The sequence below is a fragment of the Sinobaca sp. H24 genome, assembly GCF_023845525.1.
The window spans coordinates 57672-171768 of record NZ_JALBWT010000001.1 but is presented as its reverse complement, the minus strand read 5'-3'; the positions used below and the strand labels follow the sequence as shown (position 1 = coordinate 171768).

Below are 114097 nucleotides of genomic sequence, written 5' to 3'. Positions count from 1 at the left end.
TCTGTCTGAAATCAACCATTTCCCATTTTCTTTCTGAAGGTTGAGTTTTGGATTTTTTTAGTGCTCATTTTTTGGAACAGACCGATATTTTTTATTAAATGTTCTTTTTTACCAGGCTTTAGAAGCTTCCACTTCTTCAAGAGTCAGCTGATGGCCGGCCTGGCTCCAGTATTCTTCTACAGAGGCTCCCGACTCAGAAAGAGTCCGGCTGAGTTCTTTTGTTTCTTCCGGCGTGCAGATCGGGTCGTTTTCCCCGGCTCCTATAAAGATAGGAGTGTTGTTTAAATCAGGAAGCTCTATGCCGCGTCTTGGCACCATTGGATGATGAAGAGACGCGCCTTTAAGAGAGCCTTTGTAGTGGTAAAGAAGACTTGCCGCGATATTGGCACCGTTGGAGTAGCCTACAGCAACCACATTGCCGCGGTCAAACTCATATTTTTCTGCGCTTTCGTTAATAAATTCATTTAATTCTTCAGTGCGGAATATCAAATCTTCCTCATCGAATACACCTTCTGCCAGACGCCGGAAAAAGCGGGGCATACCGTTTTCGGATACATTTCCGCGTACACTGAGAACAGAAGCTTCTTCATCGATCATTTTAGCTAGTTCAAGCAGATCTTCTTCGGTGCCTCCTGTACCGTGGAGCAATAGGAGTACCGGAGCGTTTTTTTTACTGGACTGTTTAAAAATGTGTTTCATATAATATTCCACCTTTGTGTTGTAGTTATTTTTTAGAATCGGTTTTAGGCTTCTGGAGCATAATCGAGCGGCTTTATTTTTGCTTCAATTTCTGCACGTTTTGGTTCCAGGTAAGGTGGCAGGGCTAACGTTTCACCAAGATGATCAATATCTTCATCACCGGTAAATCCCGGACCATCTGTAGCAATTTCAAATAAGATGCCGTTGGGTTCCCTGAAGTAGAGAGAACGGAAGTAATAACGTTCCACGAAACCGGAGTTGGGAAGTCCGGCGTCGGTAACGTGCTGAATCCATTTTTCCAGTTCCTTTTTGTCTTCTACACGAAAAGCGACATGGTGCACGCCGCCGCGTCCCTGTCTTTCAAAAGGAAGGTCAGGCCGAGGTTCCAAATGAATCTCTGTTCCACTTCCGCCTTCCCCGGTTTCAAATACTTCAATATCCGGCTGACCGGCAGCTTCTGCCGCATAGCTTCCTTTGCGGCGGAATCCCATGATGTCGGTAAGAACACCAGCTGTTGGGGCTGGGTTTTTAACAGTTAATCGAATCGGGCCGAGTCCTGTTACGCCATGTTCTACAGGAACAGGCGCACGATCCCAGGGTACGCCGCCGGGCACGCCTTCATTGTTCTCATCGGAAACAAGAAACAGACGCTGTCCTTCCGGATCCTGAAACGCAAGCGTGCTGCGGCCGGCACGCTCAACGATTCCGTCATGACCGACGCCCATTTCATCGAAACGGGCTTTCCAGAAATCAAGTGCTTTGTCGTCTGCAACGCGGAGGGACGTACCGGATATACTGCTCGCTCCGGGCTGATTTGGAGCAGCCATAGGAATTTCAAAAAAGGTAAGCTCTGTACCGGGATTTCCTTTCTCATCGCCGTAAAAAAGATGATATACAGAAGTGTCATCCTGGTTTACCGTTTTTTTAACGAGACGGAGTCCCATCACTTTTGTGTAGAAGTCGAGATTGTTTTTTGCGTTTGCTGTCAGGGCTGAAAGATGATGAATGCCTTTAATGTTCATAAATTTTCCTCCTTATGGGAAACAGGGTTTTTTTGAATTTTTTTTAATAAATACAGCAGATGCTGTTGTTCTTTTTCAGAAAGAACCTGGAACTGCATAGCCTGGAAATGCTCTTGATCAGGTACGCTCTGCTTATAAAGAGCATTTCCTGCCTCCGTAAGCGTGATTGTCTTCGTGCGCCATTTCTGCTCACGTTGAATGTATCCCATGTCTTCCATTTTCCGAAGCATGTGCGTGATGTTGCCCTTTGTTACAAAAAGCTTTTCTGCCAGCTCCTGCTGAGAAAGAGGCTGATGGGCTCCTACCTGGGCAAGAACGTCAAACTGGGAGGTGGTAAGCCCGTGAGCTTTTAAATTGGCGTTGGAGTGCTGCACGCTTTCGTTGTAAAAGCGGGAAAGACGAAACCAGAGGAGCAGCCCCAGCTGTTTCTGTTTTTTTGTTAGTTTTTTCTGTATGTTCATGTACAGGCTCCTTTTTCTTTACCTTTATCAGTTTAGTATTAAACTGATAAAAAAGCAACTATTTTCTCTCCTGTACGTTTGCCGCAAATTTCTGCGGGGAAGGAGGGGAAGAGACAACAAAGGGAGGTATATGATTATGAAAAAATTTAGTTTAACAGCATTTACATCAGCAGCAGTTCTTGTATTGGCGGCCTGCGGCGGCGGAGAGGAAGATACAGAAGCTCCGGCGGATGAGCAGAATGAAGGTACACAGGATGATACACAAGATGATACAGCTCAGGACGATAATGGAGGCAGCTGGTATGAAGATCTTGAAATCGACGAATACGACCTGGACGCAGACTACGGGGATGGCCAGTATGAAGTCGATTATGACTACAATGACGGCAGCCCGGAAGCTGAAATAGAAGATTCCCGTGACGGGGAGAGCACGACAATGGAAGGGGAAGAAGCATTAAATGAATTGGAGAATATCCTTCCTTCCATGAACATTACGGCCGATTCCACTGAAGGGGAACTGCTTGATGAATCTCTGCAGGGCTTTGAGTTGGAAGAGGACTATGAAGACATTGATATAGATGTAGAATTTAAGAACGACGATGAGCTTGAAACAGAAGACGAACAGGATAATTAAGAAAGGCGAAAAGGCCATCCGGTAAGGATGGCTTTTTTTTATTTGGCAGGCTGCTGTCGTCTGGCGTACACTGAAAAGGCACAAAGGCGGTGGATAGACATGAAAGCGTATATCTTTTTAATTATTACAGTTATTATTTTTACAGGGAATATACTGGTCGGGAAAGCATTGGAAGACATTCCGCCGTTTACGATTGCGTTTCTCCGAGTAGGCATTGCGCTGGCCGTCATTCTGCCGATTGGCTGGAAACAGGCATTCCGCCACCGGGAAGTCTTTCGTTCGGAATGGAAGCCGCTTCTAGGTCTGGCTTTAACCGGAGTAGCTTTTTTTAATGCCTTTATTTATTTATCTTTAAAATATACAAGCGCATCGAACGTAGCCATTCTCGAGTCCTCTATTCCCGTCGTTACCATTGCAGCGAGTTTCTTTTTGTTTCGGGAACGCTTAAAAGGCTATCAGTGGGCAGGGGTTGTTCTTTCTCTAGGAGGAGCATTCTGGGTGATTACCAACGGGTCAGCTGAAGTGATCAGAAATCTGTCGTTTAACCGTGGGGATGTTATTATGCTGGCGGCGGTCGCTGCCTGGGTAATGTATTCGCTTCTCGTGAAAACACATATGCACAAGTTTCCGGCATACGGAAGCCTGCTCGTTATGCTGGCGGCGGCAGCCCTTATTCTTCTCCCTTTTGCTGCAGTCGAAACTCTGCTGTACGGACTGCCTCCTATTGCCGGATATCCGGATATAGCGGGAATTATTTATTTAGGCATTTTTCCATCCGTGATTGCGCTGCTGCTCTGGAATCGGTCCATCGCAGAAATCGGTGCTTCCCAGTCTTCGGTGTTTTTGAATCTGCTGCCTGTATTCACGATGGCAGGCGCCTATATTTTTCTTGGGGATTCGATTACGTGGACACAAATCAGCGGAGCCGTGGTGGTTATATCCGGGGTTATACTTACGACCCGGAAGTCGATCGGTTTTCGGCGCAGGAAACATAATGAATAAAAGTCTGTGATATTTTCTGCCGTCCTTCTTGAAGGGCGGCCTTTCTTTTTAGACAATGAGAACATATGTATTTCCTTTATAGGGAAGCCAATACAGGCTGGAGGCATATTATGATGAAAGAAAAAATACTATTGGTTGGCAATGGCATGGCAGGGCTTCGTTTTGTAGAAGAATTAATTGAAGCTGATCCGGAACGCTTCGATATAACAATTATTGGTGAAGAAGCAGGCCTTTCCTATAACCGTATGAAGCTCTCCTCTTACCTTCAGGGGGAAGCAAGCGGGCCGGAATTATACACGCACCCTCTGCATTGGTATGAGGATTATAATATCCGGCTGCTTATGGAAACGAAAGCAGTCTACGTGGATCAGGAACAAAAGCTTGTTTATACATCGGACAAAATGAAAGTCCCTTTTGACAAAGTGGTTCTTGCCACAGGTTCCAAATCATATATTCCGCCTGTTCAGGGAGCGGATAAAGATAACGTATTTGTATTCAGGACGATGAAGGATTGTGAATCGATTCTGGGTCAAGCAGATATTCTTCAAAAAGTGGCAGTTATCGGCGGCGGTCTGCTCGGGTTGGAAGCAGCCCGCGGCCTTTTGAACAAAGGACTCGAAGTGACAGTGGTTCACAGAGGCCCCTATCTGATGAACCGTCAGCTCGATGAGATGGCAGCAGGGCTGCTGCGAAAAGAGCTGGAAAAGCAGGGGATGCATTTTTTATTTGAAACAGAAACCAAAGCAATAAATGGGACGGAAAAAGTAGAAGAGCTGCTGTTTACAGACAGTAACGTGCTTGCGGTGGATGCTGTTGTAATGGCAGCGGGAATCCAGCCGGAAGTAGAGCTGGCCCGCGCAAGCGGAGTCCCTGTCAATAAAGGCATTATAGTCAATGACTGGATGGAGACGGAGGCAGAAGACATTTATGCGCTTGGGGAATGTGCCGAACACAGGGGAACTACATACGGCCTTGTTGCTCCTTTGTATGAGCAGGCCCGGGTCCTTGCCGCTGCTGTTTCAGGAAAAAAAGAACAGAACTATCCAGGATCTGCTGTATACACCAGATTAAAAATTCCGGGAGTGGAAGTGTTTTCTGCCGGCAGCCTGGAAGGGTCGTCGGACAGCTATGAGCTGCAGCTGTTCGATGAAAAAGAAAACCAATACCGAAAAATTGTCATGAAGGAAGATATGGTAGAGGGCGCTGTGCTTTATGGAGACACGAGCATGTCGGCTTCTCTGCAGCAGTGGATTAAAACCCGCAAGCCGCTGTCGGAAAAAGAAAAACATCAGCTTTTATCCATAAATACTTCGACAGAAAGTAGAATTAAAACGCTCTCTTCGCATGCTGCTGTCTGTCACTGCAACAACGTCTCTAAAGGTACTATTATTAAAGAAGTGCAGGTCCGGGGATTATGCACGTCCGAAGAAGTAAAAGCCTGTACCGGCGCATCCTCTTCGTGTGGCGGATGCCGCCCGGCAGTAGAAGAGCTGCTCGACTATATTCAAAGTGATGAGTTTACTGAGCAGGTCGAAAAAATACCTTTCTGCGAGTGCACGGAAATGGAAGAAGAGGAAGTGGTGAGCATCCTTCAGAAAGATACGCCCTCCTCGTTATCCGATGCGTATCACATGCTGGAATGGAAGAACAAAGAAGGGTGCACAAGATGCAGAAAAGCGATTCCCTATTACTTATATATGATATCTCCGGTATTTTTTCATGAAGAAACGAAAAATTCTTCTGACTATACTAATGTAACAGTACGCTCTGATGGAAGCCTGGCTGTCCGTATTCCCGGAAAAGCATCAGGGCTGTCCCCGGAGGATTGGAAGCGTGCCGCGGAAACAGCGGAAGCCCTCGGATCAGCTTCTTTAAAACCGCTCCCGGATGGATCGATTGAACTTTCACCGATAGAGCCTGGTTTGATAGAAAAAGCAGCAGATAAACTGGGCATGAAAAGAAACCTGCTTCCGGGTACGAATTTTCCAGCTGTGCAGACAAGAAGCCTGAAAAGTGTCGAATGCGCCTGCACGAAGCATCCGGAAGAGGAAATGGCGGAATGGCTCGAAAGTAGACTGAAGCTGCTGCCATTTCCCGCAAAGGCATTTATCCGAATGTCTTCCTGCAGCCAAAACTGTGCGAACATTCAGAATGGACATGCCGGCCTATTATATCAAAATGAAAAATGGGAGCTGCACGCATCGGTGCAGGGAACCAGTCATATACTTTTTTCCATTTCCGATCAAAAAGCGATGCTTTACATGCTTGAATCTGTTCTTTTGTATTACCGTATTTCCGCCGGTTACGCGGAGACTCTGTCCGAATGGATAGAGAGAGTAACCATGGTTCATATTCGGGAAGTGCTTTTTCAAGAAGATAATACAGCGGTGCTTCTTGAGCAGAAAAACGAAGAATTGCAGCGGATCAAAGCGCTGGTACAACAAGAGCCACGTATGTCAGAGCTGATGCTTAAATATTTCGGGAAAAGCAGCAGGAAGTAGAAACGGAAAAAGGTATATAACGCCCAATGCCCCTTCTGCAGCATGCAGTGCAAAAACAAGTGATTGAACAAACGATCGTAACGAGAAAAAATACCGTACGATAGGTGTGGATAATCCAACACAGGCGGCCGTCTCTGTTGTGAAAGGCCTGAACGCTTACCAGCATGCGTTCCATGAAGACAGGCTGCGCTATCCAATGCAGAAAATAGATGGAGTGTTTCAGCGGATCAGCGGGAAGAGGCAATGCGGCTGATTAAAGAGAAAGTACCAGCTCTGCAGAAAGAATATGGAAAGGATACGGTAGTGTATACGGAGGCGGTTCCTGACTAATGAAACGTCGTATGTGCTCGGCAAGTTGCGCGCCTGGCGGTCGCACAAAATATATTGATTACAACGGCCGGTTTGTATGTCGGCAGCGGCCTCAGCCGGGAAATAAAGCATTAGGCATCGATCGCGGGACTAACCAATCAGCTCGACGAAATTCCAGAATCAAAATGTATCATTTTTGGCAGGAACAAATATTGCCGACTGCCAGCCTACCATTATGCCCTACTTCGAAGAAGCAAAGCGCAATGGCGCTTAATTATCGTTATTGATCGCGTGAAACGGCGACCGCACAGATGGCAGACCTTCATTTAAAGTGAAGCCGGCTGCGATAACGCAGCGGCTAATGCAATGCTCAAATGTATATATGAAGAGGGCAAAGCAGATATGATTTTGTCGAAAAGCGTACGGAAGGGCGCCGAAGATCTTTTTGCTCATTTGCAAAACCTGACAATGGATGCCTGTGCCGAAGAATCAGGAATCCCTCTTCAGCAGCTGGAAAAAGCGGCAAGAGCGTTGCTAATGCGGAATCCGGGATGATTTTCACGGCCCGCGGGATTGAACAGCAGATTGACGGATACCTGGCCGTACGAAATTTCATCAATATGCTGCTGCTAACAGCAAAAATCGGCAAAAAAGGCAGTGGTTATGGCGCTGTTACCGGCCAAGGCAACGGCCAAGGGGGAAGAGAGCATGGGCAGAAAGCGGATCAGCTCCCAGGATACAGATCTATTGAAAACAAAGAAGACCGTCAATATATCGCGGACATATGGGGCATGCAGGAAAAGGATCTTCCCGGAAAAGGGGTATCTGCCTATGAAATGATGGAACTGATTGGACAGGGTGAAATAAAAAGCCTGTTCCTTGTAGCTCTAATCCAATCGTCTCCAATCCCCATGCAACGATGGTAAAAAAGGCTATTCAGTCGCTGGATTTTTTCGTAGCCGTGGATATGTTTATCTCGGAAACAGCAGAATATGCCGACTTAATTCTGCCCGCTGCTTCTTATATGGAAAATGCAGGAACGCTTACGAATCTGGAAGGACGGTTACCCTGCGGGAAGCCGATAAAAAAGCACCGGGAAAGCAGGAATGACTGGACATTCTATCGATGATCGCCGGAGCTCTCGGCTGCGGCCAGCAATTTCCATATCAATCAGCGGAAGAGATCTTTGACGAACTGAGGTTAGCTTCAAAAGGGGAGCCGCCGATTATTTCGGAATAACATATGAACGTATCCGGCAGGAAGAAGGGTATTCTGGCCGTGCCGGAGTGAGGCGGACCCGGGCACAAGGCGTCTCTTTGAAGACAAATTTGCCAGAGAAGGCGGACGGGCCGAGCTGCTGCAGTGCCTTTGAAAAATGAGAATCCAAAAGAAGAAGTCAGCCAAAGCTTTCCTTTATATTTAACAACAGGAAGAGTCATGGCCCACTATTTGACTGGAGTACAGACACGAAAAAGCAGCAATTTAAACGCCAGGTTGTTTGAGTCATTCATTGAAATTCATCCTGTGACAGCAGAGCGCTATGCTATCGCAGAAAATACGCTTGTTAACATTGAGTCACCACGAGGGAAAATCACCGTGAGAAGCAGATTGTCTGAACAGATTCGAGAGGATACGGTATTTGTGCCTTTTCACTGGGCAGAAAATCAAACGTTAACATGCTCGTGGAAGGGCGTCTGGATCCGGTCTGTCGAATGCCCGGATTCAAGCGGTCGGCTGTCCGTGTTTCTCCCTATCAAGAACAGCACTAAAAAGCCGGGTCCTAAGAAGGCCCGGCTTTCGTATGCAGCTTATATTTGTTAATGGCGGTTAAGTGCCTCTTTCGCAAGCATTGTAATTGTCATATCGTCCATTGGGGGATTATGAAGTCCGGCCCTGACATCCCGGTAGTAGCGCTGCAGCGGATTGGAAGCGGATAAGCTTCTTGCTCCTTCAATCCGCATTGCTAAATCGACAACAGCAACAGCTTCATTGACGACGCTTCGTTTAACGGTACCGAGTTCGGGCTTCATCTGTTCCCGTTCTGCCGCTGAAGATTCATCCCACTGCCTGGCAACGCTGTGAAGGAAATGCCGGCTTTGGATAAGCTTTGCCTCCATTTGACCGATTTTCTCCTGGACGGCCGGTATGTCAGAGATCGTTCCGTTCATCGTATTGGGCGAATACTCTTTGGCAAAAGCAACAGCGTGTCTGCGGCTGCCTGTGCGATCCCTAAATAACAGGCCGGAATATGCAGCAGCCAGCCGGCTGCTTTTTTGTTCCCGGGATTTAGAAAGGTTACCAGATGATCTTCCGGCACCCAGGCCTGATCCAATACGAGATCGTGGCTGCCTGTGCCACGCATAGCGATGGAATCCCAGGTTTCGTCAATGGAAACCCCGGGAGTGCTGCGGGGGACCAGGAAATTAGCCGTACGATCTTCTTCAGCCAGACCGGCGCTTACCACGAAATAGTCCAGGGCAGGAGCAAGCGTAGTAAACGTTTTCCGGCCTGTAAGCATCCAGCCCTCCCGGAGCGTGAAGCTTCTGTAAGGGGCTTTCCGCCTCGTGTTGGGCTGCCGGTAGCCGCTTCCGTCGCTGTATTGTTTAACAGAGCCTGATTGGAAGTGATAGCTTCACATACTTGTTTAAAAATCGGTTCCGGCCAGGGACGGGTTTCAGTCAGGTCTTTCACGATTCCTACGTGCCAGCCGATGGAAAGAGCAGTCGATCCATCCGCCTGCGCAATAATTTCCTGGGATTGAATGAATTCCAGCAGGGAAATCTCCATGCCCCCGTATTCGATAGGCGCTGTCAAAGAAGGGTATTGGATATGCTTTAAGTCTTTAATATTCTGGTGGGGAAAAACGGTCTCTTCATTATGGCTCCACGCTCTTTCTGAAAAGGGAGCTGTTGTCTCTTTTAACAGTTGGAGCCGGCTGTCTTTAGTCGTTTTCTGAAGAACGCTCATTATCTTCACTCCTTTTTCATATTCTTTATTTTAACGCAGGCAACGTTTTCCGCCCAGAAAAGTGCTTATGATAACCGCGGTTATATCAAGCCTCTGTTTTTTTAACAGAGGCTCCCGATTGATAGCTGTTTTATTTTTTGCATACGGCAATTCCTAAAGGGTAGTGTACATCTTCACGAGGAGGACGCTCAATGGCAACGCCAAGCTGGTAAAAGAGCTGTGCCTTCTGCCACTTCCATTTGGGGTCTGTAATCAGGCCGGCCCATTCCTCTTCTGTCAGCTGATGAAAATGAAACGATTCATTAGAAGGAAATCCTCTGCCACGGCCAAACGGGGTCGACAGCACTAACGTACCGCCTGGCTTCAAAAGCTGATAAAGGCGCTCAAGACAAAAGTAATCATCAGCTACGTGTTCAATCGTTTCAAAAGAAATGATTGTATCAAACGTGCCGATGCGGTCAGACAGTTCCGGTTCAAGAAGATCTCCCTGCTCAAAGGAAAGCAGGGGATGGTAATACTGCTTTTTTGCATAATCGACGGTCTGTGAATCTATATCTATTCCTAGGGAAGAATGAATATAGTTCTTTCTGGCTTTCGTGACCATATGTGTGCCGTATCCTGTGCCGCATGCAATATCAAGTACTTTTCCTGAAGCATAAGGGCAGGCAAATGAATAGCGTGCCAAATGTTCCAGCAGCATCCGGTTGGAAGCATCCATCTGCTTCGGAATGATTCGCTCACCCGTGTCATCTAACATATCCACTCACCGCTGTCTGTTTGTTTCTATTAAGCATAACGAATGCAGCGGTGTTTGAACAGCCGGATGATGTCACTCTGCCTGGACAATTCGTGCGGCAGCCCGGCGTGCGCCTGCAATATTACGGGCTGTTGGTCCCATTTCAAGTTCTGCTAAAGCTCCCATCGTATGAAGACAAGCAAATAAAAAAAGAGCCCGAAAGAGCTCTCTGCTGTTAATCGTAGGATATAACAATAATTTCGCCGGTGCGTGCATCCACATCGACGTCTACTTCGCCCTGTGAAGATTCGATTTCCATTTCATATAATACTCTGCCGTCATCTTCATCCAGCTCAATATCTGTAACGGAACCGCCGCCTACTTCTTCAAGTGCAATGGATTTGGCATCATCCATACTTACAGGAAGCTGATTCGACGAAGATCCTGTTTCGCGGGAAGCGTCCTGTTCCTCATCGGAAGGAGCGGTGTCAGGCGTTTCTTCTTCGGCTTCCGGTTCGGGGCGGTGGTCTCTGTCGTACCGTTATCATTAGACTCGGGTTCCTCAGACCCTGTATCCGTTATTTCAGAAAGCTGTACGACTTCACCGGAATCAGCGTTAAGCTTCAGTCGGTAATCCCTATCATCTCCGTCAATTTCCAAAGTGTATATCTGCTCTCCGCTCTCGTTGTTCAGCTCAAGAACAGTTACGTCGCCGGGGTATCGGCTGGCAGCCAGTTCTTTAGCTTCCTCTGAATTAATAGATGGATCGTCAGCAGAGGCGGAAAACATCTGCACTCCTACTGCTACTGCTCCGATAGCAATAACGCATAGGGTAATGATGATTAATTTTTTCATTCTTTGCCCGCTCCTTTTATTTTCTTATATACTATAGTATAGAGCACATAAATGAAGAAACGATAATAAAAAAATGAGAATTTGATGAGAGGACATAAAGCAGATGATTGAAATAAAAAAAGCCGGTGCGTCACAGGCCGGTACGATAAAAAAAATTATGCATGAGGCATTTGAAGAATATAACCGTTTTGACCCGCCCTCTGGTGCGATGAAAGAAACGGAGGAGTCTATATCTCATTCTCTTACGGAAGAAAGGGAGTGGGCAGCTGTACTGTATGAGAATGGAAGCCCGCTTGGAATGGTCCGTGTAAAGGAAGAAGAAACGCGTCTATATTTCATGCGGCTTTCTGTTGTGCCCGAAGCGAGAGGGCGCGGGTATGCAAAGGCGTTAATAGACTGGGTGGAAACAGAAGCAGAGAACGCCGGAAAGTCGGAGGTGTACTGTAAAGTGAGATGTACAACAGAAGATAATATCAGGCGGTATGAAAAGCTGGGCTACGAAGTCTACCATACCTTAACGGTAACCAGGCTTGGTACGCCGTTTGATATTGTTGCTATGTCAAAGCCAATTACTATGTAAAAAAGCCAGGCTGTCTTTCTCCTGTGAAGGATTAAAGACAGCCTAGCTTTTTTCATAAGTCCTGCTGCAATAGGAGCAATAGGTACGCTCTTTCAAAGGCGATTACAACAAATGAAGTACTTAAAAAGATCGGGGGTGAAAAGAAAAAGCAAAAAGAAATGATATTTTTACACACGTTTATTCATGTTGTGGAGGGTAGTATAAATAATGTAAACAAAAGAGCTGAAAGCAATAATTTTTACTGGCAGTATTTTAGAACGAAGGGATTTTTCATAGGAAGCACCAGTCCAAAGGCCAATGGAAAATAAACATAGTTTTAATATGCCAAAATCTACTAAAGTATAGGAACGGGTAGAGTTGTGCAGACGCTCTATGAATCGCTGCATTGCGGTCCTCCTTCTAACATATATTTTTCGAACACTTGCTGCAATCAATTAAATGAGAGAAAAAGCAGGAAAAGCGATATGATACGTATCTATTTTCTAAGAATGGTTATTTGATATTTTATGGAAAAGAAGCAAAGTGGGGGGCATGGGGAAGAATGATTGATTTGCTTATTAGTATAGAAGGTTGGAGTGGCTGGTAGAGTAATGTAGACAACTAATTCCAAAGTGGATAGGTGTTTGGTAGTTACCATTATACTCTCAAAAGAGGGATTTACAAACATATGCATAACGGTCTTAAAAATAATGTATCTTATCAAAAAAGGATTTTACTTATGAAAGAATGATTGATTTGAAATTCGGAGAACTTACATAATCGCTGAAAAAATCCAAAAAACAGGCTGTATTTCTTCCAGTAAGAATGGAAGAAATACAGCCTGTAAAGGTGTGTTACTCTTTGTCTGATTCTGCTGAGTTAGTTTAGACGAACTTTCTTTTCTATGGTCAGCTGATTAAGCGGAACGCTGTACTTCATTTTTAAGAAGGATAACACGCGGGTGTGGAAATTCTTCCTCTTCGCCTGCAAATGGGTAACCGGAAAACTCTACGCATACGGTACGGTCGTATTCAGCAATGACACGGCATTCTTTTCCTTGATAGTACAAGACCTCGCCTTTTTCAAATAGCGGTTCTTCTTTTTCTTTTTCCATGTCGTTCGCCTCCTTTGTCTATTGTAAATGTAACGAAAAAACGGCTTGGAAGCAAGCCGTTTTCTCTGGAAGATAGGCAATCGGTCAAAATAATCGGATTGTTATTTTAAAATGGGAATTTACGGTAGCCGGATTGGACACCGATTGTTTTCACTGTTGTGAACTTGTCGATAACCCATTCGCCTCCGAAGCGTCCAAGGCCGGAATCTTTTTCGCCTCCGAATGCTACGTGGGCTTCGTCATTGACGGATTGATCATTAATGTGAACCATTCCTGTATCAATCTGTTTGCTACCTGAATACCGCGGAAACGGTCTTTAGTAAAGACGGAGCCGCTTAGGCCGTAAGGAGAGTCATTCGCAATATCTATAGCTTCCTGCTCTGAACTTACTTTTAAAATAGGTGCCACAGGGCCGAATATTTCGTTTTCAGCGATAGGCATGTCATTTGTTACGCCGGTAAGCACGATTGGCTCGAGCAGGTTACCGTCTGTTTTACCATCAAGAGCGATGTGGGCTCCTTGTTTTACACTTTCATCAAGATCTTTTTGGATACGATCCAGCTGTTCTTTATTAATAAGCGGGCCAACCACTGTCTTTTTGTCGGACGGATCGCCGGCCTGAAGGGATTTTGTTTTTGCAATAAATTTCTCTGTAAATTCATCGTGAATGCTTTCATGAACAACAATGCGGTTTAATGCCATACATATTTGTCCTTGGTGAAGGAATTTACCAAAGGCAGCAGCTTCCACAGCCTGGTCTACATCCGCATCTTCAAGAACGAGCATAACATTGTTTCCGCCAAGCTCAAGTGCCGTTTCTTTTAAATGCTTTCCGGCAAGTTCTGCGATGTGGCTCCCTACTTCTGTAGATCCGGTAAAGGAAATAACCTTCGGAACCGGATGAGTAACGAAGCTGTCCCCGATTTCCGATCCGCGGCCTACAAGCACATTTACTGTGCCTTTAGGAAATCCGGCTTTCTCGAAAATGTGGGCAAGCATTAAGCCGGACGTAACGGGAGTATCGGAAGCAGGCTTTACGACTACTGTATTACCGGTAGCCAGAGCAGGTGCGATTGATCTCATAGAGAGGTGGAACGGGAAGTTCCAGGGTCCAATAACGCCTACGACTCCTTTTGGCATACGATATACGTAATTCTCTTTTCCAGGATTATTGGAAGGGAGAATTTTTCCGTCCATTCTTGTTGGAAAGGACGCAGATTCGCGGACAATGCCCAGCGCTGCATGGAACTCAGCTTCAGCTTTGGCAGCTGTACTTCCTGCTTCTTTTACAAGCCATTCCAGGATAAACTCTTTTTCCTCCTGCAGCGTTTCTGCAAGCTGATACAAATGAGCCTGACGCTGAGCGGGAACAAGTGCGGCCCATTCCTTCTGGGCATCGGCAGCTGCGCGGTAGGCTGCATCAAGATCCTGATCGTTGGCAGAAGTAATGGTACCTAATGCTTCTTGTGTAAAGGGGTTTATATTTTCTATTGTTTTGGAACTGGAACCTTCTGTCCAGCTGCCATTGATGTACTGCTTTGTGAATGATTGTGTCACTTTCTATTCCTCCTGTAAGTTATTAATTGTAACTGAAATAATAGTATACCCAACCTGTTGACTATGATAAACCTATACGACTTAAAGGTCAAATATAGTCAAAACTATTCTGCTAAAATAACGAAATAGTATAGGCAAATAGGTGGCGGAGTGAGAAGATGGGTGCAGTTTATAACAGCAAAGGCGGGGATAGTGTATGGAAAAGGGCAGAGCTTACGCGATGACGATTGCCGGAGCTTCTTTTTGGGGAATGACCGGTTTATTTGTACAGAAACTATATACGTTTGGTTTTACTCCGCTTGAAGTAGTTACAGTACGTATGGCACTATCTGCTTTTTTTATTCGCCGTCCTCCTTGCCGTCCGTTCCTATCAGCTGCACATTTATCTCCGCGACATCCCTCATTTTATCGGACTCGGTGTAGTCAGTATCGCTTTGTTCAACTGGTGTTATTTCACGGTAATGGAGCAATCGTCTCTGTCTATTGCCGTTGTCCTTCTCTATACAAGTCCAGTGTTTGTCGCACTGATGTCCCGTTTTATTTTTAAAGAACCGCTGACAAAGAATAAACTGATTGCTATTTGCTTTACGCTGGCAGGCTGCGCATTTGTAGCAGGTCTTCTACCGGGGGGAGCGCCAGCTGTAGAACCGGGTATTCTTCTGCTGGGGCTGGCCTCTGGTTTTTCTGCGGCATTTACAGCGTGATCGGCAAATTTGTCAGCCGGAAATACAGCTCGATTACGATTACGGCATATTCGATGCTCTGCGGAAGTATTGTCCTTCTTCCTATAAGTGGTCTGCACAACAGGCTTTATCTTTTCCAGGAATGGGAAGTCTGGGTATGGGCGCTTGGCAGTGTCCTTATTTCAACCATTTTAGCCTACATTCTATACACTGCCGGCCTGAAATATATAGAAGCCGGAAAAGCGGCGATTCTTTCTACAGTCGAACCGATTGTCGCCATTCTTGTAGGGGTTCTCGTTTTCCGCGATGTATTAACCGGCTGGCAGCTGCTTGGTATTGTTCTCGTCCTTTCTTCCGTGCTTCTGGCAATATTTTCAAAAAGAAAAAATTCAAAGAATCTCCAACAGCCAGTACCGCCAAGTTTACACCTGTCTCTTATAAAAAGTAAGCGACAGACGTTTAAGGTTTTGTAAAAAGGGAACAGCTTATATTGTATCCAACAGCTGGAAGAAAAAAATCAAGGAGGTACCAATACAATGAATATTTTAGTAGCAGGCGCAAATGGCCATACAGGAAGACTATTAGTAGAAAAACTTGGAAAATCAAACGAGCACGACGTATTCGCCATGATCAGAAAGCCGGAGCAGGCAGATGAGCTGAAGAGTCTTGGAGCAAAAGACGCTGTCATCTCTGATTTGGAAGGCGACGTATCAGATGCACCAAAAGGAATGGATGTAGTGATTTTCGCAGCAGGATCCGGTTCAAAGACTGGTCCGGAGAAAACAGTCACCGTTGACGAAGAAGGAAACAACAAACTTGTGGATGCTTCGAAAGCGCACGGCGTGAAGCACTATATTATTTTAAGCGCTATTGGCGTGGAAAACCCAGGCGGCAAGATTAAGCACTATGCTGAAGCCAAGAAAAATGCAGATGAGCATTTGAAAGCAAGCGGTTTGGCATATACTGTTGTAAGACCCGGCGGTTTGACGTTTGATAAAGGAACCGGTATGGTCGAAGCGAAAGAAAAGCTCGAGGATCCAGGCAGCCGCGATATTCCACGAGAAGATGTAGCAGATGTCATGATTGCTTCTATCACAGAAGAAAATGCGAAAAACAAAACATTTGAGCTTCTCTCAGGAAACGATACGATTGAAGAGGCATTAAAAGCACTATAAAGTATAAACAAAGCCGGCTCTCCCTTGGAGACCGGCTTTGTTTATATAAAAAATGGCAATAAAAAAGCGAACCCGAATGGGTCCGCTTTTTTTACTTATTAAAGATCCAGATCCAACGGCGGGTTGCCTTCGCTGTTCATTAGACGGATGTGATCCGGCTTAATTTCAAGCACTATATATTCAGGGTCGTTTGGGCCGTCCAGCCATTTACCCATGCGCTCGTTCCATAACTTTTCTTTTAGGTCCTGGTCATCACGGATGGTTACCTGACCGGAAATTTCTACAAATTCATCATTTAACCCTTCTCCCTGATAGCCAAGAAGAATGTGTACGTTAGGGTTTTCTTCTACTTCTTCTGCTTTATGCGTTTCTTTATTTGTTGGCGTATAAAGCGTCAGGTTTTCATTAAAAAACGTCATATAGCGCGAATGAGGCCTGCTGCCTTTAACGGTAGCGAGTGTTCCTACTTTATTTGCATCGATTACTTCTATAATTTTTTCTTTAAGCTGCTGCTGATTCATAGTATATACGCTCCTTTGTTTTCTATTGCTTCACACTGATGTCTATTCCTGAATTTTTCTTTATTTAAACAAAGAATTTATAAATTCCTTTTATTACAGATTGATTAAATAATTGACGAATTGGGAATTTTCTGTTTTCGAAAAGGGTAATCGGGGTAAGGGATAAGGTCCGGAAATAAAATTAAGCAAAACTGAGGAGGAATATTCATTGTTTAAAAGAGTAGACAAGCTACAAATCGAACTCCCGCGCCCCACTAACCCAGACCCGGAAGCAGCGACGGCCATACAGGAACTCTTAGGTGGACGTTTTGGTGAGATGTCGACACTCAATAACTACATGTATCAATCCTTTAATTTCCGGAGCAAGAAAAAGTTAAGACCGTTTTATGAACTAGTAGCAAGTATCACAGCCGAAGAATTTGGACACGTGGAACTTGTCGCAAATACAATAAATCTATGTATTGACGGCTCTGTCGGAAACGGCAGTACAAATCCGGACGATACCCCGCTTGCGCCCGTTCTGCCGCTCGGTAATAAAGCTAACTTCATTATGGGCGGTCAGAGCGCGCTTCCCATGGATTCAGGCGGTAAGCCATGGTCAGGTGATAACGTTTTTCCAGCGGTACACTCGTAACAGACCTGCTTCATAACTTTTATCTGGAGTGCGGTGCCCGTACCCATAAGATGAGAGTTTATGAGATGACAGATAATGAAACCGCAAGAGAGTTTGTGGCGGTTACCTGCTTGTACGCGGCGGCGTGCACGTTGTTGCCTATGCTAAAGCGCTTGAGAAAGCGACTGGTGTAGATATGACAAAAATGCTTCCGGTGCCGAATCTGGATAACTCCAAGTTCGATCATGCGAAAAAATTTGAGGATCAAGGATGGCACAGAAAGCTGTACCGTTTTAGTGATAACGACTATAATCTTCTTGATCGTATTTGGAAGGACCGACTCCAGTAGGACCTCCGGGCGAACTCGAAGTAGTGGACGGTATTCCGGAAGGTGCGGATATACCGGATCTGGAACAAATTCCGGAAGAATTTGCTCCCGGATTTGATGAACAGAGTTTCAGGGAATTATCCGAGCGCTTGAAATACGACGCTGGATTGTAATAAATAACTTCATACAGGCTTCTCCTATAGGGGAAGCCTGTTTTTTTTTTGCGCGTCAAATAGTGATTTCCAATTCAGGGAGAAAAATAGTACTATAGATGCAGGCGAAAGGAAGTGGATCAAAGGTGAAAAAACGATGGATATGGATAACATTTGCAGTGATGGGGTTGGCTATAAGCGCTTATTTTTTGTTTTTTAATACATATCAGCCGGCTGTACTGGAAGAGGAGGGAATGGAGTATAACACCCGTATCGATGGAGATCACTTTGAAGTATGGGACGGTGAATCGTGGCAGGAAAAGGATATCCACGGCGTTAACCTGGGTATGGGAAAACCCGGTGCTTTTCCTGGAGAAGCAGCGATATCAAAACAGGAATATAAAGAGTGGCTGGAAGACATAGCGGAAATGAATGCTAATACGATTAGAGTGTATACGATTCACCCGCCGGCATTTTATGAAGCGTTAAAAGAACATAATGAAAGAACGGAAGATCCGATTTACATATTTCATGGGGCATGGGTAAATGAAGAACCTCTTGAAGAGACTCTTGATGCATTTGATGAAGAAAATACGGAGGACTTCCAGCAGGAAATGAGAAATATCGTCGATGTCGTACATGGCAGTGCATCTATAGAAGAGGAGCCTGGACATGCCCACGGGGATTATTCAGCTGACGTTTCTCCTTACATTATAGGATGGATTGTCGGCGTTGAGTGGTATCCATTCATGGTGGATGAAACGAATAAAAAGCATAAGGACATCGGTGAATACGAGGGCGAGCTTATTCATACCGAAAATGCGGAGCCGTTTGAACACTGGCTCGCAGAACAGATGGACACGATCGCTGTATATGAAAAAGAAGAATACAGCTGGACCAGGCCGATGAGCTTTACAAACTGGGTAAGCACCGATCATCTCGATCATCCGGCAGAGCCGCTTGAGCAGGAGGATATGGCTTCTGTTAATCCCAATCATATCAAATTAAAAGGGGCCGCTGAACTGGCCGGACAATTTGCTTCTTATCATGTATATCCTTATTATCCAGACTTTTTAAATCTGGAAGAAGAGTATACCGAATTTATAGATCACCGCGGCGAAGAGAATAACTACGCCGGCTATTTAAAAGATTTACACGAAGCAAATGACCTTCCGGTTCTGATTGCGGAATTTGGCATTCCTGCTTCCAGAGGCAAAACACATGAAAATCCATTTGGATTTAATCAGGGGTTTATATCAGAAAAGCAGCAGGGAGAGATGCTTTCAAGCCTGTATGAAGATATCGAAGAAGAGGGCATGCTTGGAGGGCTGGTGTTTACGTGGCAGGATGAGTGGTTCAAACGGACATGGAATACAATGGAGTATGACAATCCGGACAGGCGTCCTTTCTGGTCGAATGCCCAGACGAATGAACAGCAGTTTGGGCTGATGAGTTTTGACCGGGACAAAATAAAAGTGGATGGCTCCTTCGGTGACTGGGAAGACAGTGAGCCGCTCTATGAGACAGAAACAGAAGCTTTGTGGATGGATCACGACGAGAAGTTTGTCTATTTCCGTATAGACCGGGAGGATGAGGAAACACCTGTTATTGCACTGGACGTGAATCCAAACCAGGGTAATCAGGAAGCCGAACAAATAGAAGATATCAGCTTTGAAGAAGGTATCGATTTTATTATTGAAGTGCCTGACAAAGAGAATGCCCGTATTACAGTTGATGCGTATTATGATGTCTTTCATTTGGATTATCGGGAGGATCTCGATGAAGAAGAAGCGGAAGCAGGAAGCGGTATCTTCCATCCAATGAGACTTGCTTTAAATCGGGAACTGGAAAGGCCGGACACAGGAGAAGTTCTTCCATTCAGCTATTATGAAACGGGGAAACTCCGCCACGGCAATGCCAATCCGGAAAGTGAGGCGTATGATTCTCTGGCAGACTATATGATTGATGAAGAAACAGGATCAATTGAAATGCGCATTCCCTGGCAGCTTTTAAATATCACAGCTCCGGGTATGAAAGAAATTATGGGCGATATTCAGCAGAATGAAGGATTAGCCGCACGGGAAACAACGGAAGACATCAAAGCATCTCTGCTGCTGGGGGAAAAACAAGATGACACCTATACCATCAATAAAACACTGCCAGCTTTGGATAACAATACAGTACCTGCAGACGGAATGGAGCAGTATACGTGGGAAGAGTGGGATCTCCCGGAGTATGAACCCCGAAAGAAAGAATCGTACTACATCCTGCAGGAAACATTTGCGAACACTAAAGAATGAATAAACAGCTTAAAAAAGAAAAAATAAGGGTATAAGACATATCTAAAGGCTTTTAGCAATAATCATAATAAGAAAAGAAACATTATTAGATTACAATTAGTACAAAGTATTGGAAATTTTTACGCGGAATAAGTTAAAATATGTATCAGGTTATTTTTTAATTAACCAAGAATATGTTCAAGAAATGGGAGGATTTTTATTTATGGCTGATCACAAAAAACTAACAACAAATCAGGGAGTACCGATTGGCGACAATCAAAATTCCCGCACGGCCGGACGCCGTGGTCCTACACTACTCGAAGACTATCAGCTGGTAGAAAAACTGGCCCATTTTGACAGAGAAAGAATTCCCGAGCGTGTTGTGCATGCCAGAGGAGCAGGCGCACATGGTGTATTTAAAGTAAAAAAGCATGAAACGCTATACAAAAGCAGACTTTCTTCAGGAAGGGAAAGAAACACCGGTATTTGCCCGTCTTTCTACAGTTATTCATGGTGGACATTCTCCGGAAACGCTCCGTGATCCACGTGGATTTTCTGTGAAATTCTATACGGAAGAAGGAAACTATGACTTTGTAGGAAACAACCTTCCAGTATTCTTTATCCGTGACGCGATTAAATTTCCGGATGTTATTCATTCGTTGAAGCCGGACCCGAAAACAAATAAACAGGATCCGGATCGTTACTGGGATTTCATGTCCTTAACGCCTGAATCCACAAATATGATGATTCATCTGTTTACGGACGAAGGTATCCCGGCAAGTTTCCGTAATATACGCGGATCGAGTGTTCACGCGTTTAAATGGATCAATGAGCATGGAAATACTGTATATGTGAAAAAACGCTGGATGCCGAAAGAGGGCATTAAAAACCTTTCAGCGGATCAGGCTACAGAAATCCAGGCTACGGAATTCCAGCATGCAACCGATGACTTATATAATGCGATTGAAGAAGGAAATTTCCCGGAATGGGATCTATACGTACAAATTCTTGATCCCGCGGATGTAGACAATTTTGATTTTGATCCGCTTGATGCAACCAAAGACTGGCTCGAAGAAGATATCCCGTATACTCACGTAGGAACAATGACGCTGAATAAAAACGTGGATAACTATTTTGCAGAAACAGAGCAGGTCAGCTTTAATCCGGGAGTTCTTGTACCGGGAATACAGGCTTCCGAAGACAAGATGCTGCAGGGACGTATTTTCTCATACTCTGATACGCAGCGTTATCGTGTAGGGGCAAATTATCTTGATCTACCAATCAACTGTCCATTTGCCCAGAAAAACAACAATACACGTGATGGTGCGATGCCGTTTGCCCAGCAGACGAGCCGTATCAACTATGAACCGAACCGGTACGAAGAAGAGCCGGCAGAGGATCCAGCATATATTGATTCGGACCAGCCGCTTCCTGGAGACAGTGCAGGTCGTAAGAAAATCGAAAAAGCAGATGACTTTGGACAGGCCGGTCGTATTTACAGAAACTACGATCAGGAAACCAAAGATGCGTTATTAAGAAATTTAACCGACGATCTTGGCGCTGTAGCAGAAGAAACGGTTCTTCGTATGGTGTGCAACTTCTACCGTGCCGATGCAGATCTTGGGCAGAAGCTTGCGGATAATTTAAATGTAGATATTTCCCCATATGTAGGTCACTTAAATAAGTAAGCTTGAAAAGCACCGCGCCTGCGGTGCTTTTTTTTATGCATGCTGGCAAGAAAGGGATTGTGTTTCCCGGCTGAACTATGTGAAGATAATAGAAACAACTAGTGATGAAAAGGGGGAAGGCGGACCGGTATGCGCAAATTGATACAGGGTGCCGCTGTTTGTCATGAAGCAGATACTATCGATGTTTAATGCATGGGACTGGCTGTTCTTTGGAGTGGCTGCATATATTTTGATTACAATGGATTACAGCAATCTCACATCTTTTAATATTATGATGCTGACGCTTATTGCTATTTCACTTACGCTTACCATATCAACAAAGTGGGCGCTTTGGAAAAATGAAAGAAAAGAAGGCGCTTCTAAATAAGCCTCCTTCCTGAAAAGCAGTAAAATAGATGAGACAATGAATTAGAGCACAATCAAAGGAGAAGAATAAATATGGGATTTAAAATGGAAATGAACTGGGAAATAATCACCCATAAACAGGCCGAACGTCTGGATGAACGGAAGTTTGAGCTGATCAAAGACGGATATCAAATGTATCCTATGGATACAGCGCTGCCGATTCACACATATGAAGATAAAGAAGCTTTCGGTAAAGCGGTCATTGTAAAAGTAGAGTGGGGAAGCGGCAGAACAACCATGTATTATGAATTGGTTTCGCTGGCTTCCGTAAACTAAGAAAAGAGGAGGGCGATCATGGGACTATTTGATTCTTTAATGGGAAATGCATCAGAAACAGATGTGCTGAAAGTAGAGCGTGAGCTGAGCGATTGGCTGATCAAAGGAGAACAGGTTGAATATGCCTTTAAGCTCTACCGGGACATGATTATTTTCACAAACCGCCGGCTGATTCTGCTCGACAAGCAGGGAGTTACCGGTAAAAAAACGGAATATCATACTGTTCCATATAAAAGCATCTCCCACTACAGTGTGGAAACAGCAGGTACATTTGAATTCGACAGTGAGTTGAAAGTATGGATCAAAGGGCGTGCAGAGCCTGTGGAAAAAAGCTTTAGAAAAGACGACAATATCTTTAAAGTGCAGCTCGTGCTGAGCTATTATGTACTATAAAAAACTGCCCATACAGGCAGTTTTTTTGTTTATACAAATATCATCTGGTCCGTTAACCCTTTCATGCTGCTGGTCTTTTCCGAATCCGAGACCACCGTTGGCTGAAAGTCTATGAGGATAGCTGAGCGTTCTCCGGGCCCGTTTTTCCCGCCTTTTTCTACGGTCCCTACATAATGAGTAACGAGCGGGTCATAAACACCGTATGATTCAAGAGGGTTTTCCAAATAAAAAGAAGCGGTCAATTCATCAGGGTGAAGATCAACAGGCATTCTGCCGCGATGGTCCGGCACGGAAATGGCGTTCATGGCCCCTTTCACATTATGACGGCGTATGAGGTGGGCAAACGTAAACGGTTCGCCGTCCTGATGCAGGTTGTTAGGAGAAGATACGGCGACTTCACCATCGTCATGAACACAGAGCTTCACAAAATGAATGCCGGCATGAACCGGCATAAGTGCGTCTTCTTTCATCCAGAACGTCTGCTGAAAGTCAAAACGGATAATATCCTCCAGCAGCTGATTGTGCATCATTTCTTCAGGAAGCGCCGGAAAACGACGGTATTCATCGGTATACTCCGGGTTAAAGCTGCCCTGAAAGTATTCATAATAGGCTTTATCATTTATTACTGTTTTAGGAAGCCACTCCACCCGGTGTGAACCGGGCATTATAACAGCACGGGCATATCGGCGGTAGCGGTTCAGGTGCGGAGCGTACTCATCTTGAGGCAGTCCGTCAAAAACGGAAGTGAGAGCCTCGAGGTCCTGCTTATAATATGTTTTTTCTTTTAATTCATCTAATGTATAGTATTCAAAGCCATTTTCTTTTAAGCGGCTCATAGTATTCCATCCTCCATACCTTGGTTTAGCAATATAATCACGTTTTTTAGTCTATCACGTTTCGCCTTTTTCGATAAGGAGGAGGCATCATTTTAAGAAAGAAACCAAAAAACGCCTCTGCCTGAAGCAATGAATGCAGATCGTTGTACTTCTAAAAAACAGAGGCGTACAATACAACCTGTGCATCAGCAGGCTTTGGCCTGCATGGATTTTTTTAATAGAAAGGATCGTGTCATTATATATGAGCAGTCAACTGACCGAATCAAAATCGATAAACGCTTTATTCCAGCCCTGGAATATAAAAGATCTTCAAATGAAAAACCGGACCGTTATGGCTCCGATGACAAGGAACTTTTCACCGGGAGGCGTTCCTGATGAGAATGTTGTATCCTATTACCGCCGTCGTGCGGAAAGTGAAGTAGGACTGATTGTAACGGAAGGAACCGGGATCAGCCATCCTGCAAGTCTTGATAATGAGAACATTCCCCGTTTTTATGGAGAAGACGCGCTGAATGGATGGAAAAAAGTCGTAGAGGCCGTTCATGAAGCCGGCGGTAAAATAGTGCCGCAGCTATGGCATGTAGGAATGACGAGACCACTCGATGACAGCAGCAAATCCGTCCCTCCGGTAGGACCTTCAGGCTTAAATCTTCACGGAGAAAAAGTAGTGGAGCCGCTTTCTGAAGATGAGATTGAATTTATTATTCAGGCTTACGCAGAAGCTGCCAAGGCTGCTCAAGATATTGGCTTTGACGGTATTGAAATCCACGGAGCCCACGGCTACCTGATTGACCAGTTTTTCTGGGAGGTCACGAATAAAAGAACGGATCAGTACGGAGGCAATGCAGTAGAACGCACCCGTTTTGCTGCAGAAGTTATTAAAGCCTGCCGCAAAGCAGTTGGAGAGGATTTTCCAATTATCTTCCGCTTCTCTCAGTGGAAAATGACGGAATTTGAAGCAAAGCTGGCACAGACGCCTGATGAGCTTCGTGAATTTCTTGCACCGCTCACAGAAGCAGGCGTTGATGTGTATCACTGCTCAACAAGAAGATTCTGGGAGCCGGAATTTGAAGGGTCCTCTTTAAATCTTGCGGGCTGGACGAAAGAACTCACAGGCCTGCCGGTCATTACAGTAGGATCTATCGGTCTCAACGATGCCTTTACAGAAAAAACACAGGCTGAAATGACAAGTATTGACCAGCTTGTAGAACGGCTTGAAGACAATGAATTTGATCTTGTAGCCATTGGACGGCCGCTTTTATCCGATCCGGCCTGGGTCCAGAAAGTAAAAGAAAATAATGCAGATGCGATTGTGCCATTTTCCAAGGACGCGCTGAAAGAGCTGTATTAATATAAAAACAAAAGCCTGCTGTCTCCGTAATGGAGACAGCAGGCTTTACTTATGTAAAAAAGCAGATATCGTTTGAAACCTGCTTTGCAGTCCGTGCCTGTGCGTCGTATAATGAAAAGAACATTTGTTCCGAAATCGGCAAAGATATTTTAACATAAAGGGGTAGACAGACTCATGCCAGTCATATTAGCAGAAAAACCGAGCCAGGCCAAAGCCTATGCTGACGCATTTCCAAAGGGCGGCAAAGGGGAAGGGTATATAAATATTGGGGCATGTGAACAGTTTCCGCAAGGAGCCGTTCTTACGTGGGGGTAGGGCATCTTGTTGAGCTCAAATCTCCGGCGGAGTATGAACAGGCCTGGAAGCGCTGGAGCCTCGTGCAGCTCCCGATGATTCCAGAGCGATTTGAATGGAAGACCGCTGCCAAAACGAGAAAACAGTTTCACATTGTGCGCAAGTTTCTGCAGGCAGCAGATGAAATTATTATTGCCACCGACTGCGACCGCGAAGGAGAAAATATCGCACGCAGCATTATTGAAAAGGCAGGTGCTTCCCATAAGCCGTCGAAGCGGCTGTGGATCAACAGTCTCGAGAAAAATGAAGTCATTAAAGGATTCCAGCAGCTTCGGGCCGGAGATGCGTATATGGCACTTTATCAGGAAGCGCAGGCTCGCCAGGTCTCGGATTGGATGGTCGGCATGAACGCGAGCCGCCTGTATACGCTGCTGCTGCAGCGAAAGGGCATTAAGTCCGTATTCAGCGTAGGGCGTGTCCAGACCCCGACGCTCAAATTGATTTATGACAGACATATGGAAATCAAGCGGTTTAAGCCGGAGCCTTATTTTGATGTAGAAGGAACGTTTAAAGCCCCAACAGGAACGTACAAAGGAAAAGCGAAAATTCGTCATAAGAAAGCAGCAGATGCAGAAGAACTGCTCAAAAAACATGATATTGGAAAAAAAGAAACAGGAGAAGTGTCAGAGGTAAAGGTAAGTCGTAAAAAAATCAAGCCTCCGCTTCTTCATTCGTTATCGAGCTTGCAGACGACGATGAATAAAAAATACAAGCTCAGCCCGTCCCGTACGCTTGAAATTGCCCAATCTCTCTATGATCAGCCGTTAAAGCTGATCTCTTATCCACGGACGGATTCCCATCATATTACGAACAATGAGTTTGCCTATATTAAAAGCAATTTAACGAAATATCAGGAAACCGCCGGAAAAGTGTTTGAACCGGCGACCGATTATCCAGGCCGGCGGTTTGTAGACGGAAGTAAGGTGAAAGAACACTACGCGATTATCCCGACGAAAAAAATCCCAACCGAAGCCGCGCTGCAGAAGCTGACAGCAGATCAGCGGAAGGTGTATATGGAAATCATTCAGAGCACCATCGCTATGTTTCACCACGACTATGAATATGATGAAACGACCGTTACGACAAATGTAAAAGACCTGCTGTTCTTCAGCAAAGGCAAGGTCGAGCGGGTTAAAGGCTGGAAGGAATGCTTTTCAGCAAAAGCGGCCTCTGCTAAAAAGGATCCCAATGCTTCTCCTGTTCTTCCTCCGCTGGAAAAAGGCATGGGAGTGGATGCAGCGGTTTCCATTGAAGAAGGAACAACCAAGCCGCCTTCGCCTTATACAGAAGGACAGCTGATCAATATGATGAAGACGTGCGGGAAATGGATTGAAGAGGATGAAGAAGCAAAAACGGCCCTTCAGGAAGTAGAAGGTCTCGGTACGGAAGCGACCCGAAGCGGTATTATCAAAACGCTGATCCGCCAGGAGTATATCAGCGTGCAGAAAAATATAGTCCACGTTACCCGAAAAGGAGAGCTTTTGTGTGAGGCTGTGGAAGGAACGCTGCTTTCCAAGCCGGAGATGACTGCCAAATGGGAGCTGTTCCTGAAAAAAATTGGAGAAGGCGATGCGCAGAAAGAAGCATTCATTGAGCAGACGTCGGCATTTACAAGGGATCTGGTAGAAAAAGTGCCGCAGGCAGTGGATGCTCTTACCGTATCGGAAGCTGACAAAGAAGAAGGCAAAGGAAAAAAAGCAGCCAAGTCCGAACCGATTGTGCTCTGTCCGGCCTGTAAAGAAGGCTACATTATGAACCGTCGCAATTTTTATGGATGCACAAATTATTCCAATGGCTGCAAGCAGACGTTTCCGAAAACGCTGCTGCGAAAAACGATCTCTCCGGCGCAGATTAAAAAGCTCTGCCAGTCGGGAGAAACGAATCTGATCAAAGGATTCAAAGGAAAAACACCGTTTGATGCGAAGCTGAAACTAAACGAAGGCAAAGTGGAATTTGTGTTTCCATCAAAAGCTGACAAGTCGTAAAACGGGGTTTCCGTCCCTGCGTATAGTAAACTATACAGTAAGAGGAAGAGGAGGGATGGAAATGGGATTCATTATTGCATCTGTTCTGGTGGGAGCTTTTATTTACGGCTTGTTTTACACGATTCGAAAAGGAAGCCTGCCTTCCTCTTCCAATGACTTTACGCCTTATGATGATATTACGATGGGACGAAAGCGGACGGTTAATGATCATATTCAGGTAACGGAAGAAGACACCAGACATCGACCTTCCTATTCAGAGAGTCTGCCGGATGACAGAAAAAAAGAAGACACTTGATTTTCAATAATTTGTAAGCTATACTGGCATCAACTTGTTTTCTAGGGTTCCGCGGCCCCGTGCCGGACTGGTCCAAGAGAAAACACAGTATGTATAGAGCATGCTGACACGGAGGGGAAAAAGCCCGGGAGATCTTCTAAAGAGAAGATAGCGTCCCGGGCTTTTTGTATGCGCGGAAAAGGAGGTTTCTTATGAATAAAGGCTGGATCAAAATTGTGGTGGCTGCCTTATTTGAAATAGGCTGGGTCATTGGGTTAAAACATGCCTCCGGATTTGGAGAGTGGAGCATTACCATACTGGCTATTGCAGCAAGCTTTTATCTGCTTGTAACAGGCAGCCGCTATCTTCCTGTCGGAACGGCGTATGCTGTGTTCGTCGGGCTTGGAACGACTGGGACGGTTCTTGCGGAAATTGTGCTGTTTGGAGAACCCTTTTTATGGAGTAAAATTATTTTCATTCTGCTACTGCTCTCCGGAGTGATCGGATTGAAGCTGGTGACTAATGAAAAGAAGGAGGCGAAAGCATAATGGCGTGGGTGTCTCTTATTTTTGCCGGCCTTTTCGAAATGGTTGGTGTAACGATGATTAATAAGCTTCATCATGATAGGTCTATGCTGGCTTTTCTCGGTATTATCGGGGGTTTCGGCATCAGCTTTGTACTTCTTAGCTTTTCTATGCAGAGTCTCCCAATGGGAACGGCTTACGCGGTGTGGACAGGAATCGGCGCGGCCGGCGGGGCTCTCATGGGTATGCTGTTTTACAGGGAATCAGCAGACTGGAAGCGGATTGCCTGTATTGGGCTTATTATTGCGTCGGCTGTCGGACTGAAGCTGGTTCAGGGATAAAATTGCATCATTTTCCGTCCTGCTGTTGCACAGGAGACCCCGCTTCTTTATATTGAAGAGAGGCGCGGTGTGGAAAACCGCAAATCTGCAATAAAGGAGTGAGAGAGATGCTATATATTCTTTATCAGGCTCACGCAGGATCATGGGCGTTTTTGTTCATCTTCTTCCTGTTAAGCTATTTTCTGCCAAAGCAGAAAATTACGATGATGATCCAGCGCCTTTTTGTTGTGATTATGCTCGTTTCCGGGATCGGTATGGTCATCGGTTATGGTTTTCCTTTAATCTACATTTTTAAAGGGGTGCTGGCAGTTGCTTTAATTGCCGTAATGGAAATACTGGTAGGGCGTAGAAAGCGTCAGCAGTCTCAGGGTGTGTTTTGGATTGCCTGTATTCTGCTGTCCGCTGCCGTTCTTATCATGGGATTTATGTATTAATGCAAAAGAAAGCAGACCGGGAAACAATCCGGTCTGCTTTTTTGCTGGTTGAAAAGATAAGAATATGTATTTTATAAAAGCCCCTCTACAGGGGACGCTTTCCGCAGGCCATGCCTCAGCTAAAGAGGAAAAGAACCTCCTCTTTATCTTCTCCTATGGCTGTTCTGCTGGAGTCGTCCCTGTGTATTTTCTTTCATTCTTCACACGGGTTAAAAGGACTCAAGGTCATACAGGGATATACAAGAGGAGATAATTTCTCGATAAACTAAAAAAGCAGACCGGGAAACAATCCGGTCTGCTTTTTTTGTTATTTGAACATCATTTTCCGCGAAAGCTCTCCCTTTTCTGTTTGTCCAGGTCGAGCTGTCTATTCCTCGAGCCCTCTTCCCTTTCGACAGCGGAATGCAGGCATTCCTTGCGAAAGCTCCAGAAGCTGAGGAATAAAACGACAGCTCTTCCTTTTCTGTTTGTCCAGCTGCGGTCTCCATCTGCTAAGTATTCTTCAAGTCTGTCAGCGGAAGCGGGCTTCCTTGCAGCCTTTCCAGAATACGACGCAGGTTACGGGAGACCTCGTTTTTCTGTTAATGCGGAAGATAAATAAGCTGTAGTATAAATAAAACGGCAAAGATATATACGAGCGGGTGCACGGTTTTTCCTTTGCCGCGGACGACTTTGAGCAGCGGGTGGGAAATAAAGCCGAATGCAATACCGGTAGCGATGCTTGACGTAAGCGGCATGCTCAATATAACGAGAAAAGCCGGAAAGGCTTCGTCAAACTCGTTCCATTTAATATTAGCAACACTCCCGAGCATCAGGCTGCCGACGATAATCAGGACGGGCGAGGTGATTGCCGGGATGCCGGATACGGCGTTTACAACAGGAGCCAGGAACATCGTCATGATGAATAAAATGGCGACGGCGACTGTTGTAAGACCGGTTCGTCCTCCGGCTGCCACGCCGGAAGAGGATTCAATGTAGGCGCTGGTAGGGCTTGTTCCGAAAATAGAACCGACTGTTTTAGCAACGGCGTCTGAAAGAAGCGCCTGGCGGACGCGCGGCATTTTATTGTTTTTCATCAAGCCCGCCTGTTCCGCCACCCCAATCATCGTTCCGGTCGTGTCGAAAATAGTGACCAGTAGAAAAGAAAAGACGACGGCATAGAGGCCGTAGCCAATTACATCAGCAAACGCGTCAACCGGAGAGCCGAAGATAAACCATTCCGGACTCGGCGGTGCAGCTGCAAAGCCTCCTTCAAACGATAAAGCGCCTGTAAAGTAAGCAATAATGCCGGTAACGACCATACCGATAAATAAAGCACTATTCACTCGAAGAGCCATTAATGTAATCATGACAGCCAGGCCAATAAGCGTAAGCAGGACAGGCGGTGATTGAAGATCGCCGAGGGCAACAAGATTTTCCGGGTGAGCGACGATGATGCCGCTCATACGAAAGCCGATGAACGCAATAAATAACCCGATGCCGGCCGTGATACCATATTTTAAATTCGAGGGAATGGCTTCGATTAATTTTTCACGAAAGGGCGTCAGCGACAGGATAATGAAAATAACCCCCGATACAAAAACCGCTCCAAATGCTACCTCGTATCCGATTTGATCATTGTTTCCCACTACTGAATAGGCGAAATATGCATTAAGCCCCATTCCGGGAGCTACTGCAATAGGGTAGTTGGCAAAAAACAGCCATCCACAAAGTGCCGACCACCGTAGCGATAATGGTAGCCATAAACACAGCTTCAAACGGCACGCCGGCATCTGCGAGAATGACGGGATTGACGACAACGATGTAAGCCATTGTAAGGAAAGTTGTAATACCTGCGAGAAGTTCGGTTCTTATATTAGTATTGTGCTCACTTAGTTTGAACCATTGATTAAGCATAAAAAAAACCACCTTATATACGAAATATGTAACATGCCCTGTTATATATTATTCGTATATGAGGTGATTTGCAAGAAGAGATATTCTCTTATTTTTGAAATTGTTCCAGCACTTTCCGGCGCTCAAATGCACGTAGAAGCAGATAGGCAAGAGCTCCTCCGACCAGTGCGCTCAGGATAAAAGAAGGAACAAAAGCAAAAAGAGCGGTTGCTTCGCCAAATACTAACCGGGCGAGTGGATATGTCAACAGAGCACCGATAAGACCGGTCCCTATCACTTCCGCGCCGGCTGTAAGCGAAAGCTTCTTCGTCCTCTGATAGATAATACCTGCGAGAAGAGCGCCGATCATACTGCCCGGAAAAGCAAAGATAGAGCCGGTTCCGAAAATATTCCGGAGAAAAGAGGTACCGAATGCCTGCGCAAGAGCGTACCAGGGGCCAAGCAGTACAGCGCTGATAACATTAATAAAATGCTGAACCGGAAAGATCCGTGCAAATCCAATGGGTATGGAAACAAACGGACTGGTTACTGTTCCGACCGCAATTAATACAGCAGTATATGTAAGTTTTTTTGTTTTATTCATAATGGACCTCCTTTGTTTTTATTCTACCTTGTTTTCGTTTGAAAATAGAAGACAGGACTAAATTTTTTATCTTTTTAAATAATTGTGATAAGGTATAAGTAACATAATAATGATATAGATAATGGTTATGACACATAAAAGAGGTGAATGATGGAATTTGTTAAGCCGATCGTTGACATCGGAACGATTCAGGTTCTGAAAGCAGCTTTAAAAAAACATTCCGCCCGGGACTATCTGCTGTTCGTTTTTGCAATTAATACAGGCCTTCGCATAAGTGAAATGCTGAAAATTGAAGTAAACGACGTGCTGGACCAGAATGCAGATCCCGTGCGTTTTCTTCGTATTGGACAGGAAGATATTTTTATCAATGATACGATCCACGAAGCGCTGCATTATTATTTTTCAAAAGCAGCCCCCGCCGGACTTACATATCTGTTTCAGTCCTCCCGTCTCGAAAAGCCGATTACAAGGCAGCAGGCATACCGCATCATGACGCAGGCTGCAAAAGAAGCCGGCGTAGAAGGAACAATTGGACCGCACACTCTGCGGAAAACGTTTGGCTACCATGCGTATCAAAAAGGAATTGCGGTTTCCCTCATTCAAAAACGATTTCATCATGCAAGTCCTGCAGAAACGAGAAAATATATAGGCATTGAAAAAAATCAGGTAATACCTAAAGTGGATGTCAATCTATAAAAAAGGAGACCATCTATGATTTCAGCAAGTTTCAGTACAGACAGCTTTATTCTGCTTGGAGCGCTGCTTCTTATTATTGGCGTAGTCGTGACCAAGTTCTCTTCTAAACTCGGGATGCCCTCCCTGATTTTATTTATTCTGGTCGGTATGATTATGGGAAGCGATGGATTAGGCATTATTTTCTTTGATAATGTCGAATATGCCCAGCTGATCGGGATTATCGCGCTCGTCATTATATTATTTGAAGGAGGGTCACAGACAGAGTGGCCAACGATCAAAAAAGTTCTTGGTCCTTCACTATCTCTTGCTACACTTGGTGTAGTACTGACTTCAGCTATCGTTGGAGTAGCTGCAAAGCTGATAGTCGACCTTTCCTGGACGGAGGCTTTCCTGCTTGGTTCCATTGTCGGCTCTACCGACGCAGCGGCGGTTTTTGCTGCGCTGAAAGAGCGGAATATCAAAACGAAAATAGGGGCGACGCTTGAAGCAGAATCGGGAACGAATGATCCGATGGCTGTGTTTTTAACAGTCGCTTTTATAGAACTGGTTATTCTCGATGAGCCAAGCTATTTACTTCTCATCGGTTCCTTTTTCTGGCAGATGGGCCTGGGGCTTGTCATGGGGATTGTTTTGGGGAAAATAGCTTCGCTTTCGATCAACCGAATCAATCTGGATTCAAGTGGACTTTATCCGATTTTTGCGATTTTTTTGCGCTGCTTACTTATGGGCTGGCCGCATTTGCCGGAGCGAGCGGACTTCTTGCGGTATATGTAGCTGCTTTAATAGTCGGTAACTCCGAATTAACCTATCGTCATTCTATTTTTCGGTTCAATGAAGGGCTGGCCTGGATGGCACAGATTACGATGTTTATTATCCTGGGACTTCTCGCTTTTCCGGAGCAGCTGCTAAGTCCTTCTGTTGCGATTGCCGGACTGGTACTGTCTGCTACGCTTATGCTCGTGGCAAGACCGGCCGCTACGTTTCTTTCTACTATCGGCACATCGTACAGTTTTAAAGAGAAAATCTTCATATCCTGGGCAGGACTGCGCGGGGCGGTTCCGATTGTACTCGCTACCTTTCCAATTGTGGCCGGCGTGGAATCCGGCGACGTGCTGTTTAACATTGTCTTCTTTATTGTTCTGACTTCCGCCTTAATTCAAGGATCGAGTATTTCTTATTTAGCCAAAAAATTGAAGCTTTCCGGTCCTAAAAAAGAAGTACCGTATCATTCCATCGAGCTGATATCGATCGGCAAGGCGAACGCCGAAATTATCGAGTTCCAGACGGATCAAAACACCCCAATTTTAGGAAAAACGCTTCAGGAAATTAACTTTCCGGATAGTGTGCTGATCAGTGCGATTGTCCGAAATGAAGATCTGGTCACTCCCTACGGTGAGACAGTGATCGAAGAAGAGGATTTTCTTTACATTCTTGTGTCGCGCTCCGAGAAAAAGCAGCTGAAACAGATGCTGAAAGGAAAGCCGGATCGACCAAAATAAAATATGCTAAACTAAAGAAGCGGAGCCTGAATGGGTTCCGCTTTATAGTTTTTTTAGAAAGGAGGAGCACATGGGTGTTTTAATCAGCACGCTTATTCCAATTGGACTAATTTTTCTTTCCGGTTTTCTGCTTCAAAAAAAACAGCTGCTCGATGTACGCTCTGTATCGGGTGTCGCTTTATACATACTAACGCCGGCTCTAGTGTTCCGGACCTTTTACACAACAGAACCTGATTATGATGTGTTTCTGATTGTTTTGTTTGCCGTCATCTTTCTTATTGCCATGCTTTTGTTGAATAAACTGCTGGCCTTTATATTCCGCTGGGATGCTCCGACGGAAAGCGGTATGACGCTGTCTACTGCATTTATGAATGCAGGAAATTACGGAGCTCCCCTGATATTGTTTGCTTTTGGGGAAGAGGCGTTTGCTTATGCCGTCATTTTTATGGTGATTCAATCCTTTTCATGAGTACGGTAGGAGTATATATCGCCAACCGCAGTAATATGACAGGTGCTGACGCGCTTCGCGTTGTATTCAAAATGCCTGCTTTCTTTGCTCTGCTCTTAGGAATATTGTTTCAATGGCTTCATATTACGATCCCGCCGACCTATTTTGACAGCATCAGTATGCTGGGCGAAGCCTCCATTCCCGTAGTAATGGTCGTGCTTGGCATGCAGCTTGCTAAAATTTCCCTGGCTTCCCTTGAATGGAAGCTGATCAGCATTGGGACAGCGGTAAGACTCGTTATTTCCCCGGTAATTGCCTATGGATTGACGCAGCTGCTGCAGACAAATGAGCTTTTGAGTACGGTGCTGATTGTAGCGGTAGCGATGCCGACCGCAGCAACGATTGCTATGATATCTGTAGAGTTTCATTCGAGTCCCGATCTGGTTTCAAGCATTACGCTGCTGACGACCATTTTAAGTGTACCTTCCCTTTGGATACTGTTATTAATAATTGGTACCTAGGGGTAACAAAGAAAGCGCAATCAAGATATAATATGGGATGATGCATGAAAAGAGAAGGGAGCATATGTAATGAGAAAATGGGGAATAGGTGCCGGCACATTTGGACTTCTTTTGTTAAGTGCCTGCGGCGGTTCCGATGAATCGGAAGCTGAAAATAGTCCGCCCAGCAGCGAACCAATTGAAGTAGCGATACATATCGATGAACCGGCTGTGACCGGAGAAACAGCTCTAATTGAAGCGCATGTTGAACAGGATGGAGAAGCGGTGGAAGACGCGGGCGAAGTGCTGTTTGAAATATGGAGTGAAGGCGAACAGGAAATGGGCGAGCAGATAGAAGGGGAACACAGCAGCGATGGGGAATATATGCTGGAGTATACGTTTGAAGAGAGCGGTACGCACCACGTTACAGCCCATGTGACAGCCCGCAATATGCACAGCATGCCGACAGAGGAAATAGAAGTAGAATAGAAAGAGAGAAAGGCAGTCTTTGCCTTCCTCTTATCGTAAAAAGGTGAGCCGCCTCGAATTACAGCGTATCTTTTTTGCGGATTTCCGATACCGATTTAGCACCAATGCCCCAGTTGTCGGTTTCTACTTCATCAATAACAACGATAGTCGTCTGTGGATTCTTGCCGAGAACATCCTGCAGCAGTTTAGTAGCGCCTTCAATAAGCTGTTGTTTTTGTTCCGGAGTTGCGGGCTTATGTTCTTTTGTAATTTTAATATTTACAAATGGCATGATGAATCTCTCCTTTTATTAACGTGTACTTTCAGTATAAAGGTTTTTCCTTATTTAGACAGTCTTTAGTTTATGTTGATTGACAATTCAAACAACGATAGCTTACGATGAATACTATAACCAATTCAATAGTTTTACCACTAGGGGTGCCTTTTTAAAGGGCTGAGATTGAAGTGATACTTCGGGACTCTTTGAACCTGATCTGGAGATATACCAGCGGAGGGAAGTGGCTTGTCCTGCTTTTTCCGCAGAAACCAACAGCCGCTTTCCCTCATGGGAAGGCGGCTTTTTTCATGGGAACAAACGGAAAAGAACTGCATGCTGTATCGACCGGCAGGCAGACCTTAAGAGAATGGATGGACATTTCCAAAGAGATGAAAGAATATATCGATTGTTTTCATATACGTGAACCTCTCTGGTCGCTCAGGGAGTTACGAACCGCTGTTGCATTCCTAAAGGAAGAGGGAGTGGCGGACTACCAGGTCCGTTTGAATATACCGGAAGAAAATAGACGGCATTTCAAAGAGGTTGGATATCATTTGAAAGAAGCCGTAGAGCAAAAGCCGACACAGTGTCTCACTGCAGGCTGGTCTGTTCACAGCCTGGAAGCGGCCCGCTTAAAAGAAAAGGCAGGCGCTGATTATCTATTTTTCGGGCATGTGTTTGTTACCGGCAGTAAGCCGGGATTGGAACCACACGGCCTGAAGAAGCTCGAAGCTATTTCAGAAGCGACTGCACTGCCGGTGATCGCAATCGGCGGTATTACTCCGGAACGTGTGAAATCGTGTATCCGCTCCGGTGCTTCCGGTATTGCAGTACTTTCAGGTTTATACGAAGCAGAAGATCCGAAGCAGCGGGCGTACGAATATTATATAAAACTGAAAGAGGAGGGAAAACTATGTCATCCTATCATACCGTAGTGATCGGCGGCGGTATTAACGGCTGTTCCACTGCCTTTCATTTAGCACAAAAAGGCAAGCGGGTACTTCTTTTGGAACGGAGCACGATTGGCAGTGAAGCTTCCAGTGCCGCTGCCGGTATGCTTGGAGCACAGGTGGAAATCAACAGCCAGGGTGCGTTTTTTGATTTTGCCAGAGCAAGCCGTTCTATGTACGACGAATTAGTCCCTCAACTTGAATCCTATTCAGGCATTCACGTAGATTATATAAAAAACGGTATGCTGAAAACCGCACACTCAGATGAAGAAACGAGCCATCTTCTTGATGTACTTGCCTTTCAGCAGGAGGCCGGTGAAAAAGTCAGCTGGCTGACCCATGAAGAGCTGCAGAAAAAAGAATCAAAGCTGGCAGATGAGACCGCTCAAGGCGCTCTGTATATGCCGGAAGACGGACAGGTTATGGCGCCTTATCTAACGAAAGCCTATGCCGGAAGCGCCGTCTTTTAGGTGCAGAAATAATGGAGCATACCTTGGTTTCTTCCATTAAGCAGAAGACAGGCGGCTATGAGGTGACCTCGAGCCGGGGGACAATAGAAGCAGAGCATGTAGTGATGGCAGGAGGCGCATGGACAGACCTGAATAGACGGAGATATTGGTGTGATGCCGGAGATGATACCTGTCAAAGGAGATATTTTATCTATCCGGCCCGCAGAGAAGCTTATTACGTCCACCATTCACGCTCCAGATGTATACCTTGTTCCCAAGAAAAACGGCACGGTCATTGTCGGGCAACGGAACATCCAGGTTCTATGGAGAGCAGGGTGTATGCAGGCTCTATTCATGACCTGTTGAAAAGCGCATTTACGCTGGTGCCGGATCTTGCCGGAGCAGAATTCAAACAGGCGTGGAGTGGAGTTAGACCGCAGTCTGCTGACGGTATGCCTTATCTTGGCTCTGTAGATAATCAAGGTCTCTGGATGGCAGCCGGGCATTACCGTAATGGCATTCTGCTTTCAGCCGGCACAGGGGACTGGCTCGCCCGTTCCATCTGTGGAGAACCGGTAAACGCGGAATGGGAGAAGGCCTTTTCTCCCCGCCGAAAACGAATAAAGGAAGGTGTTTCTAGTGAAGCTCACCATTAATGGAGAAGAAAAGCAGGTTCCGGATACAGTGGAGTCCGTTGAACAGCTGCTTGCATTTTAACGTTGGTCACAAAAAATCTGTTGTAGAAAAGAACGGAGATATTTTAACCAGGCCGGAGCAGAAGGAATCAGCGCTGAAGGAAAAACCGGCTGGACAATTGTTCACTTTGTAGGAGAGGATGAAAGATGTTAAACTATTGGAGATTTTCTTTTGAATCGCGTTTGTTTTAGGTACAGGCAAATATAAAACCGCTGAGGTGCAGAAGCAGGCAGTGGCAGCTTCAGAGACGGAAGTACTGACGTTTGCGTAAGACGGATGAATATTTTTTGACAGCTCTCAGCCGGATCCTTTTGAAGCTATGGATCTTAACGGATACAGGCTGCTTCCGAACACGGCCGGAGCCAAAAACAGCGAAGAAGCTGTACGAATCGCAAGAATGGCAGATGCAGCTGGTATGTGTGACATGATTAAAGTAGAAGTAATTGGCTGTGATAAAACCCTGCTGCCAGATCCTGTGGAAACGCTCAAAGCCTCTGAACAGCTTCTGAATGAAGGGTTTACCGTCTTAACGTATACATCGGATGATGTGGTGCTGGCAAGGAAGCTGCAGGAGCTTGGCATTCACGCTATTATGCCCGGAGCCTCTCCTATTGGAACAGGGCTGGGTATCGTAAACCCCTACAATCTTGCCCATATTATTGAACAGGCTGTAGTGCCGGTTATTGTTGATGCAGGGATTGGAAGCCCTAAGGATGCCTCTTATGCAATGGAGCTTGGAGCGGATGGAGTGCTGTTAAATACAGCAGTAGCCGGTGCCGATGATCCAGTGAAGATGGCAGAAGCGATGAAGCTGGCGGTTCAGGCAGGAAAACTCGGCCATGAAGCCGGCCGCACCGAGAAGAAATTTTATGCACAGGCAAGCAGCCCTTCTGAAGGAATGAGCCAGCTGTGATGAACAGCCGTTATTCCCGCCAGGAGCTGTTCGCTCCGATCGGAAAACAAGGGCCAGGCAATCGGGGATAAGCATGCCGTTATAATAGGCGCGGGAGCATTAGGAAGCAGTATGGCGGAAACACTCGTAAGAGCCGGGATCGGTTCGATTTCGATCGTGGACCGGGACTATGTGGAACACAGCAATTTAAACCGCCAGCAGCTGTACACTGAATGGGATGCAGACAGCTCAACGCCGAAAGCTGCTGCGGCAGAAGCCCGTCTTCGTGACATTAACCCGCATTCGGATGTGAATGCTGTAATAGGAGAAGTAGACCCGCTCTCTTAGAGTCGTTCCTTCCAGCATGTTATTATTGACGCGCTCGATAATTTTGAAACCCGTATGATGGTTAACGACTTTGCCTGCCTGCATAATATTCCTTTTATTTACGGCGCCTGTGTAGGAAGCTATGGTATCACGTACACCATTTTACCCGGAGACACGCCATGCCTGCACTGCCTGATGGAGGATATACCAATGGATGGTGAAACATGTGATACGGCAGGCATTATCGCTCCGGCAGTACAGATGGTCAGTGCCCACCAGGCAGCGGAGGCGTTGAAAATATTGAGCGGAAACGAAGAGGATCTGAGGCGTACCCTTTTGTCTTTTGACGTCTGGGAAAATCAACACCGCACGATAAACCTGGATAAATTAAAAAAAGAAGACTGCTCTTCCTGCGGTGTTCAAGCTTCCTACCCGTATCTGCAGTGGGAAGCTAAATCATCTCTAGAGACGCTGTGTGGACGTGATGCCGTACAGGTCAGGCCTGCCAGGAATGCGGGTGCATCTTTGCAGCACCTGAAAGAACGGCATGAAAGTATTATTCAGAAATCCAACCCTCATCTGCTTGTGCTGCAGTGGGAAGAAAAAAGGATCGTACTGTTTGCAGATGGACGGGCTATTATTCATGGGGAATCGGATAAAGGAAAAGCACGGAAAATCTATCATCAGATCGTCGGCGGTTAAAAATAAGTTTTAAAGTTAATATTTCCGGGAAAACTTCCTTCAGAAGGGAGAGATAAACAATGGAACCATTTTATAAAGAATATTTAAACGACGATGAGGCTGTAACAGCAGTCGACAGACTAAAGACACAAGGTATCAGCGAGGATATATATATATTATTACTCATGATAAAGAAAGAACAAACCGCCTTGCAGACGAAGCAGATGCTAACACAGCAGGTGCTAAAGAGCAGGGTATCGGCGAGAGCATCAAAAACGTATTCCGCAAGCAGGGAGACGAACTTCGTGCGAAATTCCAGGAGCTTGGTTATACAGAAGCAAAAGCAGAAGAATTAGAGGACAAGCTTGACGACGGTAAAGTTATTCTTGTCGTAAAAGATGCTCCAACTGATTTAAGCCTATAATCAAAAAGAACGGGGTGCCTTCTTTGAAGGCATCCTTTTTTTCTGGTAAATATAGGGGAGCAGTATGTAAAAGCATGGTATAACCCCGCATAAAACTATAAGTTACATAAATAAACAACAAATAAAATAGCGGCTTTAAAGCAAATGTTGTATAGTATACTATGGACAGCCTGTGCACTTTTTATACGTATATTTTCATAAGAAAAAGGGTATAAAAAGGTACACTATGTGATTTTTAAATAGAGAGTCAATGAAAAAGACAAAAAGAGACGATTCCGGACGGATAGGACGGAACATACGACCTGGAGGTAGAAAGACAATGAAAATTATTATTGCAGGCGGCGACGGATTCTGCGGATGGCCGACAGCCCTTTATCTTTCCAAACAAGGACATGATGTATCCATTGTAGATAATCTTATTAGAAGAAAATGGGACGAAGAGCTTCATTCCAATTCCATCACTCCTCTTGCCACGCTGGAAGAAAGAGTAGCGAAATGGAAAGAACTTACAGGAAAAGAAATTCGTACATACGAAGGAGACTTGAATCATTATGATTTTCTTCGTGAAGTGTTAAAGCAGGAGCAGCCGGACGCTTTTGTTCATTTTGCGGAGCAGCGTTCCGCACCTTATTCCATGATTGACCGTGAGCATGCTGTGTTTACTCAGACAAATAACGTTGTAGGTACGCTTAACGTTCTTTACGGTATTAAGGAAATCGTACCGGAGTGTCATTTGATTAAGCTTGGAACAATGGGAGAGTACGGCACTCCAAATATTGAAATCGAAGAAGGCTATATTGAAATTGAGCATAAAGGCAGAAAAGATGTACTTCCTTTCCCAAAACAGCCTAATTCTTTTTACCATTTATCAAAAGTTCACGACAGCCACAATATCATGTTTGCCTGCAAAACATGGGGCATCCGTGCGACGGATTTAAACCAGGGCATTGTGTATGGACTCGATACAGAAGAAACGGCTATGGATCCTGCGCTTGTGAATCGTCTCGACTATGACGGCGTATTTGGAACGGCTTTGAATCGCTTTATTATCCAATCTGCTATCGGCCATGATTTGACGGTATATGGCAAAGGACAGCAGATCAGAGGCTTCCTGAATATCCGTGATACCGTCCGTTGTATTGAAATTGCTGCAGAAAATCCGGCAGACAATGGAGAGTTCCGCGTATTTAACCAGTTTACAGAAGAATTTTCTATTACTGAATTGGCGGAGATGGTGCAGCGCGTAGCAAAAGAAGAGGGGATTGAAGTAGAAGTAGGCAAATATGACAATCCAAGGATCGAAGCAGAAGAGCATTTTTACCGTGCGGTAAATACAAATCTTCTTGATCTCGGTCTTGAGCCTTTCATGCTGACAGATGACGTGATACGGGAAATCCTCAACGCTGCGCTGACGCATAAAGACCGTGTAGTAAAAGAAAATGTTCTTCCCAACGTAACCTGGAAATAATAAAAACGGAGTGTGTTCCTGTTGAAAATAGCCATAATAACTGAAACCTTTCTGCCGTCCACAGATGGTATTGTTACCCGGCTGACAGCCTGCATCACCTGGCTGCTTGATCAGGGGCATGAAGTGCGGATTTACGCGCCGGACCTTGGTGTTTATGAATACAAAGGAGCTAAAGTAATTGGACTTTCCCATATTACATTTCCCTTTTATCGTTCCAAGCAGTTTGCCGTGCCGCACCCTGTTGTAAAAAAACATCTGAAAGAATTTAATCCGGACGTAGTTCATGTAGTGAACCCGGCGGTTGTAGGATACGCTGGCATTAAATATGCCAGGCAGCTCAAGCTGCCGCTTGTAGCTTCCTATCACACAAATCTGGCACAGTATATGGATTATTATAAACTTGGCAGTTTGAAATGGCTGATGTGGTGGCATTTTCGGAGAATGCACAATCAGGCGGATATTAATTTATGTACGTCCCAGACGGTTAAAGAAGAGCTGGTGAACCGCAGGTTTGAGCGTATGCATGTATGGAAGCGTGGAGTAAATACGGAGCAGTTTTCCCCGGATAAATACAGCGAATCAATGCGTCTGCGCCTGACAGACGGCAAGCCGGAAAAGACGCTGCTGCTGTATGTAGGAAGACTGGCAGCAGAGAAAGAAATAGAAAAAATCCGCCACGTTCTGGAAGAATCCGACAAGTTTGTACTCGCAATTGTTGGAGACGGCCCGCATCGACAGGTTCTTGAAGAACATTTTAAAGGAACCAATACAACGTTTACCGGGTTCATGCATGGAGAAGAGCTTGCAGAAACGTTTGCTACATCAGATGTATTCGTGTTTCCTTCCACTACGGAAACGCTCGGACTTGTTATTATGGAAGCAATGGCTTCCGGTCTGCCGCTTGTGGCTGCACAAAGCGGTCCGACAAGAGAGCAGCTGGAAGATGGCAAAACCGGGCTCTTATACGAGCCTGATGTAGAAGGAGACTTCACGAAGACTGTTCTTCGTTTTGAAGATGAGCTTCTATGCAAAAAGATGGCGGATCAGGCACACAGGGATGTCCAGAGCTACAGTTGGAACCAGGTAGCTGAACAAATTGAAGCTATTTATGAACAAGCTGTTTCCGGGGAAGAACCTGCCGAAAGCAAAGAAGAGCTTTCTGGTTCCTAACAGGTACGAACTGCATCCAGATTGAACAGAGGGATACCTATGGAAAAAAAGAAAAAAAGAAAAGGATTATTCCAGTACGCACAGTTTAGTGCGATTGGAGTATCCAATGCCGCTGTTGATATTGGCACACTTAATCTGCTTCTTTATTTTTTCCGACGGATGAACGGGTTATGCTGACTACCTATAATACGGTATCCTACTGCCTGGCTGTAGCGAACAGCTATATCTGGAACGTTTTGATTACTTTCAAGGATTCTGCCAAAGGCAGTAATAAACAGAGAATGGCCTTTGTGCTGCAGGGACTGGTAAGTCTTGGGTGAATAACCTGGTGTTTATCGGTGGTAATACCTTGTTTGAGGCGCTTGGTGTTCCCGGCTGGCTCCGCTACAATTTAGCAAAAGGAGTAGCCATGTTTCTTTCCTTTACAGCGAGCTTCTTTATGATTAAATATTTTGTTTTTAAAGATGCACAGCCGCATAAGGAAAAATAATATATTGGTTCTGATCAAATGAAAAAAGCTGCGGCCATTGGCTGCAGCTTTTTTGTATTCAAGAAGAGGCGGGGTCCGCTGCTTTTTGTCGTTTTCTTCCGCGAATAAGCACACCGTGGGAAGGAGAAAATAGAAATGCAAGCAAAAACAGTACGCCCGTTGTACTTGCGATGCAGCCGGCGATGGATACATTAAAATACTTTGCCGTATAATAGCCGATTACCGCAGAAACTATGCCTGTCAAAGCACTCACGATTATCATGGCGGCTTAGCTTTTCCGTAAGCAGGTAAGCAGTGGCGGGTGGAACAATAAATAAAGCTACTACGAGAATAGCGCCGACAGCATCGAATGAGGCAACGGCCGTAATCGACACCATCGTCATAAGAAGGTAGTGAATCAGTGTGACCGGGATACCTAAAGCTGCGGCAAGAGCCGGATCAAAGGAAGTAATTTTAAATTCTTTATATAACAGCAAAATCAAAGCAAGGTCGATAATAAATACAATTAAAATGACCCAGAATGCCTGCGGTCCCAGCGAAATGCCATTCCATTTATCGTATGAAAGGGAGCAAAACTAATATCTCCCATTAAAACATGGTCGACGTCCAGATGAACGTCTCTGGCATACAGCGATACGAGAATAACGCCGACGGAAAATAAAGCGGTAAACACGACACCAATAGCAGCATCGGTAGGAACACCTGCGTTATCAAGCACTTGAATAAAGTACGTCGTTGCCAGTCCAACTATAGCGGCCCCGACAAGCATGAGCGGACCTTCAAGCGTCTGGGACACGAGAAATGCGCCGACAATACCAAGCAGGACGGTATGGCTGATGGCATCAGCTACCATAGCTATACGGCGCAGCACGAGAAATGTGCCGACAATGCCGCAGGTAGCAGCAACAAGCGAGCTGATCGCTAAAATCCATATTTCATAAAGCAAAGCGTGCCCCTCCTTTTATATACTAGATATGATCGGCGTATTCTATCGACGTCTGTTTAATCTTCAGTGACACAGGAATTTTTTTCTCAGCGGCAAGCAGAGTGTGAATGCGTTCGTTCAACAAATAATCACGCGGCTCGCGGCTGCGGCCATTTTCTGCGGATTCACTCCAGGAGCCAAGTTCTGCCTCATGCGTGATATGAATATCCTGAATCCGCCGAAGAAGCGAAGAATCATAGGCCATGCGAGTCCTGTTCCGGTTAATAGATACTGTCGGCCGGTAAGGGTGAGCAGTCCCTGTTTTTGAAGAGCCTGGATCGTTTTTTTCAAGCCCGTCTTTTGGCAGATGTGTCTGTTCTTCAAGCTCTTCCCGGGAAAAAAGAGCGCTGTACTGACCTGCAGTGTAGCGTTTCTCCAGCTGCTCATACATGGTGTCGAGAAGGAAGTTGTTTAATACGATCTGGTTATGTTTTTTATTTTCCACCATACGAAATAAGATGCCTCGCTGCGGGGCAAATAAAAAGGAGATTAAAAAGAAAGTCGTGGCAGCTACAACAATAACCGGACCAGTTGGGAGGCCGCTTATAGTAGAGCTCAACAAAGCTCCAAAAGCACCCGATAAACCGCCAATCAGACCGAGAGAACAGCCATCACTCCCAGACGGTCCGTCCAGTACCGGGCCGTAATAGCAGGTGTAATTAATAAAGCGACCATTAGAATAACCCCTACGGTCTGGATGCCGGTAATGACAACCAGCACAACCATCGAACTCAGCAGCGCGTTTAGAAAAACGTATAGGCAGTCCAATACCTCCGGCAAAAAGAGGATCAAAAATAAGAAGCTTGAGTTCTTTAAAAAATAGAAAAGAAAGAAACAGCAGAACAACGGCACTTCCAATTAAAATCTGCACATCCGCGCCGACCAGTGAAGCCGCCTGACCGAAAATAAATTCATCCAGGCCGCTGCTTTGACTGTAGCTGCCATTAGTAATCATCGTTAACAGAACAATGCCAAACCCAAAGAAGACAGAAAGTACAATGCCAATTGCTGCATCCTGCTTTATTTTGCTTTGAGAGTGTATGGCACGAATGGCGTAGACAGCCATCAGTCCGGTAAGGGCCGCCCCGCCCATTAAAGCAAGAGTCTCCCGGCCGAAGACTAAAAACCCCAGACAGATGCCGGGAGAGCTGCGTGAGCCATGGCATCGCCTACCAGACTTTCCTTACGGAGAAGAACAAAACTTCCAACAACGCCGCTTGCAAGTCCAAGCAGGGCCGCGCCGGCCATTACCCATTGAAGATTAGGGCTGGATAAAAATTGCAGCCATTCCTGCATGAGATATATCTCCTTTCTTACATATTAATATTCTCCTGCTGAATAAAAGCTAGACGACCTCCGTAGGTTTTCTGAAGAAGCTCAGAGGTAAACGTCTCACCACGGGACCGTATGCGATTAAACGCTGATTTAATAAAATGACCCAGTCAAAATATTCGGTTACTGTCTGAAGGTCGTGATGCACAACGATAACGGTTTTTCCATTTTCCTTTAATTCTTTTAAAAGGCCGATGATAGCCCGTTCTGTCGTGGCATCGACGCCGGCAAAGGGCTCATCCATAAATATACCTGCGCATCCTGTATCAGCGCTCTTGCCAGGAATACCCGCTGCTGCTGCCCTCCGGAAAGCTGGCTGATCTGCCTGTCTGCATAATCTTTCATGCCTACGCGCTCAAGTGCTTCTACAGCCAACGCTTTATCTTTTTTGAAGGACGCTTCAGCCAGCCAATCTGGCCGTAACGGCCCATCATCACAACATCAAGCGCATTAGTAGGGAAATCCCAGTCTACATTTCCTCGCTGAGGCACATAGCCGATGTTTTTCTTTTGAGAGCGTACGCTGCTTCCCATTATTTCAACGCTGCCGCTTGATTTAGGAATTAATTCAAGAACCGCTTTCAATAACGTCGATTTACCTGCACCGTTTGGTCCAACGATTCCAATCAAATGCCCCTGGGGAAGCGTGAAGCTTACATTCCGAAGGACAGGATCTTTACGGTAAGCTGCTGTTATATTTTCTACGCGCACAGCATCAGTCATGATAATGCCTCCTTATATAATGAATAAATTGATATTTTGTCTAGAGACATAAAGTTGCCTTAGGGAAAGTAGACTAAAAATACTCCCGCGTCAAATGAAAGAAGTCCGTAGTGGCGAAGCTGCCGATAATATGAGAAAATAAAGGCGTGCATCAAGTATCCTATAAAAATAGGGATTCCAAAAGGAGGAAGGGTATGAGTCAAAAAAAGCCAATTCATCTATACTTGTCCCGATATAAAGAACATTTAGCATATTTACGGGAAACTGGCCAGGAAACATCCAGCTGGAAAGAAATAAGAGATGAGGATTTGCCCGCTTTTTTAACGATTACCGACTCCGATATTGAATGGCAGACTGACATGCTTGTAAGAGATTACGCCGAAGATGGCAATTGGAAAAGCGGCGACATGCTTCATATGAACATTACACTAAAGGATGGGACGAAGTATTCCATCCATGGATATTATATAGAAGAAAAGAAGGACTGGTTTCCAAACGAAAATCCGGTTATTCATAAAAGCAGCTCCTGTGGATTCTGTCAGTCCATTATAGGGTTTGGCAAAGATAAAGAGCTGAAGCAGGAATTTTGTATGCTGCCGCTGCCGGAGAAGAAATATCTATTTGAAGAAGTGCTCAAGCGGCATGAAGCAGAACTGTATAAAGTTTAGAAGCAGCCAATCATGTGAAACGAAGCATGATTGGTTTTTTGTATACAAAGCTAATGACGACAGAATTGTTACCGGTTACAATAGTAAGGAAGATTACACAAGATGGAAAATCGCCACTTAGGAGGACCTGCATATGAAAATAGTCATCGCACCCGATTCGTTTAAAGAAAGCATGACAGCACTTGAAGCTGCAGAAAGCATGGAAAAAGGCTGGAAAGATATATTTGGAGACGAGGCGGTTATTGATATTATACCGATGGCAGATGGGGGAGAAGGTACAACGACTTCTATAGCTGAGGCGCTGGAAGCGTCCATGCATCACGTGGAGGTAACCTCGCCTAATCAGCAGAAAGTAATGGCTGAATATGCCGTGTCAAAAGACGGCCGGACAGCTGTGCTGGAAATGGCAGAAGCATCAGGCATCGGGCTGGTGAAAAAGCAGGAAAGAAATCCATTAACTGCAAGCTCTTATGGAACCGGGGAGCTCATTTTGGATGCCCTGGAAAAAGGCGTTGATAAAATTATTATAGGTATCGGCGGAAGTGCTACAAACGATGGAGGAGCAGGGATGATCCAGGCACTTGGCGGCCGGCTTTTAAACAAAGAAGGTAAAGCTGTCAGCCCAGGCGGCGCTGCGCTGGCAGAGCTCCATTCGATTGACCTGTCCGGTATGGATGAGCGTCTGCAGCGTGTAGAAATTGCCGCTGCCTGCGATGTGAAAAACCCTTTAGTTGGAGAAAACGGAGCAAGCGCTGTATACGGTCCCCAAAAAGGAGCCACTCCGGAAATGGTAAAAGAGCTCGATAACGCACTTGGTATTTTTGCGGATGTAATGAAGCGTGATCTGGGTGTAGATATAGCAGAAAGAGAAGGGGCAGGGGCTGCTGGAGGAATGGGAGCCGGGTTGATTGGATGCCTTGGAGCCGCTCTGGAATCGGGAATAGATATTGTGTTAAAGGAAACCAATTTCTATGAACGGGTAAAAGGAGCAGACTTGATTGTTACAGGAGAAGGAAAGATGGACAGCCAGACGGTTTACGGAAGACTCCCGTAGGCGTAGCAAAAGCCGCTCATTCAGTTAATGAAGGAGCTGTCGTGCTGGCTGTCTGCGGTCATCTGGGAGAAGGATACGAAGCCGTCTACGAACACGGGATTACGGCAGCGTTCAGTATGATGCCGGGTCCGCTCGATCTAAGCGACGCTTTGGCAAACGGTCCTAAATATGCGGAGAACATTTCAAGAAGCCTTGCTCTTATGTGGAAAGCATCTATTTAAAAGGCTGTGACATAGGAATTTTCTTTTCAGCTGCAAAAAAGCCGTCCCAAAAAGATATCGATGAAACATCAAGTATTTCCACCAGACGCACGCTTTCGGCAGACCGAGCCTTAAGCTAAAGAGAAAAAAACCTCTTTATCTTCACCGATGGATGGTCTGCCTGAGTCGGCGTCTGGTTTTTTTATGCTTTTCTATATAAATCAGCTTAAAAATACTAATTCTTCTATTTAAAAAGCACCTCCTACCCTTTTCATAAGGGATAGGAGGTGCTTTGTTTATCTTTTCCTAGAGTGTGTTTATAAAATAGGAGAAAGCAGATGGGCAATAGATTCTTTGAAACGAATCCAGAGTGATCGCTCTTTGTAATTGTTAAGAGTAAGGCGTGTGGACTGTTTCATATCGTCTTCGAAAATAAGAGCCATCCGCTGGCTGAACGGATGATGATAAATAAAAGCATTTACTTCAAAGTTCAGGGCGAAGCTTCGGTTGTCAATATTGGCTGTGCCGACGGAGCTGACCTTGCCATCTACAACAATCGTTTTGGCATGAATAAATCCATTGTCATAAATATATACATGGGCACCGGCTTCGAGAATGGTACCGATATGGGAATACGTAGCCCAGTATACAAAAGGGTGATCCGGTTTATTGGGAATCATAATACGTACGTCCACGCCCGACAAGGCAGCGATCCGCAGAGCATCCATCAGGCTTTGATCCGGAATGAAGTACGGAGTTTGGATATACACGGACTCTTTTGCCATTAAAATCATCTTAATATAACCGTTTTTAATCTGTTCCCATTGAGAGTCGGGTCCGCTGGAAACGATCTGAACAGCAGTGTTGCCGGCATGCGGATCTACTGCAGGAAATAATTCGTCCTGGTAATGGATATCACGTTTGTCCGGGCTTGCCTGATTCCAGTCGAGGATGAAGCGTGTCTGCAGAGCTTTCACGACATCGCCCTCCATCCGAAGATGAGTATCCCGCCAGTAGCCGAATTTGGGGTCGAGTCCCAGGTATTCATCTCCGACGTTAAATCCACCGGTATAGCCGATTTTTCCATCAATGATTACAATTTTTCTGTGATTTCGGTAATTAAGCCGAAGGTTGATAAAAGGAATCCGGCGGGGGAAAAAGATGCTGACATCCCCGCCTGCCGCATAAAATTCACGGAAAGACTTTTTAGAAATCGATCTGGAGCCCATTTCATCATATAAAATCCGGACTTTTACGCCCTCTTCCGCTTTTTTGGTCAATGCTTTAATCAGCCTTGTGCCGAGTTTGTCATCCCGAAGAATGTAGTACTGAAAATGAATATGATCTTCTGCCGCTTCAATATCTTTCATAAGCGCTTCAAATTTTTCCCCGCCGTCAATAAAGATGTTCACATCATTTTCCTGCGTCAGCACCGAGTCATTGTTTACCAGCTGCATAAAAATAAGGTCGCGGTGTTCGCGGACCGACGGGTCAATAAAGTGAAAACGCTCCTCGCGCAGAGCGGCAATCTGTGCTCGTATTAAATCCTCAATACCAATTTTCTTTATTTCTTCCCAGTCGAACAATCGCCGTCTTGTCAGGTTCTGGCCGAAAATAAGATATAAAATAAATCCAAGGAATGGAATGAAAAAAAGCACCATAACCCAGGCCCAGGTCGAGGTGGCGTCCCGACGTTCAAGGAAGATAATAATTGCTGCAAATACAATGTTTAATACAAATAAAACACTTAATATGATGGAAAAAACTTCACCTATCGTCATGCAATTGTGTCACCTCCATATATCTCCTTCCACATTTTAGCATAAGATAGAGAAGGCAGATAAAGATAATCTCCGCAAATTAGGAATAATACCATGCAAAAACGGGATATACCACTTATAATGAGTTATACGATAAAAGATACAGAGCAGTTGTTTAACGACCGCCGGCGCACGGAGAGGAGAAGCTGGATACATGAGTGATCAGTATATAGGAATCGACGGAGGAGGCACTCTTTCCAAGATTGTGTATGCCAAAGGAAACGAATGGCAGTATAGAAAAATCCCGACATCGAAGTTTCATGAGCTGCACGACTGGTTCAAAGAGACATTTGATGACCCTTATGTTCAGGTAACGGGTGGAAAAGCAGGCGCTTTAATGAAAGAACTGCCTTTTTCAGCAAAAAAAATTAATGAGTTTGAAGCAACCTGTGAAGGAGTTAAATGGCAGCTCGAAAGAAGCGGCTTGATTAATGAAACAGGAGACCGCTTTATTGTAGCGAATGTGGGAACAGGCACGTCGATTCACATGGTGGACCAGGATGCCTATGAACGAATCGGCGGAAGCGGAATGGGCGGAGGCACCCTGCTTGGACTGTCTTATTTATTAACAGGAGAAGATGAATTCGAGAAAATTCTTAAGCTTGGTGAGCAGGGAGACGGCAGAAAATTAAACGTTACAGTCGGTGATATTTATTCCCACGAACCTCCGCCTATTTCCGGAGATTTAACGGCCAGCAACTTTGGGGATCTTGCAGAAATGAAGCAGGGAGCCCACAACAAAGAAGACTGTATTGCGACCGTCGTAAGAATGATCGGTGAAACAATTACGACGATGAGCGTTCAGGCAGCCGACCGAATAGGAACAGACGCTGTTATTTATATAGGAACGACATTCGCCAACCATAATACGCTGCGGTCGATTATGACCCAGTACACGGAGCTGCGCGGCAAAAAAGCATATTTTCTGGAAAATGGAGAATTCAGCGGAGCAATTGGCGCTTTGTTAAATAAAGGATTAAGAAAAGCTGTACTGCGATAATGCAGCGGCCAGGGGTGAACAGGTATGGCATATGAAGAATATAAAGATATAATGCACAGCACGATAAAATCGCTTGAAAGTATTTCAAGAAACCTGCAGCCAAAGCTCCCACTGCTTCAAAATCTGCAGCTGACAACAAGGCAGGAAGCGATGATGATGAGATTGGTACAGGACGAAAATGTCTCTATTTCAAATCTGGCGTATTACTTAAATATTTCAAAAAGCGCGGTGAGCCAGGCATTGAACCGCCTCGAAAAAGAAGAGCTTCTGATTCGGCTTGTTAATGAAGAAAACCGTCGGGAAATGATTATTAAACTTGGACCTCAGGGAGAAAAACTGCAGGAAGAATTCCGTCTTTTGAAGATTCCTTTATCCGGGATTATATTACCCGGTTAAAGAAAGAAGAGATTGAACAAATTGACGAGACATTAAAGAAGCTGGATACAATGATAAAAGAAAACGAAGCGAAAGAATAAGGTGCAGTATATAAAAAAGCCTTCTATAGTAAACACGGTGAGCAGCATTTGCTGCTCTTTTTGCATGACAGAATCAATCTGGTGAATTCTTTGTGAAGTGGAGGAGGATTGATTGACTCTCTGCTGCAGATGCTTTAGTTTATTAAATAGTTAAGTTGCTTAACTGTTTAAGTTCTTACATACGTCAGCTGGTTTATTTACTAGCTGGACTGCTTAATATACAAATAAGAAAACAGCTTCCAAACAAGTGCGGCCAAACAAAAATATACGGACCATGGGCTTCTGTACCGAAAGTTGAGATGCCGGCATGAATGAAAACGTAAGAGGAGGAACGGTGCCAGGTGAAAATTACTGACTTATCTATCCGAAGACCGAAATTGACTATTGTAGGAATGATCCTGTTTATTTTACTTGGAGGGGTGTCATTAACGAATCTGCCCCTCCAGCTTTTTCCGGAAATTGATCCTCCTGTTGCAGCAGTTGTTACAAGCTACCCCGGCGCGAGTCCGGAAGAAGTCGAAGAGAGTGTGACCATACCTCTCGAAGAGCAGTTATCGACAATGCCGGGATTGAATAATATTACATCCACTTCTGAAGAGGGCTCGGCTTTAATTCTTCTGGAATTTTCCTGGGATACTTCCATAGATGATGTTGAGCAGGATGTTATCAGCGCCATGGGGGATGCACCGCTTCCTGATGATGCGGCTGATCCTTCTTTCCTGAAATTTGATCCCTCTATGTTTGGCATGGCACAGATTGCCGTTACCTCAGATGATATGGATGTCGTTGACTTTCAGGATGATTTAACGTCTATTCGTACAGAGCTTGAACGTGTGGAAGGCGTAGCCAATGTAGATGAATCCGGAAGAGTGACCGAGCGTTATGAGATTAACCTGAATCAAGAACAGCTTGAGCAATATCAGGTTACCCAGGAAGATGTTGTTAACGTCATTCAGTCGAACAATGTATCTCTTCCCGGCGGCACGGTAGAATCAGGAGAAAGAACCCTTACGACAAGAGTACTAAAAGAAATAGAAGTTCAGGAAGATTTAGAAGATCTGTTTGTGACGATTGATCCAGAAACGGGAGACGAGTTATTTTTATCGGATGTAGCAGACATAAGTCTCTCCCCTGAAGAGCAGAACGCTATTACACGAACAAATCAGCAGCCGGCTATGCAGCTCAATCTAATGAAGGAGACGGATGCTAACGCTGCTACCGTTTCGTCGTCCTTTAATAGTGAGCTCGATACGCTGCTTGAGGAAGATCAATACAGCAGCCTGGAATTTACAACTTTCTATGACGAAGGAGATTATATCCAGCAGTCCATCAATAGTGTGACGACCGCCCTTATCACCGGCGGGGTGTTTGCGATGCTCGTACTGTTTTTCTTCCTTCGCAACTTAAAGACCCCACTTATTATTGGGGTGGCGATACCATTTTCCGTAATCGTTACATTTGGTTTTTTATATTTTACGGATGTCGGACTCAATTTAATGACTCTTGGAGGATTGGCGCTTGGTATTGGAATGCTCGTCGATAATGCGATTGTGGTTATTGAGAATATTTACCGGCATTTGTCGATGGGCAAAACTCCTAAAAAAGCAGCGTCGGAAGGAACAAAAGAAGTGGGTGGGGCCATTACGGCATCGACCTTGACGACTGTTTCCGTCTTCCTGCCGATAATCTTTGTGTCTGGTATTGTTGGGAATATTTTTACTGAATTTGCACTTGCTGTATCCTTTAGTTTAATCGCTTCTTTGTTTGTGGCTGTTACCGTCGTACCTATGATGGCAAGCCGCATCCTGAAAGCACCTAAAGAAAACATTGAAGAAAAAAGACAGAATTCCCGCTACATGAAACGTTTGGAAAAGGCGAGTAAATGGTCGTTGAAACACCGGTTTCTCACACTGTTTATTACGCTTTTATTCCTTATTGCCGGTGGTGCGGGTCTTGCCACAACAGGTGTTAACTTTCTGCCGGCAAGCGACCAGGGCTTTTTCTCCATTGATGTAGAAACAGATTATGGCACCAATTTGGAAACTACGACAGCTGTTACAGAAGATATAGAAGCTATTTTGGATGAGGAGGGAGCAGTCGACAGCTACTTAACAATGATCGGCTCCTCCGGTGACGGCGGCTCTGCAACAGGAGGGCCTTCGGGTTCAAATGAAGCCCAGGTTATGGTCACGATGGAACCGATGGAAGACCGGGAAGAAAGCACGATCGATTTTATCGAACAAATAGAAGATGACGTAATCAACGTAGATTCCGATGCTGATATTTCCCTTTCCAGCCAGACAGCTATAGGCGGAGGAGAGGCGAATACCGTCGTCTTTACGATCAGTGATCAGAACGTAGATACGTTAAACGAGTCCACACAGTATATGGTTTCTGAGCTTAGAGACGCCGAAGGTATAAGGGAAGTAACTACATCAGATGAAGATGTCGCCCCGGAAATACAAATTGCTGTGAATGAAGAGAATGCCAGGGACAACGGCCTGGCCGCTGTTCAGATTGCTGAAAGCGTAGATAACGCAACACGCGGGCAGACCGCTACTACTGTACAAACCGCAGATAATACGACCTATGATGTAATTGTGCAGTATGAAACCGGAGAAGTGGAAACAGCGGAGGATTTAGAAACGCTGTTGATTGCCAATCAGGAAGGCGAGTATATTGAACTCGGAGAAGTAGCCGATATTGAAGAAGGCAGCGGGCCGGCCGTTATTAATCGTGATGACCAGCAGCGCAGCGTGGAAATCACGGCTGCCTACAGCTCAGATACTACATTAAATCAGGCCTCTAACACAGTAACGGAAATATATGAAAGCAGCAATGTGGCAGACAGCACTTCTCTTTCTTATTCGGGAGAACAGGAGCTGCTCGACGATGCGCTAGACAGTATGATATTTGCCTTTATTCTTGGCCTGCTGTTTATTTATCTTGTAATGGCAGGACAATTTGAGTCCTTTAAATATCCATTTATTGTTATGTTCAGCGTGCCGCTTGTGGTTATCGGAGTAAGTATAGCCCTCGCTGTCACGCAGACACCGCTCAGTGTGACGGTCTTTATCGGCCTCATTGTCCTTGCCGGCATTGTCGTAAACAATGCGATTGTGCTGGTGGATTATATCAATCAGCAGAAAGAAAAGGGAATGGCTTCCAAAGAAGCTATTGTAGAATCTGTTAAACAGAGAACCCGTCCAATCCTGATGACCGCAGTAACAACGATTCTTGGAGTGGTTCCTTTATCCCTTGGGATTGGGGAAGGTGCGGAAATTCAGCAGCCGATGGGTATTGCCGTCATCGGCGGACTAGTCAGCAGTACTTTCTTGACGCTGTTTGTTATACCGGTGCTGTACAGCTTTTTAGATAAGAATTTCCGAAAGATGAGAAAAGAAGAAAAGAAAGCAAAAAAGGAACGAAAGCGCGAAAAAAAGGGTCAGAAACAGGAAAGAACAAATGAATAATTGACAATAAAGCTTCTTCTCCCGTAACATGAAATAAAGACAACCACTAGGGGCGCATATGCTGAGATAAGGAAATTCCTTTGTCCCTCTGAACCTGATCTGGGTAAAGCCAGCGTAGGAAAGTGGAGCGTGCGTTTTTATTTGGCTTGTATAGTCAGAAAAAGCCGCTCCTTTCAAGGGGCGGCTTTTTTGTATGGACACAAACAAGCCGTCCGGATGTGGTGAGTACACATAAAAACGGAGGAACCAATAATGGGAGAAATACCAAAAGTACTATCCATAGCAGGAACAGATCCTACCGGAGGAGCAGGCATCCATGCCGATTTAAAAACATTCCAGGAGGTAGGCGCCTACGGAATGGCTGTTATAACAAGCGTCGTTGCTCAAAATACAATGGGGGTAAAGGACGTTTGGCATATGGAAGATGAAACGATTTTGAAACAGCTGGAAGCCGTGTTTGAAGATATCAGACCGCAGGCAGTGAAAACGGGTATGATCGCTCTGCCGTCCATGATTGAGAGTGTTACAGCCCGGCTGGAGCGTGAAAAACTGCCGATTATTGTAGACCCGGTAATGGTCGCGACGAGCGGCGACTCGTTAATGGATAAAGAAACGACGGAACTAATGATCAACCGGCTGCTTCCCATTACGGAAATTGTTACACCAAATATGGAAGAAGCCGAAAAGCTTACCGGAGTGAATGTCTCTACAATAGAAGAGGCGGAAAAAGCAGCCCGTGTGCTGGTCGATGATATGGGGGCAGAAGCGGCGGTTGTTAAAGGCGGCCACGCTAAAGACACGGCGGTTGATGTGTTATATTATAAGAAAGAATTTGTGCACCTGAAGGCGGAACGGTTCGATACAAAGCATACGCATGGCACAGGATGCACGTTCTCTGCGGCAATTGCTGCAAATCGGGCAAAGGGTATTCCTGTGATCAAATCTTGTGAGCTGGCTAAAGAATTTATCACAAAAGCGATCAGCCATCCGCTGAATATAGGGCGCGGAAACGGGCCTGTCAATCACTGGGGCCGTTCCTTAGAGAAATGAATAACCCTGGAGGGAAAAAGATATGATGCATTCAGAAGGAAAAAAAGTTTACAAATTGCTGCATGAAATGCGGACAACAAAGCCTTTGGTTCACAATATTACAAATGTAGTAGTAGCGAACTTCACGGCAAATGGCCTTTTATCTGCAGGAGCTTCTCCTGTAATGGCTAACGCGAAAGAAGAAGCGGCTGACATGGCGTCTGCTGCTGATGCGCTGGTACTTAATATCGGAACGCTTAACCCGATGCAGGTGGAATCAATGCTGCTTGCCGGAGCGGCGGCGAATAAAAAGGGAATTCCCGTTGTACTGGATCCAGTCGGGGCCGGTGCTACCGCCTATCGAACCGATACAGCCCGGCAGCTGCTTAAAGAAATAGATATTTCACTCATTCGCGGCAACGCAGGGGAAATTTCTGCCGTTGCAGGTCTTGAAAGCAATACCCGGGGCGTGGATTCAGGCTCTTCGCAGGTAACGACAGCTGAAACGGCAGAACGCGCTTATCAGGTACTCAAGCTTCCCGTTGTGGTAACTGGTGCGGTGGATGCAGTGACGGATGGGAATGATATGTATCGTGTTCACAATGGTCATTCGATGATGACAAGAGTGACCGGATCCGGCTGCCTGCTCAGTTCGCTGATTGGTTCTTTCCTGGCTATTACAGATGACACGGCATACGGTGCGGCAGCGGCACTCGGCTATTATGGGATAGCAGCGGAAAAAGCCGGCGGATTTGCTTCTATGAGAGGTCCCGGCACCTTTCAGGCAGAATTGTTAAACGCATTGTATCATGTGGGAGATATGGATATCCGTCAGCAGCTGACGCTGAAAAAAGAAGCACTGAAAGGCACCTATGAATAAAGAGTTACTGCTGCTTTATTTTATTATGGGGAGTCAGGACACAGAACAAAACCCGGCTGAGGTTCTCAAACAGGCGATTGCAGGCGGAATTACCTGCTTTCAGTTCCGTGAAAAAGGACCGGCTGCCACACAGGCGCTGCAAATGGAAGAGCTCGCGCGCGAGCTGCTTTCTATATGCCGGACCCACAGCATTCCGTTTATAGTAAATGACGACGTAGAGCTCGCCGTAAAGATAGGGGCGGACGGCATTCATATCGGCCAGGGAGATGAGCCGGCCTCCGAAGTGAAAAAGAAAATTCCACCGCATATGGTTGTTGGGGTTTCTGCAAAGACGCTGGCAGAGGCGGAGCGGGCTGTTCAGGATAAAGCTGATTATATCGGTACAGGTCCGATGTACGCCACTACATCTAAGGAAGACGCAGATGACCCGATCGGCCCGGAAGGTATTCAGGATTTACGCAAATTCGGGATTACTATTCCGATTGTAGGAATTGGAGGCATTACGGAAGCCAATGCAGCGCGCGTGCTGAAAGCCGGAGCAGACGGCGTATCACTAATCTCTGCTATCAGCCGGGCACCCGAACCGGAAAAAGCTGCACGAAGTCTCCGGCAGTTGATCCATAAATAAGATAGATTCGACCCGCTTCTTTCAGGAGCGGGTTTTTTAATGATTTTAATATGTATTTCATATACATAATAAAATGTGTCAGATTATCTTTCGTCATTGCAGAAATCCCCAGCCTCTTTCTATAGAATACATAATTATAAAGAAAAGCAGGAGTGAAAATAAATGAAAAAAGGCATGGTTTACTTTGTAGGAGCCGGCCCGGGTGATCCGGAGCTTTTAACGATAAAAGGGCTGAAAGCTCTTCAGCAGGCGGACGTTGTTGTATTTGACAGGCTGGTGCATCCAGCACTGCTTTTAGAAGCCGGTTCAGAAACAAAGTTTATATACTGTGGAAAAAAACCATGTGAACATACACTGCGCCAGCAGGATATTCAAAAAGAACTGATGATACAGGCAAAGAAAGGAAAATCAGTTGTTCGTCTTAAAGGCGGCGATCCAGGCATTTTTGGAAGAGTAGGAGAAGAAGCGGAAATGCTGCGCCGTCATAAAGTAGCCTATGAAATGATCCCGGGGGTAACGGCTGCCAATGCGGCTGCGCTTTATGCAGGAGTCCCGCTCACGCACCGGGACCATTCCCGCTCCCTGGCCATCGTGACAGGACATAGTAAAGATAAATCAGGCAAGCCCGACGCAGACTGGGCAAGCCTCGCTGAAGGAATGGAAACGGTCGTTTTTTATATGGGGGTGAAAAACCTTCCGTTTATCACTGCAGAATTGACTAGTCACGGAAAGAGAGAAGCGACGCCGGTGCTTATTGTTGAATGGGGAACGTGCGGCAGACAGAGGGAAGTGATCGGGACCCTTGCAGATATAGAACAAAAAGCAGCAGAGGAGCATATAGAAAATCCGTCGATCATCATCGTTGGAGAGGTAGCTGCGCTGCATGATGACCTGCAGTGGCTGGAAAAAGGCCCTCTAACCGGGCAGGGCTGTATTATTCATCATGCGACACGGCTGACAGAACGGTTGAAGGACGAGTGGGAGAAGCTGGGGGCGGAAGTATATGTGGGAAGCAGCAGATGGGGAAACCGGGAACAAACGGCTTTCAGTCACTTGAGCATGGTTGGGCACGCTGCTCATATAGTAGTGCCGGATAAAGCATCGGCTGCTGAATGCCTGGAGTATCTTCCAGCAGACCTAATAAAAGATAAATTAACCTTTTACTGCTGTACAAACAGAGCTGCTGACCTGTTAAAACAGGGCGGAGCGGAAAAAGTAAACGGTCTTCCGGAATCCGGAAGCTTTGGAAAATGGCGTCTCTTGACTATGGATAAACCTGAACTGGCCGAAATCGTCTAAGTATTATCAATTAAAGGAGTGTCTACAGCATGCGTAAAGAGAATATTGTACTAATAGGAAATGGAATGGCTGGTATTCGAACGATTGAAGAAATTTTAAAAAAAGAACCCGACCGTTTTGACATTACTATCTTCGGTAAAGAGCCTTATCCCAACTATAATCGTATTCTGCTTTCTAAAGTGCTGCAGGGCGACAGCGATATCAGCGAAATTATTTTAAATGACTATGACTGGTATGAAGAAAAAAATATTACGCTTTACTCGGGAGACGAAGCGGAGGAAATTGATAAAAAGAAAAAAATAGTACGCAGCAGGCAGGGACGCGAGTGCCCGTATGATCATCTGATTATTGCAACGGGCTCCAATGCATTTATGCTGCCTCTTCCTGGAGCGGATAAAGAAGGCGTTATCGCATTCCGCGACATAAAAGATACCGAAGAAATGATCAGCGCTTCGAAGAAATATAAGAAAGCAGTCGTCATTGGAGGCGGCCTGCTCGGCCTGGAAGCTGCGCGCGGTCTGCTGAATTTGAATATGGAAACTGAAGTTGTACATAACAGCAGCTACTTGATGGAACGCCAGCTGGATGAGACGGCGTCACGAATGCTGAAAAGTGATTTGGAAGCGCAGGGCATGCGGTTTCATATGGCAAAAGACACAGAAAAGGTGCTCGGTAAAAAACGGGTGGAAGGTCTTAAATTTAAGGATGGTTCCACGCTTGAAGCCGACCTGGTTGTCATGGCAGTCGGCATCCGTCCTAACGCGGTATTAGCCGGCGCTTCCGGGATCGACACGAACCGTGCTATTCTCGTTAACGACCATATGGAAACGAGTGTGAAAGACATCTATGCTGTAGGTGAGTGCGCCGAACATAATGGTATCGCCTACGGTCTGGTAGCTCCTCTTTACGAACAGGGAAAGGTGCTCGCAGAGCGAATCTGCGCCAAAGCACGCACAGGCGCAGGCTATCGGGATCTCTTACTTATACACAACTGAAAGTATCAGGTGTTGACGTGTTTTCCGCCGGAACCTTCCAGGATGAAGAAGATACAAAAGCGATCCGGGTTCATGACGAATTCGAAGGCATCTATAAAAAAGTAGTTGTCCGCGATAATCGGGTAGTAGGAGCGGTGCTTTACGGAGAAACAGCAGATTCTCCAAGGCTGCTTGAAATGATGAAAAAGAACCAGGATATTACCGGTCTGGGGAAAACAATTATTCTTCCGTCCGAACAGGAAGGTGGAGAAGCGGAGAGTCTGACCGCTGCTATGGAGCCGTTTGAAACGATCTGCGGGTGTAATGGTGTCTGTAAAGGCGATATTGTAGAAGCCATCCAAAAAGATGGATTAACATCGGTGGAAGAAGTAAAAAAACATACAAATGCCGCACGTTCATGTGGAGGGTGCAAGCCGCTCGTAGCGGACCTGCTCGCTCATACACTTGGAGATGAGTCAGGAGAAGGCCTGCAGGAAGAACCGATGTGCGGCTGTACCGATTTGACGCATGAAAAAGTCGGGGAAGAAATCAGGACAAAACAGCTGACGCTGACTAGAGAAGTCATGAATGTACTTCACTGGAAAACGTCAGAAGGATGTTCCAAATGCCGTCCGGCGATTAATTACTATTTAGGCGTAGCTTATCCGAAAGAGTACGAAGATGACCCGTCATCCCGTTTTGTAAACGAAAGAATGCATGGCAATATTCAAAATGACGGTACCTATTCGGTCGTGCCGAGAATGTACGGCGGAGTAACCAACCCGGATCAGCTTCGGAAAATTGCAGAAGTGGCGGATAAATACAATGTTCCCCTGCTTAAATTAACAGGAGGGCAGCGGATTGATATGCTTGGTATTCCGAAGGCTGACCTGCCGTCTGTCTGGGAGGATTTGAACATGCCTTCCGGTTACGCATACGCAAAATCGCTTCGTACTGTGAAGACATGCGTAGGAAAGGATTTCTGCCGATTCGGCACTCAGGACTCCATTAGTCTCGGGATCGCTATTGAAAAGAAATACGACCGGCTTAACACTCCACATAAAGTAAAAATGGCAGTATCAGCCTGTCCGAGAAACTGCGCGGAGTCCGGTATAAAAGATTTGGGAATTGTCGGGGTGGAAGGCGCCTGGGAACTTTACGCCGGAGGAAATGGCGGTGTTGATTTAAAAGGCGGCGAACTGCTTACAAAAGTCCAAACAACCGAAGAAGTTATTGATACGATCAGTGCTTATCTTCAGTACTACCGCGAAAACGCCAGATATTTAGAAAGAACCTCGCACTGGATTGGACGTGTAGGGCTGGATCATGTGAAATCCGTTATTCTGGATAATGAAGAAGAGCGTAAAGCACTAATTGCACGAATGGATACAGCCCTCGAAGCTCTTCCAGGCGATCCTTGGAAGTCCATTACGAGCAATGAGAAAAAGCGGGAAGAGCTGTTTGGGCAGAAAAAAGTAGAAGTTCTTCAATAAACAAAAAGGAGCGGGGCCATGGCTGAAATAACGGAAACAACCGCAGTATATGTAGCGGACGTAGAAGAATTTAAAAAGGGCATTCCGAAAGAAATATTTGTTAATGGAGAATCCATCGCTTTTTTCAAAACGAATTCGGATAAAATCAGGGCGATCCGAAACAGCTGCCCGCACAAAGGAGGTCCTCTTTCCCAGGGGATTGTCAGCGGAGATTATGTATTCTGTCCGCTGCATGACTGGAAAATAAGCACGGTGGACGGGAAAGCCCAGGCTCCCGATGTCGGCTGCACTCATTCCTATTCGGTGCAGGTGGAAGGGAACAGTGTCTATATACAAATATAAAAAGCGCTGACGATAGCAAATCCCTTATCTCAACTGATATAGTTGCGATAAGGGATTTTTTTGTCTATATCAAGTCGGAAAGGAAAGAATAGCGATGACGTTTGATGTATTGATGATAGGGCTGTTTTTTATTTTTATACAGGTATTTGCGAATATCTTTGTAAAAGGCCCAAGGATCAGAAGCTTTCGCTGGCTCTCTTTTTCGGGAGGAATTGCCGTAGCTTATATATTTGTTTATGTTCTGCCCGCTCTGCATGAAGAACAGGAAGCCTTCAGCGGCGAGCTTACAATGGAATCCGAGCTGTACATACTGGGCTTAGTAGGCCTGATGGTATTTTATACAGTGTTTAAAACAGCTGATGCCCAGCAGAAAAAAGGAAAACGGGATGGGGATGCATTTTTTTTTACATACAGGTTGGCTTCTTTACGCTGTATAATATGCTGATTTCCTATATTGTGTTTGCCTCTGATGTAGAAACCGTGCAGGGCGTGTTCTATGCACTGGCGGTAGGCCTTCACTTTATGTCCGTATCACACGATTTATGGCGTGAAGATAAAGAGCGCTATGAGAAAGTGGCCCGTTATGTTCTGGCTGCCGGTATTCTCGGCGGATGGCTGGTGGGTCTGTTCGTACCGTATTCTTCGCTTGGACTGGCTGTTGTATTTGCATTTATCTCAGGCGCAATGCTGATGAATGTATTAAATAAAGAGATGCCAAACGAAGAAAATGCGCACCTTCCTACGTTTCTTATTTCTGCAGGAGGGTACGCGATTATAGCGACATTGTTGAAATATTTCTTTCAATGGTAAAGTTAAAGTGTTTTTGGGGCACGAAAGAAGGCTGGGGAATATTTAGCCAGCAGCACAATAATAACAATAGTAATGAGTGCTTCCGGAATAAGGTAGGAAGCGTTATACACGGCTGAGTACAAAACGACAGGCATGTCGCCGGCATAAGCGCCGAACCAGATCACGCCGGAGGCAAAGTGATCAATAAATCGCAGCAGGGCAGCAAAGGCCACTCCGATCACGATAGATGCATAAGGAACTCCATTTGTGAACGATCGGGAAGTAATAAACAAACCGGCGGCGCCAAGAACCGTATAAGCTACTGGGTATTCGAGCACAAGCTGTACCGGATGAACAATCGTTGCCCCGGTAAAAAGCTGCAGGATGCCGACAATGAACCCGGTGAGCGCTCCCGCCTTCCAGCCGCGCCGGAAAGCGATAATAAATATAGGAATCATAATGAGAGAAATGGACCCTCCCATTGCCCATAAAGCACCGAACTGCACATAGCTCAAAATAATCGACAATGCGGCCATGAGCGAGATTTCAATCATAATGACGAGTCTTTGATGTTTCAATATACTGCTCCTTTCCCAACTACAGAGACAGGAAAGACGAGGCTTCTATATGTATAGAGCGTTCGCCACTTCCCTACGCTGGCATCACCCAGTTCAGGTTCCAAGAGTTGAGGCTCTGCCTCTCTCAGTCCAACGACACCTCTAGTGGTTTATATTTGTTTCCTCTCTCATCATACGGTTTCTGCCGGTAAAATCAAGAGAGAAGCATAAATCCAAATAAAGAAGGGTAAGGAACAGAAGAAGAATGAGAGAAAGGCTGGAATAATCGAATGAACATACCAGGCAATTTACTTTTGGCCTATTTAAAAGGAAGCGGGCTGTCGACGACAGTAACGCTGCTCATGCTGATTTTTTATATTGTAAGCTTAGGAGAAATCAGTGATTTTGAACTGCTTGCCGCCGTTCTCGTTTTCCATACATATATTGGGTCGCTTGCCGGTATGTTTCTGCTGCGGTTTCTGCGCCCTTTGGAAAATGGAATTGTCTATCCTATTCTGGGATTGTTATTTTTGGAACGGTGGGCTGCTGTACGGCCTGTTTATTATTTATACGTATAACCTTGAAGGCTACTTTATCGGTGTAACGATGGCTTCTTCGATCTCGTTTTTCTGCAGCCAGGTTGTTAAATCGAAAGGCGCCTCTTATTTACTGGCGGCTCTGGGACCGCTTTTTCTGCTGCTTATTTTTCTTTCCGTTCAGTTTATAGGTACTCTTGGCAGCTGATAAATTATGGAATAGCTATTAACTATCGTAATTCTCTGACTTTTCTTATATACTTTCCTTACGGCGCATAAATAAAGCGCTTTCTTTTTAAGGGTGAAAAGAGAAAAGGGGGAGTATGATGCCAGCTATAGTGTTAGCTCTTGTCGGTTTTATCGTATTTGCATTGGGCTACCGGTATTATTCAAAATTTATTGCAGAACGGATTTACCGGCTCGATCCCAATTTCCGAACGCCGGCCCATGAATTCAGGGACGGTGTCGATTTTGTTCCTACGAATAAATTTGTTCTCTGGGGTCACCATTTTACGTCTGTAGCCGGAGCAGCGCCTATCGTAGGTCCGGCTATTGCTGTCTACTGGGGATGGCTTCCGGCATTTTTATGGGTGATTCTCGGTACGGTGTTTGCAGCCGGCGTACATGATTTTGGAACGCTCGTGCTGTCTGTCCGCAACAAGGGGCAGTCGATCGGAACGCTGGCGGAGAAAATTATCGGCCGCCGGGCCAAGCTGTTGTTTTTATTCATTATTCTTATTCTTGTATTGATGGTAAATGCGGTGTTTGCCTGGGTTATTGCCAATCTTTTTATTACTTTTCCTGCCAGCGTTATTTCTGTATTTATTCAAATTCCGCTTGCGATCTGGATTGGTTATACGATCAACCGTAAAGGAAAAAGTATGCTGATTCCTTCCTTAATAGGGCTGGCTGTCATGTACAGCGCTGCAATTGCAGCAAGCTATATTCCTGCGCTTCAGATTGATCTGGTAAGCTACTTTGGAGGAGAAGGCAGCACCGTATTTGCCGGGCTTGATGCCGTTTCCGTTTCCTTTATGATATGGATTGCCGTATTAATGATTTATGTATACATAGCTTCTGTTCTTCCTGTATGGAAGCTGCTTCAGCCGAGAGATTTTATTAATTCCCATCAGCTGGTAATCGGACTGGCTATTTTGTATTTGGGTCTTTTCTTTACCTGGCCGGCCGCAGAAATGACAGCGCCGGTTACACGTAGCGTTCTTGATGTTTCCTGGTTTCCGCTGCTGTTTATTACGATAGCCTGCGGCGCTATTTCGGGTTTCCATGGCCTGGTTTCCTCAGGTACAACGTCAAAACAACTGAATAAAGAAACAGATGCCCGTTTTGTCGGCTACTTTGGAGCCGTAGGAGAAGGGGTTTTGGCTCTTATCACCATTCTTGCTGTAAGTACATTTTTTGCCACGCAGACAGATTTCTTAAATGCGTATGAAAGCTATAATGTAGCAAATGCGGATGGGCTGACGTACTTTATTGGTGGAGCCGGACAGCTTGCGGCCGGTATCGGTCTTCCGCCGGGAACCGCGGAAACGATTGTTGCGGTTATCGTTGTAAGCTTTGCGGCAACGACGCTTGATACATCTGTGCGCCTGATGCGCTACATTATTTCCGAGCTTGGTCAGGAATATAACGTCAAGCCGCTTACAAAAAAGCACGTAGCTACTTCTATTGCTGTCGGTGGCAGTATGGCACTCGTTCTTCTGCCTGGAGGCGACCGCGGATTTGGTTCCGGCGGCTACCTGCTCTGGCCGCTGTTTGGTACATCGAACCAGCTGCTCGCCGGTATCAGCCTGTTATTAATCAGCATCTGGCTGCGCCGGAAAGGACGAAACTTCCTATTTACCTTCGTACCGATGCTCTTCCTGTTATTTATGACTCTTTGGGCAATGATTAATCAGGTTGTGTTCCAATGGTCAGGATTAGGCGGCGGGGAAGCGCAGATTTTATTATTTGTGATGGGATCAATTATATTAGGATTCACTATATGGATTCTGCTTGAAGCAGTCATGCTGTTCCGCAGGGAACCGCCGAACACAGAACCTGATCAAGAGTAAAGGAGGCGCGTGAAAATGGGATTTCAGGAAACGGTCAAGCAGTGGCTGGCTTACTACGAAGAAGTGATCAGCCTGCCCCATCAGGCAGAGCGTAAAAGAGAGCTTCGGGATGAGGAAGACCTGTTTATGCTGCTCTGTTTTTCGGAGCTGCTCGGTCTCCCCAACCCGGTATCTTACTATACGCTGGAACTGTACCCGGAGATGCTGGAACATTTTCACGACTGGCATAAGCGGATGGGAATGGAAAAATCACCGCTTACCGGTATCCGCTGCTGTTAATAAATGAATCCAACGATAAGAAGGGGACGGAATGAAAACCTTATTTAAAAAAGAAATTTTGTTTTTTGGAGGAAAGGGAGGCGTTGGGAAATCAACCTCCGCTTCTGCTTTTGCCCTTGCCTCTGCAGAAGCAGGCTATCGGACGCTGCTCGTTTCAACAGATCCGGCCCATAATCTAAGCGACCTGTTTGACCAGACAATCGGTGATGAGAAAACCGCTTTGGCTGATAACCTGTGGGGGATGGAAATTGATCCCCAACAAGAAGCCCGCCGCTATATTGAGAGGGTTAAGCAGAACCTTAAAGGTGTGGTTCGTTCCTCCATGGCAGATGAAGTAAACCGGCAGATTGATATGGCGGCTGTGTCACCGGGTTCGGACGAATCGGCTTTATTCGACAGGCTGATTCATATTATCCTGGAGGAAAAGGAAGCGGTGGACACGATCGTATTTGATACTGCGCCGACCGGGCACACGGTCCGGCTTCTTTCCCTGCCGGAAATGATGGAAGCCTGGATGGAAGGCATGCTCAAACGCAGAAGCAAAGTGAACGATAACTACTCGCAGTGGATGAATGACGGCGAGCCGGTGGAGGATCCGATCTATCAGATTTTAATGGAGCGAAAAGACCGGTTTTCGCGTGTGCGCCGTATTTTAATGGATCCAAAACGAACCGCCTGTGTGTACGTGCTTGTGCCGGAAAAGCTGCCTATTGCTGAAACCAAACGGGCCCTGCAGCTGCTTGAGCAGGTTAATATGCCGGTACCTGCTATTTTAATTAACAAGTGTATGCCTGAATCCGCGGGCAGCAGTCCGTTTATTCAAAAAAGACGGGCGCAGGAAGCAGATTATATCAAGCAGATTAAAGAAGCATTTCCCGGGCAGCAGCAGACGTACCTGCCTCTGCTGGAAGAAGATATTCATTCAATCGCTGATATTCGAACGATAGCAGAAGCCATCGTCCCCGATTGAAAAGAGCGTGCCGGAAGGCATGCTCTTTCTTTGTATGAGGCTTGTTTAAAAGAAAGATAAAACGGTAATGAGAATAGGATACTTGATTCAATTTGGAGGTTCTATAAAATGGAAACGACTAAAATTGCGAATACCGGGATAGAAGCTTCCCGCATCGGCCTTGGCACATGGGCGATAGGCGGTAAAATGTGGGGAGGCACGAATGAAGAAGATTCCATTAAAACCATTCATGCTGCTTTAGACAAAGGGATTTCTCTTATCGACACAGCACCTGCCTATGGATTGGGAGAATCAGAAGAGCTTGTCGGAAAAGCAGTAGAACAGTACGGCGGCAGAAACAATATTGTTCTGTCCACCAAAGCAGGATTAAACTGGACGGAAGAGGGCGGCATGTACAGAGATGCATCAGAAGCCCGTATTAAAAAAGAAGTAGAGGACTCCCTCCGCCGGCTCCGCAGTGATCATATTGACGTGTACCATGTACACTGGCCGGATCCGGAAATAGATATCGAAGAAACAGCAGCAGCTATGAAAAAGTTATTCGATGAGGGAAAGATAAGAGCAATCGGGCTCAGCAACTTTACACCGGAGCAGATAGATGTCTTTCAGGAAACGGCACCGGTTCATATTCTGCAGCCGCCGTATAATATTTTTGAAAGAGGCATTGAAGAAGAAGTTCTTCCTTATACGAGAAAGCACGATATAACCAATTTATCGTATGGAAGCTTATGCCGCGGTCTGTTGAGCGGAAAAATGTCATCAGACCGCACGTTCAAGGGAGATGACCTGCGCAACAACGATCCTAAGTTTCAGGAAGATACCCTGCCAAACTACATTGCTGCAGTGAATGAACTCGATCAATATGTGCAGAACAAGTATAACAAGCGAGTGATTCATCTTGCGATCCGCTGGGTGCTTGATCAGCCCGGCTCCGATATTGCCCTTTGGGGATCGAGACGGCCGGACCAGCTTGATCCGGTAGAAGAGTCCATGGGATGGAAGCTCGATGATACCGATCATCAGGCAGTAAATGAAATCGTCGATAAGCATATTAAAGAACCAATCGGCCCGGAATTTATGGCACCGCCTGCTAAATCAGAATAAGCCGAATAATAAGCCTGTCTCCATTGGAGACAGGCTTATTAAATGTTGTCAACAATGCTCCTGTCGAATTAGTGTTTTCCTTTCGTTGTAGACGCTCTGATAACGCTTTATTATAAAGATACAGCAATGATTACTACTTATCATCCAGATAACCGCTGTTCATGTAAAAAGTAATTAAATCATGACAGCATATCTTTTAATAAACAAGGAGGGTTTTACTATGAGTACAGCTCAAGGAGAAGCACAGAGCAAAGGCAGCATCCGTGCAAAGGTGCAGCGGTTCGGCAGTTATTTAAGCGGCATGATTATGCCAAACATTGGGGCATTTATTGCCTGGGGTCTTATTACAGCCCTTTTCATTGCAGACGGACCGATTCCGGTTGCCAATATTGAAGAGAGTATAGTCGGCCCGATGCTGACCTATCTGCTACCGCTGTTGATCGGTTATACCGGCGGACGGATGGTGCACGGCGATATGCGCGGCGGGGTCGTCGGTGCGATTGCTACGATGGGAGTTATCGCAGGAGCAGAGATTCCGATGTTCCTCGGCGCCATGATGATGGGGCCGTTAGGCGGCTTGGCCATTAAGAAATTTGACCAGGCGGTGGACGGAAAGATTAAGCAGGGCTTTGAAATGCTTGTGAACAACTTCTCCTCCGGTATTATCGGAGGTGCTCTCGCCATCTTTGGTCTATATGCAATTGGGCCGCTTGTTAGCGGGCTTACCGGTGCACTCGGAAGCGGTGTAGACTGGATTGTCGGTCTTGGCCTGCTGCCGCTCGTCAGCATTTTCATTGAGCCGGCGAAAGTATTGTTTTTAAATAACGCGATTAACCACGGTATTCTTACACCGCTTGGTTTAGAGCAGGTAAGCCAGACAGGGCAGTCCGTACTGTTCCTTTTGGAATCCAACCCGGGACCAGGTATGGGAATTCTTTTAGCCTACATCGTCTTTGGTAAAGGAATGGCCAGAAGCTCAGCAGCTGGTGCATCCATCATTCACTTCTTCGGAGGCATTCACGAGATCTACTTCCCGTATGTTCTGATGAAGCCGATTCTAATTCTTGCAGCAATTGGCGGCGGTATGGCCGGTATCTTTACCTTCCAGCTTTTCGGTGCAGGACTTGGTGCTACACCATCACCAGGGAGTGTCATTGCCTACTTTGTTCTGGCCAACCCAAGCAACTACCTTGGCCTTGCAGCCGGTATTCTGGCAGCAACAGCCGTATCGTTCGTCATCGCAGGATCAATTCTCCGCTTCTCTAAGCAGGAAGAAGAAGATCTAAGCGGTGCTGCAGCGAAGATGGAAAGCATGAAAGGCAAGAAAAGCCAGGCCGCTTCCCAGCTTGGAGGCAGCCAGCCGGTAGCATCTTCTGCTAAGGCTCAGGTAAACAGTATTATCTTCGCCTGCGATGCCGGAATGGGATCAAGCGCAATGGGTGCATCTGTCATGAAAGATAAAGTGAAAAAAGCAGGACTCGATATACATGTTACGAATTCAGCGATCAACCAGATTCCGGACAGTGCAGATATTATTATTACCCACAAAGACTTAACCGAGCGTGCGAAGGCAAAACGGCAGGACGCGGAGCACATTTCCGTTGATAACTTCCTCGGCAGCCCAAAATATGATGAGTTAGTTGAAGATTTAAAGGGAAGAGAAGGTGGAGGAGAGCAGCCTCAGGAAAAACCGCTTTCTGACTTTAACCCGCAGAATGTACAGAAGATCATCTTCGCCTGTGATGCCGGAATGGGATCAAGTGCGATGGGAGCATCTGTCATGAAAGACAAAATAAAAAAAGCCGGACTGGATATCTATGTAACCAATTCAGCGATTAATCAGATTCCGGAGGATGCAGATATTATTATTACCCATAAAGATTTAACCGAGCGTGCAAAAGCAAAACGCCCGGATGCAGCACACATTTCCGTTGATAATTTCCTCGGCAGTCCGAAGTATGATGAGCTTGTTGAAGGACTCAAGGAAAATAAAATCAGCTAAGCTTCACGAAAAGGGTGAACGATATGGACTATATTACAGCCCGTGAACGTGAACTCATGCAGTATCTGCTTTCCCAGCAGGGCATGGTGCCTATCTCGGAAGCGGCCCGGGAGCTTAATGTAAGCGCCCGGACCATTCACCGTGATCTGGAAGGCCTTGAAAAAAGAATAGAGCCGTACCATTTAACCTTAAGAAGACAGACAGGCCGGGGGATTGAAGTCATTGGCGAGGAGAGCAGCAGACAGGAAGTGCTGTCTCTTCTTCGTCATTCTGCTTTTTCCGACTACACGCCGGAAGAAAGAAAAACCCTGCTTCTCAGCGCGCTTCTGGAGACAAATGAGCCGGTCAAGCTTACTTCTCTGGCGGTTGAGCTTAATGTGACTACAGCTACAGTCAGCCACGATCTCGATAAAGCAGAGGAGTGGCTGTCTTTTTTCGATTTACAGCTTATTCGCAGAAGAGGATACGGCGTAGAAGTGATCGGGACCGAAAAATCAAGAAGACGCGCGATGAGCAGTTTAATGGTAGAGACATTTGGGGAAAATGAATTCTTTGACCTTATGAGGGAAACCATGAAGCAGAAGCCGTCATCCGGCGGTGATATATCAAACCGGCTGCTGGGCATGGTGGAGAAAGAGCGCTGGATGCTCGTGGAGGGCGTGCTTCAGGACTTTAAAAGCGAGCTGCCATATTCCTTTGCCGATAGTGCCTATATCGGCCTGGCGGTGCATTTAACGCTTGCGATAGAGCGCATCATTAAAGGTGAAAACATTGAAATCAATGAAGCCTATTTCCAATCGCTGCAGGAAACGAAAGAGTTTGCTGTTGCCGAGCAGCTTATATTACGGCTCGAGCAGGTATTTCAGCGCTCTATTCCGAAAGCGGAAATAGGCTACATTACGATGCATCTCCGCGGGGCGAAGCTTCGAAACGACCAGGAATATACGATTGACTTGGACAGTCTTCCTTCCGCGGTGCAGGCGAAATCCCTGATCCGGTTTGTGGAAGAAAAAGTCGGGAAAAATTTGACCGGTGACGAATCGCTCTTTCAGGGGCTTGTTGCCCATCTGGAGCCAACGCTTTACAGAATTAAGGAACGCATGAAAATTCATAACCCGCTGCTAAAAGATATTAAAGGTGATTATCCGGAATTGTTCTCCTTGATTAAGGAAGCAGCGGACGCCACTTTTTCACGATTTGAGCTGCCGGACGCGGAAATCGGTTTTCTTGTTCTTCATTTCGGCTCGGCGATTGAAAGGGCGAATACGCTGGAGCCCATGCATGCGCTGGTTGTCTGTTCGAGCGGCATCGGTTCTTCGAAGATGCTCGTCACACGACTGCAGAAAGAAATTCCTGAACTGCAGAAGCTGAAAAATATTTCGCTGATGGACCTGGAGGATGCTTCCAAAAAAGAGGGCTATGATGTTATTATTTCTACATTAAGCCTGCCGGACAGTGATCTCCCGCACATTGTCGTCAATCCTTTTTTAACAGATAAAGATATTAAGAGTGTCCAGACCTTTATTAGGGAACAGAATAAAGGCAGCCTGCTGCAAAAAAGACAGCCGGCGCCACCGGGAACGTCAGCTGCAGAAGAACCGTTGGAAAAGCTGGTGCAGTTTCAGACTTACACGAACACAATTCTGATGCTTCTGGACGGACTCGAAGTGGAAGAAATAGCAGAAAGCGGAGATCTTTCCAGGCAGCTGGAGGTAATGTGCCGCCGCGCTGCTGAGAACGGGATCATCCAGAATGAAGATGCCGTCCGTAATAAACTGCTGGAGCGTTATGCTATTGGAGGGGTTGCTATTCCTCATTCGGGGCTGGCGCTGTTCCATGCCAGGAGTATTCATATCACCCGGCCTTCCTTTACCGTATGGGATCTGCCGGAGCCCCGAGATATCCAGGCGATGGATGGGTCAGTGGAGTCCACGCACCGCATTCTGCTTCTGCTGGCGCCTGAATACGGTGAAAAAGAAATATACGAAGTGCTCAGCGCCGTCAGTGAGCAGATTATTGGGAGCTCCGAATCAATGGTGCGATTCCGTTCGGCGGATAAACAGCGGCTGACCCGCCATATGGGTGCGGCATTTCATGAATGGCTTAAAGATAAACTAAAATAAGACAGGAGACGATTATAATGAGCAGCCAAATACTAAAAGAAGAGAACGTCGTAATAGGAGCAGCTTTAAGTTCAAAAGAGGAAGCAATCCGCGCTGTAGGAAACATTCTCGTAGATCAGGGATATGTCGAAACCGACTATATTGCTTCAATGATGGAAAGAGAAGAGTTAACCTCCACATACATGGGGAATTATATTGCGATACCACACGGAACGGAAGATTCCAAAAGTCAGATTAAATCCTCCGGTTTATCTATTGTACAGGTACCGGACGGTGTTGATTATGGTGATGGAAACAAGGTGAAGCTATTGATTGGTATCGCCGGCAAGGGAGACGAGCATTTAGAAATCCTGTCAAAAATTGCCCTTGTGTGCTCGGATGCCGATAACGTGGAGAAAATGCTTCAAGCTACAACAAAACAAGAACTGCTTTCTCAATTTGAAGAGGTGCAATAAATGCTGGCTCTACAGATTGGGGCAGGAAACATTGGCAGAGGTTTTATTGGACAGCTTTTGTCCGAAGCTGGATTTGAACTATACTTTGCAGATGTGAATGAAGAACTAATCACCAAACTTCAAGAGCGGGGCGAATATACCGTCGAACTGGCCGATGAAACGCATCAAACAAGCCGGGTAAGCGGTGTCCGTGCGGTAAACAGCATGACAGAAAAAGAAGATCTGCTGGAGCTGATGGAACGGGCAGATCTGATTACCACAGCCGTCGGCCCGCCGATTTTAAAGCGGATTGCCCCGGATATCGCGGAAGGTCTTAAGCGCCGGGCCGCAAAGGGCACAGCTTCCAACGTAAATATTATTGCCTGCGAAAACATGGCAGAAGGTACAAGCCATCTACAGGCAGCAATTTACGAGCATTTGTCCAATGAAGAGCAGGCAGAAATAGAACAGTTTACCGGGTTTGCTAATGCAGCCGTAGACCGTATTGTTCCTGAACAAACGTCAGAAGACGGCCTTCACGTTGTCGTAGAGCCCTTTTTTGAATGGGTCATAGAGGAGCCGTCCCTTAAACCGGGTACGGAAAAAATACCAGGTGTGACATATGTAGATTCCCTGCCGCCTTATATTGAAAGAAAGCTGTTTACTGTTAACGCAGGACACGCTGCCCTTGCATATAACGGTGCCGCGGGCGGATGTGAGACGATAAAAGAGTCGTATGATAATGAAGCAGTAAGAAAAGCGTACTTTGGTCTTCTTGATGAAACGTCCGAGCTGCTCAGCCGCAAGCACGGCTTTGATAAAGCAGATATGATGGCGTACCGCGAAAAAATTGATGCACGGTTCCGAAATCCTTATTTATCTGATTCGGTAAAACGCGTCGGGCGCGGGCCCATCCGCAAGCTTGGAAAACAGGAGCGCCTCGTGCATCCAGCATTGGGACTGCTCGACTATGATGTGAAGCCGGAGTACATTGCAGAAACGCTTCGTGCACTTCTCACCTTTGAACATCCGGATGACGAAGAGGCAAAGGAACTGCAGGCACGAATCAAAGAAAACGGAAGGGAAGAAGCCTTCTGTTACTACAGCGGCCTGGACGCATCACACCCGCTGACAAGATTGGTATTTGATCAGGCATAATAGGAAAGGTCTCCCGGACAATCAGGGAGACCTTTTGTTATACTGAAAAAAAGATGTAAAAAAGGAGGCTGGCTATCGTGACAGATCCGTTTCATTATATCTCACGCTACCTTCCTGTGATTAAAAAAATACCGAAAGCAGAAGTTCTGCAGATCGGCGCTTTGTCTGAAGAACAGACAGCAGCAACTGCAGAAGCTGTCCGTCAGGCAAGAGGCACCTTAACGATCGTTGAAGCAGAAGGAGAGAAAGCTGCCAAGAAACTAAAACCAAACCAGCTTATCAGCGTATCAAGTTTAAGTGACCTGGAATGGAAACAGACCTCTTTGGACTGGGTATTTCTGCTTGTCCATACAGCATCCTACAATGAAGAAGTGCTGCTGGAAGCGCTCGGTCAGATCGAACAGGCCGTGAGATCAAAACGCTCAATCTGCTTTGTTCTCGAAACGGATGCTCCGGAGAAGTGGCAGGATATACTGCGGCGGGTCTTTATCAGCTGGCGGATTGTCGTAGATAAAAAGCAGGAAGAACGCCTGTTGTTTACCGCGCAGAAATAGTAAAAGGGTTGTCCCGAAAGGAAACCCCTGCCCAGCAAAATGCTGCCAGCCAAACCAGGTGCACGCTTTCGGCAGGCCATGCCTCATCTAAAGAGAAAACCTTTCTTTATCTTCAGCTATGGATGTTCTGCCCGAGTCGGCACCTGGTTATTTTTGTGTTTTTTTATAAGAATCAGCTGAAAAAATCAATAGCTCAACAATGTGAAAAGAACCTCATATCCTTTGTAAAAAGGATGTGAGGTTCTTCATTTATTTTCTTCCAGCATGATAAAAATACTTTTGTGCCAGCCCTTTTTTTATAAATCGAGAAGCTCACGGATATCGTCTTCCGATAAAGAAGAAAGGCTGCTTTCCCCAGTTTGAATCACCTGGTCAAACAATGCTTTCTTTTTGTCCTGAAGCGAAAGGATCTTTTCTTCGATCGTACCCTGCGAAATCAGCTTTACCACCTGGACTACGCGTTTTTGTCCGATACGGTGGGCACGGTCGGCAGCCTGGCTTTCAACGGCTGGATTCCACCAGAGGTCAAACAGTACAACGGTATCGGCACCTGTAAGGTTAAGGCCTGTTCCTCCGGCCTTTAACGAAATTAAAAAGGAGTCGGCCGAGCCCTCATTAAATTTCTCCGTCAGCGCCATTCGCTGATCGGACGGCGTTTTGCCGTCCAGATAAAAGTAGGATAGACCGGCTTCATCGAATGCTTTGGAAATAATAGAAAGCATGCTCGTAAACTGGGAGAATACCAATACCCTGCGGCCGTTTTCTTTGCTCTCTTTCATAAAGGCCATCAGTTCATCCAGCTTTCCGGAGCTTCCTGTGTAATTTTCAAGAAACATTCCCGGATGACAGCAGAGCTGGCGCAGCCGGGTAAGGTTGGCGAGAATGTTCATTCTATTAGAAGATAAACCTTCTTTGAGCTGCTGGCTTGTTTCAGCTTTAATGCGCTCCAAATAAGCCATGTAAGTTTCACGCTGCTGCTTGCTCAGTTCACAGTATAGAGAGCTTTCAATTTTATCCGGAAGTTCCTGTAACACTTCCTTTTTCGTACGTCTCATAATAAATGGAGCAATGCGCTGCTTAATTTGGTCCGGGGACAGCTGCTTAAACTTGGATACTTCAGGGAAGAGGCCGGGCATGATAACGGCAAACATCGACCAAAGCTCTTCCAGCTTGTTCTCAATGGGCGTGCCGCTTAAAGCGAAAATTCGGCCGGCATCCATTCGTCTTACTGCCCGGAACGATTTGGACAAATGATTTTTAATGTTCTGGGCTTCATCAAGAATAAGGCCATAGAATACACGCCCCCGGTACAGCTCTTCGTCCCGGCGCAGAAGCGGATAAGATGTAATCCATACGTCGGCTTTTTCATAGGAGTCCCATTGCTTTTTTCCGCTGCGGTTTGGTCCCATGAATTACTTCAATCTTAAGGTCAGGGGTGAACCGATGGGCTTCCTTTTCCCAATTATAAATTAAAGAGGAGGGAGCTACGATGAGAAAAGGCGGCGCTTCAGGATTTTTCTGGCGTTCGGATAGAATATAAGTCAGCGTCTGAAGCGTTTTTCCCAGTCCCATATCATCGGCTAAAATACCCCCGAAGCCGTAAGCTGTCAGTGCTTTCATCCATTGAAAACCGAGCTTTTGATAGTCGCGCAGATCAGCATTGAGTCTCTCGGGAAGCTCCACTTCAAATGATTGGGGATCGCGGATGTGGCGGATCAGATCTTCCATTGTAGCCGAAGCATTCCAGCCTGTGCTTTCCCGTGTTTTGTCATCGAGAAGGAGCGTTTTATAGGAAGGCATGCGCATTCTTTTGTTTTCTGTATTTTCTTCGGTGACAGGCGTGTCCTGGAGCAGATCCTGAAGGTTTTTCATCCAGCTGCTTGTTAAAGAAACGTAGCCGCCTTCTATTGTTTTGTAATACCGCTTTTTTTCCTTTAGTGCTTTCATCAGGTGAAACACGTCTTCCTCGTTCAAGTCGGATGTTTCAAAGGAAATATCGAGCCATCCCATAGAAGGGTCAAGAGCAGCTTCGACCTGCAGCGTTTCCGGTGGAATAAAGGTGCTTTCCGCTGCACGGCTCATAAATACATCAGCCTGCTTTTTCAGCTCCGGCAGAATATCCAGGAAGAATAAAGCAATGTCTTCTTCCCTCGAAAGAATCAAACGCTCGCCGTTCCAGTGAAAGCCGGCTTCTTCAATAAATTGAAGAATTTCTTTTTCCTGCTTCGTATCACGCACAAGAATAGCCTTGTCTTCCGGTGTCTGCTGCTCTGTGACGGCATGTATTGAATAAGGGCCGTAGGAAAACAGGGGATCGGCTGTCAGGCCGTTTTCCTTTTTATCTAGATAGATCTTAGCTTGAAGCGGCTGTTCTTCGATAGAGGCGCGGATCGATTCTGTCATTTCCAGCTTCTCGGTCTGCTCGAGCGGAGCCACGATCTGCTTGTAGACCTGGCCGACTTCTTCTGAAGACAGCGGGAGCCTTCCCTGCGGGGTGTCCATCAGCATGTGAAACAGCAGGACGATATCGCGGTCCGCTTCCGGGTCAATTTTATACAGCCGGTCATTCCAAATATAATAGGAGGTCAGGCTGATCCGTTTAGGTGGATAGGAAACCGCTGAATAGGAAATAATATAATCGTTGTCTGTCTGCTGCATATCAAATGTGCCGGGGAACTCTTCTTTGACCATAAATGGCACCAGCTGGTTCCGGGTGGAGGATTGGATAAAGACCTGCCGGCAGGCAGTCAGTCGTCCAAGCATCTGCTCCGCTGCAACAGGCGGTACCTGAATAGAGCGGGGAGATGTTTCAGAATAGCCAAATGATGCGGTCCGCCCGTCTTTCTGCCATTTTTGATTACGGACGATATATTCAAGCATCTTTAATGACTGCAGATCTTCTTCTTTAAAATAATGATAGGTTGGAATCAAAGGTGAAGTTTTTCGTAATAGGAAGCAGAGAGCGCTGGCGGATGGATGCAAACAGCTCCTCCATATTTTTGACGACGTAGAGCTTGTCTACGCCGATCCGCAGCTGCACGGAGAAATACTTTTCCTGGGCAAATGTATAATCGGAAAGAAACTGCAGCACGAATTCAGCGCGCATCGGTTCCCCGACTGATTCTACTGTTGTCAGCCTGCCGGAGAAGTGATCCATAAAAAACTGACGGAGGGAGGAGGTAGCCTCTTTTTCACTTATCTGCTTTTTCTGTGCCGGGTCGGAGAAAAAAGAAGAAACTTCCGGTCTCTGCAGGCTGGCAAGCTCAATCATAACAGCAGCCATATGCTTACATACATGCATGCCGTCACGCTGGGCCGGACAGGTGCAGGAGCCATCCTCCCATTCTCCGCTTTCCAGGAAAAAGAGTTCTACTTTGTACATGTCCTGTCCCTGCACGCTTGCTTTTACTTTACTGATCGTGCCGTTCTGCTCATGCTGAATGCCTTTTATATATCCTCGTTCATAGTAATCAAGTCCTCTGGCGTAAACGGTTGGGCGGCTAAAACGCCGAATCTGTTTTTTTTTAGGTATGTAAGGCAATGCCTCATCTCTCCTTTTATCACTGCTTAAACGTTTATTTTATCACATTTTCCTGAAAATCAAATGAAAGGGGAAAAGGAGTACGTCAATATCTGTAGAAATAAACAAAAACAGGGTCTCTTCTAGCAGGCTGTAAAAGGGTATAATGGAAGAAAGCAACGTGAAATTGGGGGAAACGGGGGACTAACTTATGAATGAACAACAGAAAGCAGTCATTAACGAGGCAAAGCAGGAGGCGGCAGCTTTTTTCAAGCATGCTGATCCAGCCCACGATTTCTGGCACACAGAACGGGTGGCTAAACAGGCAGTTGCGCTTGGAAAAGAGACAGACGCCAACCTCTATGTTGTAGAACTGACCGCCTGGCTTCATGATATCGCCGATAAAAAATTAAACAGCACGGAAGAAGAAGGGCTGAATAATGTTAGGCACTGGCTGAGCAGTCATGGCGTAGAATCGGATATCGCAGGGCAGGTGATGGACATTATCGAGACGATGTCTTTTCGAAACGGGACAAATAAAGCGGAAATGAAAACAATAGAAGGAAAAGTAGTACAGGACGCCGATCGTCTTGATGCGATGGGGGCGATCGGCATTGCACGGGCATTTGCCTATTCCGGAACCCACGGAAAGCCTCTTCATGAACCGGCTTCGGCGGACCGGAAGGATAGAGATACAGCCATTCAGCACTTTTTTGATAAGCTGCTTCGGCTTAAAAGCCTGATGAACACAGAGGAGGCAAAAAAGCTGGCCCATCATCGGCAGCGCTTTATGGTTTCTTATCTTGAACAATTCTACAGCGAGTGGGAACAAAAGCTGTAAATAAAAAAAACAGGCAGGGACATGTGTCCCTGCCTGTTTTTATTTATTGTCATGAATATACTGAAGAATATGAGCCGGTTCTTTAAAGAGCTGATCGGGCTGTGCATCTTCGTGCGGGGTAGCGCTCCAGGCCGCTAGTCCAAAAGCTGTTTCTGCAGCACGTGCACTTTTTTCATCCTGAAGGGTATCGCCAATATAGATTGTCTCTTCAGCGGTAAGATCTGCTTTGTTGAGGTAAGCAAGAATGGGATCACCGGAAGGTTTATGATTCTCTGTCTCTTCTGCATATACGATATCATCCACATAGGTCTGCAGTTCAAACGGAGCCGCTTTATCTTCGAATTCCTGCTTCGTTTTGGAGGTGACGATGCCGACATGAAAGCCCTGCTGCTTTAAGCCCTCAAGCACTTCTATCACTCCGGGAAAGACGTGGATCAGATTGCGGTTTTCCGATGCATAGGCCGCCCATTTCTTCTGAATGGCTTCCTGATCCTGAATACCGAGCTGGGTCAGCGCCTTGTCTCCCGGGGCATCAAGTGCATGCGTGAGATTGCGGTCTTCTATAACTTCGCCCGTTTCTTCCTCTATAGCACGACGCAGCGATTTTAAAATCGTTTCTTCTGTATTTAACAGTGTTCCATCAATATCAAATAAAAATGCTTTATACATAGTTTATCTCTCCTTATGAAAAGTAATCCATTGCCTCTATTCCCGTAAAAGCCGATAGTTAATCAAAATGGAAGACAATAGAGGTTGCAAAAATAAAGGATTGTGGTAAAATTTCTATGTTCCCAACGGGGCTGCTGTAAAGAGACAGCGGCTAAAGCTTTATTCTTTAGTGATCGAATTATTCGGCAGATCACTGTACACAATATAAACGGAAAGAAGGTTTTTTGAGAAAGTGAATGTTCAAAAACTGAAAAAAGAATGGTTTGGAAACATAAGAGGAGACGTGATGGCCGGCATGGTTGTGGCACTTGCTCTTATTCCGGAAGCGATTGCCTTTTCTATCATTGCCGGTGTTGACCCGCAGGTAGGACTATACGCTTCTTTTTGTATTGCAGTCGTTATTGCCTTTGTCGGAGGACGGCCGGGCATGATTTCGGCGGCTACCGGTGCGATGGCGCTGTTAATGGTGACACTCGTAGCAAACCATGGGTTGGAATACCTGCTCGCAGCGACGGTTCTAACTGGAATTCTGCAGATCATTTTTGGATTCAGCGGGTTGTCCCGGCTGATGAAATTTATTCCGCGGTCCGTCATGGTCGGATTCGTAAATTCCCTGGCTATTCTTATATTTATGGCCCAGATCGAGCATTTTGAAGGGGAATCATGGGTGATGTATGCGCTCGTCGCGCTTACGCTCTTAATTATCTATACGTTTCCGCTTATTTCAAAGACCATTCCTTCTACGATGATTGCGATTGTCGTTGTCAGTGCATTTGCCATTTACATGGGCTTTAATGTGCGCGATGTAGGAGACATGGGGGCACTTCCAAGCACCCTCCCGGTATTTTTAATTCCGGATATTCCATTAAACTTTGAAACGCTCGCGATTATTTTTCCATATGCATTATCGCTTACAGTAGTAGGACTGCTGGAGTCCCTGCTGACAGCAAACATTGTAGATGATATGACCGATACGGAAAGCAATAAAAATCAGGAATCAAAAGGGCAGGGCTATGCCAACGTAGTGACCGGCTTTTTCGGAGGAATGGCAGGGTGCGCTATGATCGGCCAGTCTGTGATTAACGTGAAGTCCGGAGGAAGCGGACGCTTGTCTGCCCTGGTGGCTGGTGTCTTTTTAATGTTTCTTATTATTATTCTCGGCGGACTGGTTGTACAGATTCCAATGGCGGCTCTTGCCGGCGTAATGATTATGGTATCGATCAGTACCTTTGACTGGGGATCTATCCGCGCGATGCCGAAGATCCCAAAATCAGATACGATCGTTATGGTACTCACGGTTATTGTTGTTGTGTACACTCACAATCTTGCCATTGGCGTGTTTGCCGGTGTTCTTCTCAGCATGGTATTTTTCGCCGCGAAGATATCGCGTGTCAGGATCACTGAAAAGAAAAGCAGTGACGATACGACAAAGACGTATCTTGTTCAGGCGCAGCTCTTCTTCGCTTCTGTATCGGAATTTACGAAGAGTTTCGACTACGATAAAGATGCGGAAGAGGGTATTAAGCACGTGGATATTGATCTTTCTGAATCGCACGTCTGGGATGACTCGGCTGTAGAAGCGCTCGATAGAGTCAAAAGCAAGTACAAGCAGAAAGATATTACCACGAGCTTTATCGGCGTCAATAAAGAAAGCTCCCTTTTGATTGAAAAGCTCGACGGCATGATTTCCGGTCATTAATAAGCAGGTTTATTCCCAACGATAAAAGAGGTGTTTCTTTTACTTTTTATCCCGGGAACAGATAGGAAGTAGAAGGAATTTCTTTCTTCATTGTCGTATATAAACAGTAAGGGAGAGATGGCGATGTATAAAAATGTATTACTTGCAGCGGATGGTTCAGAGAATTCCGTGCGTGCGGCCGAACACGCAATGGCAATGATAGAACACGAACAGGATTCCCATATGGACATCATTTTCGCAGTAGATGGAGATAAATCAAAGTCGGATGTTCTAAAATATGGTGATACGAACGTCATTAACAGTAAAAGAAAAGCAAAGCTTGCTCCTATTGAAACAAAGCTGAAAGAAAAAAATATCTCCTATGATATTCATATTAAGCACGGGGACCCCGGTCCGACGATTGTAAAGTTTGCCAACGAAGGCTCTTATCAGTGCGTCATTATCGGAAGCCGCGGCTTGAATCAGGTTCAGACGATGGTGCTCGGAAGCGTCAGCCATAAAGTGGCGAAGCGGGTCCAGTGTCCGGTATTAATTGTAAAATAAGGCACGAAAACGACTCAGGCAGCTGCCTGAGTCGTTTTTTGATTTGAAGCTTACAGTGCTTCATTATTATTGCGTTCATGAGGCATTAACAACGGTTTTGGCCGGCTTTTCTTTTTCGTTGCTTCCGATACAACAAAGATCATTACGAAAGCAGAAACCGCCGCAAGCGTCCGGAATGGAAAAAGTACGAGGCCGTCTTCTATCATCGGATAGGGAAGAAAGTGCGGCAGTCCCATCGCCGGCTCACCGCCGCCAAGTCTTAGAAACAAAGCCGTACAGAAACCGGCAATAGAGCCGTACACATTGGCATTTTTATAAAACAGCGCCATCGTCAGCTGTGGAAATAAGATGCAGTAGACTAAGTCCGACGCCAGATACCAAAGCGTATAAACGCTGCCAACGTTTAAGGCAATAATAGTAGCAGCCATACCCATCAGTACGATGGAGCGTTTAATTACTTTTTTTAGTTCGTCCTGGGAAGCTTTCGGACGAAACAATGGTCTGTATATGTTCCAGGAAGCCATCGAGGATGCAGACAAAATAGAAGAATCCATTGATGACATGACGGCAGCCGCCAATGCGCCCAGACCAAGTGCGGCAACGATCTCGGGCGTGAGGAAACGAAGCACGTGCGGCAGCACCATGGCCGCTGATTCAGGGTCGGTTGTGCCAAATGCGCTCCAATCTGCATTGTAGCCGATAATTCCAATCAAGACTGCGGGAAGGGCAGCCAGCATACAGATGAAACCTGCAAAAATGGAAAGCCACATCGCTGTTTTCTCATCTTTAGCAGAAAGGACTCGTTGAAAATACACCTGCCAGGCAATTCCTCCGAAAATAAGAAGCAGTGCATAATCCCACCAGTGCCAGTACCAATTGCCCCAGTCCGGATGGTTCCATCCATCCAATGGAGGGAACAGGCTGGCATAGGAGCCGAAATCGGCCTGGTAGTTCGCCCAGTTTACGCCAATGCTGTCTGTGCTGCCAAAAGCAAAGGGAAGAATAAGAAACAGACCGATGATCAATACGCCCATTTGAAACACATCGGTGTAAGCAACGGCCCACATGCCGCCGAATACCGTATAGGCTACAGCAATAATCGCAGAAATAATAATCGACGTGGTGAAATCAAGTCCAAGAATGGTTCCAAACGTCGTACCGAGTGCAGTCAGAATAGCGCCGCTCCAGAAAAGCTCTCCGAGCAGGGCGGGGATATAAAGAATACCGGCCATTTTTTTACCAAAGCGCTGCTCAAGCGGGTCAATAATCGTCATAAATTCATAGCGCCGCATTTTTCTGGCGTAGAAAATACCGCCGATAATAAGACTGAGCGCGTAGCCCCAGGGAGCCTGGGCCCAGACCAGGCCGTCGGCATATGTAGATTCAGCTGTTCCATTAATAAAGCCTCCGCCGACCCAGGTGGCCGACATCGTAAACATAGCGACCCCGAGCGGCATGCTGCGGCGGGCTACCATCATGTCATCGAGTGAACCGGTTTTCTTCGAAGCCATAAATGCTCCTATGTAATAGATAAGCGCATAAAACAAAAGCATGGAGATAAATCCACTCCAGACAATATCTGCATCTGTGAAAGCAACGTACACGACGACTCCCATCATAAGCAGGATAAAGCCGAATGATTTAAGCAAATTCATTGTTGTTTCTTTCATCTAAAATAACTCCTTTAATTAGTCGGAATATTATGAAAATATTTTTGGGCACACGTATCCCTTTCCGCAGAACATCATTCTGCTCCGGATACATGCTTGTAGATTTTATTCGCTTTTGTCTGAGTCCTCCAGTGGGATTAAGTTGAAAATCTCACCGCTCTGTATCGATTCAACAAGCCGGTCAAGCCAGCGGTAGTAGGCTTTGGAACGTTCGAGAAATTCAACGAGATCCCGGGCCTCTTCTTTAATCTCTTCAGAGTACTCAGGTGCATCCAGAATGGTTTGCAGCTGGTTTTGCGCGTCTGCAATAGCTTCCAGGTTGATTTTCACTTCCCTTTCCCAGTTCTTGCTGAAGAAGTTACTGAAAAAGTGAAAGAAGTCTTTCTCCGCGATATAAGTCTGCTTACGCTTGCCTTTACGGAATGTTTTTTTAACGATGTTAAATTCCTGAAGTTTTTTAACTCCGGTACTCATACTTGGCTTGCTCATACCGAGACGCTCCCGCATCTCATCTAATGTCATATCTCCTTCGAGATACATCGTTCCATATAAAGTACCGACACTTCGGGTCACTCCGTATAAATCCATTGTTTCTGCTATCGAATCAACTACAAGATCTTTTGCATTTTCGAGCGACTCTCTAGCTTGTTCATCATGGGAGTTAGACATTAAACCCCTCCTCTGAATATAATAAATTAAATTTGTTAAATAATTTCTTTACTTTTTTAATGATAACGCAATAAAGAAGTTTGTCAAAGGTTTAATAAAAGGAGTGCCTTGAAAATAGGTGACGCTGAAAATTCTATATATGGTAGAAATTTAAAAACATAAAAATTTTTTTGACAGATAATTTTCCCCGTGTTAAATTTAAATTGTTCGAAACGTTAAATTTTTTTAAAACAAACTAAACAAAAAGTAAACAGATCAAAAAAATAGAAGGAGGCGTTTTACTTGTCCGATAAGAGAATGTATATCAACGGAGAATGGGTAGAAGCCAAATCAGGAAACACCCGCAGCATTTTAAATCCGTTTAATCAGGAGACCATTGCAACCGCCGCCGAAGGTGCAAGGGAAGATTCCCAGGCAGCTGTTCAGGCAGCGCGCGAAGCATTTGATCACGGAGAATGGGCCAATACCCCGGCAGCAGAAAGAGGAATGCTCGTTCAGAAAATAGCTGACTTTATCAAACGTGATAATGAAGAGATGGCTGAGCTTGAAACGCTTGATACCGGAAAAACAATGGTGGAGAGCCGTGCAGATATGGATGATATTGCCGGTGTGTTCCAATATTTCGCAGGACTTGCTGATAAGAATGGGGGAGAAGTCATTGCTTCTCCTCTGCCGGATTCAGAGAGCCGCGTGGTAAGAGAGCCGGTCGGTGTCTGCGGACAGATTACTCCATGGAATTATCCACTGCTTCAGGCAGCGTGGAAAATTGCGCCGGCACTGGCTGCCGGAAATACCATTGTAGTAAAGCCAAGTGAAATCACGCCGCTTACGACAGTAAAGGTATTTGAGTTAATGGAAGAAGCTGGTTTTCCTAAAGGCGTAGCCAACCTTGTATTGGGCCCTGGTGCTACTGTTGGAGCCGAACTTTCCGAAAATGTGGACGTTGATCTGATCTCTTTTACCGGAGGCATCGAAACAGGCAAGAAAATCATGCAGGCCGCCAGCGTAAACGTAAAGAAAATTGCGCTTGAGCTTGGTGGAAAGAATCCGAATATCGTGTTCGCCGACGCAGATTTTGATACAGCGGTCGACCAGGCCATGAATGCGGTATTTTTCCACGGCGGTCAGGTATGCTCTGCCGGGTCCCGTCTTATTATAGAAGAAAGCATTCATGATGAATTTGTAGAAGAGCTCGTGAAACGCTCTAAAAATATTAAACTTGGCAATGGATTTGACGAAAGCACCCAGTCCGGGCCGCTTATCTCCAATGAACACCGTGCCAAGGTAGAAAAATATGTAGAGATTGGAAAGCAGGAAGGAGCAAAGCTTGCTCTCGGCGGTTCCCGTCCAGAACAGGAGGAGCTGCAGAACGGTTCGTTCTACCTGCCTACTATCTTTACAGAATGCAAAGCGGATATGAGAATCGTTCAGGAGGAAGTATTCGGTCCGGTTCTTACCATTGAAACATTTAAGACAGAAGAAGAAGCGGTAACGCTGGCCAACGATACGATTTACGGCCTGGCCGGCGCCGTCTTTACTAATGACATCGCGAAAGCGGAAAGTGTAGCAGCAAAACTCCGCATGGGTACTGTCTGGATTAATGATTTCCATCCATACTTTGCGCAGGCACCGTGGGGCGGATACAAGCAGTCCGGTTTCGGCCGTGAGCTTGGCCATATCGGCCTGGAAGAATACACAGAAGTGAAGCACATTTTCCGAAACAAGAAGCCTGCAGCCATTAACTGGTTCGCTTAGTAATAGGTCCTGTGCCTGGGACACCAGGCATAGACCTGAGACTTTACAATACATCAAATATAAAAAACAACGGTCCTATAGGAGGAATTGTATATGAGTTTGAATATGAAAGTAGAATCTATGTTAAGTTATCATACGTTTGAACTGCCAACAGCAATCAAACACGGAATTGGTTCCATTAAGCACATTGGGGAAGAAGTAAAAGCGCTTGGCGCAACAAAAGTTCTTCTTGCTACAGATCCTGGCATCTATAAAGCCGGCGTCGTAGATCCAGTTATTGAACATTTAAAAAAAGCAGGCGTGGAGGTTGTGCTTTTCGATAAAGTCGAGCCTAACCCACCGGTACGTTTAATTGCAGAAGGATCAAAAGTCTTTAAAGAAGAAGGATGCAACGGTCTTGTAGCAGTCGGAGGCGGAAGCTCTATGGATACAGCGAAAGCTATTGGTGTAGAAGCTGTTCATGAAGGTTCGGTACTGGACTACGAAGCAGCAGACGGCAAAAAACCGCTCGAAAACCGCATCCCGCCGCTTACAACGATTCCTACAACAGCTGGAACCGGTTCTGAAGTAACGCAGTGGGCCGTTATCACGGACGAAGAGCGCGAATTTAAATTTAATACAGGCGGTCCGTTAATCGCGGCTCACCTTACGATTCTTGACCCGCAGCTTCATGTGTCCATGCCGCCTCACGTAACAGCAATGACAGGTATCGATGCAATTGCCCACGCGGTAGAGTGCTACACGATGAAGTTTGCTCAGCCTGTTACAGATGCTGTAGCCCTAATGGCAATGGAGTATGCATCTAAATACATTCGTCGTGCCTATGCAGACGGTGCCGATCTGGAAGCCCGTTATGGAATGGCGCAGGCTGCTATGCTTGCCGGTCTTTCCTACGGAAGCGAGTCCGCGGGTGCAGCCCACGCAATGAGCCAGACGCTTGGCGGTATTATCCCTGTTGCGCACGGTCAGTGTGTAGCAACGATGATGGGACCTGTTATGGAATATAACTGGAAAGGTGCTCCTGAGCGCTTTGCCCGTATGGCACAGGCTTTTGGCATCAATACAGCAGATATGACAACCGAAGAAGCTGCAAAAGCTTCTGTGAAGTGGATGTATGATCTTGCTGAAGATCTGGATATCCCTAATCTCGAAGAACAGGGCGTATCTTCTGACATGATCGATCGTCTTTCTAAAGAAGCCATGAAAGACCCTCAGACAGAAGGAAATCCAAGAGATCTTAAAGAGCGTGACTATCAGTGGATCTACAAGCGCTGCTTTAACCAGGTACCAAGCTCTATCCAATAGAATATAATCAAAAAACCTGCGGATGTCAGATCCGCAGGTTTTTTAGGTATTTATATTTTTATGAGGCGGAAGCTGGAGCTGATTTGGATAAAAACACTTTTATAAGATAGACAGCAGCTACAAGCAGCACGACAGCCGTTACCAGGCCGAGCCACATGCTTCCGGACAGGCCAAGAACAATATACCCGGCAGAAGATGCTCCGGCTGCAATGAGGGCATATGGGAGCTGTGTCACGACATGATCAATATGGTGGCTTCCGGCTCCCGTGGACGAGAGAATCGTCGTATCGGAAATAGGGGAACAGTGATCCCCGAAAATAGAAACCGGCCAGAACAGAGGCTAAGAAAGGCAGCATCATCGTAATATCGAGCGTTGCTGCAATTTCTCCGGCAATCGGAAGAAGGAGCGAAAATGTTCCCCAGGACGTGCCGGTTGAAAACGCCATAAAGCCGGCAACAATAAACAGCAGCAGGGGCAGAAGAAATAACGGAATACTGCCATCGATTAATTCAGCAAGATATGCTCCTGTCTGCAGCTCGTCTATCACGGCTACAATGATCCAGGCGAGAATCAGAATATAAATAGCCGGCATCATTGCTTTAATACCCGCAGCTCCTGCTTTACCTACCATAGAAGACTTAGGCTTTTTAGTGAGGGTAAGGATAAAAGCGACGGCTAATCCAATAAGTCCGCCGTAGACGAGAGAAGCGGACACATCTGTTTCGGCAAAAACGCTTAACACCGTTACAGTTTCCGCATTTTGGGCACCAGTGATGACCATAAATACGATCGTTGCAGCGACAAGAATAACGATAGGAAGCACAAGATCACGAACACGGCCGGTCAACTCATCAAGCTGATCGCCCGTTTCGCCCGGTACACCAAGCTTGGAACTGTCAAAAAGAATACCGTCCTCAAGCGCGCGGCGCTCGTGTTTTTTCATCGGGCCAATATCTGTTTTCCATACAATCATCAGAAGAACGAGCAGAAGAGCTGTTATTGCATAGAAGTTCATCGGAATCATATACAAAAATGCCTGCAGGCCGCTGTATTGATTTACCTGGTAGGACTCAAGGATGCCGGCAATAATCGTGATAATGTAAGCACCCCAGCTGGAAAGCGGTACAATGACACAAACAGGCGCTGCAACAGAGTCGACGATATAGGCGAGCTTTGCTCTGGAAATACCATGTCGATCTGTTAAAGGACGGCTTACCTGGCCGACCGTCAAGCTGTTGAAATAATCGTCTATAAATATTAAAATACCGAACAAAAAGGTTACCAGCTGCGCACCGGTTCTTGTTTTGACCCGGCGCAGCGCCCATTCCCCAAAAGCTCTGCTCCCGCCGGAAAGGCTGATTAAGGCCGCCATCACACCGAGAATAAGCAGAAAGAAGATGATATAGAGCTCCCACGTGTTAATGGCCCCATCCGTGTAGAAAAAACCGGTGAAAATGGACCATATGTATGAGATCGAAGCCAGCACGGACCAATCGTTAATAAGGAGAGCACCGATTAAAATACCCAGCCCAAGGGATGGCAGAACCTTTCGTGTAATAATAATCATCGCCAGAGCCAAAAGTGGCGGCAAGAGCGACAACGCAGATAATTCTTCCATTATGATTCCTCCAATTCGTCATGAAGCGTACGTATGCCAGCACATATCAAAAAGCCTGTATCCTGATTTTTTAAAAAGAAAAGGCCGGCCGCAGGAAATAAAAAAACTGCACGGAGACAGACTGTCACCATGCAGCGGACACCTCGGATCCGGTGAAAACAGGTAGCACTCCGCAGGATATGGCTGCGGCAGTCCTGTATTTATTCAATACAGGCCCAACGTCCGGAAGATGACCTGTCCGGGCATTTCGGCGGAGAAACCTTTTTGTTCAGGTTATCGGTGTCACCCTATCTGCACATACTCCTTTTCATCCGCGCCTCTACCTCATCCAGCGATGAGGCTTCTCTATGAAATTGGGTTTTCAGTCCATTTGTTTATCTTACATACTGCTTCATTTCATGATTTATTCAAAAATCATTATAACAATGGGGCCGCAGGGAAGCAAACCTTTTATTACGTCAGGCTGCTGCCGGCTGGAGCATTTAGTACAAATGTTTCAATAGCGTGCGCTACACCACTTTCGTTGTGATGAGTTGTCTCAAATGTAGCGGCTTTTTTCACTTCCGGTTCCGCATTTCCCATTGCAATGCTTGTAGCTGCTTTTTCAAACATAGGAAGATCGTTAAAATTGTCTCCAATTGCAAAGGTCTTATCCATAGAAAGGCCGGCGTGTTCGGTTAAATGCATTAGTCCAATGCCTTTTTGCGTGCTTGGATGCATGATTTCCAGGTTATCCCGGCCTGAGGAGGTAATGTGGATGCTCTCCGCGTCTTCCCAGTTGCTGCGGCAGTTCTGCAGTTTGTCTCCGAGCATGGACAAAATAAGAAATTTATAAACGGTAATCTGATTTTCTTCAATAAATTCGGGCTCGGGAAGCTCTTTCATTTTTGATTTCCGACGGTGGCCCTCTGCCACCTTCCAAATTTTCTCATTGACTTCATCGCCGTTGTCGAGGCCGGAGGTGAAAGCATCGAGGTCACTGCGGAAGTAGTCGCTGGACTGCGGAGGCGTATAAATTCCTTTATTCGTATAGGCATGATAATAATCTGCTGTTCATCAAGCCAATGCATTAAGGCGACAGCATCTTCGCGGATCATATGAACGTCCCGGATAATATCCTCTCCCCAGGAAACGATAGCGCCGTTTAAAGAAATAATGCCGTCCGGTTTTTGACGTTTACTTCGTTAAGAAGCCGCTGCACATCCGGCATACCTCTTCCCGTAGCGATAACGACTTTATCTCCTTTTTCCTGAAGCTTTTTTAAAGCAGACGCGTTTTCTTTCGTCACATAGCCGTCTTCGTGTAGAAGAGTGCCGTCCATATCAATTGCAATTGTTTTCATGTAGCTTCTCTCCATTCTTTCTATTTGTTCTATATGAAAAATCTCTATTCGTACGTTTGCCTTCTTATTTTATCATAGTTACCGGGTTATCGAATGAGAAATGAAGCCGCCGGAAAGCCAAAAAAAGCTGCCGGGGGTCCGGCAGCTTTACAAGATTTATTGAACACGCGGTGGTGCAGTATTTTTTGGTTCTTCTTCCGGAGGAGACAGCTTTTCATCTCCGGCTTTATCAATGTCGTCTACTGTTAAATTAATTTCAACGATTTCAAGGCCTGTCATCCGCTCGATATCGTGAGCAACATGCGTTTGTACTTCCTCAAAAATAGCTGGAATGCTTTTATCATATTCTACAATAATATTTACATCGAGGGCAGCCTGAGTTTTTCCTACTTCAGCGCTGACACCTTTTGTCAGGTTACCGCTGCCAAGCCGATCCGTGATACCTTCTACAATACCGCCGCTCATTCCTACAATACCATCGACACGCATCAATGCAACAGCCGCAATTTTCTTCACTACTTCTTCATCAATTAAAATAGAAGTGGAAGAGGGCGGGCTGCTCGGCGTGGTGGTGGAAATGCTGCTTGTCGTCGTCGCTGCAGGTACAGATGATGAAGAAGATGGGCTGGTCTCTTTTGTTTCAGCAGGAAGGTTTTCCTTTTTTTCGGAAGAGGAATCGCCCGACGTTTTAACCGGAGTGCGGCCTTCCATGTTTCTAGCCGGGGATCCAGGCCCGCCCATACGATCTGCTGACTCTTTTTGTTCCTCTGCCGGAGTCGCTTCCGGTTTACTGCTTCTTCTTTGCGGTTTATCGCTTCTTTTTCTGTTTTCACTGTTTGGTCCGTTCGGTCCGTTCTCCATAATAATTGCCTCCTAAATAATAATAGTGACTTTCGTTTGGCTGTTTATGCTTATCTGCGTGCGGTTAAAAACTCCATTGTTTTCCGGGTAGCGATCTGAAAATCTTTATGACCGTCAAGCTGTCTGCCGATTAGATAACCGGCTGCTAAAAAGATGGCTACAACAAGTGCTTCGCCAAATCCCCACAATAAGAAAATAACTCCTAGAAGCAGTGCCAATACTGTACATACAATTCGTCCTCTGTAGTCAATCCATTGTTTGGAAGACGAGGCAGGATGCTCCGTATTCGCCTGGTATTGTTCTTTTTCTTCGTTCATTATTTGTACACCACCTTATAGAATGTATAACTATTACTGCACCCTGGAAACTTTTGGTCCTTTAGGAATGGACTGGCTTGGTTCAAGGTTGTCTTTAATAATGACATCGAATGTTCTAACTTCCATCTCTGTGATGCGCTGCAGATCAGCTTTAGCTGATTCCTGAATATTCTCAGACAGCGTCTGGATAGGTGCTTTTCCATTTACAGTAATATAAGTTCGTACGTTTAGCGTATTGTCAGACTCGATATGCTGAATTTGTACTTCAGAGCTGTCGAGACCTTCGTAGTTGTTAATGTTGCGGTACACAATGTTCTTGATCGTATCTTTGGACACATCAACATGACCTTCATCATTTTTCCAGCGGATATCAGGTAATCTATATTTCTTTGTATAACGGAAAGCACCGAGAAATATAAGGACACTTAACACAATCCACAGTACCGATAATAATAAGACGATCCAGAAGGGTTCGGAGCCGGGAGACGAGCCCAGGATAGAATTTTCAATCCAGGGAGCGGTGCCCCAATTAAGCCATGTACCAATAACGGTGTATAAAATAAACAGGTTGCCGGCAGCAAAGAGAAATAGTGCGGCTCGGAATAATATAGACACGGTTCTACACCTCATTTCTTAAGTTAATTAACGTACGGATAGAACGTTTTGTTTACTGCACGCGAGGTGTAGTATTACCGGACTCCAGCTGATTCTGGCTGCGGTCGCCGAGCTTGCCTTCATCGGCTGTATCAATATCGTCTACATATAAGTTTAATTCAACGACTTCGAGCCCTGTCATCTTTTCGATGGCAGCTGTTACGTTGTTCGTTACGTTTCTGTAAACTTCCGGAATATTTTTGTCGTATTCAATAACAATATTCAGGTCAATTGCTGCCTGTTTTTCTCCAACTTCGGTGCTGATACCCTTACGCAGGCTCTTGCGGCCGAGCGCTTCCTTCAAGCCTTCCATAGGACCGCCGCTCATGGAAAGAACGCCGTCTGTCTGAACAGCTGCCAGACCGGTGATTTTCTGAACTACGTTATCATCAATTTTAAGTTTTCCGGGGATACGCTGTTTGGAATTACTGCTGTTGGAACGTGTACTGCCCTGGTTCTGCTGCATAATTTATTTCTCCTCACATAATGGAATTTGTATTATTGCACGCGAGCTTCTTCCATCGGCCCGGTGGAAATTTGATCCGAGATGCTGATGTTGATATCACTTACGCGTACTTCAGTCAATTTTTCGATACTTTCTTTTACGGACTGCTGTACATTTCTGGACAGCGTCTGAAGAGGAACCTGGCCGTCTACCATAATATCTAACTTCATATAAACAGCTTCATCCGTTGGGGAATGGTAGCCGGTCATTTTAACGTCCAGCACACCTGGCTCAGCTATTGCATTATGATAGGCGATTTTCTTGAATGTTTTCATTGACACACTGATTTTGCCTGTCGGCATCGTCATATCAATACGCTCACCGGAGCGTTTCTTTTTAAATTTAACCGCCGCAATCAGGGCGATAATACTAAATAGCAGCCATGCTACAGCTGTAATAAGTGCGATTGTTCCCGGTGTAGAAGAGAAATCCGCATCCACTACAAAGCTTGTAATCCACTGGCCGGATGCAAGGCCAAATATGGCACCGATCGTAAGGACGGCGGCAGCCATATTAACAATGGCTAGAATGATGAGTAGTAATCGTAGGAAAAATGACAAAGTGTACCCTCCTTTCTCATAAGAGCCCTGGTTATTGAACTCTTGCCTGCTGTCCCTGTTCTCCTGCAGTACGCTTGCTGAGGGAGACATCCACGCTGGAAACATCTACTTCCGCAATACGTTCTACATCCTTTTTTACTACTTCCTGTATATCAGAAGAAAGAGATTGAACAGGGGTTCTTTCATTAGGCGTTACTTTCAGGTGAAGTGCAACCTGGTTTTCCTGCTGTCTGGTGCAGGTGACGTGAACATCGGTAACACCCTGGCGCGTGACCGCGCTTCGGTATGCAATATTTTCTATAGTATGGAAAGGAATATTTATTTTTCCGCTGGATAAAGAAGAACTGACAAATTTCTCCTTAGGTTTCTTTTTAGGTTTCAAGGCGGGCAGAAGAAATAATAAGCTTATAAGGGCCCAGACTGCTGCTGCCGCTAATCCGATCCACCAATCCGTGGACATGTAGGACGCCTGTGTCCAATAGGTTTCTGTTATTTGTAAGGCCGGCTGCCATTGAAAGAAACCGGCAATAATAACACCCGCAAGCGCAAGGTTTAATACTACAAATATAAATAAGAAAAATCGTAATGCAACCGTCATGATTGCGCCTCCTTCTGCTGATTATCTTCTCTCAGTAAAATAACGCAGTGTTTTCTGCGTCCATACTTGAATATCCCGGTGTCCATCAAGCTGTCTTCCAACCAGGTACCCTACAGCAAAAATGATAGCTACAACGACAGCTTCTCCAAAGCCCCAGAACAAAAAGACAACAACAAGAAGCAATGCGATAATAATGCTGACTATTCTTCCTCTATAATCAAGAAGCTGTTTTTTATCTTCGTTCATATTTCTTCACCGCCTTTCATTGGTGGAATAGTTACTGCATTCCCCTTTTACCCAATTGTAAAAACATGTATTTGATTTATATAAATAAATTTTATTAAAATATCTTTTTCAGAGATGGGGATTTTATCTTATTTAGATCAAAATTAATCAAATTTCATAAAAAGGAATAAAAAAAATACAAATATTTTCAAAATATATGTTAAGGATCATTCATAACCGGGTATATCTACATAGACTTAACTTATACACAAAGGAGAATGAGAGCAATGGCAGAACAAACACAAGTAAATGTAACGGAACAAAACAAAAGAGACCTGACATACAATGCAGGTGTAATTGAAAAGATCGCCGCTTTATCTGTAGTGGAAATCCCAGGTATTCTATCGATGAGTACAGGAGCAGTGGAAGGTCTTACGGAAAGACTTGGAAGAAAAGACCTTACTAAAGGGGTAACTGCTGAAGTAGGCGAAAAGCAGGCTGCAATCGATTTAAATGTGGTTATCAAATACGGATCAAACATCCCGAAAGTGTATGACGAAGCAAAAAGAAGAATTACGGAAAATGTTCGTCACATGACTGGTCTTGAAGTGGTGGAAGTACAGATGAATGTAGATGATATCGATTCAGAAGGCGAAGGCAAGCTCGGTTACGAAAAAGAAGAAGTACAGGATACAAATGAAAGACGTGTCGAATAGAACGCAGCACCTGAGCACCCTTTGAGGGTGCTTTTTTTATGATTTTTCCAGATGCTTATAAAATAGAAGAAACAAGTTGCAATATACTGCAGGATTATATATAATAACCCTCGTACAAAACGGATGTAATACTCGTATAATCTGGACAATAAGGGTTCAGGGTTTCTACAGGAGAGCCACATTTCTCCAAGCTACGGGTCTTCTAAGCAAATAGAAGATCTGTAGCTTTTTTTGTGAAAAAAAGCTGCAGGTACACGTTCGCCTGTAACTTTTATAAGGAATTGGGGATACACATGAACGGATTATTTCATTTTAAAGAAAACCAGACAACGTTAAAGCAGGAGCTGCTTGCCGGCCTGACCTCCTATTTTACGATTGCTTATATTTTAATTATTAACCCGGCGATTCTTGCCGATGCGGGCATTCCTTATTCATACGCTCTTGCAGCGACGATACTGGCAACGGCAGCCGGATGCTTTATGATCGGCGGCTGGGGAAATGCGCCGATGATTCTTACTCCGGGAATGGGGATTAACGCGTTTTTCACGTATACAATAGTCCAGGGGTTCGGTCTCACCTGGCAGCAGGGACTTGCTGCTGTTATTGCAGCAGGGCTGCTGTTTTTTATAGCAACCATTACACCGCTTGCCGGCATCATGGTCCGGGCTGTCCCGGACTCGCTGAAAATAGGGATCACCGTCGGAGTAGGAATCTTTCTGACATTTATCGGCCTGCAGAAGGGGCAGCTGATAACCGCAGATTCGGAAACGTTCGTAACGATGGGGGCTATCTCTTCGCCCCAGGCGCTGCTGACAATTCTGGGTCTTGTCCTTACAATGGCTTTGTTTGTAAGGAAAGTAAAAGGCAGTTTTTTGATCGGAATCTTACTGACAACGGGTGTCGCATTTTTATTTGGTTTGACCAATGCGCCGCAGGGCGATAGTATTCAATTTACAGGGTACGGGCAGATGCTTGGTGCATCTGATTTCAGCGGGGTGTATCAGCTCTCTTTCTGGACAGCGGTCTTCTCTTTAATGATTATTTTGATGTTTGAGAGCATGGGACTTCTTAATGGGATGCTTCCGGATAAACGGAAATTCCCAAAGTCTTATCAGGCCTCTGCCGCGTCCGCTTTTACCAGCGGCCTTTTCGGCACGTCACCTACCATTCCAACAGTAGAAAGTGCTTCTGGAATTGCTGAAGGGGGCAGAACCGGTCTTACAGCTATTACGGTAGGTATACTGTTTTTAGCGTCTGCTTTCTTTGCCCGATGTTTTACAGTTATTCCAGACGGAGCGGTGGCGCCGGTACTGATTATTGTCGGCGGTCTTATGGTACAGGAAATCCGTCATATCCGGTTTCAGGAAATGTCGGAGTGGCTTCCAGCCTATTTGATTATTGGACTGATTCCATTAACCTATTCTATTGCAGATGGAATCGCATTTGGATTTATTGCCTATCCACTATTGAAGCTGGCACTTGGCGAACCCCGCTCGGTTTCGCCGATTATGTACGTTATTTCTTCCATGTTTTTTCTTCACTACGTACTGATGATGGTCATTTAATTAAAGAAAAGGGGCTTCTTTTATGTTTTTAACACAATTAATGCAGAAACGGATAGAAGCCTACATGCAGGAACGCATGAAATATGGAGGATACATGATGAGCGGCGGCCTTGTGGTTGCCGCTATTGCTGTTATTCTAATCAGCTTTTATTATTACGGCGCCTGGCTGCAAAGAGCTGAACATAGTCCTATCTGGCAGATTAGTGCTGCTGCCATATGGTCTTTTCTGCTGCTGCGCACGAATCAGCGTCTGCTTGTAAAGCCTGCCGATATGGTGTTTTTGCTGCCTGCAGAAAATAAAATGGATGAGCTGTTGGGGTGGGGGCGCCGTTTTTCCTTTTTTCGGAAGGTGCCGCTTCTTCTGCTTGGTCTTGTTTATACCGGTACATATTATTACGCCGGTCCGCTGCAGGGACAGTCTTTCACTGTATTTTATGAGGCTGCTGCCGGAATAGCAGGACTTCATATTTTAGGTACATACTTTCATTATTATACGCATACCAGGCCGGCCCCATTCAAAGATAAAGCAATACCAGCCTGTTTAACAGTTGCTGCGCTTCTGAGTCTTTTCTTTCATTGGTTTTGGTTGTATGTATTGATGATGGCTCTTTATGCCATATTTGTTTATGATAGAAGAAGGAAGTTGAAGCCGCTGCCATTTCAGTGGCAGAAAGTACAGGAAGCCGAACACACTCTTAGTCTTCGTTTCTACAGAGCGGCTTCCCAGTTTGCAGAAGTTCCGTTTCTGCCCGAAAAAATACGATTTTGGAAAAAAGCAGGGGTCGCCGCAAAGATTGTTTCATGGAAAAAACCAATGCTTTACATAAGTATTCTTTCCTTCATTAGAAGAGGAAGCTATCTGCAGAGCTGGTTTCTTTTTACCGGTATTGGTTCCCTGCTTCTGTTCTACTCTGAAAGTACAGCAGCAAAAGTTATTGCAGCCGCTGCCGTTGTGTATCTTTACGGTCGTCAGCTTTCTGTTTTTTCGAAACTATATGAATACTCGCTTCCGCTTGGAGTGTACCCTGTAGCAGAAAAGGCAAGAAGGCGTGAGCCGGCAGGCGCCGCTGCTCTTGTGATGGCTTTGCATGCTGTTATCCTGACGACAGCCGCAGGGGCGCAGGTGACGCTTCTCCAGGTTCTTTATACAGCAGGTACTATTGTTCTCGTACTTATTTTTAATAAACGCTGGTTTCTGCCGAAATAAATAATATGGTGATTATTTCATCCATTAGACCTATTTTCTAAGAAAAAAGCATCCAATCAGGGGTTTCATGCGTATACTAGGCAAGTACAAAAAGCAAACCCCTGATCAGATGGCTAAGGATTATGAATCAAGAGGGGGACAGGAAATGTCGACATTAACCGATGCGGAACTGTACGAAAAAATCAGGGCGCAGGATAAAGAAGCGCTCGAGACACTCTACACCCGCTATGAACGCCTATTGTACTCATTTTCTTATAATATGATAAAAGATAAACAGGCTGCAGAAGAAGTGATGCAGGATGTATTCTTTAAGCTGTGGAGAGGCAAGGGTGCGGGAACCTACACAGAGTCCCGCGGTAAATTCTCGAGCTGGTTGTTAACAATCACCAGAAATGCCTCCATAGATCATCTTCGCAAGCAGAAAATGGAAGTGTACGAATGGGAAGAAAGAGACTCTGTCCATGAACAGATGCCTTCTGTAGAAGAAGAAATAGAGAATAAGGAAGAGCGGACAGAGCTTCAGGCCGTTATTCATAAGCTGCCCGATGAGCAGCAGCGGATGATCTGTTTGTTTTACTTCCAGGGTATGTCGCAGAGCCAGATTGCTGAAGCCTGCGGCATTCCGCTTGGAACAGTAAAAGGCAGGCTCCGTTTGGCGCTCAAAAAGCTTAAGGAAATGGTCGCTGTGGAGAGGGGGATCGAAATTGAATAACAAACATGATGCAATTCTTGACTATTTAAACAATCAGCTCTCTGATAGAGATAGAGAAGTCTTTGAACACGAGCTGAAGCATAATCAGGAATTAAGAGAAGAACTGCAGGAATGGGAAGAATTAATGGAAGAACCTGCGGAGTTATTGCAGCCGATCGATCCTCCTGCAGGAATGAAAGACCGGGTGCTTGGCTCGATTTTTGAAGAAGACAACAAAGAAACCCGTGCACCTAAAGCAGTATATACAGGAAGAACAAAAAATAGACGATACGGTCTTATCGGAGGTCTTCTAGCCGCGGGTCTGCTGTTATCTGTAGGGGCCAACGTTTTTGTGGCGACCCAGCTGCAGCAGGTGGCTTCGCAGAATGAGGAGCTCGAAGAAGAGCTGACTTCAATGGAAACTGCGATGCAGGAACAGCAGGAGAGCCAGACAGCAAGTCCGGTTCTTACAGCAAACCTGGAGCCTGGTGAGGAAGCGGCAGGGACGGGTATCGCGACGCTCGCAGAAGCCGGTGATCAATCGGAGCTGCTTGTTCAGGCTCAGGAGCTGGACGGGCTGGAAGGAGACGAAGTATACCAGGTATGGCTGATTGAAGGAGATTCTCCAATACCAGCCGGGTCGTTTACGACAGATGCGGAAGGCAGAGGCGGATCGGTGTTTGCTTTAACGGAAAGCGGCCAGAACTGGGACGCTATTGCCGTTACAAGAGAACCGCAGCCCGATAATGAGCTGCCGGAGGGCGAAGTCGTCCTGCAGGCAGAAATTTAAATATAATGATACAGCCGCCGGAGGATACAATGTTTCCGGCGGTTTTTTTAATACCCGCAAATAGCCCGTCAGAAGGAGGGGCTTTATTTGTGATAATTGGAAATAAAACGTGTAAACTAAAGAAAGCAGAGGAGGAGATATTAATGAGAAAGAGAGCGGTATTAAGCTTTTTTCTGGCAGGAACCAGTCTGCTTGCGGCATGCAGCAATAACGGAGGAAATGAAGAAGCCGAAGCGTGGCTTGAAGAGGATTGGGAATCAATAAACGCAGAAGCGGACGGTACGGATGTACGGATGTTCATGTGGGGAGGCGATGAAGGCTTAAATCAATACATGGACGAATATGTAATCCCTGCTGTTCAAGAGGAGCACAATATTGATCTGGAAAGAGTGCCGATTGATACGGAAGAAAGTCTGCAGCGGCTCCTTACGGAAAAGGATGCCGGCGGGCAGGAGGGCACGATGGACATTCTGTGGTTGAACGGGGAGAACTTCCGGAGTGCCAAGGAGAATGAACTGCTGCTCGGATCATTTACGGAAAAGCTGCCTCATTTCAATGACTACATAGACGCAGATTCTCCGGAAACGACGCTTGATTTTGGTACGCCGACAGAGGGAATGGAATCGCCGCTCGGTAAGGTGCAGTTTACTTTTATATATGACACGGAAAAAGTCGATCAGCCTCCAGCTACCTGGGAAGAGCTGAACCAATGGGCTGCCGATAACCCTGGAGAGTTCACGTATCCGGAGGCTGCTGATTTTACGGGAAATGCTTTTCTAAGGCAGCTGTTGTATGACCAGTACGAAAACGATCCAGCGTTTGCTTCTGAAGCTTTTAATGAAGAAGCACTTGAAGCAGACACCGGGCCGATGTGGGACTATTTAAATGAATGGGAAAGCAGCCTATGGAGAGAAGGCCAGACGTATCCGGCCAGCGTTGAAGAGCTCGATCGGCTTTACAGCCGCGGTGAAGTAAGTATGACGATGGGATATAACGAAGCAAGGGCGGAAAGCTTGATTCGGGATGGGACTTTCCCGGAAACGACCGATACATTTATGCTCGATAGCGGGTCTATCGGCAATACGCATTTTCTTACCATGCCTTTTAACGCAGGTAATCCGGCTGGAGCAATGGTCGTGATGGACTTTCTGCTTTCTCCGGAAGCGCAGATTGAAAAAATGAATCCTGACGGGTGGGGGAGAGTTCTGTTCTTGACCCGCAGCGCCTGACAGAAGAAGACCGCACTGCTATGGAAGCTGTGGACAGAGGAGACAGCGTTCCTTCTCAGGAAGAGCTCGATGAGGCCTATCTTCCAGAGCTGGATGCCGATTATGTAGGATGGCTGGAAGAGAAATGGAACGATGAAGTTGTTCAGCCATAATAGAGCCGGACTGTTGTGGCTTCTGCCGGTTCTGCTGCTGCTTGTAGGTTCGGTTTGGTATGCCCTGCTGCAGGTGCTGGTCGGAAGCCTGGAAGGAGACGGGGGGCAGTGGAGCCTGTCTGTTTATCAAGCGTTAGCGGATAACAGCCGCTTTTGGTCCTCTGCCTTTTTCAGTGTTTATATAGCCGGCATTTCCACGATTATTTCGCTTATCCTGGGAATTTTTATTGCAAGAGGCCTGTATCACTACCTGGAGGATCGATACAGCCGTTTCCTTATATGGATTCCGATGGTATTTCCTCATTTTGTCGGAGCCTATCTCGTTATACTGATTTTTTCGCAGAGCGGCTGGCTTTCCACAGCAGCAGCTTCGATCGGATGGATTGAGACAATAGCTGATTTTCCTATTCTGACCAATGACTCCCGGGGCATCGGGCTGATTCTTACGTATGTTTGGAAGGAAATTCCGTTTGTTGTTCTCATGATGCTCCCGGTATATCAGGAAATGAATAAAGAATTCGCTCATGCGGCGGCAGCACTTGGTGCAGGACCGCTGCAGCGATTTAAAGATATAGAATGGGCGTTTCTGAAGCCGGGAGCACTTGAAACCGGACTGATTATTTTTTGTTTTGTATTTGGCGCGTTTGAAGTGCCCTATTTGATTGGTGCTTCTTCTCCGCAAATGGGCGCTGTGCTTACCTATGAATGGTTTTACAGCGGTGATTGGAGCAGGCGGCCGGAAGCACTGGCTGCGATGACACTTCTTACGGGAACTATTTTGACGGCCGCAGGGCTCGTCTTATGGTATGTTCGTAAGCTGCGCAGTCGTTTAGGGGGCGGGGCTTGATATGAAGCATAAATTAATAATAGGTGTATTTCTGCTCATATTCAGCGTTCTGCCTTTGCTGCTGCTGCTTTTACAGAGTATAGCCCCCGGATGGGGCTGGGGAGAATTATTCCCCTCCGCTGTGTCGATACAGGCCTGGCAGACAGCCTTCAGTGATCCGGCATTAAGGCAGTCAATGATTGTAACGGTTATGATAACGCTGTTTGTCACAGCGGGGAATCTGCTTCTAGGTATTCCTGCTGCGAAACTGCTTGCTTATCAGCACTTTAAAGGAAAGCTGTGGCTTGATAATCTTCTGTTTTTACCTATTCTAATTCCGATGACGGCTGTGGCGATGGGGATTCACTTTACGTTTATCCGTGCAGGCCTTGCAGATACGTGGCTTGGCACAGCTCTGGTGCTGTTTATTCCAACGCTTCCCTATACCATCCGTGTCGTTCGTGCCGGATTTGAAAGGCTCGGACAGGAATCAGAAGAGCAGGCGAAATCGCTTGGAAGCAGTTCGATGCAGGCTTTGCTGTTTGTACAGCTGCCGCAGATGATGCCAAGCCTGCGTTCGGCCGTTTTTTTAACGGTTGTCATAACAGCAGGTCAGTATATTCTGCCGGTGATTATCGGAGGAGGTACAGTACCTATGCTGTCTCTTTTTATATTTTCCATACTCCAATTCAGCAAATGAAGCGGTCGTAAGCGCATTGTCCATTCTATTTGCGCTGCTTCCCCTCGTAGTGATTCTACTGGCGGAAGCGCTGCTTCGAATAGTATTTACTACGGCTGAGCGAAGATAAGGCAGGTGACGATTTGGCATATTTAGAGATTCGGTCTTTAACAAAACAGTATCAAAACGATATTGTGTTAAATGAGATTGATATTGAGCTTGAACAAGGCGAAACGATGAGCATTCTCGGAAGGTCAGGCACAGGGAAAACAACTCTGCTTCGGACCATTGCCGGAATTTTAAAAGAAGATGCGGGAGATATTTTTATTAACGGAGAGAACGTCAAAGGCAGGCCGGCAGAAAATCGCCCGGTTGTGATGATGTTTCAGAAACCGCTGCTTTTTCCGCATATGAATGCAGCCGATAATACCGCTTATGGGTTAAAAGTAAAAAAAGTGCCGGCAAAACAGCGCAGACAGGAAGCGGAACTGTTTTTGGAAAAAGTAGGGCTTGCCGGATTTGGGAAGAAATTCCCTGCAGAATGTTCGGGAGGAGAGCAACAGCGAATATCGCTTGCCCGGGCTTTGATTGTGAAGCCAAGGCTGCTGTTAATGGATGAACCACTTTCCCACCTTGATTCCGAGCTCCGGCGCTCGATGAGGCTGTGGGTAAAAGAAGTATTGAAAGAAGAAGGTGTGACGGCGCTGTTTGTGACACACGATCGGGAGGAAGCTGAACAGATGGGGGACAAAATGGCCGTGCTCGGAGAAGGGAAAATTCTGCAGTCCGGTCTGCCGGAAGAATTATACCGGCGGCCGATCCACCCGATTGCTGCCTCTCTTGCGTCGGAAGGTTTTTTCACACAAAAAGGAGAATTCGTGCCGCTTGCTGCTGTAAAGACTGAGGCGCCGGCAGAAGCATGCCGGACGTTCCGCGCTATCCTTCAGGAAGAAAGACAGGCCTATGGACTGCGGTTTTATAATTATTATTTGAAAGAAGAAAAGGTCGTGATCGCTTTACGGAATGAACACCATTCAGCCGTTCCCGGGGAGGAAGTGACTCTCTATGCTCCCGTTCGTTCTTTGCTTTTTTCAGAAGATACGCCGGGAATTGGGGGAGAAGGAGAGGAAACATGACCTATAAAAAGATACTTCTGTTTGCAGGAGTGGCGGCGGCCGCTGCGGTTCTGATCTATTTGAATCTGCAGGTGTTCAATATTCGGCCCGGTGACATCGAACAGGCGATAGATGCCTATGGATGGATGGCACCTGTTATTTATATTGTTCTTTATACGCTGCGCTCGCTCGTTTTCTTTCCGGCCTCTGTCTTTTCACTGGCCGGAGGGCTGGCCTTCGGGCCGGCGGAAGGTGTTCTCTACATTATGATTGGTGCAATGGGAGGTGCTGTTCTTTCCTTTTATATTGCCCGGCTTCTTGGAGGAAAAGTGATTGGCAGCAAATGGAAGGGGAAAGCCGCTGTTTTTCAGACCCAGCTGAATGAAAATGGATTTTTGTATGCGCTCATTATGAGGCTGATTCCTGTGTTGAACTTCGATCTGGTCAGTTATATATGCGGACTATCGACGATTCGCTTCCGGGCATATGCTGCGGCTACGCTTATTGGAATTTTTCCCGGAGCGCTCGGGTACAGCCTGCTCGGATCGGGACTGGTGAGCGGAGATTTTACTCAGATTATTATAGCGGCCAGTGTATTTCTGGCGATTGCCGCTTTTGTTTATTTATTAAAAAGGGTAAGAGTAGGAAGAGATATTATCAATAAAGCATCCGCAGATGAGGATGATAACTAATGCTTGATACGCATGCCAGAAAATATGTACAGCCTGTTATTGGCCATGCAGCAGATTTTTTTCTGCGCAGAAATCTAACGGCCAATCAGGTAACCGTCGCTTCTTTTATTATCGGTGTGACTGCCGGACCGCTTGTATATTTGGGGTTTGGACCTGCGGCCGTGCTTCTGCTTTGGATCTCCGGTTTTCTTGATGCCGTGGACGGATCGATGGCCCGTAAAACGAAGCCATCAGCCTTTGGCACCGTAATGGATGTCGCGTTTGACCGGCTCGTTGAAATCAGCGTGCTCCTGGGGCTGGCTTTTTTATTTCCGGATTTAATGTGGCTGTTTCTGCTTTTGAGCGTGTCGATTATTTTTTCCATGACCGTGTTTCTGACGGTTGGGACCGTTTCAGAACAGAAAGGAATTAAATCCTTTTATTATCAGGCAGGTCTGGCAGAGAGAACAGAAGGTTTATCCTATTACGATCATGATCCTGTTCCTTCGATTCTGCTTTATTCCACGCTGTTGTTTCTATTTGTTAGAAGTGTTCACAGGCATCCAGCGTTTACTGGAAGCTAAAAAAATATTAAAGGAGCCGGCAGAATGAAAACATATGATCTTATCATTATTGGAGGCGGTTCCGGCGGTTTAACAGCAGCATCAGGTGCTGCGCAGTTCGGAGCTTCCGTAGCGTTAATTGAAAAAAAGAGTCAGCTGGGCGGGGACTGTCTTCACGCCGGGTGTGTCCCATCCAAAGCATTTATTACAGTCGGCAAAGAAATTCATCAGGCAAGACAGGCCGCCGAACAGCATAACCTAATGATATCCGGCGAAGTCTCACTTGCCCGGGTGAACAAAAGAGTGCATGAGGCAATAGATGATATTCAAATAATGGATGACGTGTCGCGCTTTGAAGAGATGGGTGTGGATGTTTATTTAAAGGAGGCTGTATTCACTGGTCCCCACACCGTAAAGCTTGGGGATGGGGAAGAGTTGGAAGGAAAGCGGATTGTAATTGCCACCGGCTCAAAAGCAATTATTCCTCCAATCGATAATATAGAGGCGCTTCCCTATTTTACGAATGAAACGATTTTTGACGCGGAGGAGCTCCCCGGCCATATCGTCTGCGTGGGTGGCGGGCCGGTTGGCGTTGAGCTGGCTCAGGTACTGGCGAGACTTGGCGCAAAGGTGACCATTGTCGGCAGCGCACCACGGCTGTTTCCAAATGAAGAAGAAGAGATTGGTATGCAGGTGCAGAACGCGCTGCTCGAAGAACTGGATTTCATTCCGGATACACGGGTCGAGGCACTGGAAAAAGACGATGCTTCCGGTCATACGCACGCCGTTTTATCCAGTGGGGAAAAAATAAAAGCAGACGCCCTGCTGATTGCGGCCGGACGTCGTCCCAACACAGATTCCCTGCAGCTGGATAAAGCGGGAATTGATCCGGCAAAAGATGGAAGTATTCCTGTGAAACCAACGCTTCAGACAAAAGCGCCGCATATCTATGCGGTAGGAGATGTAACCGGAACGTACGCGTTTACACACGCAGCCGGAATGGAAGGCCAGATTGTCGTAACCAATGCCGTGTTCGGTCTGCGCCGTAAAGTATCCTACAGCACGCTTCCGTGGGTTTTTTTACAGAGCCGGAGCTGTTCCGGCTTGGCCTGACAGAACAGCAGGCGAGAGAACAGCATGGAGACAGCATCAACGTCTACAAAGTAACAGGTGGAGAAGTGGACCGTTTTATTGCAGAACGGGACAAAACGCCGCTGATGAAAATTATCACCGATAAACGCGGCAGAATTTTAGGCGCGCATGCGGCTGGGAAAAATGCGTCCGACTGGATGCACGAAGTAGTAGCAGCAAAAGCCTGGAAAAAGCCCCTTCGTTCCTTTTCAAGCATTGTTTATCCATATCCATCACGAGGAGAAATAATAAAAAAGGCGGCCGACCTTTACTGGCGGGAAAAGCTTTTTGACAGCAGCGTAACAAAGCTGCTTAAGAAATATGTGCAGAGGTTCCGGTAAAAGAAAGGAAGTCAGTCATATGCCAAAACGACTTCTGCTTGTTGGGGCCGGCCACGCTCATTTAACGATGATACGTGACTGGAGCGACGCAGATAAAAAAGACACCGAATGGATCCTGCTTTCACCGGGGCCGTATCATTATTATTCCGGGATGTTTTCCGGTTTAATGGAGGGTCTCTACGAAAAAGAAGATGTCCGCGTGGAGCTGGGGCCCTTCTGCCGCAGGCACGGAGGGTCTTTCCTGGAAGGCGCTGCGGTAAAGATTGATTACCGCAAAAAACAGGTGCAGACGGATCGGGGGGATATCCTGTATTTTGATGCGGCCTCCATTAACATCGGTGCTAAAACGGCGGGTGCTTCTGCCGGTCCTGGAGCTCACGTTCTCAAACCAGCGCTTGAGGTGCCTGATACGGTAGAGCGGATGCGTTTTGCAGAGCGGCCTGCGGTCATTGGCAGCGGCTACGGCGGCGTTGAAATGGCGCTTTCTCTCCAGGCCTAGAAAAAAAAACATAATAAGAAGGCACCGTCCGGTTCGTTTATTTTCCTCCCATGGGATTATGCCGGACGAAACGAGACGAATCCAGCAAACAGTACGGCAGGTTCTCCATAAACAGAAAGTGCAGCTCATAGAAGAGGGGCGCGCAGAAGAAAGGGAAGGAGCGCTGCAGACAGACAGCGGAGAGCACTCTTTGATGAAGCGCTCTGGCTGACAGGAAGTGCTGCTCATCCGGTGTTTCAAACATCCCTGCTTCCAACCGCAGAAGATGGTTCCCTTCGTGTAATGTCCGTATGGAGGTGCCGGGAATGCCTGGTTTATTTGGAGCGGGCGACCAGCGTCACAATTGATTCGTATCCTGATCTTCCTAAAAACGGTGTGTACGCCATTCGGCAGGCACCTATACTGAAAGATAACATTACGGCTTTTTTCAGGGGACCGAAGTACAGACATTTACGCCACAGAAAAAAATACATGGCTATCTTGTCTATCGGTGCAAAAAAGGTCTTCTTATAAGAGGGCATTTTCATCTCAAAGGTACTGCAGCATGGAAGATGAAGAATAGAATTGATAAAAAATTCATGGCATCTCTTCGTTAATAAAACGTATAGGAAAAAAATGCAGAAAAGACTATATGAAAATATGGTCTTTTTTTATTTGGATATATGTCAAAGTGGTGTCGTATCGGATGAATACATGATGAAATAACGAAAAATAGAGAAAAACTAAGAAATAAGGAAAAAATGAAGATATAGATGCTTTATTACCGTTTTCATGAGGAATGTTTCCGTTTTCCTGAGTCCGGGACGGCTTTGTCAAACCCTCTGGATAAGGCGCATAATAAGGTTAAATCTTAAACGAAAGAAGGCGCATGAATTGAAAAACTTCTTTATGAACGTTCTTGAAACTATGTATCATAACTCTAAAACACAGGCGGATCGTATGCTCAGCGAGTACAACGAAGGCAGAGGCTTGAACGATCATTACTTCTTTAACTAAAAAATAGATAAAGGCTGTTCCGGAAATATTCCGGAACAGTTTTTTTGTGTTTCCCTTAGTTGACCGGCGGTTTTTGACCGTGCTATACTTTACTGAATAATGAAAATCATTCTCAACTGCCGGTGTCTAAACGGCGGAAGCAGACTCAGGAGGGTAAACGTTGAGTTTTTTACATCTGAAAGATATTACAAAGCTTTATCATAAAAATACAGAGATACCTGCTGTACATAGCGTTTCCCTTAACATTGAAAAGGGTGAAATCATTTCTCTTCTTGGACCGAGTGGATGTGGGAAAACGACAACGCTCCGGATGATTGCCGGATTTGAGCAGCCATCGGAAGGAACGATTGAACTGGATGGGAGAATGATTTCCTCCGGGGAAAAGGCGGTCGCTCCGGAAAAAAGAAATATCGGCATGGTGTTTCAGGACTACGCTCTGTTTCCGCACCTGACGATAAAGAAGAATGTGATGTTTGGATTGAATCAATGGAAAACACGGGAAAAAAGAAAGCGTGCCGATGAGGTGCTTGATCTGGTCGGACTGGCTTCTTACGGAAACAGGTACCCGAATGAGCTCTCAGGCGGGCAGCAGCAGCGTGTGGCATTAGCCAGGGCGCTGGCTCCAAAGCCTAATCTTATTTTAATGGACGAACCATTCAGTAACCTGGATGCCGGGCTGCGTGAAAAAATGAGATATGACGTAACACGTATTCTGCGGGAGACCGGTACGACAGCTATTATCGTAACCCATGACCAAAAAGATGCGTTCGCTGTATCGGACCGGATTGTGGTTATGAAAGAGGGAGAGGTACAGCAGATCGCTTCCCCTAAAGAAATGTACCGCTGTCCGAAAAACTGTTTTGTCGCGCAATTTGTCGGTAAAACCAATCTAATGGCCGGTACCATGTGTCAGGATCTGAAGCATGTAGATACCCACATTGGAAAAGTGTGCCTGGCTTCTCATTCAGAGGAAATGATAGAAAACGTAAAAATCTCGATCCGTCCGGAAGGATGCCGACTTTCTGAAGAAGGCCGTTACAATGGAGTGGTAGAGACCGTCACGTACGGCGGCGAATTCCAGGAGCTTACGGTTCGTCTAAATGGGTCCACTGAAGAAGCGATGAGCATTTATGCGCCTGTGGAAACAGATATTGAACCCGGCTCTGTCGTTTCTTTTGATATTACGCCGGAATTAGTTGCCCTTGTGGAATAAGTACTATAGAAAAAGCCTCGTGCAACCGCACGGGGCTTTTCGTTTGTCTGCGTACAGCCGGCATGTTAAAGGCAGAAATATCCAGTAATGTGTTAGCTTTTCGACATTTTTCAACAAACAATTGCTATCTACATTGTAGTCGCTTACACTGGAAGTGGGAATGAGAATCACTTTCAATTAAATAGGGGGTATAATAAAATGAAAAAGTTCAAGAAAGCACTATTTTTGTCATCGGCAGCTTCAATGGCACTTGTTATGGCGGCATGCGGCCAGGAAGAAGAAACAGAGGAAGAAGCAGGCAGCGGCGAAGGATCGGTGGAAGAAGCAGATGGAGAACTCACCGTCTACACATCAAGAAATGAAGATTTCGTTGGACCGCTTCTCGATAAGTTCACAGAGGATACCGGAGTGGAAGTGAATATGCTCGCTCTTGATGATAATGCAGTCAACCGTATCAAAGGAGAAGAGAACAACGTTCAGTCGGATATTTTTATTTCAAATGATGTTGGTGCGCTGGAACACTTAAGACTGGAAGGGTTTCTACAGGAAGCAGAACCAGAGAACATAGATAGTATTGATGAAATATACAGGGCAGAAGATAACTCATGGTTTGCGCTATCTGCCAGAACCCGTGTACTTATGTACAACAAAGACATGATTACCGAAGAAGAAATGCCTGAACAAATCGAAGATCTAACAGATGAAGAATACGAAGGAGAATTTGCGATTACCCGTGGAGGCAACGGAGGAATGATTGGCCATGTTTCCGCTCTCCGCCAGGAATGGGGAGACGAAGAGACGTCGGAATGGATCAGCGGGGTGCAGGATAATGCAGCAGCCATTCTTGATGGACACGGGGACATCCGCCGCGGCGTAGGGGCTGGCGAATTTGCATTTGGCCTTGTTAATAACTACTATTACCACCAGCAGCTTCAGGAGCCGACCGATAATAATGTTGGAGTGGTTTATCCGGATCAGGAAGAAGATGAAATGGGAGCGGTAGTTAATGCGGCTGGTGTCGGTCTGATTGAAGGGGCTCCTAATGAAGAAAATGCCCGCGTATTTCTAGACTGGGTGCTCGAAGAAGAAAACCAGCAGGCATTCTCCTACGACTCCCTTGAAGTGCCTATCAATCCGGATATTGAGCCAATCGAAGATGCAGCGAGCATTGATGATTATAAAACCCACGATCTTCCATTGCGCGACCTTGGTGAAGTATGGGAAGATACTCGTGAACTGATTGAAGACTCCGGGCTTGATCTGGAAATCCGTTAAGTGCGTTAAGCTGTATAGGAGCTGTCTTGATGAATAACAAAGAAGATATAAAAAAAGAACGTGCTGCAAAGGCTGAGAAGAAACATTTCTCAGCCTTTAAATATAAAAAGCAGCAGGGCAGTCGTATGGGCTGGTGGATGACCGTATGGAATGGTAATCCTCCGGGCTTTTTCCTGTTTGCTATTTGTGCTCTTATTGCCCTGCTGATGGCAGTGCCGGTGGTGTATGTGGTACTTCAGTCGGCCGGTGCGGGAGCAGACAGCTGGGCGCGGCTTCTTGATACAAGAATCCCTGAGCTGTTATGGAATACGTTGTCTTTAACAGCCATGGTCACATTGTTTGCTGTTCTGCTGGGCGTTTCCCTTGCCTGGATTGTGAACCGTACGGACCTGCCGGGGAAAAAACACTGGCAGTGGATGCTTGCCCTTCCGCTTGTTATTCCTCCTTATGTAGGGGCGATGGCTTACATTATTGTATTTGGACCGACCGGGTGGGCGGCCGGACTCTGGCGTGATATGCAATTTATGACAGCTGATTATCCGTTAAACATGTATTCGTTTTGGGGCGTATTTTTTGTGCTTACGATGTTTACATACCCCTATGTTTTTTTGATTGCGAGTGCTTCTTTGCGAAAAATGAATCGGAGTTACGAAGAAGTGGCGCGCTCCCAGGGAATGTCGACAGGACAGGTGTTCTGGAAAGTGAATATGCCCTTCCTGCGTCCGGCTATAGGAGCCGGAGCAATTCTAATTGCATTGTACGTGCTGTCTGATTTTGGAGCGATAGCGATGCTGCGCTATACGACATTTACGGCGGCGATCTATTATCAGATGGGAAGTTTTGATAATATTTCCGCTACCGTCCTGAGTGTGGTGCTTATTGCCCTGACATTGGTTATCTTGTGGACAGAGTCTAAAACGAAAAGAAAACAGAAGTACTATCAGACATCCAACAGCTATGCCGAGCCGGAAACGCTGCCGCTTGGAAAGTGGAAACTGCTTTCGATGCTGTATGTATCGATCGTCTTTTTTATTTCCGTTCTTCTGCCGGTTACCGTCCTTCTTTACTGGTCGTATATAGGAATAGGAGAAGGCGCGCTGGACGGGGATTTCTGGGAATTTGCCTGGAACAGTTTCAGAGTATCCGGGCTGGCAGCCTTGTTCTGCATGATCATGGCGGTGCCGCTTGTCTATTTAACCTCCCGTTATCCGAGTATATTCTCGGTCATTATTGATAAATTAAGCTATTCGGGATATGCGCTGCCCGGTGTGATTGTAGCGCTTGGACTGATTTTTTTATTCAATCAATACATTCCATGGCTGTATAATACGATGTTTCTGGTTGCCATCGCTTTTGTCGTGCGCTTTCTGCCGCAGGCGATGCAGTCCAGTGCTGCTTCGCTCAGCCTGATCTCGCCAAGAATTGACGAAGCGGCAAGAAGTCTCGGACATCCGCCGTGGAAGGTTATGATTAAGGTTATTCTGCCTACTATGCTCCCCGGCGTTCTGGCAGGAGGGGCGCTTGTATTTGTAAGCTCCATTAAAGAGCTTCCGGCGACCCTTCTGCTTCGCCCGCCGGGTTTTGATACGCTGGCTGTAAGGATATGGGTGGAAACAAGTGAAGCAATATATCATCAGGCTGCTCCAGCAGCGCTGTTGATTATTCTCATCTCCATTATTCCTCTGCGTTATTTATTAAAACGATACTAAACGAAAAAAAAGCAGCCATGGCGGCTGCTTTTTTGCTTTTACCAGATCTTTTTTAAATACGAGTTCTCGTAAAAAGAAAGAGATGGGTATTTATCTTTTGTCATGTTCATTTGAAATTCATTATCGAACAGCGCGACGATTCGTCCATCCCGGTCTGTTACAAGCTGCTTCTGCTTCTGCTTGAACAGCTCCATGTCTTTTTCCGGGCCGTCAATCCAGCGGGCGATCGAATACGGCAGGCGTTCCATTTTGATATCGGCGTGGTACTCATTTTTCAATCGGTATTCAAGCACTTCAAACTGAAGTACTCCGATAACGCCGACAATCTGCAGTTCCGGAAAGCGTTTGTACGTATGGAACAACTGAATGGCACCTTCTTCAGAAAGCTGCTGGAGGCCTTTTTCAAATGATTTATGCTTCATGGCGTCCTTGACGGTAATAGCTGTGAAGTGTTCCGGAGAAAAGTGCGGCATTTCATCAAAGGAAAATGCGGTCCTCTCCGCCAGCGTATCACCGATTCGGAATGTGCCGGGATCAAATAGGCCGATAATATCGCCGGCATATGCTTCTTTGACAATATTACGGTCCTGCGCAAGAAACTGCGTAGGCTGGGCAAGGCGCATGGATTTTTCAAGCCGCACATGCCTTACGCTCATTCCCTGTGTATATTTGCCCGACGTGATTCTCAGAAAAGCAATCCTGTCGCGGTGCTTCGGATTCATGTTCGCCTGAATCTTAAAAACAAATCCGGAAAACTCCGCATCCATCGGCGATACAGGGCCTTTATCACTTTCACGGGGCACTGGAGCCGGAGCAAGCTTTAGAAAATGCTCCAGATAGTTCTGCACGCCAAAGTTGGAAATCGCGCTTCCGAAAAATACAGGAGTCAATTCTCCAGAGAGAATACGTTTCTCGTCATAAGGATCGCCTGCCACATCAAGCAGTTCCATCTCTTCCTGGAATTGTTCAAGAAGAGAAGGCTCAATAAAGTCGACGAGAGCCGGATCATCCGGTCCTGATACATTTTTAACCTGGATGTTGGATGGGTTATCGGGATCAAACAGTTCGATCTTTTTATTAATCCGGTCATAGATGCCCTGAAAGTCTCTTCCCATTCCAATCGGCCAGTTCATTGGATAAGAGCGGATGCCCAGAAGGTTTTCCATCTCTTCCATTAATTCAAATGGATCGCGTCCTTGGCGGTCAAGCTTGTTGATAAACGTAAAAATAGGGATGCTGCGAAGCCGGCAGACTTTAAACAGCTTTTTCGTCTGGGCTTCCACCCCTTTGGCCGCATCAATCAGCATGGTAGCTGAGTCAGCTGCTGTAAGAGTCCGGTAGGTATCCTCACTGAAATCTTCGTGTCCGGGCGTATCAAGAATATTTATATGATAATCGCGGTATCTAAATTCCATTACCGAACTGGTGACGGAAATTCCTCTTTGTTTTTCAATTTCCATCCAGTCACTTGTCGCGTGCTTTGTGTTCTTTTTGCCTTTAACGGTTCCCGCTTCGCGGATGGCCCCTCCAAAATAAAGAAGCTTCTCGGTAAGGGTTGTTTTTCCCGCATCCGGATGGGAAATAATTGCAAATGTTTTACGTGAAGCTATTTCGTCCTTCCAAGTACTCATGCATGTAATCCTTTCTTCTATAAAAATATAACGAGCTGATTTATCTGTCCTTTCTCATCATATAGGATGAAATCGGCAGACACAATAAAAATGAAGATACAATTTCAGGAAGATATCATGTATAATGACAGGAAGGCGTTCTCATATAAGAAGAATGACCGGCTGTTTCATAACGATTTGAATGAGGAACATCAAAAATAAACTAATTGATACGAAAATAGATAAAAAATGTAACGTTTTTCCTGTTTCCTCGTCAAAGCATTGTGAGATACTATTTATAGGAGGTGGATCGTTTGAAAAAAGTTGTTGGTTCTTTAGCAGTACTTATGATTTTCCCGGTTGCCGTTTTTGCACAATCTTCACAGACATATTCCGTCCAAGAGGGAGATACCCTCTATGGCATAGCGGAAGAGCACGGCGTTTCAGTGGAAGAGGTTCTATCAGAGAATCCAAGCATTGCAAACGAGAACGTGATTTCTGTCAACCAGAGCATTGCGATTCCTGACACAGACGGAGCTGCAGCTGAGGAATCAACAGATCAGTCCTCTGAGGCGGCACCATCCGAGGCTGCAGAAGCAGAGCCTGCATCTGACAGCGAAGTATCAGATTCAGAGGCTGCATTTGAGCAGGAAGTAATAAGACTGACAAACGTGGAAAGAGAACAGGCAGGCCTTCAGCCCCTTCAAAGCTATGGTGATTTAGCAGAAGTTGCAAATACAAAATCAGAGGACCTCCGCGATGCCGGCTACTTTGCTCACGAAAGCCCGAATTACGGAAGCCCGTTTGATATGATGAACAGCTTTGGTATTTCCTACAGTGCGGCAGGCGAAAATATCGCTGCCGGTCAGGACAGCCCTGAAGCTGTAGTGAACGCATGGATGAACTCCGAAGGACACCGTGAGAACATCATGAATGAAAACTTCACGCATATTGGTATTGGATATGCAGAAGGCGGCGAGTACGGCACGTACTGGACGCAGATGTTTGTCACCAGATAAATAAAATAAATGGAAATCCTCCCGAAACCGGGAGGATTTTTTATGTACAGATATTTCGTATTATTTGCAACAGAATCATCTTCATGAGACTATATGAATGGCAAAAAAACAAAGCGAGGTTGAGACAAATGACAACAATAGAGTTAATGAAAGAACGGCAGTCCATTCGTGCATTCGATACGGAAGCCGATATGCCGGAACAGGATCTTCAGGATATTATTGAGGCAGCGGTTCAGGCACCGTCTTCCTGGAATCTGCAGCACTGGAAATTTCTTGCCGTAACATCCGATGAGAAGAAGCAGGAGCTTCTCCCGATTGCCTATAATCAGAAGCAGGTAGCTGAAAGCTCAGCAACCATTGCTATACTTGGAGATAAAGAAGCCAATATTCATGCAGACGCGGTTTACGCAGAAGCAGTAGATGCAGGCAAAATGACAGAAGAGATTAAGACGCAGCTCGTTGCAAACATTCATGCAGCATACGAAAGAGAAGGCTTTGCAAAAGACGAAGCATTAATTAACGCTTCTCTTGCTTCCATGCAGCTGATGCTCGCAGCGAAAGAAAAAGGATATGACACCGTACCAATGGGCGGATTTGATAAAGCAGCTTTTGTCGAAGCGTTTAATGTACCAGACCGCTATGTACCGGTTATGCTCATCTCTGTCGGTAAAAAAACAGGGGAAGCACGAAAATCCAAACGCTTCCCGGTAGAGGATGTACTGATCAAAGACTCATTTTAAATAATGAAATTCCCGCTTTCTTTAATAAGAAAGCGGGAATTTTTTAGGATCAGCTCAGTTCATTAACGGCAGAACATACAGCAGGATCGCGAGGAAGTGCAGAAAGGATGCAA

The 114097-nt window shown here is 45.9% G+C and carries 111 protein-coding genes, 16 pseudogenes and 6 riboswitches (1 of these 133 running past the window's edge); of the genes and pseudogenes, 88 read left to right on the top strand and 39 right to left on the bottom strand.

Annotation, left to right across the window (positions count from 1 at the left end):
• Positions 1 to 108: 108 nt before the first annotated feature.
• The 3 genes from MMY81_RS00980 to MMY81_RS00970 are packed head-to-tail and all read right to left on the bottom strand — an operon-like array spanning position 109 to position 2182.
• Positions 109 to 699, bottom strand: coding sequence for an alpha/beta hydrolase (locus tag MMY81_RS00980; protein WP_252311266.1), 591 nt, complete (start codon positions 697 to 699; stop codon positions 109 to 111).
• A gap of 44 nt (positions 700 to 743) precedes the next feature.
• Positions 744 to 1721, bottom strand: coding sequence for a ring-cleaving dioxygenase (locus MMY81_RS00975; RefSeq protein WP_252311265.1), 978 nt, complete (start codon positions 1719 to 1721; stop codon positions 744 to 746).
• The gene (locus MMY81_RS00970) at positions 1718 to 2182 is read right to left on the bottom strand and encodes a MarR family winged helix-turn-helix transcriptional regulator (RefSeq protein WP_252311264.1); all 465 of its coding nucleotides are present in this window, start codon (positions 2180 to 2182) and stop codon (positions 1718 to 1720) included. The genes MMY81_RS00975 and MMY81_RS00970 overlap by 4 nt, the downstream gene beginning before the upstream one ends.
• A gap of 136 nt (positions 2183 to 2318) precedes the next feature.
• Here MMY81_RS00970 and MMY81_RS00965 point away from each other — a divergent pair, with 136 nt between their 5' ends.
• The 4 genes and pseudogenes from MMY81_RS00965 (at position 2319) to MMY81_RS33680 (ending at position 8397) form a co-directional block, all read left to right on the top strand.
• Positions 2319 to 2816 (top strand): YusW family protein, encoded by a 498-nt coding sequence (locus MMY81_RS00965; protein ID WP_252311263.1) that lies wholly within the window; start codon positions 2319 to 2321, stop codon positions 2814 to 2816.
• A 99-nt stretch (positions 2817 to 2915) separates the two neighbouring features.
• Complete coding sequence (locus MMY81_RS00960) at positions 2916 to 3818, top strand: DMT family transporter (RefSeq protein ID WP_252311262.1); 903 nt, start codon at positions 2916 to 2918, stop codon at positions 3816 to 3818.
• Positions 3819 to 3883: 65 nt separating this feature from the next.
• A pseudogene (gene nirB / locus MMY81_RS00955) lies at positions 3884 to 6253 on the top strand (nitrite reductase large subunit NirB); the annotation flags it as partial.
• An 18-nt stretch (positions 6254 to 6271) separates the two neighbouring features.
• Positions 6272 to 8397, top strand: a pseudogene (locus MMY81_RS33680) (molybdopterin oxidoreductase family protein).
• Between the two features lie 48 nt (positions 8398 to 8445).
• Here MMY81_RS33680 and MMY81_RS00945 read toward each other — a convergent pair.
• From MMY81_RS00945 to MMY81_RS00930, 4 genes and pseudogenes are all read right to left on the bottom strand, one after another.
• Positions 8446 to 9595, bottom strand: a pseudogene (locus tag MMY81_RS00945) (acyl-CoA dehydrogenase family protein).
• A gap of 130 nt (positions 9596 to 9725) precedes the next feature.
• On the bottom strand, positions 9726 to 10352 hold the full coding sequence (locus MMY81_RS00940; RefSeq protein ID WP_252311261.1) for a class I SAM-dependent methyltransferase: 627 nt from the start codon (positions 10350 to 10352) through the stop codon (positions 9726 to 9728).
• Positions 10353 to 10566: 214 nt separating this feature from the next.
• On the bottom strand, positions 10567 to 10746 hold the full coding sequence (locus tag MMY81_RS00935) for a PepSY domain-containing protein (protein ID WP_252311260.1): 180 nt from the start codon (positions 10744 to 10746) through the stop codon (positions 10567 to 10569).
• 2 nt (positions 10747 to 10748) lie between these two features.
• A complete protein-coding gene (locus tag MMY81_RS00930) occupies positions 10749 to 11186 on the bottom strand; it encodes a PepSY domain-containing protein (RefSeq protein WP_252311259.1) in 438 nt (145 codons plus the stop codon).
• Positions 11187 to 11289: 103 nt separating this feature from the next.
• On the opposite strand from MMY81_RS00930, the gene MMY81_RS00925 reads away from it, so the two are divergent.
• On the top strand, positions 11290 to 11766 hold the full coding sequence (locus MMY81_RS00925; protein WP_252311258.1) for a GNAT family N-acetyltransferase: 477 nt from the start codon (positions 11290 to 11292) through the stop codon (positions 11764 to 11766).
• 167 nt (positions 11767 to 11933) lie between these two features.
• On the opposite strand, the gene MMY81_RS00920 is transcribed toward MMY81_RS00925, so the two are convergent.
• The 3 genes and pseudogenes from MMY81_RS00920 to MMY81_RS00910 form a co-directional block, all read right to left on the bottom strand.
• On the bottom strand, positions 11934 to 12152 hold the full coding sequence (locus tag MMY81_RS00920; RefSeq protein ID WP_252311257.1) for a hypothetical protein: 219 nt from the start codon (positions 12150 to 12152) through the stop codon (positions 11934 to 11936).
• Between the two features lie 509 nt (positions 12153 to 12661).
• Positions 12662 to 12859: a hypothetical protein gene (locus MMY81_RS00915; RefSeq protein WP_120192796.1), complete on the bottom strand. Its 198-nt coding sequence runs from the start codon at positions 12857 to 12859 to the stop codon at positions 12662 to 12664.
• A 106-nt stretch (positions 12860 to 12965) separates the two neighbouring features.
• Positions 12966 to 14416, bottom strand: a pseudogene (locus MMY81_RS00910) (aldehyde dehydrogenase family protein).
• 329 nt (positions 14417 to 14745) lie between these two features.
• Here MMY81_RS00910 and MMY81_RS00905 point away from each other — a divergent pair.
• The 3 genes from MMY81_RS00905 (at position 14746) to MMY81_RS00895 (ending at position 16274) form a co-directional block, all read left to right on the top strand.
• On the top strand, positions 14746 to 15120 hold the full coding sequence (locus MMY81_RS00905) for an EamA family transporter (RefSeq protein ID WP_308215191.1): 375 nt from the start codon (positions 14746 to 14748) through the stop codon (positions 15118 to 15120).
• Positions 15117 to 15572: an EamA family transporter gene (locus tag MMY81_RS00900; RefSeq protein ID WP_252311256.1), complete on the top strand. Its 456-nt coding sequence runs from the start codon at positions 15117 to 15119 to the stop codon at positions 15570 to 15572. Before MMY81_RS00905 ends, MMY81_RS00900 begins: the two co-directional genes overlap by 4 nt.
• Before the next feature lie 63 nt (positions 15573 to 15635).
• The gene (locus MMY81_RS00895; RefSeq protein ID WP_252311255.1) at positions 15636 to 16274 is read left to right on the top strand and encodes an SDR family oxidoreductase; all 639 of its coding nucleotides are present in this window, start codon (positions 15636 to 15638) and stop codon (positions 16272 to 16274) included.
• Between the two features lie 98 nt (positions 16275 to 16372).
• On the opposite strand, the gene MMY81_RS00890 is transcribed toward MMY81_RS00895, so the two are convergent.
• Complete coding sequence (locus MMY81_RS00890) at positions 16373 to 16795, bottom strand: pyridoxamine 5'-phosphate oxidase family protein (protein WP_252311254.1); 423 nt, start codon at positions 16793 to 16795, stop codon at positions 16373 to 16375.
• A 208-nt stretch (positions 16796 to 17003) separates the two neighbouring features.
• Here MMY81_RS00890 and MMY81_RS00885 point away from each other — a divergent pair.
• The 6 genes and pseudogenes from MMY81_RS00885 (at position 17004) to MMY81_RS00860 (ending at position 22929) form a co-directional block, all read left to right on the top strand.
• Positions 17004 to 17909, top strand: a pseudogene (locus MMY81_RS00885) (manganese catalase family protein).
• A gap of 125 nt (positions 17910 to 18034) precedes the next feature.
• Positions 18035 to 20188, top strand: coding sequence for a hypothetical protein (locus MMY81_RS00880; protein ID WP_252311253.1), 2154 nt, complete (start codon positions 18035 to 18037; stop codon positions 20186 to 20188).
• Between the two features lie 202 nt (positions 20189 to 20390).
• Positions 20391 to 21855, top strand: a pseudogene (locus tag MMY81_RS00875) (catalase).
• Between the two features lie 181 nt (positions 21856 to 22036).
• On the top strand, positions 22037 to 22222 hold the full coding sequence (locus MMY81_RS00870; protein WP_252311252.1) for a hypothetical protein: 186 nt from the start codon (positions 22037 to 22039) through the stop codon (positions 22220 to 22222).
• A 71-nt stretch (positions 22223 to 22293) separates the two neighbouring features.
• On the top strand, positions 22294 to 22536 hold the full coding sequence (locus MMY81_RS00865) for a DUF2584 family protein (RefSeq protein WP_252311251.1): 243 nt from the start codon (positions 22294 to 22296) through the stop codon (positions 22534 to 22536).
• 18 nt (positions 22537 to 22554) lie between these two features.
• Positions 22555 to 22929 carry a PH domain-containing protein gene (locus tag MMY81_RS00860; protein WP_252311250.1) on the top strand — a complete coding sequence of 125 codons (375 nt, stop codon included), beginning with the start codon at positions 22555 to 22557 and terminating at the stop codon, positions 22927 to 22929.
• A 29-nt stretch (positions 22930 to 22958) separates the two neighbouring features.
• Here MMY81_RS00860 and MMY81_RS00855 read toward each other — a convergent pair whose 3' ends face one another.
• The gene (locus MMY81_RS00855; RefSeq protein WP_252311249.1) at positions 22959 to 23765 is read right to left on the bottom strand and encodes a 2OG-Fe dioxygenase family protein; all 807 of its coding nucleotides are present in this window, start codon (positions 23763 to 23765) and stop codon (positions 22959 to 22961) included.
• 241 nt (positions 23766 to 24006) lie between these two features.
• Here MMY81_RS00855 and MMY81_RS00850 point away from each other — a divergent pair, with 241 nt between their 5' ends.
• The 7 genes from MMY81_RS00850 (at position 24007) to MMY81_RS00825 (ending at position 29028) form a co-directional block, all read left to right on the top strand.
• Positions 24007 to 25116 carry an NADH:flavin oxidoreductase gene (locus tag MMY81_RS00850; RefSeq protein ID WP_252311248.1) on the top strand — a complete coding sequence of 370 codons (1110 nt, stop codon included), beginning with the start codon at positions 24007 to 24009 and terminating at the stop codon, positions 25114 to 25116.
• 174 nt (positions 25117 to 25290) lie between these two features.
• Positions 25291 to 25431 (top strand): hypothetical protein, encoded by a 141-nt coding sequence (locus MMY81_RS33675; RefSeq protein WP_308215166.1) that lies wholly within the window; start codon positions 25291 to 25293, stop codon positions 25429 to 25431.
• Complete coding sequence (locus MMY81_RS00845) at positions 25422 to 27455, top strand: type IA DNA topoisomerase (RefSeq protein WP_308215165.1); 2034 nt, start codon at positions 25422 to 25424, stop codon at positions 27453 to 27455. The genes MMY81_RS33675 and MMY81_RS00845 overlap by 10 nt, the downstream gene beginning before the upstream one ends.
• Before the next feature lie 61 nt (positions 27456 to 27516).
• Entirely contained in the window at positions 27517 to 27750 is a 234-nt protein-coding gene (locus tag MMY81_RS00840) for a hypothetical protein (protein ID WP_252311247.1), read from the top strand.
• 30 nt (positions 27751 to 27780) lie between these two features.
• Positions 27781 to 27883: riboswitch (guanidine-I (ykkC/yxkD leader) on the top strand.
• A 58-nt stretch (positions 27884 to 27941) separates the two neighbouring features.
• On the top strand, positions 27942 to 28277 hold the full coding sequence (locus MMY81_RS00835; protein ID WP_252311246.1) for a DMT family transporter: 336 nt from the start codon (positions 27942 to 27944) through the stop codon (positions 28275 to 28277).
• On the top strand, positions 28277 to 28594 hold the full coding sequence (locus tag MMY81_RS00830; protein WP_253075774.1) for a DMT family transporter: 318 nt from the start codon (positions 28277 to 28279) through the stop codon (positions 28592 to 28594). Before MMY81_RS00835 ends, MMY81_RS00830 begins: the two co-directional genes overlap by 1 nt.
• A gap of 107 nt (positions 28595 to 28701) precedes the next feature.
• Entirely contained in the window at positions 28702 to 29028 is a 327-nt protein-coding gene (locus MMY81_RS00825) for a DUF1516 family protein (protein WP_252311245.1), read from the top strand.
• A 581-nt stretch (positions 29029 to 29609) separates the two neighbouring features.
• Here the strand turns inward: MMY81_RS00825 and MMY81_RS00820 are convergent.
• Both MMY81_RS00820 and thiW read right to left on the bottom strand, forming a co-directional pair.
• Positions 29610 to 30924 (bottom strand): annotated as a pseudogene (locus tag MMY81_RS00820) (NCS2 family permease).
• An 88-nt stretch (positions 30925 to 31012) separates the two neighbouring features.
• On the bottom strand, positions 31013 to 31507 hold the full coding sequence (gene thiW, locus MMY81_RS00815) for an energy coupling factor transporter S component ThiW (protein ID WP_252311244.1): 495 nt from the start codon (positions 31505 to 31507) through the stop codon (positions 31013 to 31015).
• A 147-nt stretch (positions 31508 to 31654) separates the two neighbouring features.
• On the opposite strand from thiW, the gene MMY81_RS00810 reads away from it, so the two are divergent.
• The 6 genes and pseudogenes from MMY81_RS00810 to MMY81_RS00790 all read left to right on the top strand — a co-directional run bounded on the left by MMY81_RS00810 (position 31655) and on the right by MMY81_RS00790 (position 35139).
• Positions 31655 to 32203, top strand: coding sequence for a tyrosine-type recombinase/integrase (locus MMY81_RS00810; protein WP_252311243.1), 549 nt, complete (start codon positions 31655 to 31657; stop codon positions 32201 to 32203).
• A gap of 15 nt (positions 32204 to 32218) precedes the next feature.
• Positions 32219 to 33330: pseudogene (locus MMY81_RS00805) on the top strand (potassium/proton antiporter); the annotation flags it as partial.
• Positions 33313 to 33702, top strand: a complete 390-nt coding sequence (locus tag MMY81_RS34795; RefSeq protein WP_374561171.1) for a TrkA C-terminal domain-containing protein — start codon at positions 33313 to 33315, stop codon at positions 33700 to 33702. The pseudogene MMY81_RS00805 and the gene MMY81_RS34795, both read left to right, overlap by 18 nt.
• Before the next feature lie 70 nt (positions 33703 to 33772).
• Positions 33773 to 34171, top strand: a complete 399-nt coding sequence (locus MMY81_RS00800) for an AEC family transporter (RefSeq protein WP_252311242.1) — start codon at positions 33773 to 33775, stop codon at positions 34169 to 34171.
• Positions 34168 to 34671: an AEC family transporter gene (locus MMY81_RS00795; RefSeq protein WP_252311241.1), complete on the top strand. Its 504-nt coding sequence runs from the start codon at positions 34168 to 34170 to the stop codon at positions 34669 to 34671. Before MMY81_RS00800 ends, MMY81_RS00795 begins: the two co-directional genes overlap by 4 nt.
• A gap of 69 nt (positions 34672 to 34740) precedes the next feature.
• Complete coding sequence (locus MMY81_RS00790) at positions 34741 to 35139, top strand: FixH family protein (RefSeq protein ID WP_252311240.1); 399 nt, start codon at positions 34741 to 34743, stop codon at positions 35137 to 35139.
• A gap of 58 nt (positions 35140 to 35197) precedes the next feature.
• On the opposite strand, the gene MMY81_RS00785 is transcribed toward MMY81_RS00790, so the two are convergent.
• On the bottom strand, positions 35198 to 35410 hold the full coding sequence (locus MMY81_RS00785; RefSeq protein WP_252311239.1) for a tautomerase family protein: 213 nt from the start codon (positions 35408 to 35410) through the stop codon (positions 35198 to 35200).
• Positions 35411 to 35542: 132 nt separating this feature from the next.
• Positions 35543 to 35652, top strand: a riboswitch (TPP riboswitch).
• A 51-nt stretch (positions 35653 to 35703) separates the two neighbouring features.
• On the opposite strand from MMY81_RS00785, the gene MMY81_RS00780 reads away from it, so the two are divergent.
• The 10 genes and pseudogenes from MMY81_RS00780 (at position 35704) to MMY81_RS00730 (ending at position 42942) form a co-directional block, all read left to right on the top strand.
• Complete coding sequence (locus MMY81_RS00780) at positions 35704 to 36330, top strand: thiamine phosphate synthase (protein WP_252311238.1); 627 nt, start codon at positions 35704 to 35706, stop codon at positions 36328 to 36330.
• A pseudogene (gene thiO, locus MMY81_RS34790) lies at positions 36309 to 37450 on the top strand (glycine oxidase ThiO). Before MMY81_RS00780 ends, thiO begins: the two are co-directional and overlap by 22 nt.
• Before the next feature lie 257 nt (positions 37451 to 37707).
• Positions 37708 to 38403 (top strand): annotated as a pseudogene (locus MMY81_RS00765) (thiazole synthase).
• Positions 38403 to 39411 (top strand): annotated as a pseudogene (locus MMY81_RS00760) (ThiF family adenylyltransferase). The pseudogenes MMY81_RS00765 and MMY81_RS00760 overlap by 1 nt, the downstream one beginning before the upstream one ends.
• 148 nt (positions 39412 to 39559) lie before the next feature.
• A complete protein-coding gene (locus MMY81_RS00755) occupies positions 39560 to 39814 on the top strand; it encodes a YflT domain-containing protein (RefSeq protein ID WP_374561169.1) in 255 nt (84 codons plus the stop codon).
• 319 nt (positions 39815 to 40133) lie between these two features.
• Positions 40134 to 41282 (top strand): NAD-dependent epimerase/dehydratase family protein, encoded by a 1149-nt coding sequence (locus MMY81_RS00750; RefSeq protein WP_252311235.1) that lies wholly within the window; start codon positions 40134 to 40136, stop codon positions 41280 to 41282.
• A gap of 21 nt (positions 41283 to 41303) precedes the next feature.
• Positions 41304 to 42452: a glycosyltransferase family 4 protein gene (locus MMY81_RS00745; RefSeq protein ID WP_252311234.1), complete on the top strand. Its 1149-nt coding sequence runs from the start codon at positions 41304 to 41306 to the stop codon at positions 42450 to 42452.
• A gap of 39 nt (positions 42453 to 42491) precedes the next feature.
• Positions 42492 to 42629 (top strand): hypothetical protein, encoded by a 138-nt coding sequence (locus MMY81_RS00740; RefSeq protein WP_252311233.1) that lies wholly within the window; start codon positions 42492 to 42494, stop codon positions 42627 to 42629.
• Positions 42623 to 42772 (top strand): GtrA family protein, encoded by a 150-nt coding sequence (locus tag MMY81_RS00735; protein ID WP_252311232.1) that lies wholly within the window; start codon positions 42623 to 42625, stop codon positions 42770 to 42772. Before MMY81_RS00740 ends, MMY81_RS00735 begins: the two co-directional genes overlap by 7 nt.
• Positions 42769 to 42942: a hypothetical protein gene (locus MMY81_RS00730; RefSeq protein ID WP_252311231.1), complete on the top strand. Its 174-nt coding sequence runs from the start codon at positions 42769 to 42771 to the stop codon at positions 42940 to 42942. The genes MMY81_RS00735 and MMY81_RS00730 overlap by 4 nt, the downstream gene beginning before the upstream one ends.
• 58 nt (positions 42943 to 43000) lie before the next feature.
• Here the strand turns inward: MMY81_RS00730 and MMY81_RS00725 are convergent.
• The 3 pseudogenes from MMY81_RS00725 to MMY81_RS00715 all read right to left on the bottom strand — a co-directional run bounded on the left by MMY81_RS00725 (position 43001) and on the right by MMY81_RS00715 (position 45981).
• Positions 43001 to 43888, bottom strand: a pseudogene (locus tag MMY81_RS00725) (metal ABC transporter permease).
• Positions 43889 to 43910: 22 nt separating this feature from the next.
• Positions 43911 to 45175 (bottom strand): annotated as a pseudogene (locus MMY81_RS36210) (metal ABC transporter permease).
• A gap of 65 nt (positions 45176 to 45240) precedes the next feature.
• Positions 45241 to 45981 (bottom strand): annotated as a pseudogene (locus MMY81_RS00715) (metal ABC transporter ATP-binding protein).
• Between the two features lie 194 nt (positions 45982 to 46175).
• Between MMY81_RS00715 and MMY81_RS00710 the strand changes: the two are divergent.
• Together MMY81_RS00710 and MMY81_RS00705 are read left to right on the top strand one after the other, a co-directional pair.
• Positions 46176 to 46649, top strand: coding sequence for a hypothetical protein (locus MMY81_RS00710; RefSeq protein ID WP_252311230.1), 474 nt, complete (start codon positions 46176 to 46178; stop codon positions 46647 to 46649).
• Positions 46650 to 46782: 133 nt separating this feature from the next.
• Positions 46783 to 47924, top strand: a pseudogene (locus MMY81_RS00705) (glycerate kinase).
• A gap of 296 nt (positions 47925 to 48220) precedes the next feature.
• Here MMY81_RS00705 and cls read toward each other — a convergent pair.
• Positions 48221 to 49684, bottom strand: a complete 1464-nt coding sequence (cls, locus tag MMY81_RS00700; RefSeq protein WP_252311229.1) for a cardiolipin synthase — start codon at positions 49682 to 49684, stop codon at positions 48221 to 48223.
• 193 nt (positions 49685 to 49877) lie between these two features.
• Between cls and coaW the strand changes: the two genes are divergently transcribed.
• The 11 genes and pseudogenes from coaW (at position 49878) to MMY81_RS00645 (ending at position 62127) form a co-directional block, all read left to right on the top strand.
• A complete protein-coding gene (gene coaW / locus MMY81_RS00695; protein ID WP_252311228.1) occupies positions 49878 to 50723 on the top strand; it encodes a type II pantothenate kinase in 846 nt (281 codons plus the stop codon).
• Positions 50724 to 50747: 24 nt separating this feature from the next.
• Positions 50748 to 51119 carry a MarR family transcriptional regulator gene (locus MMY81_RS00690; RefSeq protein ID WP_252311227.1) on the top strand — a complete coding sequence of 124 codons (372 nt, stop codon included), beginning with the start codon at positions 50748 to 50750 and terminating at the stop codon, positions 51117 to 51119.
• A 421-nt stretch (positions 51120 to 51540) separates the two neighbouring features.
• Complete coding sequence (locus MMY81_RS00685) at positions 51541 to 54672, top strand: efflux RND transporter permease subunit (protein WP_252311226.1); 3132 nt, start codon at positions 51541 to 51543, stop codon at positions 54670 to 54672.
• Between the two features lie 38 nt (positions 54673 to 54710).
• A riboswitch (TPP riboswitch) is annotated at positions 54711 to 54810 on the top strand.
• A 114-nt stretch (positions 54811 to 54924) separates the two neighbouring features.
• Positions 54925 to 55722 carry a bifunctional hydroxymethylpyrimidine kinase/phosphomethylpyrimidine kinase gene (thiD, locus tag MMY81_RS00680; protein WP_252311225.1) on the top strand — a complete coding sequence of 266 codons (798 nt, stop codon included), beginning with the start codon at positions 54925 to 54927 and terminating at the stop codon, positions 55720 to 55722.
• Between the two features lie 22 nt (positions 55723 to 55744).
• On the top strand, positions 55745 to 56581 hold the full coding sequence (gene thiM, locus MMY81_RS00675) for a hydroxyethylthiazole kinase (RefSeq protein WP_274622827.1): 837 nt from the start codon (positions 55745 to 55747) through the stop codon (positions 56579 to 56581).
• Positions 56574 to 57209: a thiamine phosphate synthase gene (thiE, locus tag MMY81_RS00670; RefSeq protein WP_252311224.1), complete on the top strand. Its 636-nt coding sequence runs from the start codon at positions 56574 to 56576 to the stop codon at positions 57207 to 57209. Before thiM ends, thiE begins: the two co-directional genes overlap by 8 nt.
• A gap of 162 nt (positions 57210 to 57371) precedes the next feature.
• Positions 57372 to 58508, top strand: coding sequence for a uroporphyrinogen-III C-methyltransferase (gene cobA, locus MMY81_RS00665; protein WP_252311223.1), 1137 nt, complete (start codon positions 57372 to 57374; stop codon positions 58506 to 58508).
• Between the two features lie 29 nt (positions 58509 to 58537).
• Positions 58538 to 60975, top strand: a pseudogene (gene nirB, locus MMY81_RS34775) (nitrite reductase large subunit NirB).
• An 18-nt stretch (positions 60976 to 60993) separates the two neighbouring features.
• Entirely contained in the window at positions 60994 to 61317 is a 324-nt protein-coding gene (nirD, locus tag MMY81_RS00655) for a nitrite reductase small subunit NirD (protein ID WP_252311222.1), read from the top strand.
• Between the two features lie 94 nt (positions 61318 to 61411).
• On the top strand, positions 61412 to 61762 hold the full coding sequence (locus MMY81_RS00650; RefSeq protein WP_252311221.1) for a hypothetical protein: 351 nt from the start codon (positions 61412 to 61414) through the stop codon (positions 61760 to 61762).
• Positions 61756 to 62127: a hypothetical protein gene (locus MMY81_RS00645; protein WP_252311220.1), complete on the top strand. Its 372-nt coding sequence runs from the start codon at positions 61756 to 61758 to the stop codon at positions 62125 to 62127. Before MMY81_RS00650 ends, MMY81_RS00645 begins: the two co-directional genes overlap by 7 nt.
• A gap of 2 nt (positions 62128 to 62129) precedes the next feature.
• Here the strand turns inward: MMY81_RS00645 and thiT are convergent, their stop codons facing one another.
• On the bottom strand, positions 62130 to 62684 hold the full coding sequence (gene thiT / locus MMY81_RS00640) for an energy-coupled thiamine transporter ThiT (protein WP_252311219.1): 555 nt from the start codon (positions 62682 to 62684) through the stop codon (positions 62130 to 62132).
• Positions 62685 to 62737: 53 nt separating this feature from the next.
• Positions 62738 to 62837, bottom strand: a riboswitch (TPP riboswitch).
• Between the two features lie 116 nt (positions 62838 to 62953).
• Between thiT and MMY81_RS00635 the strand changes: the two genes are divergently transcribed.
• From MMY81_RS00635 to MMY81_RS00585, 11 genes are all read left to right on the top strand, one after another.
• A complete protein-coding gene (locus tag MMY81_RS00635; protein ID WP_252311218.1) occupies positions 62954 to 63241 on the top strand; it encodes a hypothetical protein in 288 nt (95 codons plus the stop codon).
• 28 nt (positions 63242 to 63269) lie between these two features.
• A complete protein-coding gene (locus tag MMY81_RS00630; RefSeq protein ID WP_252311217.1) occupies positions 63270 to 63407 on the top strand; it encodes a hypothetical protein in 138 nt (45 codons plus the stop codon).
• Positions 63408 to 63525: 118 nt separating this feature from the next.
• Entirely contained in the window at positions 63526 to 65271 is a 1746-nt protein-coding gene (locus MMY81_RS00625; protein ID WP_252311216.1) for a carbon starvation CstA family protein, read from the top strand.
• Between the two features lie 15 nt (positions 65272 to 65286).
• Positions 65287 to 65550, top strand: a complete 264-nt coding sequence (locus tag MMY81_RS00620; RefSeq protein WP_252311215.1) for a cory-CC-star protein — start codon at positions 65287 to 65289, stop codon at positions 65548 to 65550.
• Between the two features lie 31 nt (positions 65551 to 65581).
• Positions 65582 to 66520, top strand: coding sequence for an ArsA family ATPase (locus tag MMY81_RS00615; RefSeq protein WP_252311214.1), 939 nt, complete (start codon positions 65582 to 65584; stop codon positions 66518 to 66520).
• 108 nt (positions 66521 to 66628) lie between these two features.
• Positions 66629 to 67624, top strand: a complete 996-nt coding sequence (locus MMY81_RS00610; protein ID WP_252311213.1) for an aldo/keto reductase — start codon at positions 66629 to 66631, stop codon at positions 67622 to 67624.
• Positions 67625 to 67844: 220 nt separating this feature from the next.
• Positions 67845 to 69626, top strand: a complete 1782-nt coding sequence (locus MMY81_RS00605; RefSeq protein ID WP_252311212.1) for a PTS mannitol transporter subunit IIBC — start codon at positions 67845 to 67847, stop codon at positions 69624 to 69626.
• A gap of 23 nt (positions 69627 to 69649) precedes the next feature.
• Positions 69650 to 71749, top strand: a complete 2100-nt coding sequence (locus MMY81_RS00600; protein ID WP_252311211.1) for a BglG family transcription antiterminator — start codon at positions 69650 to 69652, stop codon at positions 71747 to 71749.
• A gap of 17 nt (positions 71750 to 71766) precedes the next feature.
• Positions 71767 to 72204, top strand: coding sequence for a PTS mannitol transporter subunit IIA (locus tag MMY81_RS00595; protein ID WP_252311210.1), 438 nt, complete (start codon positions 71767 to 71769; stop codon positions 72202 to 72204).
• Entirely contained in the window at positions 72205 to 73341 is a 1137-nt protein-coding gene (locus MMY81_RS00590; protein WP_252311209.1) for a mannitol-1-phosphate 5-dehydrogenase, read from the top strand.
• Positions 73342 to 73418: 77 nt separating this feature from the next.
• A complete protein-coding gene (locus MMY81_RS00585) occupies positions 73419 to 73895 on the top strand; it encodes a hypothetical protein (protein ID WP_252311208.1) in 477 nt (158 codons plus the stop codon).
• 296 nt (positions 73896 to 74191) lie between these two features.
• On the opposite strand, the gene MMY81_RS00580 is transcribed toward MMY81_RS00585, so the two are convergent.
• Genes MMY81_RS00580 through MMY81_RS00570 form a run of 3 tightly spaced genes read right to left on the bottom strand, consistent with a single transcriptional unit; the run spans position 74192 to position 77436 of the window.
• Entirely contained in the window at positions 74192 to 75304 is a 1113-nt protein-coding gene (locus MMY81_RS00580; RefSeq protein WP_252311207.1) for a DEAD/DEAH box helicase, read from the bottom strand.
• Positions 75261 to 76877, bottom strand: coding sequence for an SNF2 helicase associated domain-containing protein (locus MMY81_RS00575; protein ID WP_252311206.1), 1617 nt, complete (start codon positions 76875 to 76877; stop codon positions 75261 to 75263). The genes MMY81_RS00580 and MMY81_RS00575 overlap by 44 nt, the downstream gene beginning before the upstream one ends.
• Positions 76801 to 77436, bottom strand: a complete 636-nt coding sequence (locus tag MMY81_RS00570) for an SWIM zinc finger family protein (RefSeq protein ID WP_252311205.1) — start codon at positions 77434 to 77436, stop codon at positions 76801 to 76803. Before MMY81_RS00570 ends, MMY81_RS00575 begins: the two co-directional genes overlap by 77 nt.
• 190 nt (positions 77437 to 77626) lie before the next feature.
• On the opposite strand from MMY81_RS00570, the gene MMY81_RS00565 reads away from it, so the two are divergent.
• Positions 77627 to 78256: an HD domain-containing protein gene (locus MMY81_RS00565; protein WP_252311204.1), complete on the top strand. Its 630-nt coding sequence runs from the start codon at positions 77627 to 77629 to the stop codon at positions 78254 to 78256.
• 39 nt (positions 78257 to 78295) lie between these two features.
• Here the strand turns inward: MMY81_RS00565 and MMY81_RS00560 are convergent, their stop codons facing one another.
• Complete coding sequence (locus tag MMY81_RS00560) at positions 78296 to 78925, bottom strand: HAD family hydrolase (protein ID WP_252311203.1); 630 nt, start codon at positions 78923 to 78925, stop codon at positions 78296 to 78298.
• 232 nt (positions 78926 to 79157) lie between these two features.
• Between MMY81_RS00560 and MMY81_RS00555 the strand changes: the two genes are divergently transcribed.
• Positions 79158 to 80624 carry a SulP family inorganic anion transporter gene (locus MMY81_RS00555; protein WP_252311202.1) on the top strand — a complete coding sequence of 489 codons (1467 nt, stop codon included), beginning with the start codon at positions 79158 to 79160 and terminating at the stop codon, positions 80622 to 80624.
• A gap of 123 nt (positions 80625 to 80747) precedes the next feature.
• On the top strand, positions 80748 to 81167 hold the full coding sequence (locus MMY81_RS00550; protein WP_252311201.1) for a universal stress protein: 420 nt from the start codon (positions 80748 to 80750) through the stop codon (positions 81165 to 81167).
• 50 nt (positions 81168 to 81217) lie between these two features.
• Here the strand turns inward: MMY81_RS00550 and MMY81_RS00545 are convergent, their stop codons facing one another.
• Both MMY81_RS00545 and cudC read right to left on the bottom strand, forming a co-directional pair.
• Positions 81218 to 82783, bottom strand: a complete 1566-nt coding sequence (locus MMY81_RS00545) for a high affinity choline transporter 1 (protein ID WP_374561164.1) — start codon at positions 82781 to 82783, stop codon at positions 81218 to 81220.
• Between the two features lie 159 nt (positions 82784 to 82942).
• On the bottom strand, positions 82943 to 83506 hold the full coding sequence (cudC, locus tag MMY81_RS00540; protein WP_252311199.1) for a choline uptake/conversion transcriptional regulator CudC: 564 nt from the start codon (positions 83504 to 83506) through the stop codon (positions 82943 to 82945).
• A 297-nt stretch (positions 83507 to 83803) separates the two neighbouring features.
• Here cudC and betB point away from each other — a divergent pair, with 297 nt between their 5' ends.
• Together betB and gbsB are read left to right on the top strand one after the other, a co-directional pair.
• Positions 83804 to 85261, top strand: coding sequence for a betaine-aldehyde dehydrogenase (gene betB, locus MMY81_RS00535; RefSeq protein ID WP_252311598.1), 1458 nt, complete (start codon positions 83804 to 83806; stop codon positions 85259 to 85261).
• A gap of 93 nt (positions 85262 to 85354) precedes the next feature.
• Positions 85355 to 86566, top strand: coding sequence for a choline dehydrogenase (gbsB, locus tag MMY81_RS00530; RefSeq protein WP_252311198.1), 1212 nt, complete (start codon positions 85355 to 85357; stop codon positions 86564 to 86566).
• 58 nt (positions 86567 to 86624) lie between these two features.
• Here the strand turns inward: gbsB and MMY81_RS33655 are convergent, their stop codons facing one another.
• From MMY81_RS33655 to MMY81_RS00480, 11 genes are all read right to left on the bottom strand, one after another.
• Entirely contained in the window at positions 86625 to 86846 is a 222-nt protein-coding gene (locus MMY81_RS33655; protein WP_308215190.1) for a Na+/H+ antiporter NhaC family protein, read from the bottom strand.
• Positions 86809 to 88185 carry a Na+/H+ antiporter NhaC family protein gene (locus tag MMY81_RS00525; RefSeq protein WP_308215159.1) on the bottom strand — a complete coding sequence of 459 codons (1377 nt, stop codon included), beginning with the start codon at positions 88183 to 88185 and terminating at the stop codon, positions 86809 to 86811. The genes MMY81_RS33655 and MMY81_RS00525 overlap by 38 nt, the downstream gene beginning before the upstream one ends.
• Positions 88186 to 88340: 155 nt before the next feature.
• A riboswitch (Lysine riboswitch) is annotated at positions 88341 to 88515 on the bottom strand.
• 123 nt (positions 88516 to 88638) lie between these two features.
• On the bottom strand, positions 88639 to 89202 hold the full coding sequence (locus MMY81_RS00520; RefSeq protein WP_252311597.1) for an HAD hydrolase family protein: 564 nt from the start codon (positions 89200 to 89202) through the stop codon (positions 88639 to 88641).
• Between the two features lie 127 nt (positions 89203 to 89329).
• The gene (locus MMY81_RS00515; RefSeq protein ID WP_252311197.1) at positions 89330 to 89527 is read right to left on the bottom strand and encodes an HAD-IIB family hydrolase; all 198 of its coding nucleotides are present in this window, start codon (positions 89525 to 89527) and stop codon (positions 89330 to 89332) included.
• 156 nt (positions 89528 to 89683) lie between these two features.
• Entirely contained in the window at positions 89684 to 90388 is a 705-nt protein-coding gene (locus MMY81_RS00510; RefSeq protein ID WP_252311196.1) for an Asp23/Gls24 family envelope stress response protein, read from the bottom strand.
• A gap of 50 nt (positions 90389 to 90438) precedes the next feature.
• Positions 90439 to 90705, bottom strand: a complete 267-nt coding sequence (locus MMY81_RS00505) for a DUF2273 domain-containing protein (protein WP_252311195.1) — start codon at positions 90703 to 90705, stop codon at positions 90439 to 90441.
• 33 nt (positions 90706 to 90738) lie between these two features.
• The gene (gene amaP / locus MMY81_RS00500) at positions 90739 to 91320 is read right to left on the bottom strand and encodes an alkaline shock response membrane anchor protein AmaP (RefSeq protein WP_252311194.1); all 582 of its coding nucleotides are present in this window, start codon (positions 91318 to 91320) and stop codon (positions 90739 to 90741) included.
• A 52-nt stretch (positions 91321 to 91372) separates the two neighbouring features.
• Entirely contained in the window at positions 91373 to 91825 is a 453-nt protein-coding gene (locus MMY81_RS00495; protein WP_252311193.1) for an Asp23/Gls24 family envelope stress response protein, read from the bottom strand.
• 32 nt (positions 91826 to 91857) lie between these two features.
• Positions 91858 to 92424: an alkaline shock response membrane anchor protein AmaP gene (amaP, locus tag MMY81_RS00490; protein ID WP_252311192.1), complete on the bottom strand. Its 567-nt coding sequence runs from the start codon at positions 92422 to 92424 to the stop codon at positions 91858 to 91860.
• A 31-nt stretch (positions 92425 to 92455) separates the two neighbouring features.
• Entirely contained in the window at positions 92456 to 93022 is a 567-nt protein-coding gene (gene amaP, locus MMY81_RS00485) for an alkaline shock response membrane anchor protein AmaP (RefSeq protein ID WP_252311191.1), read from the bottom strand.
• Between the two features lie 21 nt (positions 93023 to 93043).
• Positions 93044 to 93268, bottom strand: a complete 225-nt coding sequence (locus MMY81_RS00480) for a DUF2273 domain-containing protein (protein WP_252311190.1) — start codon at positions 93266 to 93268, stop codon at positions 93044 to 93046.
• 266 nt (positions 93269 to 93534) lie between these two features.
• On the opposite strand from MMY81_RS00480, the gene MMY81_RS00475 reads away from it, so the two are divergent.
• The 20 genes from MMY81_RS00475 (at position 93535) to MMY81_RS00385 (ending at position 110615) form a co-directional block, all read left to right on the top strand.
• Positions 93535 to 93963 carry an Asp23/Gls24 family envelope stress response protein gene (locus MMY81_RS00475; protein WP_252311189.1) on the top strand — a complete coding sequence of 143 codons (429 nt, stop codon included), beginning with the start codon at positions 93535 to 93537 and terminating at the stop codon, positions 93961 to 93963.
• Positions 93964 to 94075: 112 nt separating this feature from the next.
• Positions 94076 to 94177: riboswitch (purine riboswitch) on the top strand.
• 79 nt (positions 94178 to 94256) lie between these two features.
• Positions 94257 to 95528, top strand: a complete 1272-nt coding sequence (locus MMY81_RS00470) for an NCS2 family permease (protein WP_252311188.1) — start codon at positions 94257 to 94259, stop codon at positions 95526 to 95528.
• Between the two features lie 22 nt (positions 95529 to 95550).
• Positions 95551 to 96735 carry an ABC transporter permease gene (locus tag MMY81_RS00465; protein ID WP_252311187.1) on the top strand — a complete coding sequence of 395 codons (1185 nt, stop codon included), beginning with the start codon at positions 95551 to 95553 and terminating at the stop codon, positions 96733 to 96735.
• A gap of 145 nt (positions 96736 to 96880) precedes the next feature.
• Positions 96881 to 97447: an RNA polymerase sigma factor gene (locus MMY81_RS00460; protein ID WP_252311186.1), complete on the top strand. Its 567-nt coding sequence runs from the start codon at positions 96881 to 96883 to the stop codon at positions 97445 to 97447.
• Complete coding sequence (locus tag MMY81_RS00455) at positions 97440 to 98216, top strand: anti-sigma factor (RefSeq protein ID WP_252311185.1); 777 nt, start codon at positions 97440 to 97442, stop codon at positions 98214 to 98216. The genes MMY81_RS00460 and MMY81_RS00455 overlap by 8 nt, the downstream gene beginning before the upstream one ends.
• A 143-nt stretch (positions 98217 to 98359) precedes the next feature.
• The gene (locus MMY81_RS00450; protein WP_252311184.1) at positions 98360 to 99445 is read left to right on the top strand and encodes an ABC transporter substrate-binding protein; all 1086 of its coding nucleotides are present in this window, start codon (positions 98360 to 98362) and stop codon (positions 99443 to 99445) included.
• Positions 99409 to 99597, top strand: a complete 189-nt coding sequence (locus tag MMY81_RS00445; RefSeq protein WP_252311619.1) for a hypothetical protein — start codon at positions 99409 to 99411, stop codon at positions 99595 to 99597. Before MMY81_RS00450 ends, MMY81_RS00445 begins: the two co-directional genes overlap by 37 nt.
• Positions 99578 to 100444 (top strand): ABC transporter permease, encoded by an 867-nt coding sequence (locus MMY81_RS00440; protein ID WP_252311183.1) that lies wholly within the window; start codon positions 99578 to 99580, stop codon positions 100442 to 100444. The genes MMY81_RS00445 and MMY81_RS00440 overlap by 20 nt, the downstream gene beginning before the upstream one ends.
• A 1-nt stretch (position 100445) precedes the next feature.
• Positions 100446 to 101123, top strand: coding sequence for an ABC transporter permease (locus tag MMY81_RS00435; RefSeq protein WP_252311182.1), 678 nt, complete (start codon positions 100446 to 100448; stop codon positions 101121 to 101123).
• Between the two features lie 122 nt (positions 101124 to 101245).
• Positions 101246 to 102238, top strand: coding sequence for an ABC transporter ATP-binding protein (locus MMY81_RS00430; protein WP_252311181.1), 993 nt, complete (start codon positions 101246 to 101248; stop codon positions 102236 to 102238).
• Positions 102235 to 102909 carry a TVP38/TMEM64 family protein gene (locus tag MMY81_RS00425; protein WP_252311180.1) on the top strand — a complete coding sequence of 225 codons (675 nt, stop codon included), beginning with the start codon at positions 102235 to 102237 and terminating at the stop codon, positions 102907 to 102909. The genes MMY81_RS00430 and MMY81_RS00425 overlap by 4 nt, the downstream gene beginning before the upstream one ends.
• Positions 102909 to 103472, top strand: coding sequence for a CDP-alcohol phosphatidyltransferase family protein (locus tag MMY81_RS00420; RefSeq protein WP_308215156.1), 564 nt, complete (start codon positions 102909 to 102911; stop codon positions 103470 to 103472). The genes MMY81_RS00425 and MMY81_RS00420 overlap by 1 nt, the downstream gene beginning before the upstream one ends.
• Before the next feature lie 24 nt (positions 103473 to 103496).
• Positions 103497 to 104564 carry a dihydrolipoyl dehydrogenase family protein gene (locus tag MMY81_RS00415; protein WP_252311179.1) on the top strand — a complete coding sequence of 356 codons (1068 nt, stop codon included), beginning with the start codon at positions 103497 to 103499 and terminating at the stop codon, positions 104562 to 104564.
• Positions 104522 to 104923 (top strand): hypothetical protein, encoded by a 402-nt coding sequence (locus MMY81_RS00410; RefSeq protein ID WP_252311178.1) that lies wholly within the window; start codon positions 104522 to 104524, stop codon positions 104921 to 104923. Before MMY81_RS00415 ends, MMY81_RS00410 begins: the two co-directional genes overlap by 43 nt.
• A 19-nt stretch (positions 104924 to 104942) precedes the next feature.
• Positions 104943 to 105422, top strand: coding sequence for an FAD-dependent oxidoreductase (locus MMY81_RS00405; RefSeq protein ID WP_252311177.1), 480 nt, complete (start codon positions 104943 to 104945; stop codon positions 105420 to 105422).
• A gap of 231 nt (positions 105423 to 105653) precedes the next feature.
• Entirely contained in the window at positions 105654 to 105935 is a 282-nt protein-coding gene (locus MMY81_RS00400; protein ID WP_252311176.1) for a hypothetical protein, read from the top strand.
• Positions 105936 to 106295: 360 nt separating this feature from the next.
• Positions 106296 to 106418 carry a hypothetical protein gene (locus tag MMY81_RS33220; RefSeq protein ID WP_256497835.1) on the top strand — a complete coding sequence of 41 codons (123 nt, stop codon included), beginning with the start codon at positions 106296 to 106298 and terminating at the stop codon, positions 106416 to 106418.
• Positions 106419 to 106578: 160 nt separating this feature from the next.
• Positions 106579 to 107631 carry an ABC transporter ATP-binding protein gene (locus MMY81_RS00395; RefSeq protein ID WP_252311175.1) on the top strand — a complete coding sequence of 351 codons (1053 nt, stop codon included), beginning with the start codon at positions 106579 to 106581 and terminating at the stop codon, positions 107629 to 107631.
• 198 nt (positions 107632 to 107829) lie between these two features.
• The gene (locus tag MMY81_RS00390; protein WP_252311174.1) at positions 107830 to 108906 is read left to right on the top strand and encodes an extracellular solute-binding protein; all 1077 of its coding nucleotides are present in this window, start codon (positions 107830 to 107832) and stop codon (positions 108904 to 108906) included.
• Positions 108907 to 108935: 29 nt separating this feature from the next.
• Positions 108936 to 110615 (top strand): ABC transporter permease, encoded by a 1680-nt coding sequence (locus MMY81_RS00385; protein WP_252311173.1) that lies wholly within the window; start codon positions 108936 to 108938, stop codon positions 110613 to 110615.
• A gap of 38 nt (positions 110616 to 110653) precedes the next feature.
• Here MMY81_RS00385 and MMY81_RS00380 read toward each other — a convergent pair whose 3' ends face one another.
• Positions 110654 to 112246, bottom strand: a complete 1593-nt coding sequence (locus tag MMY81_RS00380; RefSeq protein ID WP_252311172.1) for a peptide chain release factor 3 — start codon at positions 112244 to 112246, stop codon at positions 110654 to 110656.
• Positions 112247 to 112530: 284 nt separating this feature from the next.
• On the opposite strand from MMY81_RS00380, the gene MMY81_RS00375 reads away from it, so the two are divergent.
• Entirely contained in the window at positions 112531 to 113244 is a 714-nt protein-coding gene (locus tag MMY81_RS00375) for a CAP domain-containing protein (RefSeq protein WP_374560906.1), read from the top strand.
• A 128-nt stretch (positions 113245 to 113372) separates the two neighbouring features.
• Positions 113373 to 113984: a nitroreductase family protein gene (locus MMY81_RS00370; protein WP_252311170.1), complete on the top strand. Its 612-nt coding sequence runs from the start codon at positions 113373 to 113375 to the stop codon at positions 113982 to 113984.
• A gap of 54 nt (positions 113985 to 114038) precedes the next feature.
• On the opposite strand, the gene trhA is transcribed toward MMY81_RS00370, so the two are convergent.
• Positions 114039 to 114097: the final stretch of a PAQR family membrane homeostasis protein TrhA gene (gene trhA, locus MMY81_RS00365; protein ID WP_252311169.1), read on the bottom strand. It continues 583 nt past the right edge of the window; 59 of the gene's 642 nt are visible here — the last part of the coding sequence; its start codon lies off the right edge, out of view; it ends in the stop codon at positions 114039 to 114041.

What these genes read in the sequence shown, in the direction of transcription:
- MMY81_RS00425 (WP_252311180.1), top strand. Translation starts at nt 102,235, where the DNA reads ATGACCTATAAAAAGATACTTCTGTTTGCAGGAGTGGCGGCGGCCGCT.
- gbsB (WP_252311198.1), top strand. Translation starts at nt 85,355, where the DNA reads ATGAGTTTGAATATGAAAGTAGAATCTATGTTAAGTTATCATACGTTT.
- MMY81_RS00590 (WP_252311209.1), top strand. Translation starts at nt 72,205, where the DNA reads ATGCTGGCTCTACAGATTGGGGCAGGAAACATTGGCAGAGGTTTTATT.
- MMY81_RS00980 (WP_252311266.1), bottom strand. Translation starts at nt 699, where the DNA reads ATGAAACACATTTTTAAACAGTCCAGTAAAAAAAACGCTCCGGTACTC.
- MMY81_RS00785 (WP_252311239.1), bottom strand. Translation starts at nt 35,410, where the DNA reads ATGCCATTTGTAAATATTAAAATTACAAAAGAACATAAGCCCGCAACT.
- nirD (WP_252311222.1), top strand. Translation starts at nt 60,994, where the DNA reads ATGGCTGAAATAACGGAAACAACCGCAGTATATGTAGCGGACGTAGAA.
- cobA (WP_252311223.1), top strand. Translation starts at nt 57,372, where the DNA reads ATGAAAAAAGGCATGGTTTACTTTGTAGGAGCCGGCCCGGGTGATCCG.
- MMY81_RS00390 (WP_252311174.1), top strand. Translation starts at nt 107,830, where the DNA reads ATGAAAAAGTTCAAGAAAGCACTATTTTTGTCATCGGCAGCTTCAATG.
- MMY81_RS00385 (WP_252311173.1), top strand. Translation starts at nt 108,936, where the DNA reads ATGAATAACAAAGAAGATATAAAAAAAGAACGTGCTGCAAAGGCTGAG.
- MMY81_RS00860 (WP_252311250.1), top strand. Translation starts at nt 22,555, where the DNA reads ATGGGACTATTTGATTCTTTAATGGGAAATGCATCAGAAACAGATGTG.
- MMY81_RS00620 (WP_252311215.1), top strand. Translation starts at nt 65,287, where the DNA reads ATGGGATTTCAGGAAACGGTCAAGCAGTGGCTGGCTTACTACGAAGAA.
- MMY81_RS00870 (WP_252311252.1), top strand. Translation starts at nt 22,037, where the DNA reads ATGTTTAATGCATGGGACTGGCTGTTCTTTGGAGTGGCTGCATATATT.
- MMY81_RS00605 (WP_252311212.1), top strand. Translation starts at nt 67,845, where the DNA reads ATGAGTACAGCTCAAGGAGAAGCACAGAGCAAAGGCAGCATCCGTGCA.
- amaP (WP_252311191.1), bottom strand. Translation starts at nt 93,022, where the DNA reads ATGACGGTTGCATTACGATTTTTCTTATTTATATTTGTAGTATTAAAC.
- MMY81_RS00935 (WP_252311260.1), bottom strand. Translation starts at nt 10,746, where the DNA reads ATGGATGATGCCAAATCCATTGCACTTGAAGAAGTAGGCGGCGGTTCC.
- MMY81_RS00630 (WP_252311217.1), top strand. Translation starts at nt 63,270, where the DNA reads ATGGCTTCTTCGATCTCGTTTTTCTGCAGCCAGGTTGTTAAATCGAAA.
- MMY81_RS00970 (WP_252311264.1), bottom strand. Translation starts at nt 2,182, where the DNA reads ATGAACATACAGAAAAAACTAACAAAAAAACAGAAACAGCTGGGGCTG.
- MMY81_RS00420 (WP_308215156.1), top strand. Translation starts at nt 102,909, where the DNA reads ATGCTTGATACGCATGCCAGAAAATATGTACAGCCTGTTATTGGCCAT.
- cudC (WP_252311199.1), bottom strand. Translation starts at nt 83,506, where the DNA reads ATGTCTAACTCCCATGATGAACAAGCTAGAGAGTCGCTCGAAAATGCA.
- MMY81_RS00795 (WP_252311241.1), top strand. Translation starts at nt 34,168, where the DNA reads ATGAGTACGGTAGGAGTATATATCGCCAACCGCAGTAATATGACAGGT.
- MMY81_RS00600 (WP_252311211.1), top strand. Translation starts at nt 69,650, where the DNA reads ATGGACTATATTACAGCCCGTGAACGTGAACTCATGCAGTATCTGCTT.
- MMY81_RS00610 (WP_252311213.1), top strand. Translation starts at nt 66,629, where the DNA reads ATGGAAACGACTAAAATTGCGAATACCGGGATAGAAGCTTCCCGCATC.
- MMY81_RS00515 (WP_252311197.1), bottom strand. Translation starts at nt 89,527, where the DNA reads ATGAAAACAATTGCAATTGATATGGACGGCACTCTTCTACACGAAGAC.
- MMY81_RS00710 (WP_252311230.1), top strand. Translation starts at nt 46,176, where the DNA reads ATGAGTCAAAAAAAGCCAATTCATCTATACTTGTCCCGATATAAAGAA.
- MMY81_RS00595 (WP_252311210.1), top strand. Translation starts at nt 71,767, where the DNA reads ATGAGCAGCCAAATACTAAAAGAAGAGAACGTCGTAATAGGAGCAGCT.
- MMY81_RS00825 (WP_252311245.1), top strand. Translation starts at nt 28,702, where the DNA reads ATGCTATATATTCTTTATCAGGCTCACGCAGGATCATGGGCGTTTTTG.
- MMY81_RS00450 (WP_252311184.1), top strand. Translation starts at nt 98,360, where the DNA reads ATGAGAAAGAGAGCGGTATTAAGCTTTTTTCTGGCAGGAACCAGTCTG.
- MMY81_RS00505 (WP_252311195.1), bottom strand. Translation starts at nt 90,705, where the DNA reads ATGAACGAAGAAAAAGAACAATACCAGGCGAATACGGAGCATCCTGCC.
- MMY81_RS00475 (WP_252311189.1), top strand. Translation starts at nt 93,535, where the DNA reads ATGGCAGAACAAACACAAGTAAATGTAACGGAACAAAACAAAAGAGAC.
- MMY81_RS00975 (WP_252311265.1), bottom strand. Translation starts at nt 1,721, where the DNA reads ATGAACATTAAAGGCATTCATCATCTTTCAGCCCTGACAGCAAACGCA.
- MMY81_RS00525 (WP_308215159.1), bottom strand. Translation starts at nt 88,185, where the DNA reads ATGGAAGAATTATCTGCGTTGTCGCTCTTGCCGCCACTTTTGGCTCTG.
- MMY81_RS00465 (WP_252311187.1), top strand. Translation starts at nt 95,551, where the DNA reads ATGTTTTTAACACAATTAATGCAGAAACGGATAGAAGCCTACATGCAG.
- MMY81_RS00380 (WP_252311172.1), bottom strand. Translation starts at nt 112,246, where the DNA reads ATGAGTACTTGGAAGGACGAAATAGCTTCACGTAAAACATTTGCAATT.
- MMY81_RS00735 (WP_252311232.1), top strand. Translation starts at nt 42,623, where the DNA reads ATGCTGACTACCTATAATACGGTATCCTACTGCCTGGCTGTAGCGAAC.
- thiE (WP_252311224.1), top strand. Translation starts at nt 56,574, where the DNA reads ATGAATAAAGAGTTACTGCTGCTTTATTTTATTATGGGGAGTCAGGAC.
- MMY81_RS00790 (WP_252311240.1), top strand. Translation starts at nt 34,741, where the DNA reads ATGAGAAAATGGGGAATAGGTGCCGGCACATTTGGACTTCTTTTGTTA.
- MMY81_RS00645 (WP_252311220.1), top strand. Translation starts at nt 61,756, where the DNA reads ATGCTGATTTCCTATATTGTGTTTGCCTCTGATGTAGAAACCGTGCAG.
- MMY81_RS00615 (WP_252311214.1), top strand. Translation starts at nt 65,582, where the DNA reads ATGAAAACCTTATTTAAAAAAGAAATTTTGTTTTTTGGAGGAAAGGGA.
- thiM (WP_274622827.1), top strand. Translation starts at nt 55,745, where the DNA reads ATGATGCATTCAGAAGGAAAAAAAGTTTACAAATTGCTGCATGAAATG.
- MMY81_RS00495 (WP_252311193.1), bottom strand. Translation starts at nt 91,825, where the DNA reads ATGCAGCAGAACCAGGGCAGTACACGTTCCAACAGCAGTAATTCCAAA.
- betB (WP_252311598.1), top strand. Translation starts at nt 83,804, where the DNA reads ATGTATATCAACGGAGAATGGGTAGAAGCCAAATCAGGAAACACCCGC.
- MMY81_RS00740 (WP_252311233.1), top strand. Translation starts at nt 42,492, where the DNA reads ATGGAAAAAAAGAAAAAAAGAAAAGGATTATTCCAGTACGCACAGTTT.
- MMY81_RS00435 (WP_252311182.1), top strand. Translation starts at nt 100,446, where the DNA reads ATGAAGCATAAATTAATAATAGGTGTATTTCTGCTCATATTCAGCGTT.
- MMY81_RS00840 (WP_252311247.1), top strand. Translation starts at nt 27,517, where the DNA reads ATGGGATTCATTATTGCATCTGTTCTGGTGGGAGCTTTTATTTACGGC.
- MMY81_RS00565 (WP_252311204.1), top strand. Translation starts at nt 77,627, where the DNA reads ATGAATGAACAACAGAAAGCAGTCATTAACGAGGCAAAGCAGGAGGCG.
- MMY81_RS00440 (WP_252311183.1), top strand. Translation starts at nt 99,578, where the DNA reads ATGAAGTTGTTCAGCCATAATAGAGCCGGACTGTTGTGGCTTCTGCCG.
- MMY81_RS00800 (WP_252311242.1), top strand. Translation starts at nt 33,773, where the DNA reads ATGGGTGTTTTAATCAGCACGCTTATTCCAATTGGACTAATTTTTCTT.
- MMY81_RS00650 (WP_252311221.1), top strand. Translation starts at nt 61,412, where the DNA reads ATGACGTTTGATGTATTGATGATAGGGCTGTTTTTTATTTTTATACAG.
- MMY81_RS00920 (WP_252311257.1), bottom strand. Translation starts at nt 12,152, where the DNA reads ATGCAGCGATTCATAGAGCGTCTGCACAACTCTACCCGTTCCTATACT.
- MMY81_RS00580 (WP_252311207.1), bottom strand. Translation starts at nt 75,304, where the DNA reads ATGGGACCAAACCGCAGCGGAAAAAAGCAATGGGACTCCTATGAAAAA.
- coaW (WP_252311228.1), top strand. Translation starts at nt 49,878, where the DNA reads ATGAGTGATCAGTATATAGGAATCGACGGAGGAGGCACTCTTTCCAAG.
- MMY81_RS00750 (WP_252311235.1), top strand. Translation starts at nt 40,134, where the DNA reads ATGAAAATTATTATTGCAGGCGGCGACGGATTCTGCGGATGGCCGACA.
- MMY81_RS00370 (WP_252311170.1), top strand. Translation starts at nt 113,373, where the DNA reads ATGACAACAATAGAGTTAATGAAAGAACGGCAGTCCATTCGTGCATTC.
- MMY81_RS33675 (WP_308215166.1), top strand. Translation starts at nt 25,291, where the DNA reads ATGCCAGTCATATTAGCAGAAAAACCGAGCCAGGCCAAAGCCTATGCT.
- thiW (WP_252311244.1), bottom strand. Translation starts at nt 31,507, where the DNA reads ATGAATAAAACAAAAAAACTTACATATACTGCTGTATTAATTGCGGTC.
- MMY81_RS00780 (WP_252311238.1), top strand. Translation starts at nt 35,704, where the DNA reads ATGGGAACAAACGGAAAAGAACTGCATGCTGTATCGACCGGCAGGCAG.
- MMY81_RS00690 (WP_252311227.1), top strand. Translation starts at nt 50,748, where the DNA reads ATGGCATATGAAGAATATAAAGATATAATGCACAGCACGATAAAATCG.
- MMY81_RS00960 (WP_252311262.1), top strand. Translation starts at nt 2,916, where the DNA reads ATGAAAGCGTATATCTTTTTAATTATTACAGTTATTATTTTTACAGGG.
- MMY81_RS00965 (WP_252311263.1), top strand. Translation starts at nt 2,319, where the DNA reads ATGAAAAAATTTAGTTTAACAGCATTTACATCAGCAGCAGTTCTTGTA.
- MMY81_RS00850 (WP_252311248.1), top strand. Translation starts at nt 24,007, where the DNA reads ATGAGCAGTCAACTGACCGAATCAAAATCGATAAACGCTTTATTCCAG.
- MMY81_RS00635 (WP_252311218.1), top strand. Translation starts at nt 62,954, where the DNA reads ATGAACATACCAGGCAATTTACTTTTGGCCTATTTAAAAGGAAGCGGG.
- MMY81_RS00855 (WP_252311249.1), bottom strand. Translation starts at nt 23,765, where the DNA reads ATGAGCCGCTTAAAAGAAAATGGCTTTGAATACTATACATTAGATGAA.
- MMY81_RS00625 (WP_252311216.1), top strand. Translation starts at nt 63,526, where the DNA reads ATGCCAGCTATAGTGTTAGCTCTTGTCGGTTTTATCGTATTTGCATTG.
- MMY81_RS00895 (WP_252311255.1), top strand. Translation starts at nt 15,636, where the DNA reads ATGAATATTTTAGTAGCAGGCGCAAATGGCCATACAGGAAGACTATTA.
- MMY81_RS00915 (WP_120192796.1), bottom strand. Translation starts at nt 12,859, where the DNA reads ATGGAAAAAGAAAAAGAAGAACCGCTATTTGAAAAAGGCGAGGTCTTG.
- MMY81_RS00810 (WP_252311243.1), top strand. Translation starts at nt 31,655, where the DNA reads ATGATGGAATTTGTTAAGCCGATCGTTGACATCGGAACGATTCAGGTT.
- MMY81_RS00890 (WP_252311254.1), bottom strand. Translation starts at nt 16,795, where the DNA reads ATGAATCAGCAGCAGCTTAAAGAAAAAATTATAGAAGTAATCGATGCA.
- MMY81_RS00480 (WP_252311190.1), bottom strand. Translation starts at nt 93,268, where the DNA reads ATGAACGAAGATAAAAAACAGCTTCTTGATTATAGAGGAAGAATAGTC.
- MMY81_RS00460 (WP_252311186.1), top strand. Translation starts at nt 96,881, where the DNA reads ATGTCGACATTAACCGATGCGGAACTGTACGAAAAAATCAGGGCGCAG.
- MMY81_RS00830 (WP_253075774.1), top strand. Translation starts at nt 28,277, where the DNA reads ATGGCGTGGGTGTCTCTTATTTTTGCCGGCCTTTTCGAAATGGTTGGT.
- MMY81_RS00930 (WP_252311259.1), bottom strand. Translation starts at nt 11,186, where the DNA reads ATGAAAAAATTAATCATCATTACCCTATGCGTTATTGCTATCGGAGCA.
- MMY81_RS00925 (WP_252311258.1), top strand. Translation starts at nt 11,290, where the DNA reads ATGATTGAAATAAAAAAAGCCGGTGCGTCACAGGCCGGTACGATAAAA.
- thiD (WP_252311225.1), top strand. Translation starts at nt 54,925, where the DNA reads ATGGGAGAAATACCAAAAGTACTATCCATAGCAGGAACAGATCCTACC.
- MMY81_RS00865 (WP_252311251.1), top strand. Translation starts at nt 22,294, where the DNA reads ATGGGATTTAAAATGGAAATGAACTGGGAAATAATCACCCATAAACAG.
- MMY81_RS00415 (WP_252311179.1), top strand. Translation starts at nt 103,497, where the DNA reads ATGAAAACATATGATCTTATCATTATTGGAGGCGGTTCCGGCGGTTTA.
- MMY81_RS00560 (WP_252311203.1), bottom strand. Translation starts at nt 78,925, where the DNA reads ATGTATAAAGCATTTTTATTTGATATTGATGGAACACTGTTAAATACA.
- MMY81_RS00940 (WP_252311261.1), bottom strand. Translation starts at nt 10,352, where the DNA reads ATGTTAGATGACACGGGTGAGCGAATCATTCCGAAGCAGATGGATGCT.
- MMY81_RS00470 (WP_252311188.1), top strand. Translation starts at nt 94,257, where the DNA reads ATGAACGGATTATTTCATTTTAAAGAAAACCAGACAACGTTAAAGCAG.
- MMY81_RS00550 (WP_252311201.1), top strand. Translation starts at nt 80,748, where the DNA reads ATGTATAAAAATGTATTACTTGCAGCGGATGGTTCAGAGAATTCCGTG.
- MMY81_RS00405 (WP_252311177.1), top strand. Translation starts at nt 104,943, where the DNA reads ATGCCAAAACGACTTCTGCTTGTTGGGGCCGGCCACGCTCATTTAACG.
- MMY81_RS00835 (WP_252311246.1), top strand. Translation starts at nt 27,942, where the DNA reads ATGAATAAAGGCTGGATCAAAATTGTGGTGGCTGCCTTATTTGAAATA.
- MMY81_RS00545 (WP_374561164.1), bottom strand. Translation starts at nt 82,783, where the DNA reads ATGGGAGTCGTCGTGTACGTTGCTTTCACAGATGCAGATATTGTCTGG.
- MMY81_RS00510 (WP_252311196.1), bottom strand. Translation starts at nt 90,388, where the DNA reads ATGGAGAACGGACCGAACGGACCAAACAGTGAAAACAGAAAAAGAAGC.
- cls (WP_252311229.1), bottom strand. Translation starts at nt 49,684, where the DNA reads ATGACGATAGGTGAAGTTTTTTCCATCATATTAAGTGTTTTATTTGTA.